The sequence below is a fragment of the Dyella koreensis genome (assembly GCF_044904565.1).
GTDB lineage: Bacteria > Pseudomonadota > Gammaproteobacteria > Xanthomonadales > Rhodanobacteraceae > Dyella_D > Dyella_D koreensis.
In genome coordinates, this window is the sequence record NZ_JADIKD010000008.1 from 228866 (window position 1) to 344208 (window position 115343).

A 115343-nucleotide genomic window follows, 5' to 3' on the forward strand; every position below is an offset into this window, starting at 1 on the left:
AGTACCAGGGCGATGCTGGACGATGTGCGGCGGCGCAGATTGGCGGCGGCCCGGTTATAGACGTAACCTTGGCGGCGCAGCTCCTCTTCCACCCGGGCACGGGTGTGTTTGTTCACCAGAGGGCTGCCGCGCAACACCAAAGACACGGTGGCGCGCGAAACGCCGCAACCGGCGGCGATATCGTTCAGGGTGATCTTGCGGCGGATCGAGGCGGTGCTGTCCATGGCCGGCTTTAGGGTGGTTAGAACGATCCAAAAGTAGTCGATCCGTGGCCGATAGTGATCTCGCACTGCAACATGCGGCCGGCCCGGCCCCAATGGTAGCTTCCCTTCTTTGGAACGATCCAAACCCGTTCGGGGACATTGGGGAGAAAACGATGGCGAAGTTCCTTTCCAGGGCCTGCTTGCCGGCCTTGTTGCTGGCGGCGGTGTCGATCACCGGCCATGCCGCCACCCCGGCCGGCCATGCGGCTGAGGTCGATCCGCGGATCGGCACCGGCGGCGATGGGCACACCTTTCCGGGCGCTACGCTGCCCTTTGGCATGATCCAGCTGTCCCCCGACACGGCCATGCCGGACTTCAAACACGCCTACAAATGGGCGGCCGGCTACCAGTACGGCGATAGCAGCCTGCTGGGTTTCTCGCACACGCATTTCTCCGGCTCCGGCCATTCGGACCTGGGCGACGTGCTGGTCATGCCAATCGCCGGAGAGGTACGGCTGGAGCAGGGCGACGCGGCCAAGCCGGGCAGCGGTTATCGCTCACGCTTCAGCCACGACAGTGAAAAAGTGGAAGCCGGCTACTACGCCGTCACCCTGAGCGACTACGGCGTGCGCGCCGAACTCACCGCTGGCCGCCGCGTCGGCTGGCATCGCTACACCTTCCCGGCCGGCAAGCCGGCGCATCTGCTGCTCGACCTGCGCCCAAGCATCTACGACTACCCAGGCAAGGTGCTGTGGTCGAACCTGCGCGTGCAGGAAGACGGCACCGTCACCGGCTGCCGCCAGACGCGCGGCTGGGCGCCAGGCCGTGAGCTGTGCTTCGCCATGCGTTTCTCGCAGCCGTTGCAGTCGCGGCATCTGCTCAACCGCGAAACCGACGTGCCGTACAAGGGCTTCAAAGGTCCCGGCTATCAAGCCGATGACAAGGATGCGCAGCAAGGCCGCGCGTTGGTTGGCGTATTCGATTTTGGCGCGCTGAAGCAGCCGCTGGGCGTGAAGGTGTCGATCTCATCGGTGAGCGAAGCCAACGCCATCGCCAATCTCGACAGCGACGGCAAAGGCTGGGATTTCGATGCGCGCCGTGCCGAAGCGCGCAGCGCCTGGGACAAAGTGCTGGCGGTGATCGATATCGACGCGCCGAAGGATCAGCGCACGAGTTTCTACACCTCGCTGTATCACGCCATGCTGTCGCCCACGCTGAGCATGGATGTCAACGGTGACTATCGCGGGCCGGACAACGCCGTGCATCGCGCCGAAGGCTTCGAGTTCCATTCCACCTGGTCGCTGTGGGATGTGTATCGCGCGCAGCAGCCATTGATGGTGCTGTTGCAGCCGCAGCGCAGCGTGGACTTCGTGCGCTCGCTGATCGCCGCGCGCGAAGCGAGTCCGTTCGGCATCCTGCCGGTGTGGGCGTATCAGGGGCTGGAGACGTGGTGCATGATCGGCTATCACGCCGTGCCGGTGATCGCCGACGCCTACGTCAAAGGCATCCGCGGTTTCGACGCCGACGCCGCGATGAAGGCCATGGTCGCCAGCGCCACCTACGCGCCATATGGCGGCCTGGGCGAATACATGAAGCTTGGTTACGTGCCGATCGACAAAGAACCCGAAGGCGCCTCCAAGACCCTCGAATACGCCTACGACGACTGGTCCATCGCCCGCATGGCGAAAGCGATGGGGCGTGACGACATCGCCGCCACCTTCGACAAGCGCGCCGGCAACTGGCGCAATGCTTACGACCCGAAAACCGGCTTTATGCGTGCACGCAAAACCGACGGCGCCTTCCGCGAACCGTTCAACCCCGACACCGCCGGTTACGGCAGCGACTACACCGAAGGCAATGCCTGGCAATACTCGTGGTATGTCCCGCAGGACGTCGCCGGTCTGATCACGGCGATGGGTGGCGACGATGTCTTCGTAAAGAAACTCGACAGCGTGTTCGAGGCCAAGGTCGATCCCTCTCACTTCGCCAATGTGGAAGACATCACTGGCCTGATCGGCTGGTACGCCCACGGCAACGAACCCAGCCACCACCTGGCCTACCTCTACGACTACGCCGGCGCGCCATGGCAGACGCAAAAGCGCCTGAAGCAGATCATGGACAGCCAATACGCGCCGCGTCCCGATGGCCTCGCGGGCAACGACGACCTCGGCCAGATGTCCGCCTGGTACATCTTCACCGCCCTCGGCTTCTATCCAGTGGCGCCGGGAAGCGACGAATACGCCATTGGTCGCCCCTTCCTCGCACGCGCCGCGCTGCATCTTGCGGATGGCAAAACCTTCACCATCACCGCCGCGCCACTCGACGACGCCCACCCCTACATCGGCAACGTCACCCTCAACGGCAAGCCGCTGGATCGCGTCTACCTCCGCCACCGCGACATCCTCGCCGGCGGCGAACTCCACTTCACCATGCAAGCCGAACCCAATCGCACTTGGGGAAAGAGCGCTGATGCGAGGCCTGCGGCGATGAGTGCGTACAAGCCTTGATCGCTACCTGACAGCGCTGTCTCAAGTACTCACCCCACCCCAACCCTCCCCTGCGAGCAGGGGAGAGGGCAGAAGCAAAAAGCTCTCGAGCTTCGGGTCCCCGCTGGAACAGTGAAGGCGCCTCGGAGAAAACCATCCCGAGGTCTGACACTGGAAAAGGCGGGGCTACAAAGCACACCGCCCGCTCTGAGGCCATTTCTCTTTGGTTACTTTCTCTTGACTCCGGGCATCCATGCCCTCCGCCCTTCGGGCCAGCTGCGCTGTTCGCACCCGCTCCTGCGGGTGCGTGGGCCAGCAAAGAGAAAGTGACTCGGGCGCCGGCAGGCGTCCGAAATGCCCGCTGCATAAGCGGCCAGGGCACGCAGACGCTAAAACCGGGCGACAACGCCACTGGATGACCAGCTTCGCTGTTGTGAAGCGCTTCCGGCCTTCGCCGGAATGACGAAGTAGGAGGGAATGCGCAAGAGCCGAACTCCACCCCGGTTTCCCCCAGAGCATGCCTTTGGTGTGCCAGAGGGCGCTGAAGTACCAAAGGCTAACTGGCAGTCGCAAGACGATTCTGCAACCATCCCCCGCATGCCGCACCCCTCCTGGAAGCACATGCCGGTCCCCCGCCCCCGCATGAGGGACCAGGTCGCCCTGCGCTGGCGCCTGGGTGGTCTGCTTGCGGCGGTGCTGGTGATCGTGGCGCTGCCCTACATCGTGACGCGCAGCGGCGCGCGCGATGCGCTCGACGCGAACGCGCGGGTTACCCATTCCTCCGAAGTAAAGTCGCTCACCTACCGCATCGCCTATGTCACGCGCGATGGCGAGGCGGCAATGTATCGCCTGCTCGATGGCGACCGGAACCCGCAGGTGAAACTGCGCGCCGAGCGCGCGGGCAAGGAGATTCCCAGCCTGCTGGCGCAGCTGCGCGACATGACGCGCGATGACGAGGATCAGCAGTCGCGCATCGGCGCGCTGGGCAGCACGGTGAGCGGTCGTCTCGCGTTGATGGACCAGGCCATGCTGCGTTTCCAGCGTGGCGACCTGCGCGGCGCCAACGACGCGCTGCACGACTCCGGCACCCTGTTCAACATGGATGACCTGATCGACGGCATCGTGCGCAACGAGGACGCTACCCTGCTGGCACGCCGCCGGGAGGCGCAGCAGGCAACTTTCAACAGCGGCCTCGCGCTGACGATCACCGCGGCAGCGCAGATCCTGCTGCTGGCTATCGTAGTGATCGTGTCGGAGCGACAGATCAGCCGTCGCCTGCGCGCGGAAGAGCGCGAAGGGCAGGCGGTGCAGCGGTCGCAACTGATCGTGCAGGCGGTGCGCGAACCGATCGCGCTGCTCGATGCCAGGCTCAGCACCTTGCTGGTGAATGCGGCCTTTGGCGAACTCTACGGGCTGCCATCGAACCATCCGCAGTCACTGTCGCTGACCGAGATTGGCGAGGGTGCCTGGCGCGACAGCGCGTTGCTGCAACGACTCAACGACGTGCTCTTGCTCGACCGCGAGCTGTGGGATTACGAACTGATCCAGCGCACCATCGATGGCGTCGACCGCCATGTGGTGATCAATGCGCGGCGCCTGCAACAGGGCGAAGGTGGCGAGCCGGTGCTGCTGCTGACCGTGAGCGATGTCACCGCGCGCGCACTGGTCGAGCAGCAGGTGAAGGAACTCAACCGCCAGCTGGAAGGCAAAGTGGCGCAGGTTTCCGACGTGAACCGCGAGCTGGAGGCTTTCAGCTATTCGGTGTCGCACGACTTGCGCGCGCCGCTGCGGCATATCGCTGGTTTCACTGGCAAGCTCAGCCAGCATCTGGGCGAGCAGGCGGACGAGAAGACCCACCACTACATCGAGGTGATCAGCGACGCGGCGCGCCGCATGGCACTGCTGATCGAGGATCTGCTGGTGTTTTCGCGTCTGGGGCGTGGCGCGCTACGCCTGCAGCCGGTGGATATGCAGTCGCTGGCCGAAGAGGCGCGTGTGCTGGCCGAGTCCGATGCGCCCGGACGGCGCATCCATTGGTCCATCACGCCGCTGCCCATCGTGATCGGCGACGAGAACATGTTGCGTACGGTATGGCAGAACCTGCTGGGCAACGCGGTGAAGTACACCGGCAAGTGCGACGTCGCGCGCATCAATGTGGACATGCACCGCAACGGCAACGGCGACTATGAGTTCGTGGTTGGCGACAACGGCGCCGGCTTCGACATGCAATACGCAGGCAAACTGTTTGGCGTATTCCAGCGGTTGCATCGCGCCTCGGAGTTTCCCGGCAACGGCATCGGCCTGGCCAATGTGCGGCGCATCGTCTCGCGCCATGGCGGCAAAGTGTGGGCGGATGCGCAGCCGGAGAAAGGGGCGCGTTTCCACTTTACCTTGCCCGCTTCCGATCTGGCGGACGCTTTCGCGCAGGAGCGGCAATGAACCAGCGCCACATACGTCCCATCCTTCTGGTGGAAGACAGTCAGGCCGACGCCGAGATGTCGATGGAGGCCCTGCGCGACGCCAACCTCGTCAACGAAGTAGTGCACGTCGAAGACGGTGTGGACTGCCTGGACTACCTTTATTGCCGCGGCGCCTGGGCCAGCCGCGAGCCGGTGGATCCAGCGGTGGTGCTGCTCGACATCAAGATGCCGCGCATGGATGGGCTCGAAGTGCTTACACACATGCGCGCGGACGAGCGCTTCCGGCGCGTGCCGGTGGTGATCCTGTCATCGTCCCGCGAAGAGCGCGATCTGGCGCATAGCTGGGATCTGGGCGTGAATGCGTATGTGATCAAGCCGGTCGACGTGGATCAGTTCTTCGAGGCGGTGCGCACGCTGGGCCGCTTCTGGGCGGTGTTGAATCAAGGGCCTGACGCCGATTGAACGGCCGATTGAGCGGGTGGGGATAAGTTTTCGTATGCCGGACAAGCCGAACCAGAACCTGCCCAAGATACGGGTGCTGCAGATCGAAGACAGCCTGCCCGATGCCGAGCTGGTGCTGTCCGAGCTGGAGGCCGACGCCATCGACTTCGAGGTGCGCCTGGTCGACGACGAGGTTAGCTATCTGCAGGCGTTGGAGCAGTTCAGGCCGCACATCGTCCTGTCCGACCTCAGCATGCCGGTGTTCTCCGGCGAGCGCGCGTTGGAGCTGCTGCGCGATCGCGACCGCGATTTACCGTTTATCTATGTCTCGGCCACGTTGGGCGAGGAAGCCGCCATCGCCGCGCTGCGCAACGGCGCCACCGACTACATCCTCAAACAGAATCCCGCGCGTCTCGCCAGCGCCGTGCGGCGTGCCCTGCGCGAAGCCGAGGCACAGCGTGCGCAACGGCATGCGGAAGCGGAGCTGGTCCGCGCGCAGCGGTTTGAAAGCCTGGCGATGCTGGCGGGTGGGCTCAGCCATGACTTGCGCAATTTGCTGCAGCCGTTGCTGCTCGCAGGCGAGAGCCTGCAGGACTACCAGGACGACCCGCGTCTCGCACGCCTGGGCAAGCTGGTGCGCGACTGCGGCAAGCGCGGCCTGGACATGGTGCAGTCCATGTTGTCCTTCGCACGTGGTGCGCGGCGTGCCGAGCAGGTACGCCTCGGCGGTTTGCTCGACGCACTCAAGTTGCTGTTGCAGGGCAGTGTGCCGAGGACCATCAGTCTGGACGTGGTGGTGGACGATCCGGAACTGAGCTTTTCCGGCAACCACACCGAGCTGCAGCAATGCCTGCTCAATCTCTGCCTCAACGCGATCCAGGCGATGCCTGGGGGCGGCCGGCTGACTGTCGAGTCAGCCCAGACTTCGTTGCCGGCTGAGTTCTTCCGCGACGACGAGAATCGTGAAGAGTGCCCCTACCTGCGCCTGAGCGTGATCGATACCGGCGACGGCATGGACAGCGAAGTGCTCGCCCGGTTGTACGAACCGTTCTTCACCACCAAGGAAAGCGGCACCGGCCTGGGCCTGGTCTCCTGCCAACGCATCATCGCCAGCCACGGCGGCGTGATGCGCGTGGAGAGCTCGCCAGGATCGGGCACGAGCTTCCATCTTTACATTCCGCTGACCGAGCTCGAAGAAACCACGGAGCAAGGCGACGATAGCAGCCTGCAAGGCGAGGCTGAGCGCGTGCTGGTAGTCGTTGAGGAAGCAGCGCAACTATCGCTGCTGGTCGACACGCTGGACGCCTGGGGCTATCAGGCGCATGCCAGCCAGAGCGGTACCGCAGCGTTGCAGTGGATCGAGGCGCATGGCGTGCCGGATCTGGTGGTGATGGATGCGGACATGAACCTGTTCACGGGTGTGCGCACGCTGGCAGCGCTGATCGACCACGGCTACCGGCGCGCGGTGTTGCTGCTGGCGCGGCCGGATGCGCCGCCGGATCTGGATGAGATGCCGGTGGTGGAGCATTTGTATTTGGTGGATAAGCCGGTGGCTACGGGGCGGTTGTTGAGGGTGGTGCGGGAGGCGTTGGAGGGGAGTGAGGGGGATTCACGGATCGGCTAGCTCTTTGTTCTTCTCCCTCTTTATTCGGGAGAGGGCCGCGGTGAGGGCTCGGCCCTTGAGCAGTTCCTTCCTACTTCGTCATTCCGGCGTAGGCCGGAATCCAGTGGCGTTGTCGCCTTGATGTTCGCGTTGTCGCGACCGGACTCGCCTGCGGCGGGCTTTCGAACCGCTGCCGCGGTCCGAGTTACTTTTCTCTGCTTGCCCAGAGAAAAGTAACCAAAAGAGAGGGCACCCCTCTTACGCGCCCTCCGGCTTCGCCTGCGGGTCCGTGAGGGTTGGCCGGGCTTTTCGACAGGACATCCATGTCCTGTCGAAAAGGCATCGGCATCCATGCCGATGCCCCCTTCGGGGCCTGATCGTCCAACCCTCACCGCTCCACAGGGGACCCGGTTACGGGCTCGCTTGCGCATCGCCTTTCAGAGCAACTGCTCCCTCTCCTCTCCGGGGAGAGGGTTGGGGTGAGGGGTGGGTGCTCGAGATGGCGTTTCTATTGTGGATGCATGCTTTGCATGCATAAAAAAACGCACGCTTTCGCGTGCGCTTTTTTTATCTGCCTGATCTGAATACTCAGTCGATACCAAGCTTCTTCAGCTTGTACCGCAGTGCCCGGAAGGTGATACCCAGCTTCTTCGCCGCCGCGGTCTTGTTATATCTCGATTCTTCCAGCGCCTTGATGATCGCGGTGCGCTCGATGTTGCTGATGTAGTCGTCGAGGCCGCCGTCGGCGGTTGGGGCGGGTGCGTGCGCGGGTGGTGGTGCGGTGTGTGTGGGCGCTGCTGCGTGGGTTGCGGGTTGTTCGGCGCGGGGTGTGCGCTGGGGCAGCATCAGGTCGATGGTGTCGATCTGGTCGCCGTCGCACATGGCCATGGCGCGTTCGAGAACGTTTTCGAGTTCACGGACGTTGCCGGGGAAGTCGTAGGACTCGAGTGCCTGCTGGGCGTTGGGCAGCAGGCGGCCGGGGGCGCCGCCGCTTTTGAGGGCGAGTTGGCGCAGGATGAAGTTGGAGAGCAGGGGGACGTCGCCGCGGCGTTCGCGCAGGGGCGGGACGCGTAGTTCGATGACGTTGATGCGGTAGAACAGGTCCTGGCGGAACTGGCCTTGTTCGACGAGTGCCGCGAGGTTTTTGTGGGTGGCGGAAAGGATGCGTACGTCGACCGGGATTTCTTCGCGCGCGCCGATGGGGCGTACGGCTTTTTCCTGGATGGCGCGCAGCAGTTTCACCTGCATGTGCAGCGGCAGTTCGGCGACTTCGTCGAGGAACAAGGTGCCGCCGTTGGCGGCCTGGAACAGGCCTTCCTTGTCGCTGACGGCGCCGGTGAAGCTGCCTTTGCGGTGGCCGAAGAATTCGCTTTCCATCAGCTCGGAAGGGATCGCGCCGCAGTTCACCGGCACGAAGGGACCGCTGGCGCGCGGGCCTTGTTCGTGGATGAGGCGGGCGACGAGTTCCTTGCCGACACCGGATTCGCCGGCGATGTACACCGGCGCCTGGTTGCGCGCGAGCTTGGTGATGGTGCTGCGCACTTGTTGCATGGCGGGCGAGTCGCCGATCAGGCGGTCGCTGGAGCCGCCGGTCTTGGCGGTGGCGGCGCCGCTGCGCTTCTCTTCAGCCAGCTTCAGTGCGGTGCGCACCAGCTGGCGCAGCATCTGGATGTCGACGGGCTTGGAGACGAAATCGAATGCGCCGGCCTTGAGTGCGCTCACGGCGGCGTCGACGTTGCCATAGGCGGTGATCATCGCCACCGGCATGTCGGGATGTTTGGTGGCGATCAGTTCGATCACCTCGTGGCCGTTGCCGTCGGGCAGGCGCATGTCGGTGAAGCAGAGATCGTAGCTGCGCTCCTCCAGTGCACGGCGCGCGTCGGCCACGGTGCCTACGGCATCCACCTGCAGGTCCATGCGGCCCAGGGTGATGGTAAGCAGTTCGCGAATATCGCGTTCGTCGTCAATGACCAGAACGGTCTGTTGGCTCATGTCTTCAAGCTGGGCTGGGGTTTGGGCTAGGAGGATACCCGCCGCCTTCCCCAGGGGCAAAGGCTGATTCCCTGCGGAATCAGCCTCATTCGCCTTAGTGACGACCCAGGTGGCGGTCGAAGAACTTCACCATGACCGCGTAGGCGTCCTTCGATTCCGGCAATTCGGGGTCGGAGAAGAAGGAATGCCACATGCCGTCCCACAGGCGCAGTTCCGTCTCCACGCCGGCCTGATTCAACAGGGTCTGGCTGCGGATCACTGAGCTCATGGCGAAATCGCGGGTGCCGCTGATCAGCAGTGTGGGTGGAAACTTTGTCAGCAGCGCGGGCGACACACCGGGCATCACCAGCGGATCGTCGGCGCTGGCGCCCTTGAAGTAAGGCAGGGATTCCAGCTTCAGTGGCGCGGTCGGCACCGGCCCGCCGTTGAGCAGTGGCCCCACATACGCCGAGTCGCCATCCATGTTGACCACCGCGCCGCAGAACATGCCGATGGCGCCGGGTACGGGAAGTTTGCGGCTGATCAGGCGCGCCACGACTTCGCCGGTGAGCACGCCACCGGCAGAACAACCGTAGATGCCGATATCGGCCGGTTTGTATTGCTTGAGCAGTTCCCGATACACGGCCTCCACGTCTTCGCTGGCAGCGGGAAAGACGTGTTCCGGACCTTGTCGGTAATCCACGCTGATCACCTTGATGCGGCCCAGGCTGGCGACCGGAATCGCTTCCACCAGGCCGCCGCTGTGGGCGCCCCACAGGAAGCCGCCGCCGTGAAGGTTGATCAGCACGCGCGTGCGGTTGTTGGCGGCGATGCCTTGTTCTGGTTCCACCACATCGGTGCCGACGCCGGCGATGCGTTCGGCATGGATGCGCACGGGGTAGATCTTGCGCATGCGCTCGGCACGGTCGCTGTTGATCTTGTCGTAGAAGGCGCGGTTCTGTTCGATGGGGCCGGTGATGGGTGGGGCTTTGCTGCCGCTGGCGAGCATCTTGGGGAAGAAAGCGCGCGCTTCGGGAGAGGCGAAAGCGGAATAGGGAATGGAGGCTTGTGTGACGACGGTCACACTTGCGTCGGGTTTTGCGGTGGTGGTCGCTTCTTGGGCGAGGGCTACGGGGGGTAGAAGGGTGGCTAGTAGCAGGGTTGCTGAGGTGACGATAGAAAAGCAGCGCATGGTGGTTCCTCACAAGTGTTGAGGGCTTGCGATGAGCCCTCCTACTTCGTCATCCCTGCGTAGGCAGGGATCCAGTGGTGAAGCGTTCCGATGTTCGCGTTGTCGCGACCGGGCTCGCCTGCCGCGGGCTTTCGAACCGCTGCCGCGGTCCGAGTTACTTTTCTCTGCTTGCCCAGAGAAAAGTAACCAAAAGAGAGGGCACCCCTCTTACGCGCCCTCCGGCTTCGCCTGCGGGTCCGTGAGGGTTGGCCGGGCTTTTCGACACGACGTCCCTGTCGTGTCGAAAAGGCATCGACGTCCTGTCGATGCCCCCTTCGGGGCCTGATCGTCCAACCCTCACCGCTCCACAGGGGACCCGTTACGGGCTCGCTTCGCATCGCCTAGCGAAAAAGAAAAAGAGCAGCTCCCTCTCCCCTCCGGGGAGAGGGTTGGGGTGAAGGGCTGGCGCTCGGGATGGCGTTGCTACTTTGGTGTGTTCGGCTGGCGTGATGGCTCATTTCGCGTGCTCCGTCGTCGGCTGCTTCGCGCTTTGCAGGATCTCCTGCAGCTTCAGATACACGCCATTACTCCATCCAAAACCCACGACGTTCTCGGTGTAGCCGGAGGTCACGCGTACATCGGCGTTGCCCTTGGCCATGTTGTATTTCTCGCGGATGGTGCCGTCGGCGGCGTAGCTGCGGTCGAGTGTGGCGCTGAACTTGGCGGCGAGGCGGCGGGCGTCGTCGTGAAAGCCATAGGCGTCGAGGCCGGAGATGCTGAGCCAGTTGGTGGGCGCCCAGCCGAACGGATCGTTCCATTGCGCGCCGCTGGGCTGGTTGTCCATGGCGAGTCCGCCCATGCGTTCGAAGAGGGAAAGTTTGTCGCGCACGGCGGCGGCTTGTTCTTTGGAGGCGGCGCCGGCCCACAGCGGGTAGTAAGTGGTGAGGTACGGCGTGGCGGAGGGTTTGCCGGCGACGAAGTCGTAATCGCGATACATGCCTGATTCCGGGCGCCACAGGTATTTGTTCATGGCCTGCTTGCGCGCGTCGGCCACCTTGGCCCAACGCTCGGCGTCGTCCACCTTGCCCAGTTGCAAAGCGAAGTCGTGCAGGTCGCGTTCGTAGCGGTAGAGCAGGCTGTTCAAGTCCACCGCGGCGTAATGGTGGGTGGAGCCGCCGAAGGGGCCGAAGTGGAAGTTGGTGTCGAAGCCGGATTCGCGCATGGCGCGGTCGCCGTGGAAGTAGTCGATGCTCAGGCGGCGGCCGTCCATCCACGCGCCGGCGCAGACCTTGGAGGCGCGTACGTCGCAACTTTCTTTCTTCAGGCGCGCCGCTTCGGTGTCATCGGGGTGTTCGGCACCTTTGACCAGATAGCCAGGATCGTCGGACGGGTGTGCGAGCAGCCACTTGATGACGCTGAGATAGAACTCGCTGTCCTGCGCTTCGAGCACCGGGCCGTTGCCCAAGTCGTAGTAGCGGGCGAGGCCGGTGTCGCCGGCACGGTGTTCCGGACGAGTCCAGATGTCGTGGTTGCGTACCGCCAATGGGTACGCTTTGGCGAGCCACGCGCGCTTTTCGTCGTCGCTGTGGAAGCTCTTCGGATCGGAAAGCACCACCGCCATCATGGCGGAGAGGAAGGGGGGCTGCGAACGGCTCAGATAGTAGGTGCGATTGGCGTTGAGCACGCCGCCGTAGTGTTCGACCTCGAACAGCGCGTTGTCGGTCATGTCGCGCGCCAGTTCGGTACGGTGATCGGCATTGAGGCCGAGCACGATGAAATAGCTGTCCCAGCCGTACATCTCATTGAAGAAGCCGCCGGGTACCACGTACGGATGCGGCAGATAGAGCAGGCCTTGCGCAGGCAACTGGGTAGCGTCGATCTCGCCCAGCTGCCGAATCGGTCGCGGCAGCGGGCGCATATCGACTTTGCAACGCTTGGCGACTTCCACCATCGCGGCAGGAGCCGGCCACTGGGCCGGCAGATACAACACCGGCTGCGCCTTGATCTTGGGATCGACCAGCGAGGCGCAGTCATTCATCGAGCGCGTCAGCGTGGTCCAGGTCCGGTCGATATAGCTGCGCGTCTTCGCTGGGTCTCCTGCGTCCTTCGCCATGGCTGCGGTGGCGAGAGAGCAGGTCAGGAGCAGTGCGGCGAACCGCATGCTGTTGTGCGGAAATGAAGCGCGTCGCTGGTTCATGGCTATAACTCCTTGCGGACTAGCTTGGCTTTGCCGTCGGCAGCATGGTCGATGCGGATGTCATAACGCCTACCGCGGAAATGGATGTTCTTGAGCGTGAGCGACTTCCATTCCGGCGGCAGCGCGGGTGCATAGGCTTCGGTAAGACCCTTGTCGTCGATGCGCAGGCCGCTGAGGCCGTACACGAAGCTCTGCACAAAGCCGGCCGAGGTGGCGAGGATGTAGCCGGCGTTGTTGGCGACGGTTTCGGTGCGCACGTTGAACGGCGGCTTGAGGAAGCCAACCAGGTTGCGATGGATCCATTCGCCGGCGGTCTTGGCGTCGCCCAACTGGGCAGCGCCGACGGCGAGCATCACCATCATCATCTCGTTCGGATCGTCGCCGTGCACTTTCAGCTCGTGCAGCTGGAAGTCGAAGTTGTTGCGGCGCACCTGCGGCGACATCGGCAGATCCAGGTTGGGATACATCAGCCACACCAGCGAGGAACCCATCCAGGTGATCTTGTCGTGCGGCACCGAGGCGTCGAAATCCAGGTGGCGCTGTTCCTTTTCGTCGAACGGGATGTACATCTTGGCGACGATGTCTGACCACTGCGGTTCCGGCGTCGCGCCCACCTTCTTCGCCGCTTCGATGGCGATGGTCAGTGCCTTGCGCGCGGCGGCATTGGTGAAGGAGTCGTTCGGTACATCGTCGTACGCCTCATCGGGCGAGGTGACGTGGTGGATCTCGTAGCGGTCGTGCGCTTTGTCGTAGGTGACGCGGCTGGTCCAGAACTCGGCGATCTCGCGGATCACCGGCCAGCCATATTGCTTCAGCCATGCGTCGTCGCCGGTGGCGAGGTAGTACTGCCACTGCGCAATGGCGATATCGGCGTTGACGTGGATCTCGCGGAATACGCCATAGGCGAAGTGCGGCGTGTAGTCCACGCCGGTCTCGGGATCCGCCTCCCATGGATACATGGTGCCCTTCACGCCGTATTGCTTCGCGCGATCGCGCGCGGGCTGCATGGTGCGGGCGCGGAACATCACGATCGGCTTGGCACGCTCGGGATGCAGCAGAAGCAGGGCGGGGAACACCCATGAGTCGCTGTCCCAGAACGCATGGCCGGCATAGCCCGGTGTCAGCGCGCAGGCGCCCATGGGCCATGCGGTGCCGCTGGTGGAATTGGAGAGCAAATAGTACAGATCGGAATGCACGGCCTGCTGCACCTTGGCATCGCCCTCGATGACGATGTCCGACTTCCACAGTTCATGCCATGCCGTTTGATGCGCGGCGAGCAGTTTGTCGAAGCCGATTTGGCGCGCGGCCTTGGCCATGCTCAGTGCATCTTTGGCATCGCCGCCCCAGTTCTGCCGGGTGAGCGCGACGTACTTGGTGAAGTCGTAGGTGTGGCCCTTCTGCACCTTGGCGGTGATGTTGAGCGAAAGACGGTTCGACCCCTTTTCCAGCTTGGCGCTTTCGATGACCAGATCCTTCGGCAGGCTGATCGCCGCTGCTTCCGCCATGCTCAGGCCCTGCTCGGCGCGGCCATCAAGCCACAAAGTGAGGTCCTTGGCGTCGCCGTCGCTGGACAGGACACGCGTCATGCCGCGATACCACACGGCAGAGCGGTCTGGCGTGGGCACGGGTTTGTTGTCCAGATTCTGGCCGCTGGCGATGACCGCAGCGATCATCTCGTCGCCGGTCATCTTGGCGATGGGGAAGCGCGGCTGATACTCCGACCACAGGCGGATCGGAAAGGTGATCTGCACGCTGCCGTCGAACTGCGGTGTGATCGAGAGTCGCGTGGCAGCCAGATGCTGCGCATCCTGGCTGACGAAGGTGCTGACTTTCACATCGGTGGATTTATTGGCATACACGAAGCGGTAGCGCGTGCTGAGCGTGCCTTCGTGCATGTCCAGGGTCTGTGCGTAGTCGGTGAAGATCTCCTTCGCGAGGCGCGTGGAGTTGAGCCAGCCGCCGCCCTGGTTGTAGTCGATCTCGCTCCAGCCGGGGATGGCGGCAGGGCGCGCGATATCGTCCTTGGCGTAGTCCATGAACGCGACCATGTAGCCCATGTTGGGCTCGGTGCCGCGCGGCGAGGTCATGGTGGAGAAGTAGCCGTTGGCGAGATAGCTGGGGAAGTAGCTGTCGAAATTCGCCGCAGTTCCGGTGAGCACAAAGCTCGGATCGGTCTGGCTGGATGCCGGTGCGGCAAAGGCGGCCGTGAGCAGGCCTAGCCCGATGAAAAATGAGCCGGCAAGGCCCAGGCTACGACGTTTCATCACATCTCCCATCAGCATTTCCTTGTCTGCCTGCACTTATTGGAACGTAGCGGTAGGACGGCGCGCGGATCACTCCGCGGCAAAGTCGATCGAGGCGGGCGCCGATGCGTTGGCGCGGTCCGCTTCGCGCTTGAAGAAGAACAGCGCGACCAGCACCAGGGTCATCGGTACCAGCGAGAAATAGAACGCGTGGATGCCGCCGAAGCTGGAGAACACCACGGCGGTAATGCGCGAGCCCAGGGTGCCGCCGAGCGCGGAGAAGATCACGATCAGTCCGGTCATGGCCGCATGCATCGGCTTGGGCAGCGAGCTGAGCGCCACGGAGTTGATCACCGGATAGATTGGCGCCATCAGCAGGCCGATCAGCGGCAACAGATAGGCGGCCAACGGCGCATTGAGCCAGCCCACGTCGGGGCGGGCCACGGTGTGCTGGGCAAGCGGTAGCGCGATCAGCACCAGCAGGCCCATGCCGATCACGCAGATATTCAGCAGCGTATGCCAGGGCATGCGGCGCAGCACTTGGCCAGCGGCGATGCGGCCGATGGCGGTGGTGCCGGCCAGGATGCTGGCGACCTGGATGCTCATCGCGTTCGGCAGCTTGAGGATCTCGTTGTTGAAGGTCGGCAGCCAGGTACCGAAGCTCTGCTCGATCAAGACATAGAGAAAAGCCGAGATCAGGAACACGTAGACCAATGGACGCATCAGCAGCCGCATCATCGCCGCCACCGAACCGCCCAGCGAATCCGTGCGCGCGCTATGCGCGGCGGATTCGTCGAGCCGAGTGGTGGCGAGCAGCAGGAACACCAGCACGCATAGTGCGGCGAGTACCCAGTACACGTTGAACCAGACCGGATTGGCCGGCGCGGCATGGTCGATGAAAGCGCTGAACAGCCAGCCGCTGATCAGCACGCCGAACATGAAAAGGCCCTCGATCGTATTGGTCAGCCGGCCGTGTTCGACCTTGTCGCTGGTCAACAGGCCGATCGAGGAATACACCGAGACCTTGGTCAATGCGAAGGCGATGCCGACACAAGTGAACAACAGCTCGGTGGTATGGAAATTGGGATAGAGCGGCATCAGCGCGCAGGCACAGCCGACGATGGCGAGCGCGATCATCATCGCGCGCCGATAACCGATCATCGGCAGGAACGAGGCGACCAGGAACGAGGTGATCGCGATCGGCAGATCCTTGAAGAACTCCAGCAGGCTCGCCTGCGGCTTGTCGATGCCGAAGGTGTGGATCGACTGCAGGATCACCGTGCCCACGCTGTTGAGCAGGATCGCGAACACGATGTAGATCAAGGACAGCGCGGCGATCATGCGGAAACGGGTCATGGGCGTCTCTTCGGTCGGTCGAGCATGGTGATCAAAACATGGCCCGGATCGTGAGGGGAGTACCGCGATCCGGGCCATCCGCCGCAAGCGGCGAAGCTGAAAATCCCTTGTGGCTGGCTCTTAACTCCTCCCCCTGCAAGCAGGGGGAGGTTGGGAGGGGTGGGCCCTTGTGATGTCGCTGCAAACTTGAGGGGCTTCACCCCACCCCAGCCCTCCCCTGCTGCACGCAGGGGAGGGGGTATGGTCAGAACTTGTACTTCACCTGGAAATTGACTTCACGTCCCTCCAGCGGGCGGGCCAGGATCACGCCGCCCGCGCCCGCCGCAGAACCGAAGATGCGCGAATTGCTCTCGGTCAGGCCCAGCTCGTTGGTGATATTGGTGCCCTGCAGGCGCAGTTCCCAGTTCTGTTCCACATTCGCCACGATGCCGAAATCCCAGGTGTTATACGAGCCCAGCTGCTGCAGCGCCGACTGGTCCTGGGTATGCGGACCGACGTGGGTATAGGTGACGAAAGCCGTGACATCACCCCATGGGAACAGGAAGCGGTAGCTCGGCATCAGCATGTAGCGGAACTTCGGCTGACGCTGCAGTTGCTTGCCGTTGATGAAGGCGCATCCGTTGCCCACCACCTGGTTGTTGTAGGGGATGCAGGCCGAGTAATGCGAGTAGTGGCCGTCGAGATAGTTGGCAACCACCTGCACCTTCAGGTTGTCGATCGGCATCACCGCGCCGCTCAGGTTGATGCCCTTGGAGTCGGAGCCGTACAGCAGGGGGCTTCCGACCGGGGCGCCGGCGGCATTGGTGGGCTGGTACGGCAGGCCGCTGAATTGGCGGTGGTAGACCGTGATATCGGCGTAGACCAACTGCGACTGATATTTGAAGCCTGCCTCGAAGTTCTGCACCTTCTGCAGCGGCGGCGTATTACCGGTGGTGTTGCCACGCAGCGCGTTGTCGAAGTCGCCGAAGTGCGCACCCTTGTTCACGCGACCATACACGCTCATGTTGTCGGCCAGCTCGTAGTTCGCGCCGACCGTCCACGAGGTATGGGTCTTGTCGTACTTGGTGGTGGCGAAAGTGCCATCGCATACCGGTGTGCTGTTGTCGTACAGCGTGTTGGCATTGCCATCCAGGTTGACGTTGTGCAGGTTGCACACGTGCAATGTCGAATCCTGGTTCTCGACGCGTGCGGAAGCGTCAAACAGCCAAGGCCCGATGCGCCAGGAATCGGACAGATAGAACGCCTTGTTGGTTGACTTGCCGTTCTGCGCGATGTTGTAGGCGCCGTAGTCGAGGAAGCCCTGGTAGTCGGTGACGGACTTCCCGTTGCCGACGACCTGGATCGGTCGCGCATTGGGTGTGTTGGTCATCAGCATCTGATTGCCCAACGCCCATTTGTCGTTCATGGTGTAGTGCGCGAGGTAGATGCCGGCGGTAAGCGTATTGCCCTCGAACAACTCCTTGCTCAGGCGGAAGTCGTTATTCATGTTCTTCAGATGCTTGTGGATGTACCACCAGCCCTGATGGATCACGCTCTGGTTTGGATCAACGACGCCGCCACCATTGACGTAGGTCGCGGTGGCCGACCCGATGGGTATGCCCTGCGCTGGCAGGCCCAGGCCGCCCAGGTCGGTCGAGGTGTAATAGAGCATGTTGTTGAGCGTGTCCGGATTCGAGCCCGAGAACAGCGCATTGGTATCGACGTCGCCCTGGTTGAGCAGGAACTTGTCGGAGATGGTCCAGCCGCCGCTGAGGTCATAGTCGAAGTTGCCGCCGAAGAAATTCATCTTGGCGCCGCGTCCGTTGGCCAGGTTGGCGCTGGTGCCGCCGCCGGGATAGCCGGGCAGGTTCACATGCTGGATGTACTTGCTGTAGTACGTGTCGGTGAGCGGATCGAACCCCGGGTAGGACGAGAAGCTGTCGCTGCCGTGCTGGATCAGCGGGATCGGCGTGATGAACTGGTTACGGTCGTTGAGCACACGCGCATACAGCATCAGCGAACCGTTATCCATGGTGTGCGATAGCGTGGCGGTGAACTGGCCGCCCTTGTCCGCGCTGAACTGCGGGCTGCGCACGCCGTCCGACTTGCGCCAGAAACCGCCGACGCTGCCGAACCAGTTATCGGCCACCTTGAAGCCGAGGAAGCCGTCGCCGCGCCACAGGCCTTCATTGCCGTAGGTAAGGCCGATACTGCCGGATGGCTTGGCCGTGCCCTGCTTGAGCATGAAGTTGGCGGTGGCGCCGATCTGGCCGTCGCCGAACACCACCGACGGACCGCCCTGCAGGATTTCCACGCGATCCACCGTGTCGTCGAGACGGAAGATCGACGTGGTTTCGAAGAACGACAGCGTGGGCATGCCATACAGCGGCGAACCCATCATCTGCGTGGTGAAGTAGGGCGCGTCGCCGCCGCCGGGAAAGCCGGCGATTTCGATGTTGGCGCCGGTCTGGCCGCCGGTGGATTCGGGCCACAGGCCGGGCGAGATCTTCAGCAGGTCCGCGGTGCTTTTCGGGTTCGCTTCCTTGATCTGCTCCGCGGTGGCGGCGGTGATCGAGTAGCTGGCATCGATCTTCTTGATGCCGCCGACGTTGGCCGCACCGGTGACCACGACCTGTTCCAGTGTCTTCGGTGGTGCCTTGGGTGCCTGCTGATCCGGTTGCGCGTTGTTTTGTGCGTTGGCCGGCGGCGGTGTCTGCGCATTGTCCTGCGCATAGACCGAGCCGAGCGTGAGCGCGGTGACGATCGCCGCGGCCAACAACTGTCGACTGAAGCTTTGACTACTCATGGTCGTACCTCCCCACCCTTGGAATCGGGCTTTTTATGTGACGTTATGGCTGGCCACGTCCCCTGCGACGGCCAGCCACGGCTCTTCACTACTGATGAAATCGTCGATGCGGAAAGCGTCCAGGCCGGACAACACGGTTTCGGCCTGCGCCAGTGCTGCCGGCTGGCCGATGCCGACGGCGGCCATGCCGGCGGCGTGGATACTGGCAATGCCCGCAGCGGCGTCTTCCACGCCGAGGCAGGCGGCTGGCGGCACACCGAGTCCGGCGGCGGCGGCCAGGAAGATCTCCGGATCGGGTTTGGAGCGCTGGATGTTCGCGGCGTCCACGATGTAGTCGAACAGGCCGGCGATGCCCATGCGCTCCAGCAACAGCGGCGCGTTGCGGCTCGCCGAGGCCAGGCCCACCTTGAGGCCGGCGGCGCGCACCGAGGCGATGGCTTCATGGGCGCCGGGCAGCAATTGCTCCGGCCCGAAGCGTTCGATCTGTTCGCGGTAGTAGTCGTTCTTGCGGTCGCTCAGCGCGAGCTTTTCCTGCTGCGAATAGGAGCGACCGGCGCCTTCCAGAAGAATCTCCAGCGAGCCGAGGCGGTCCACGCCTTTCAGGCGTTCGCCGAGCTGGCGGTCGAATGGCAGGCCGATCTCCGTGGCGAGCTTGCGCCACGCAGCGTCGTGTACCACCGCGGTGTCGGCGATGACGCCATCGAGATCGAAGATCACCGCCTGCAGCGGCGGCAGTGGTGAGCGGCGATTCGGGATCGCATCGGCGCGCGGCAAGCGCAGCGTTTCGCCGGCACGCAGGTGTTGTTCGCGGCCGTCGTGGCGGAAGCGCAATTCATCGCCGCGCAGCAGGGTGTAGCGCACGCCGTCGGCACGTACCTCCACGCGAAGCTGCGCATCGCGCCAGCGCAGGCCGAAGCGGTAGCTTTTCCACGCGGCCGGCAGTCGCGGCGCCAGCGACGGCTGGCCGTCGATCACGCGCAGACCGCCGAAACCCCAGCTCAGTCCGAGCCAGCTGCCTGCCATCGCGGCCATATGAATGCCGTGCGCAGCGTTGCCGTGCGAGTCATCCAGATCCACCCGCAGGCTGTCCTGGAAATAGCGATACGCCTTGCCGGCCAGGCCCACTTCGGCAGCGATTACGCCGAAGGTGGATGCCGACAGGGTGGAGTCGTGCACGGTGACGCTTTCGTAGTAATCGAAATTGCGTCGCTTGGCGGCACGATCCACGCCGTCGCCGGCCAGCATCAGGGCGAGCAGGGTGTCGGCCTGCTTACACACCTGGTGGCGGTAAATGCTCAGCGGATGCAGGCGCAGCAGCAGCGGACGCTTGTGCTCGTCGCTGTCTTGCGTGGTGAGATGGTCGGGCAAGCGTGGCTTGTCGAGAAAACCATCGTCCTGCGGAAAGATGCCAAGTTGCGGGTCGACCGGCAGATACATCGCCTCGGCCGCGCGCCGCCATGCGGCGATCTCGTGTTCGCCCAGGCCGATACGCGCGCACAGCGCGGCGTATGCCACGGGCGCCGCACCGGCCATCCACACTGCCGTCGCGGCCGCATCGCGCAGATGCCGTTGCGCCATGCGGTTGGTGTAGTGGTTGTTGTCGACCAGGGCGGAGTACTCGTCCGGCCCGGTCACTTCATGGATGCAGAACGCGTCGCCACGCCGTGCATTGAAGTGGCCGATGTCGAGCCAGATGCGCGCGGTCTCGAACAGCATTTCGGCGCCGTGCTCGCGCATGAAATCGTGATCGCCGCTGGCATCCACATACAGGCGGATCGCCCAGGCCACCGCCGCGTTGATGTGGTACTGCGCCGAGCCGCCGGGGTAATAGGCCGAGCACTCGTCGCCGCTGATGGTGCGCCACGCGAACAGCGCGCCGCTGGCGTGATTGAGCTCGCGCGCATGCAGGCGCGAGCGGTCGAGCGTGCGGTAGCGATACAGCAGCATGCCGCGCGCGAGCTCTGGCGCGAGCGTCGCCAGCACCGGCAGCATGAAAGCCTCGGCATCCCAGAAGTAGTGGCCTTCATAGCCTTCGCCAGTAAGGCCTTTGGCGGCGGTGCTGCTGTGGCCGTCGCGGCTGCTGGACTGGAAGAGATGGAACAGATTGAAACGCAGCGCCTGCTCGGTGCGCGGGTCGCCGTCGATCGCAAGATCGGCGTCTTGCCATAGCGTAGCCAGTGCCTGCGTCTGGCGTTCGAGCAGCGCGGCATAACCCATACGCGCAGCGCGCTGCAGGCAGGCATGGGCGCGCGCAAACAGTTCGCCGTCTTGATCGTTGCCGTTCGGTTGCGTCCAGGCGTAGGCGACGTACTTCTCGATGGTCACCGCCGCGCCTGGCGCGAGCGTGCCGGTATAGGTCTGCACCACGCCATGCTGGGCGAGGTTGGCGAAATGGAAATCGAGACTGCCGTCCTGCACGCGATGGCTCTGTGCGCAGACCAGGCGGATGCCACTGTGCGTGGTCTGCTGGCGGAGCCAGGCGACGGCTTCGTCCGCGCCGGCATCGGCGGTATGCAGCCCGCCATTGAGGCGGGTGCCGATGCGCGGATCGGCACCCTGTTCGGCCGCGTCGCGCGCGGTGCTGATCGAAGACTCCAGAGTGATCGGCCCGTGGTAATCCACCGAGCGCACCTGGTAACGCAGCGCCAGTAGGCCCGGTTCTTCCTGGCTCACGATGCGTTCTGCTTCAATCTCAAGCGTTGCACCCGTCGGCGAACGCCAGCGCAGCCGGCGGCGATAGCAGCCCGCGCGCAGATCCAGCACACGTTCGAACGCCAGCCATTCCCCTTCGCTTAGCCGCACCGGCGTGTCACCCAGCCGCAGCTGGATGCGCGTGGCATCGGCCACCGGGATGCGTGTATCGGTATGTGCGGCGAAGCCGGGGAAGCGCTCGTGATACTCGATCGGCGTGCGTTCCCACGCCGCCGACAGAAAGCTCGCCTGACTGGGGCTTTCGCCTTCCTCGAGACCACCACGGACCCCCAGTGCCCCATTCGCCAGCGCGAACAGGCTCTCGTCCTGGGCGAAGCCGGCGGGATCGGTGCCATGACGGGTCAGCACCCAGGGATCGGTCGGCGCGCCGTCATAAGGCACAGGTGCGGCGGCGGCCAACCCCGTCTCGTGGTGATCCAACATGCGCTCCCCAATGTTTCTAGTGTTTGTACGGTGGCTCGCGGCGTTACCGCAGGAGCGCACGGTGGCTGGTCGGGGCGGAGCTTCGCAGCAAATGATATCGATATCAAGATATCGATATCATTTGCTGCATTGCAGTAATTTCATGGAGTTAGGGTGCTAGTGGGGTGCTGAAAGGCCGCGGGTATTTGCTCGGCGAACGAGCCGCAAGCCGCTGCCCGACAGCCTTGCGCCGGGCAGCCATCCTTCATTGCGATGAGGAAAGATCGAGTTCCTTGCTGAAACTCGAAACGGGCGAGGGCGTCTGTCTCAACTTGCCCGTGAGGGCTTCGGCGGCGCGCCGACATAAGCAGCGAGATGCTTGCCGGTCAGGGTGGAGCGCGCGGCGACGAGGTCGGCGGGCGTGCCTTCGAAAACGATCCGGCCGCCATCGTGACCGGCGCCCGGCCCAAGATCGATGATCCAGTCCGCGTGGGCCATCACCGCCTGGTGATGCTCGATGACGATGACCGACTTCCCGGCCTCGACGAGCCGGTCGAGCAGGCCAAGCAGTTGCTCGACGTCGGCGAGATGGAGGCCGGTCGTCGGCTCGTCGAGGACGTAGACGCCACCCTTTTCCCCCATATGCGTGGCGAGCTTGAGCCGCTGCCGCTCGCCGCCTGACAAGGTGGTGAGCGGCTGGCCGAGGCTGAGGTAGCCGAGCCCGACATCGACGAGCCGCTCGAGGATTTTGTGCGCGGCTGGCGTTGCCGCCTTGCCGGTGGCGAAGAATGCGGCCGCCTCGGTGACTGGCATCGCGAGCACTTGGCTGATGTCCTTCCCGCCGAGCTTGTATTTCAGCACCTCGGCCTGGAACCGCTTCCCTTCGCATTCCTCGCAGAGGGTGGCGACGCTGGCCATCATCGCCAGGTCGGTATAGATGACGCCGGCACCATTGCAGGTCGGGCAGGCACCTTCGGAGTTGGCGCTGAACAGCGCCGGCTTCACGCCGTTGGCTTTCGCGAACGCCGTGCGGATCGGATCGAGCAGGCCGGTGTAGGTTGCCGGGTTGCTCCGCCGCGAGCCGCGGATGGCGCTCTGGTCGATCGACACCACGCCCGCGTCGGCGGCTGCTTTCTGTTGAGGTAGCGAACCGTGCACGAGCGAACTCTTGCCGGAGCCGGCGACGCCGGTGATCACGCAAAGCACCCCGAGCGGGATGTCGACGTTGACACTCTGCAGGTTGTGCGTCGTCGCGCTGCGGATCGCCAGCTTGCCGGCCGGCTTCCGCACCGTCTTCTTGAGCGCGGCGCGGTCGTCGAAATGACGGCCAGTGACGGTGCCGCTGGCGCGCAATTCATTGACCGTGCCCTCGAAGCAGACGGTGCCGCCCGCTGTACCGGCGCCGGGGCCAAGGTCGACGATGTGGTCGGCGATGGCGATCGCCTCGGGCTTGTGTTCCACCACAAGCACGGTGTTGCCCTTGTCGCGCAGCCGCAGCAGCAGCTCGTTCATCCGCTGGATGTCGTGCGGATGTAGCCCGATGGTCGGCTCGTCGAAGACGTAGGTGACATCGGTGAGCGAGGAGCCGAGGTGGCGGATCATCTTGACGCGCTGCGCCTCGCCGCCCGACAGCGTGCCGGATGGCCGGTCGAGCGAGAGGTAGCCCAGCCCGATCTCCACGAATGAATCGAGGGTGTGTACCAGCTTGGCGAGCAACGGCGCCACCGACGGTTCGTCGAGGCCGCGGACCCATGTGGCGAGGTCGCTGATCTGCATCGCGCATGCTTCGGCGATGTTGATCTTTTTGATCTTCGACGACCGTGCTGCCTCGCTGAGCCGGGTGCCGTGGCACTCGGGGCAAGTGGTAAAAGTCACCGCACGCTCGACGAATGCGCGCACATGCGACTGCAGTGAGTCGACATCTTTCGACAGCATCGATTTCTGGATCTTCGGGATCAGGCCTTCATAGGTCAGGTTGATGCCGTCGACCTTGATCTTGGTCGGCTCCTTGTAGAGCAGGTCGTGCAGCTCCTTCTTGCTGAACTTGCGGATCGGCTTGTCCGGGTCGAAGAAACCGCAGCCGGTGAAGATGCGCCCGAACCAGCCGTCCATGCTGTAGCCGGGGATGGTGAGTGCGCCCTCATTGAGCGATTTGCTGTCGTCGTAGAGCTGCGACAGATCAATGTCGCTCACGTTGCCCATGCCCTCGCAGCGTGGACACATGCCGCCGGTGCGGGTGAAGGTTTCTCTCACCGTCTTCGTCTTGGCCCCGCGCTCGACGGTGATCGCGCCGGCCGCTTTGACGGAGGGCACGTTGAAGGCGAACGCGCCCGGCGGGCCGATGTGCGGCTTGCCAAGGCGGCTGAAAAGAATGCGCAGCATCGCGTTGGCGTCGGTGGCGGTGCCGACCGTGGAGCGTGGGTCGGCACCCATCCGTTGTTGGTCGACGATGATCGCGGTGGTGAGGCCGTCGAGCACATCTACCTCGGGCCGCGCCAAAGTCGGCATGAATCCCTGCACGAAAGCGCTATAGGTCTCATTGATCAGCCGCTGCGATTCCGCGGCGATGGTGCCGAACACCAGCGAACTCTTGCCCGAGCCGGAGACGCCAGTGAACACCGTCAACCGGCGCTTCGGCAGCTCGACACTGATGTCCTTGAGGTTGTTCACGCGCGCGCCCTGCACGCGGATCAGATCGTGGCGGTCGGCGGTGTGCGGCGCAGGCGACTGCGTTTTCGTCTTCATGACCTTGCTCATCGTGTCTCCGACCGTCGTGTGGTTCAGCGCAGCTGCTGGATGCGGATCATGTTGCCCGCGGGATCGCGGACGGCGCAGTCGCGCACGCCGTACGGCTGATCAGTGGGCTCCTGCACGATATCGGCGTCGCTGGCCTGCAGCCGCTCAAAGGTACCCTCGAGTTCCCTGGTGGCCAGCAAAAGAATGCCGAAGGTGCCCTTGGCCATCATCTCGGCGATGGTGCGGCGTTCGTCGTCGGTGACGCCAGGGCTGGCATCCGGCGGATACAGCACGATGGAAGTGCCGGGCTGGCCCGCCGGTCCGACCGTGATCCAGCGCTTTCCGCCGTATCCAACATCATTGCGGACCTCGAAGCCGAGAGTGTCGCGATAGAAGGCCAGGGCGGCGTCCGGGTCGTTCTGCGGGAGAAAACTTGAGTGAATAGTGAGGTCCATGGCGTCTCTCTCAGTGGGGGTGAAATCCATGGCGCTCAGTCTAGTTCTGGCTCCGTCGCCGGCGCTTCTCGATTCCTGACCGGTTTAGTGACCTGCTTCGCCACGCACGAGGGAATCCCCACCGTCGCGTCCGCCTCCTGGCGCCGATAGGCGCTGGGCGACATGCCGACCAGCTCGGTGAAGCGCGTACTGAAGGTACCCAGCGACGCGCAGCCAACTTCAAAGCAGACCTCGGTAACGCTCAAGTCGCCACGACGCAACAACGCCATTGCGCGCTCGATGCGCCGCGTCATCAGATAGGAGTACGGCGACTCGCCATAGGCAAGTCGGAACTCGCGACTGAGATGCCCGGCCGACATGTGCACGCCGCGTGCGAGTGCCTCGACATCGAGCGGCTGCGCGTAATCGCGATCGATCCGATCACGGACGCGACGAAGCCGCGCGAGGTCGCGCAGGTGCTGTGCTGCAGAGGGTCTGCTGGTCATCTGCAAGATCGTGTCACGTGGCGGTAGGGGGCTCAAGAGAACTCCAACAACAAATAGCCACGCGATCCCGAGCACCCACCCCTCACCCCAACCCTCTCCCCAGAGGGGAGAGAGAGCTGTTGCTCTAGAAGGCGATGCGTAAGCGAGCCCGTAACGGGTCCCCTGTGGAGCGGTGAGGGTTGGACGAAAAGGCCCGCAGGGGAACCGGCATGGATGCCGGTTCCTTTTCGACAGGACATGGATGTCCTGTCGAAAAGCCCGGCCAAGCCTCACGGACCCGCCGGCGAAGCCGGAGGGCACGCAAGAGGGGTGCCCTCTCTTTTGGTTACTTTTCTCTGGGCAAGCAGAGAAAAGTAACTCGGCCTCCGGCAGGAGGACGAAACCCCGCCGCAGGCGAGCCCGGTCGCGACAACGCGACAATCGAAGCACACCACTCTGGATTCCGGCCTACGCCGGAATGACGAGTAGGAAGGGCGCCGCAAGAGCCAACCCTCATCCGCCTGCCGGCACCGTCTCAAAGAGAGAAGGGCTCAAATAGAAAACGCATCGCAAAACCATGCGCAGCGACAAGCTACCAAACCCAAAGTTGGACGCGCCCCCCACAAACCGACAAACTGCACCCCACTGCAGCCAACCCGGCCCCCAACCCAGGCCCCCAGCCGCAGAACCACTCATGGAGACAGCCGAGGCTTAGGTTTTGAGTCGAAGCAAAGGTAAGCCCCCGCGCAAAGCGGCATCGACAAGCCTGACCATGGCCGACCTGGCGAAACTCGCCGGGGTATCCAAGATCACCGTATCGCGGGCGCTCAGCAACAGTCCGCTGGTCACTCGCGATACGCGCGAGAGCATCCAGGCATTGGCGCGCGAGCAGGGCTACAAGCTCAATGTCAGCGCGCGCAATCTGCGCCTGCGCCGCAGTCATACCGTGGCGGTGATTGTGGAAATGAAGCCGAGTACGGATCGCACCATGTTCGATCCGTATCCGCTGGTGTTGCTCGGCGGTATTTCGCAGGAGCTGACCGCGGCCGGCTACAGCGTGCTGCTGACGACCCGCCAAGGTGCCAGCGCGGCGGCGGTGCAGGCTGCGGACGGCATGATCCTGCTCGGGCAGGGTGTGCGTCAGGATGCGGTGCGCCGTTTCGACAAGCTCGGCTTGCCGATGGTCGTGTGGGGCGCGCAGGCGGATCACGACGATCACATCGTGGTGGGCAGCGATAACCGCCAGGGCGGCAAGGCGGTGGCCGAGCATTTCATTGCGCAGGGGCGGCGCAATCCGGTGTTCGTGGGTAATCCCGGGCACCCGGAAATCTTCGAGCGATTGAGCGGTTTCGTCGATGCGCTGGCCGAGCATGGCGTGAAGCCGCTGCTGATCCGTCGCGACGAATTCACCCTGGCCTCCGGCGACGATGCCGTGCAATCGCTGGCCGCACGCGGCGTAGCCTTCGATGCGCTGTTCGCCTGCAGTGATCTGCTGGCGATGGGCGCGGTGCGCGCACTGGAAGCGCTGGGCCGCAAAGTGCCGCGCGATGTTTCCGTGGTGGGTTACGACGACATGCCGTTGGCGGCGAGCTTCCAGCCGCCGCTGAGTTCGGTGCGGCAGGATTGGCAGGAGGGCGGCAGCCTGCTGGCGAGGAAGATGCTGGCGTTGATCCACGACGAGCCGGTGGGCTCCGAAGTGCTGCCGGTCGATCTGATCGTTCGCGCGACTTAAGAGCGCGAACTTGCGCGCTCTTCCGCTGTGTTCTGACTCAATTCGCCAGGGCCGCGCGCAGGTGGCGTGAGTACCAGACGGAAACAGCTGCCGCCGCCCGCCACGCGCACATATTCCAGTGCGGCCTGATTCGCTTCACTCATCTGGCGCGCGAGGTACAGGCCAAGCCCGGTGCCGTATTCGTGCGTGGTGTAGAACGGCTCGAAGATCTGTGCCGCCACTTTGGGTGCGATACCCGGGCCGCGATCGATCACTTCCAGAATCGGTACGCCATGTTCGCCGTGCCGCGCCACCACCATCACTCGCGCCGGCTCGCCCGGCATGCGGCCATAGCGCAGGGCGTTCTGCACCAGGTTCCACACGACTTGTTGCAGCTGCTGCGGATCGGCGACGGCGGCGACGGGCTCACTGCCATTGCTGATGACGCGCAGGGTGTCGCCGCCCAGGTCGTTGCCCTGGCGGTACTCCTCCACGAAGTCCTGTGCCCAGCGGCCGAGGTCGAGCGTTTCCGGACGCGAGCGTTCGCGTCGCGACAACTGCAGGATGTTCTCGATGATCTCGTTGAGGCGCACGCAGTGGTTGTTGATGATCTCCACCATGCGCTGGTCGGTGGCGCCCAGATCGTGCGATTCCGCCAGCAGCTGTGCCGAGTAGCGGATGGCGGCCAGCGGGTTGCGGATTTCATGCGCGATCGAGGCGGAAAGGCGGCCCAGCGAGCTGAGCGTGAGTTCTTCCGCGCGCCGCGACAGCAGTGAGGTGTCGTCAAGGAAGATCAGCACGTGCGAGTCGTCGTTCGGCGCCAGACGGCTGAAGCGCGGCACCACTTCCGGCACGCCATCGGCGAGCTGGGTCGCGGTTTCGTCGAGCTTGCCCGAGGTGATCCAGTGATAGAGGCGGCGCGACAGCTCCGGCGCGACGCGGCCGAGGTCGCGCTGATCGGCGGTCGGGTTGCCCAGCAGCATCCACGCCGATTCGTTGATCTGGTGAATGCGGTTGGCGTCGTCGACCAGCAGCACGCCGGTTTTCATGCGACGGATGATCAATTCGTTGACTTGCGCCAGGTTGGCCAGATCGATGCTGCGCTGTTCGGCCAGCGCCTCGGTGGCGCGGAGCTGCCGGCTGAGCACATAGCACAGCATGGTGATGGCGAAGTAGGCGAGGCCGAACAGGCCCGATTCGAGCAGTTGGCGGTCGGTGATGATGTTGTCGGTCTGTGTATCCACCAGTGAATGGCCGAGCATTCCCAGCGTGGCCAGTGCGGCGAAGAACAGTGCCAGGCGCAGCGGCAGCATTAGGGCGCCTGCGGCCAGGTTCACCGCCAGCATCATGGCGATGCCGATGCGTGCATCCTGCATGGCGCCGATGGCCAGCACTGCGGCAACGATGTCCACCACCAGCGAGGCTGAAGTGATGAGCTTGGTCCACGGCATCGCGCGCCGGGTCATTACCGCGTTGATGATCGCGAAAGCCAGATAAGCCAGCGCCACGATGCGGGCGAAATCGGCGTCGCCCAGCCGCGGCCAGCCCAGTGCGGGCGGACTGAAGGCCAGGCCGGCATAAACCAGGGCCTGGGCCAGCCGGAAATAGTTGAGGAAGAACAGCTCGTGCCGGGCCGATTCGGTGGTCGTCCGGGGGTTCAGAAAGGCGGGTGGCGCGGTATGGGGCACGTGAGCTGCACTCTGCCGCAAAGAGGTGGGCGTTGGTTGGCGGGAGTATAGACGGGGCCTTGGCGGTGCAAAGAGGGCGAAAACGCTCCACCCCGGCCTACTTGGCGATTTCGTCTTTCGCCAGAATGACGAGGTAGGCGGCGTAAGCGCCGGTCCAGCCTCACTTTCCCGCCCGTTCGGACGGGCTCCCGGGGAATCGCCCCTTTCCATCGGAGCCTGCTTCCGCGAAAATACCCGGCCGTATTGCGCAGTTTTCGTCATGTCGAGGCATGGCGGCGGCGCACTGCATGCCGGTAGCGCATACAGACTCCGTGTCCGTTCGCCGTCCGCTCCCCCATGCCCGCCCAGGTTTCTGGACGCGGCCGCCATGTTTTTCCCCGTTCGCTCGAGGTATCGAATGAATTTCCACGAGTACCAGGCTAAAGAATTGTTCGCGAAGTACGGCATTGCCGTACCCCCGGGCAAGGTTGCCAACTCTCCCGACGCCGCCGTCGACGCCGCCAAGCATCTCGGTGGCAACCAGTGGATGGTCAAGGCGCAGATCCATGCAGGTGGCCGCGGCAAGGCCGGCGGCGTGAAGTTCTGCAAGAGCCTCGATGACGTCCGTGCTGCCGCCAAGGGCATGCTCGGCACCAACATGGAAACCTACCAGTCCGCCGGCCGTGCGCTGCCGGTGAACCTGGTGCTGGTCACCGACGCCACCAACATCGCCAAAGAGCTGTACCTGTCGATCCTGGTGGACCGCGATACCAAGGCCGTCTCGTTCATCGCCTCCAAGCACGGCGGCGTGGACATCGAGCAAGTCGCCAAGGAAACCCCGGAAGACATCCACACCATCGTGGTGGATTTCGTCGAGGGTCTGCAGCCCTATCAGTGCCGCCAGCTCGGCTTCGCGATGGATCTGAATCCGAAGCAGGTCACTCAGCTGACCAAAATCATGCTGGGCCTGTACAAGCTGTTCAACGAGAAGGACCTGGCCCTGGTCGAGCTGAACCCGCTCGCCATCCTCGAGGACGGCAACCTCGCCGCGCTCGACGGCAAGGTCAACTCGGACGACAACGCCGAGTTCCGTCACCCCGATCTGGCCGCCATGCGCGACCTGACCCAGGAAGACGCCGCCGAGGCCGCTGCCGTGCAGCACAACCTCAACTACGTGACCATGGACGGCACCATCGGCTGCATGGTCAACGGCGCCGGTCTGGCCATGGCCACCATGGACGTGATCAAGCTGGCGGGCGGCGAGCCGGCCAACTTCCTCGACGTGGGCGGCGGTGCGACCAAGGAGCGCGTCACTGAGGCGTTTAAGTTGATCCTTTCCTCCGACAAGGTGAAGGCCATCCTGGTCAACATCTTCGGCGGCATCGTGCGCTGCGACCTGATCGCCGAGGGCATCATCGCCGCGGTGAAGGAAGTGGGCCTGAAGATCCCCGTGGTGGTGCGCCTGCAGGGCACCAACGTCGAGCTGGGCCGCGAACTGCTGGCCAACTCCGGCCTGGCGATCACGCCGGCTGATGATCTCAACGACGCGGCGCAGAAAGCCGTGGCTGCGGCCAAGGCCTGAGGAGCAATCGAATGAGCGTTTTGGTCAACAAGAACACCAAGGTGATCGTGCAGGGCTTCACCGGCCAGCAGGGCACCTTCCACGCGCAGCAGGCGCTGGATTACGGCACCAAGGTTGTCGGTGGTGTCACCCCGGGCAAGGGCGGCAGCCAGCACATCGGCCTGCCGGTCTTCAACAGCGTCGCTGACGCCGTGGACGAAACCGGCGCCGACGCGTCCGTCATCTTCGTGCCGCCGCCGTTCGCGGCCGACTCGATCCTGGAAGCCATCGACGCGGGCATCCGCGTGATCGTGGCGATCACCGAGGGCATCCCGGTGCTCGACATGCTGCGCGTGAAGAACGTGCTGCAGCAGCATCCGGAAACCGTGCTGATCGGTCCGAACTGCCCCGGCATCATCACCCCGGGCGAGTGCAAGATCGGCATCATGCCGGGTCACATCCACAAGCCGGGCAAGGTCGGCATCGTGTCGCGCTCCGGCACGCTGACCTATGAAGCCGTGTTCCAGACCACCAACGAAGGCCTGGGCCAGTCGACCTGCATCGGCATCGGCGGCGATCCGATCAACGGCCTCAGCTTCATCGACTGCCTGAAGCTGTTCCAGGACGATCCGCAGACCGAAGGCATCATCATGGTCGGCGAGATCGGCGGCAGCGCCGAGGAAGACGCCGCCGAGTTCATCGGCGAGTACGTCAAGAAGCCGGTGGTGTCGTTCATCGCGGGTGCGTCGGCTCCGGCCGGCAAGCGTATGGGCCATGCTGGCGCGATCATCTCGGGCGGCAAGGGCACCGCGGCGGCGAAGTTCGCTGCGCTGGAGAAGGCTGGCGTCACCACGGTGAAGTCGCCTGCCGATCTGGGCAAGACGCTTGCGAAGCTGATGAAGTAATCGATCAACATGATCGAACGAAGAAGGGCCGCAGCGATGCGGCCCTTTTTTCTTGGCTGTTTGAAGAGCGCCGGCTGTCGCGATGCATCGACGCCTTTGGTGTGATGCGATTTAGGCCGAATTCGTCATCGATTGCGCTGATTAGCTGCAAGGCAAGGCGCACGCATCCCTGATAGCTTGCCGCGTCGCCCGCAGCCTTGGCTTGCTCTGGGCGAGGCGCGCCGTGGGGATGCGCCCAATCTATCGGTGTTCCTTCCGGTCAGCAGGCGATGGCCGACTGGGTCTGGCTGCATGCCGGTCACGCCAACCACGATTCGTCCAGGGAGTAAGAGTCGATGTACGCAAAGAGACGTGGCACTTATTTGCGCGGGATGTCCTTCGCCTTGCTTGGATGGATAAGTTTGCTGCTGTTGCCACATTCCGCGGTCGCGCAAACGCCGCCTGGGGATGAGCCTGGCAGTCAGAAGATCTATCGCACGGAGTTCGGGCCGAACAAATCGATCTTCCGGCCCTCGCGTGATCCCTCGCGCACAGCCAACGGCCTCGCGCTGACGCCACCCATGGGGTGGAACAGCTGGAACAAGTTCGGTTGCAAGATCGACGAGCAAGCCGTGCGCAACGTGACTGACGCCATGGTCAGCAGCGGTATGCGTGATGCCGGCTACGAATACGTGATCATCGATGATTGCTGGCAGAGCGGGCGCGATGCGGACGGCAACATCGTGGCCGATCCGGTGAAGTTCCCTTCTGGCATCAAAGCGCTCGCCGATTACATCCACGCCAGAGGATTGAAGTTCGGCATCTATTCGGATGCCGGTACCAAGACCTGCGGACGTCGCCCCGGCAGCCTGGGGCATGAATACCAGGACGCGCTCACCTATGCGCGCTGGGGTGCCGACTATCTCAAGTACGACTGGTGCTTTACCGGCACGCGCGACAGTGAAGAGGCGTATACGACGATGGCGGATGCGTTGCGTGCCACCGGGCGCGACATCGTGTTCTCTATCTGCAACTGGGGCGTCAACCGGCCCACCATGACCGACAAGTCGATGCCTTGGGAGTGGGGTGAGAAGGTCGGCAATCTATGGCGCGCCACGGAAGACATCTACGACACCTGGGCCGGCCGCAAGGGCACGAGTCTGGGTGTGGTGAATATCCTGGACTTGACCGAACCGTTGTATGCCTATGCCGGCCCGGGTCACTGGAACGATCCCGACATGCTCGAGATCGGCAACGGCGGTATGACCGACGACGAATACCGCTCGCAGTTCAGTCTCTGGGCGACCATCGCCGCGCCGCTGCTGGCCGGTAACGATGTCGCCGCGATGGATGCGAAGACCAAGGAGATTTTGCTCAATCGCGAGATCATCGCTGTTGATCAGGACAGGCTTGGCGTTGCGGGTCATCGTGTGCGCGACAACGGCGATCTGGAGGTGTGGGCACGACCGTTGGCGAATGGCGATCGTGCAGTCGTGCTGTTCAATCGTAGCGACAAGCCTGCGGACATCACTGCGGATTGGATCGATCTTGGTTATCCGGCCGCGCTCTCCCTCAGCGTCCGCGATCTTTGGGCGCACAAGTCGCTTGGCCGTGCCACAGGGCATTTTTCAGCGAAGGTTCCCTCTCATGGCGTGGTCATGGTGAGGCTGGCGCTGTAAGGCTGCCCCAGTGTCGGGGCAGCGAATGTTGTGCGCCCGGTACGAAATTGCGGTTGCACGAGCCAGCGATGACTGCAGTAAAGACAGTCCAGAGACGACCACCAAACGTTGACATTTGACTCCCACCGGCAAGGGGTCTACACATACGCCACACATGGATTCCGGAACGGCGTATGGATCGCTGCATTTCGGAAGCAGAAGCATCGCTCTTCGCCACGACCCCAGGGGGTTTTCATGAAGTGCTGGCAGCTCTGTTCCGCATGTTTCGTGGCCGTCCTGGCCGGTTCCGCCGCTCCGCTCGCCGATGCCGCTGTCTACTCCAACGGCACCAGTACTGCGACATTCACCGTCACCCTGACCTTGCAGGCGAATTGCGCGATTACCGCCAATCCGCTGAATTTCGGCACCACGGGCGTGCTGTCCACCGCTATCAATCAACAGACCACCGTGTCGGTGACCTGCACCAACACCACGCCATACAACGTCGGTCTGGATGCCGGCACAGTCACGGGATCCACCGTGGCCAGTCGCCTGATGGCGGGTACGGCAACGGGCAACACAGGCACGACGGTGGCGTTCCAGCTTTATCAGGACTCCGCGCGCAGTACGCCCTGGGGCAACACGCAGGGAACCAACACAGTGGCTGGCACGGGCACCGGCTCGGCGCAGCCCATCAATATCTACGGCGAGGTGCCGAGTCAGGCGACGCCCAAGCCCGACACCTACCAGACCACGGTGACTGCGACGGTTTATTTCTGACGCGCCGCCGGTAATGCGACGCATCGTTGCAGGCATTCTCCTGTCGCTGGCCGCGGGGCCGGTTGTGTATGCGTCTTCGCTGCAGATCTCGCCAGTGATGGTGGATCTTCAGGCGGGGCAGAGCGCCACCGGCATCAGCTTGCGCAATCCGGGTGACCAGCCCTTGTATGGGCAGGTCCGTGTGTTTCGCTGGGATCAGCGCAGCGACGACGATGTGCTCGAGCCTACCGACGAAGTGGTCGCCAGCCCGCCGATGATCCGTATCCCGTCGCGGGGCGAGCAGTTGGTGCGGCTGATTCGGCGCGATGCGCACGACGCCACGGGCGAGCACAGCTATCGTGTACTGGTGGATGAAATTCCCGGCCCCGAAACCGCGGCGACCAACGGCGTCACCATCCGTCTGCGTTATTCGGTGCCCGTATTCATCGAGCCGCCCGGGCAACCCGGAGCGCCACAACTCACTTGGCAGTTGCAGCGCGACGCACAGGGCTGGCTACTGCGGGTGAGTAATCGCGGCAGTCGGCGTGGGCAACTGAGCGCGGTACAGCTTGTCACTGCCGACGGCAAAGTCCATCTGATCAATCAGGGCTTGCTGGGTTATGCGTTGGCTGGGAAAACACGTCAATGGAGAATCACCTTGCGGGAGGAAATGGATTTGCAAGCGCCGCTGAAGATTCGCGCGAATATCAACGCTCAGCCCGCCGAGGCGGAGCTGAGTGTCGACCCTCAGCGATGATGTCGGCCCATGCTGCGCGGACCAGGCCATGGGCATGCGCGACAAACCAGGGATAAGCGAGGTCCGGGCGTCCGCGCACTGTGCCGTTGTGCGCTCATGCTGTGGATGCCGGTGATGGCCGTTGGCCGGGTCTGGGCGAACGATGTGCCCGACGCGCGCGTGCTCGACATGAGCCAGCCGCAAGAGGTCTATCTGGAAGTCACCCTCAATGGCCAGCCCACCGGTCAGATCCTGCGTTTTCGCGCGGTCGGTGACGCGTTGTCGTGCGCGGCGCGCGATCTTTCCACGATCGGCATCGATATCGGCAAGCTCGGCGTGGAACCGTCGAGCGAGGTCGCGTTGAACGGTATCGATGGATTGCGCTATCGCTACGATGCGGCAGAGCAGCGCGTTGAGCTGAGCGTGCCGGACCGTTGGCGCCGCGCTTTTGCCGTGGATGCCCGTCAGTTGCCCGGCTCGTCGCCGGCCAGTTCCGGCCGGGGCTTGCTGCTCAACTACGACGCCTATCTGCAAAGCGATAGCGGCACACAACTGGCCCTGTGGTCGGAGCTGCGTTACTTCGCTCCGTCGGGTGTGCTGGACAACACCGGCACGTTCTACGCGAATGACAACCGGCGCCGCTATGTGCGCTATGAAACCTCATGGAGCCGCTCCGATCCGGCGACGCTGAGTACGCTGCAACTGGGCGATGCGATCACTTCTTCGCTGGCCTGGTCGCGCTCGGTGCGCTTCGCGGGTTTCCAGTGGCGCAGCGACTTCGCCCTGCGGCCTGACCTGATCACCTTTCCCCTGCCATCGTTTAGCGGGTCGGCGGCAGTGCCTTCGGCGGTGGATCTGTACGTCAACAACGTGCGCCGTGCCAGTGTGGAGGTGCCCAGTGGTCCCTTCGTCTTCAACAACACCGCCGGCATCAATGGCGCAGGCCAGGCCACGCTGGTGACGCGCGATGCGCTGGGGCGCACGGTGACCACATCGCTGCCGCTCTACATCGACACCCGGATGATGGCGGAGGGGTTATCCAGTTACGCCGTGGAAGCCGGTTTTCTGCGGCGGCGCTACGGTGAGGTGTCGTTCGACTACGCACCGGATCTGGCCGGCAGCGCTTCGTGGCGGCGCGGCATCAGCGATGCGCTGACGCTGGAGGCGCATGCGGAGGCCACCAGCGGCTTGTTCAACGGCGGTATCGGTGCGCTGGTGCGGTTTGGTCAGGCTGGTGTGCTCAGTGGTTCGGTGGCCGGTAGCGGCGGAGGCCGGTTTCAGGGCAGCCAGGCGAGCATCGGCTATCAATGGATCCAGCCGCGTCTGTCGATCGACGCGGAACTGACCCGCAGTTTTGGCGACTACGGCGACCTGGCGACGCGCGATGGCGCGCCGCCGCCGCGCTCGCTGGAGCGGGTCACCTTTTCGCTGCCGCTAGCCGGCGGACAGAATCTCGCCCTCAGCTATATCGGGCTGCAGCAGCGCGGCGTGCCGACGTCGCGCATCGGCTCGCTGTCTTATCTGTGGTCGGCGGCGCGGCGCCTGACACTCAACTTCAGCGCATATCGCGACTTCGCGCATACCAAGTCCCGCGGTGTCTTCCTCAGCGCCAACCTGTCACTAGATCATCAGCAGACGGTCAGCGCGCTGGTTGGCAGTCAGAGCGGGCAGTCGTACTACAACCTGCAGGCGCTGCGTCCCGTGGACTACGCAGGCGGCTGGGGCTGGGGTGTGCAGGATGGGCGCAGCGGCGGCATCGGCTTCCGTCAGGCGCAGTTGCAATACCTGGGCTCGGCGGGGCAGTTGACCGGACTGGTGCAGTCGGCCGGTGGGCATACGGTGACATCCGTCGATGCGCTGGGCTCAGTAGTGTGGATGGATGGCAGTCTGCACCCGGCGCGGCACATCTACGACGGCTTCGCCCTGGTTTCCACTGATGGTGTAGCTAACGTGCCGGTGTTCCACGAGAACCGCATCATCGGGCGTACCGATGAGGGCGGGCATCTGCTGGTTCCCGATCTCAACGCGTACCAGAACAACGCGCTGGCGATCGACAGCATGAAGCTGGCGCCGGATATGCGCGTGGATACCACGGCGCTGAATGCGGTGCCGCAAGCGCAATCGGGTGTGCTGGCGCATTTCCCGATTGCGCGTTATGCCGCCGCGTCAATCGCCCTGCGTGATGCCGAAGGCAAGCCGCTGCCGCCGGGCACGCGCGTCCATCATGAAGAGAGCGGCACCGACACGGTGGTGGGTTATGACGGACTCACCTTCATCGGCGAATTGCGTGCGGAGAATCATCTGCGGCTCGACGGCGCCGATTGGCATTGCGCGGTGAGCTTCCGCTACCAGGCGCCCACCGATCACGGGTTGCCGCTGATCGGCCCGCTGGTTTGCCGGCGGCAACCGGGGAGCACGCCATGAAAGCGGTGTTATGTCTTCTGTTGATGAGCCTGTCGCTGTGGTGTGGTGGCGAAGCAAAGGCACAGGTTTGCACGGCGGTCCCGAGCAACATCGTTTTTGGCAATGTCAGTCCGATCAGTGGCGCCGCCGTTCAGGGCACCGGCACCATTACCGTCACTTGCGACTGGGCGCTGATCTCGCTGCAGCCCAATGCAGAGGTGTGCCTGAACCTGAGTGCGCCCAGTCCGCGTCAACTCAGCAATGGCGGCAGCACCATGCAATACGACTTGTACCTGGACAGCGCCCGTTCCCAACCCTGGGGCTCGACCGCGAATGGCACGACACCGATCTCCCTCAGCATCGCCAAACCGCTGCTGGGCACCGCGGCCAGTCAATCGGTGACGTACTACGGGCTGATTGCCGCCAACCAGCCGACGGTACCTTCGGTAGGAAACAGCAACACGGTTTATAGCCAGAGTTTCAGCGCCGCCCAGACCGTGCTGGCCTATCAGGCCTACCTGTTGATAGCGCCGGCGTGTGGTTCGATCGCCGCCTCGGGCGCCAGCTTTCCCTTCACCGCTACCGCCACGGTGGTGAACAACTGCAACATCAGCGCCGGCAATCTCAATTTCGGCACGGCCGGGGTATTGAACGCCGGGCTTTCCGCGAACAGCAACCTATCGGTCCAGTGCACCAATAACGATGCGTACCGTGTCTCGCTCAACGGTGGCAGCAGTAGCAATGTCGCGGCGCGGGTGATGCAACGACAGGGCGGCGGTGGTTCGGTGAACTACCAGCTCTATACCGACCTTGCGCATACCCAGGTCTGGGGCGATGGCAGTGGCAGCACCACGCGTGTCACCGCCACCGGCACCGGCACTACGCAGGCCATCACGGTGTACGGCAGCGTACCGGCGCAGACCACGCCGATGCCGGGCAACTACAGCGACACCATCACAGCCACCATCGAATTCTGAGAAGCCTCAGAACGTCACCTGCCACAGGCTGGGTGCCAGGGTTAGAGACGATGGTTCGGCAGGCGTGGCTGTTGGGGAGTCCGAGACACCGGTGCCGGGCTGCACCAGATACGGCGAGTCCAGATCACACGAAACGTTCGGGGGCCGATGAGACTCGACCTTCCGGGATTCCTGTCGTACCAGACATCTTTCTTTGATGACGAGGCTGACCTCGACCGTGGCGACTTCAGCGGCAAAGGCCTGGCAGGTAGCAAACACTAGTGAAAGGGCGACAACACTACGACGATACGGAAGCATGCGAATGAAAGCCGGTGGAGCCAGTCAATAGATCGGGCGGAGTCTTTGAGAAGATCGGCCGCCGTGGGGAAATCTTTAAGGAGCGGCTGTCAGCTGCTGCGAGGGCGCAGATCGCGGCGCGCAGCCAGCATCAGAGCATCCGTCAGCCGGTCCAGCATCGCCGAGCGGATCGACCAATGCTGCCAGTACAGAGGCACGTCCAGCCAGCGATGCGGTGCAATGGCTTGAACTTCGCCTTCGCTGAGTGCCTTCTGCAGCATGGACTCGGGTGCCATGGCCCAGCCAAGGCCGAGCGCGGCGGCTTCCACGAAGCCGGTCGACGATGGCAAGTAGTGCATCGGGGGGGCGAGCCGCGCACGGGTGACGCTACGCATGAAGCGCCATTGCAGCGCGTCCTTGCGATTGAATACGAGCATGGGCGCTTGCCCCAGCGAGGTTGCGTCGAGACCTTTGGCGAAGTGCCTGGCGACGAAAGCGGGCGAAGCCACTGGCAGATAGCGCATGACACCCAGCTTGCGCACGGTACAACCTTGCACTGGGTGTGCTTCGGAAGTGATGGCGCCCAACACCGAACCATCGCGCAGCAGATCAGTGGAGTGGTCCTGGTCTTCGACGCGTACGTCGAACAGCAACTGGTATTGCTGGTGCAGTTCCGCCAGCGCACCGAGAAACCACGTCGCCAGCGAATCCGCATTCACGCCGATCGCGATCGTGGTGGGCGCAGTGTGCGAGGTCCGTTCGATCGCGAAATCTTCCAGTGTCTCGGCCTCCAGCAGCTGCATCTGCTGCACGCTGCGCAGTAGGCGTTGCCCGGCCTCGGTGGCGCGGCAGGGCGACTGGCGCAGGATCAGGACCTGCCCGAGCCGATCCTCCAGCACCTTGATGCGCTGGGAGATGGCGGAGGGCGTGATCGACAGGCGGCGTGCCGCACTTTCGAAGCTGCCTTCGCTGAGTACGGCGGCGAAGGCGGACAGCTGGGGATTGAGCAGGCTCATCGGCGCGATCCGGCTGAATTAGGAAATCTAATGATGACTAAGGATATTTAGTTTTACTGAATCGGTGGAATCCCCGACATTGGTAGCCTTCCTGTCGAGGTTCCCCATGCAGACGTCCGCCTACTTCGCCGGCCTTGTCGCCGGCGCCGGTCTCATCATCGCCATCGGTGCGCAGAACGCGTTTGTTCTACGCCAGGGCTTGCAGCGCCGCCATGTCGGTTCGGTGGTGCTGGTCTGCGTGCTGGCGGATGTGGCGCTGATCCTGCTGGGCGTAGCCGGCATGGGTCTGGCGGTAAAGAGTCAGCCGGGGCTGCTGCAGGTGCTGCGTTTCGCCGGTGCCGCGTTTCTGGCCAGCTATGCCTTTCTGGCTGCGCGGCGCGCCTGGTGCGGCGAAAGCGGTTTGCAGCCGGCGGGTGATGGCGCGCCCAGTCGTCGCCGCGTGATCCTTGCCTGCCTGGGTTTTACCCTGCTCAATCCGCACGTCTATCTGGATACCGTGGTGCTGCTCGGTAGCCTGTCCACGCATTACGAGGGGCAGGGGCGCTGGGCTTTCGCGTGGGGTGCCTCGACGGCGAGTGTCATCTGGTTTGTCGCGCTGGGCTACGGCGCGCGCGCGTTGTTGCCGGTGTTCCGCAGCCCGGTGGCCTGGCGCGTATTCGATGTGCTGGTGGCTGCTTTCATGCTGACGCTGGCGATGCTGCTACTGGTCCAGCCGATGGGCTAAGAGCCTGCTCGGGTATCATACGGGGCCCCTCCCCGCAGTGGATCCGAACGCATGTCCTCCCTTCGTCTGGCGCTGGCGCAGTTCGATTTTCCGGTAGGCGCGGTCGCGGCCAATGCCGCGCGAGTCGGAGACCTGCTGGCGCAGGCGCGAGAGGGCGGTGCGGACCTGATCGTGTTTCCGGAGCTGACCCTGAGCGGTTATCCGCCGGAGGATCTGCTGCTGCGGCCGAGCTTCCTTGCCGCCTGCGACAGCGAGCTGCACGCCTTGGCGGCAGCCACCAATGGTGTAGCTGCCTTAGTTGGTCATCCGCATAGCGAGGGCGAGGTGTACAACGCGGCCAGCTTGCTGCGCGAAGGCCGCGTCGAAGTGACCGCGCACAAGCAGGCGCTACCCAACTACGGCGTGTTCGACGACAAGCGTTATTTCCGCCCGGGCCATGAAACCGCCATGGCGACAATCGAAGGCGTGCGCATCGGCCTGCTGATCTGCGAGGACATCTGGCAGCCCGAGCCGGCGGCGCGGGCCGCCGCGGCCGGTGCCGAGCTGATCGTGGTGATCAACGCCTCGCCTTGGGACAACGCCAAGCAGGCCGGGCGCGAAACCGTGCTGCGCGCCCGCGCGCAGGAAACCGGCTGCGCCGTGGTGTACCTCAATCTGATCGGCGGCCAGGATGAAGTGGTCTACGACGGCGGCTCGATCCTGGTGAATGGCGACGGCGAGATCGCCGCGCGTGCGCCGAGTTTCGTGGACGCGCTGTTGTGGGTCGATTTCGATGCCGACAGCCGCACGCTCGTGCCGGAAAACTGGCCGGCGGTGACTGCCGATGCACCGGAGGCCGCGCTATATGCCGCCCTGGTGCGCGGTATTCGCGACTACATCGACAAGAACGGTTTTGGCGGCGTGCTGCTGGGGCTTTCCGGTGGCATCGACTCCGCGCTGACGCTGGCGCTGGCGGTCGACGCGCTGGGGCCGCAGCGCGTCACGGCGGTGATGATGCCCTCGCGCTACACCTCGCAGCTGTCGCTGGACGGCGCACGTGCGCAGGCCGAGCAGCTCGGCGTGGAGTACCACATCATTCCGATCGAGCAGACCTTCCAGAGTTTCGTCGACGCGCTCACGCCGGCCTTTGCCGGCAAGCCTGCCGACATCACCGAGGAAAACCTGCAGTCGCGTACCCGCGGCGCGATGCTCATGGCGCTGAGCAACAAGCATGGCCGGCTGTTGCTCGCCACGGGCAACAAGAGCGAGATGGCAGTGGGCTACGCCACTTTGTACGGCGACATGTGCGGTGCCTACGCGCCACTCAAGGACGTCTACAAGACCGTGGTGTACCAGTTGTCGCGCTGGCGCAATGGGCACGCCGCGCGCCTGGGCGAGAGCGATGCGATTCCTGCCGCGGTGATCGAGCGCCCGCCTTCGGCCGAGCTGCGCGACAACCAGACCGATCAGGATTCGCTGCCGCCTTACGACGAGCTGGATGCGATCCTCGAGCGCTTTATCGAAGGCGAGCAGTCGCAGGCCGAGATCGCCGCACAGGGGTTCCATGCCGACACCGTGCGCCGCGTGGTGCGGCTGGTATTGCTCAACGAGTTCAAGCGGCGCCAGTCGGCGCCGGGTCCGCGCGTTACTACGCGAGCGTTTGGGCGTGAGCGGCGCTACCCGATCACATCGGGCTGGCGTTGAAGCGTAGACTGTAGAAATCGAGAGCGAGAGAGGAGAGGCACATCGTGCGTGATCTCTCCTTTCTCGCCCCACCGTGCCGTCGCGCACTTGACGCCATCGCCAGTCTTTGAAACGATCCGCGGCCGATTCAAGAGGAGTGCGCCAATGATTGTCATCGCCTCGCACAACCCCGCCACCGCTGCTGTCGGGCAGATCGCCGCCTGCTAAGGCCGCTCTCGTTTTCCGAGCGGGCTCTTATCTCGCCGGCCTCCAAGCACGCCTGACGGCCGCTTTGCAGCGGTCCCGTTCCCGAGCCTCAACTCGGATGTTCTTGTGCGCCCACGTGGCGCCAGCAGAGTGCATAACATGACATTTCAAAGCCGCACGACCCTGGGTCGTGTCTCCGCCTACTTGCGTGCCCGCATGGCACTGCAAGGAAGCGGCCTGCGCGTGGCCCCTTTCACCCTGACCTTTGATACGGCCAGCGCCGATCCGTCGCGCAATTACGCCACGCCGGACGACGGCGCGGCACCGGATGCCGCGGCATTGTCGGCCTTGGTTACCGCGTTCAAGCGCCGGCAACGCACGCCGCGGCTGGAGTACATCGGCGAGCTAGCGCCCGCGGTGCTGCCGTTCCTGCTCACCGAGGGCTTCGCGGCCGAGCAGCCGCTGTCGCTGATGACCTGCACGCGCGACACCCTGGCAGGGGATGGCGATCTGGACGGTGTTGAGTGGAAGCTCGCCGAATGCGAGGCCGATCTGCATGCCGCCGCGCACGTACAGAACCTGGCTTTCGGCATTACTGAAACCACTCCTGCGGACGTGGAGCGTCTGGTACGCGTGGTTGGCCAGGGTGGCGCGGTGGCGCTGGCGCGTGCCAGCGGTAGTCGCGAAACCCTGGGGGCGGGCCTGTACTCGCCGCCGCTTGGGGGCGTTGCCGAGATTGCCGCCATCGGCGTGCATGCGGATGCGCGCGGCCGGGGTGTCGGTAGCGCTATGGCCGCTCTGCTGGCCGAGCACGCGCTGGTGCAGGGTATCGAGTTGCCGTTCCTGATGACGGCCAGAGAGAACGAAGACCGCGTCTACGCCCGGGCCGGCTTCAGCCGCTTCGGCGAGCTGGTAGCGGTGATGCGTTGAAGTTGAAAACGAAAACGCCGCGATCCTTGCGGGTCGCGGCGTTCTTCGTGGATGTCGCTGCAGCCGATGTTGGAGAGGATTTAGTGGTGGCCGGAGAAGGGCACCATCTTGCGCAGGATCGACGGCGAATGCGGCCACTTGGCGTCGGTCAGGTAGGGGTGGTCCGGATAGTTCAGGGCCAGTACCTGGCGGGTCTGGTCGGCCAGCTTGGGCTGTTCCAGGCCGATATAGCTGCGGGTGAGGATGGCCAGGGCGTCGCCGGTCTGCGGCGCCTGCTGGTAGTGCTCGATCACGTACTGGGCGCGGTCGGCCGAGGCGACATAGGCCTTGTTGCGCAGATAGAACTCGGCCACGTTGACCTCGAACTGGGCCAGCACGTTGCGCAGGTAGATCATGCGCTGGCGGGCGTCGGCCGAGTAGGCGCTGTCCGGGAAGCGGCGGGTAAGCTCCGAGAAGTCGTCGAAAGCCTGCAGGTTATAGCCCTGGTCGCGGCGCGACTGCGACTGGGTGCGCTGGAAAACGCGCTCGACGAAGCCGCCGGTGCGGTCGAAATTGATCAGGCCGCGCAGGTAATAGGCATAATCCACATGTTTGTGGGTCGGATACGTCTTGATGAAGCGGTTGATCGTGGAATAAGCGTCGTCCGGCTGATTGTCCTTGTACTGCGAATAGGCCAGATCGAGCTGGGCCTGTTCGTTGTAGTCGCCGGACGGGAAGCGGGCGATCAGGCGCTGATAGGCCTTGGTGGACGCCGCGTAGTCGGCGTGTTCCAGCGAGTCATGCGCCGTGGTGTAGAGCTTCTCCACCGGCATGGTGTCGATGGTGTCCTTCTTGTGGCCAAACATCGAGCACGCGCTCATCGAGGCGGCGATGGCGAGCACAATAAGTACTTTGGACATCACTTTGAAATTCAGCGGCAGCATGGTTACGCGCATGAGAAAGGGTTCAGATGTTTGATCGAAAAGGGATGATAGCCGAAACCGCCGGGAACCCGGGCAGGCAGCCATGACGACTATCCGTCATGAGGCCACCGTGCCGCTGTCCGCCGCAGGTTGGCGTTTCGACCGGGCCTTGGCCGAGATGTTCCCGGAATATTCGCGTTCCCGCCTGACCAGCTGGGTCAAGGCTGGCGCGGTGACCCTGGATGGTGCCGTGGCGCCGCCTCGCCAGCTCCTGCGCGGGGGCGAGCAAGTGAGGCTGGAGGCCGAGCTGGAGGCCGAAGTGGAGCTGGCCCCCGAGGCCATCGACCTGGATATCGTCCATGAGGACGAGTACGTCCTGGTGCTGAACAAGCCGGCTGGCCTGGTGGTGCACCCCGGTGCGGGCAACCCCGCCGGCACCTTGCTGAACGCCTTGCTGCACCACGACCCGAAGCTGGCCGAACTGCCGCGCGGCGGCATCGTGCACCGGCTGGATAAGGACACCTCGGGCCTGATGGTGGTCGCCAAGACCCTGGCGGCCCATACGGCCCTGGTGGACATGCTGTCGCGGCACGACGTGGAGCGCCAATACGAAGCCATCGTGCTGGGCACCCTGGTGGCCGGTGGCACGGTGGACGCGCCGATCGGCCGCCATATGGGCGACCGCCTGCGCCAGGCCGTGCGTGACGGGGAAGACGGCAAGCACGCCGTCACGCATTACCGCCTGCGCGAGCGTTTCCGTGCGCACACCCTGCTTCAGTGCAACCTGGAAACCGGGCGCACGCACCAGATCCGCGTGCACATGGCGCATATCAACCATCCGCTGGTGGGCGATCAGCTCTACGGCGGCGGCCTGCGTCTGCCCAAGGGCGCCACGCCGGAGCTGGTCGCCGCCCTGCGCGGTTTCCGCCGGCAGGCGCTGCATGCGGAGCGACTGGCCTTCGAGCATCCGGTGACCCACGAGCCGCTGTCCTTCAGCGCGGCACGTCCGGCCGACCAGCAGGAACTGATCGATGCCCTGCGCGCGGATACGCAGCAGGCCGATCCGGACGACTGGAGCTGAGTCGGTGGCGGGCAACGATTGGGTGATGCCCGACTGGCCGGCGCCGCCGGGCGTGCGTGCGGCGGTCAGCACGCGACAGGGGCCGGGTATCTCGGCCCCGCCTTACGAACGCTTCAACCTCGGTGCGAGCAGCGGCGATGCAGCGGAAGCGGTCGCCGCGAACCGCGCCGAGGTGCAGCGTGCTTTGGGCCTACCGCGGGCGCCGCACTGGCTGCAGCAAGTGCATGGCATCGACGTGGTCGAGGTTCACGGGCCTGCTTCCGCCGATATCAGGCCGCGCGCCGACGCGGCGGTGACGCGTGTCGCAGGTGAGCCGCTGGCGATCCTTACCGCCGACTGCCTGCCGGTGCTGTTCTGCGCCGCGGAAGGCGGCGAGATCGGCGCGGCCCATGCGGGCTGGCGCGGACTGCTGGCCGGTGTGCTGGAGGCGACCATTGCGCGCATGCAGGCGCCGTCGTCGTCGCTGCTGGCGTGGCTGGGGCCGTGCATCGGTGCCGCGTCGTATGAAGTGGGCGAGGAGGTGCGCAGCGCTTTCGTCGATACCGACGCTGGTGCGGTGGAGTGCTTCGTATCCACGCGCCCCGGCCATTGGTTATGCGATCTCACCGGACTCGCGCGGCGGCGGTTGGCACAGGTAGGAGTGGAGCGGGTTTATGGCGGTGGCTTCGACACGCTGACCGATCAGCGCTTCTATTCCTACCGCCGCGATGGCACGCACAGCGGACGCTTCGCCAGCCTGATCTGGTTGAGCTGACTACATGTGTCGATGCCTTTTGTAGGAGCCCACCCTGTGGGCGACATGGCCCGATAGGGCCACGCTCTGTCCCAACAGCGGCCCTGCTGTGGCGCAGGGCTTTCGCCCACAGGGTGGGCTCCTACAAGATCGGTCAGTCTGTTAGCGCACCAAGAAATGACTGGCGCCACGCGGTGATGTCCTGCTTCTCCAGCACATCCATCATGCTGCGCCAGCGGCGGCGGCGCTCCGCCAGCGGCATGCTCAATGCCTGTTCCAGCGCATCGGCCACCTCCTCGGTGTCGGCCGGATTCACCAGCAAGGCCTGGGACAGTTCCTGCGCCGCGCCGGCGAAGCGCGACAGCACCAGTACGCCCGGGTCGTCCGGATCCTGGCTGGCCACGTATTCCTTGGCCACCAGGTTCATGCCGTCGCGCATCGGCGTCACCAGGCCGACCTTGGCGTGGCGGTAGTAGCCGCTGAGCAGGCTGTGCGGGAAGGAGTTGTTGACGTAGCGGATCGGCGCCCAATCCGGTGCTGCGTAGGTGCCGTTGATGTGGCCGGCACTGCGTTCCAGCTCGCGGCGAATCTGGCGGTACTCCGGCACGGTGCCGCGCGACGGCGGCGCGATTTGCAGAAAGCTCACCTTGCGATGCATTTCCGGCGCGCGTTCGAGCAGCCGCGCATAGGCTTCGAAGCGCTGCGGCAGGCCCTTGGAGTAGTCGAGCCGGTCGACACCGATGATCAGCACGCGCCCGTCCAGGCTCGCACGCAGTTGCGCGATCTCTTCCAGCGAATCGGCCTGCTTGGCGTCCTGCGCGACTTGTTGCGTGTCGATGCCGATAGGAAACACGCCGGCGCGGAAACGGCGGTCGCCATAACGCAGGCGATGGCCGCGCCGCAGGCTGGCGCCGAGCTCATGCACGAAATAGTCCTCCAGCGACCGCTGGTCGCGCGCGGTGTGCAGGCCGATCAGGTCGTAGCTGGCCAGGGTTCCCAGCAGTTCGCGATGGCGCGGCAAGGTGATCAGCAGGCCATCCGCAGGTAGCGGCGTATGCAGGAAGAAGCCGATGCGATTGCGGATATGCCGCTGCCGCAGCATCGCCGCCAGCGGAATCAGGTGGTAGTCGTTGATCCAGATGACATCGTCCGGCTCGATCAGCTCCGCCAGCCGTTCGGCGAACAGACGATTGACGCGCAGATAGCCGTCCAGATGGCCGCGGTTGTAGTCGACCAGGTCAGGCCGGTAGTGCAGCAACGGCCATAAGGTGCGATTGGCGTAGCCATCGTAGAAATGGTCGTGATCGCTTCGCGACAGATCCATCGTGGCGTAGCGCACCGGTCCATCCTGCTGGTAGCGCAGGGTACCCGCGGTCTGGTTGGCGATCTTGCCGCTCCAGCCAAACCACAGACCACCGCGCTCCTGCAGCGCCGAGCGCATGGCGGAAGCGAGGCCGCCGGTGGCGGTCTGCCGCGGTAGTGCCACACGGTTCGATACCACGATCAGGCGCCCGCCGCGCGCGGGCGACACCGCGTTCACAAGGCATCCTCCCAGCGGCGCGACAGGCGCATCGCGGCCTGGATCAACCCCACGAGCGAATAGGTTTGCGGAAAATTGCCCCAGTGCTCGCCGGTAGCTGGCGCAATGTCTTCCGACAGCAGGCCGAGCGGGTTGCGCATGGACAGCATGCGCTCGAACATCGCTCGCGCCTGCCGTTTGCGGCCGCTCGCGGCAAGCGCCTCGATGTACCAGAAGGTGCAGATGTTGAAGCTGGTTTCCGGCGTGCCGAAGTCATCGGGAGCGATGTAGCGGAATAGATAATTGCCGCGCCCCAGCGCGCGGCCGATCGCATCGACGGTGGCGACGAAGCGCGGATCCTTGCCCTTCACGAAACCGATGTCGGCAAGCAGCAAGAGGCTCGCATCCAGGTGTTCGCCGTCATACGCGTCGACGAAATGGCCAAGCTTTTCGTTCCACGCTCGCGCGGAGATGCGCGCATGCAGTTGCACGGCTTCGTCGTGCCAGTAGCGTGCGCGATCGCGCAGCCCAAGCTGGGTGGCGATGTGCGCCAGGCGATCGCAGGCCGCCCAGCACATGGCGGCGGAATAAGTGTGTATCGCGGCTCGTCCGCGGAATTCCCACAGGCCGGCATCCGGTTCCTCGGCCATGCGCAGCGCCATGCGGCCCATGCGTTCCAGGCGCGCATAGGCACGCTCGTCGCCGCGATGTTCCAGGCGATGATCGAAAAACAACTGTGCCGAAGCCAGCACGACCGAGCCGTACACGTCGTTCTGGCGCTGCCGCCAGGCATCGTTGCCCACGCGCACCGGGCCCATGCCGCGATAGCCGGCGAGGCCGTCGGCATGGCGCTCCAGCAGTTCGCGCTCGAAGCTGATGCCGAACACGGGGCCTACTTCGTGATCGTCTTCGCCGGAAATGATGTTGAACACGTAGCGGATGTATTCCTCCATGCTGCGCGTCGCGCCGAGCCGGTTCAGCGCGCGCACGGTGAGTGCGGCATCGCGCAGCCAGCAGTAGCGGTAATCCCAGTTGCGCTCGGTATTCGCAGCCTCCGGGATCGAGGTGGTGAGCGCGGCGACGATGGCGCCGGTGGCTTCGTACTGGCACAGCTTCAATGTGATCGCGGCGCGGATCACCGCTTCCTGCCATTCATAGGGCACCGACAGATAGCGCACCCAGTCGCGCCAATAGGCGAGTGTGTATTCCAGCGTGTGGTGGATGAAATCAGCCGGGCTATGCGCCAATGTCTCGTCCGGACCGAACACGAAATGTGCAGGCCGATCGAGGTGGAAGAACAGGCCGCGCTCGATCAGCGGCGCGGCCACGTCGCTGGTCAGACGCTGGGTGACCTCGCTCAACAGATAGCGGATGTGGTTGCTGCCGGAGCTGGTTTCCGGCGCGCGCTGGCCGTAATCGCACAGGGGACGCAGCAGCACGCGGATGCGTGGACTGCCGCTGATCGGGCGCACACGGCGGGCAAGAAGTACAGGGTGATAGAAGCGGCCGTGCGAGCGGTAGCGCGGCGCGAAATCGAGGATCTCGATGGCGTTTTCGTGACGGTCGTAGAGGCGCGTAACCAACACCGCCGTATTGGGTATGTAGTGCTGTTCGGCGCGCACGGCGTCTTCCAGCTCGATGCTCCAGTCGCCGCCTTCGCGCTTGGGCGAGAGCAGGGCGCAGAAGCTGGCATCGCTGTCGAAGCGTGGCAGACAGGACCACACGATGCGGCCGTATCCATCGATCAGTGCGGCAACGCTACCGTTGCCGACGACACCCAGGGCCAGGCTGGATTGGGGACTTTCAGGCCCTGAGTTATTAAGCATTTCCTCCGAAGGGGTAGGCATGGGGGACGGCTCCTTGCTTAAGTACATTCAACACGCGGAACAGCCAGGCCTGTGCGGACGAAGTGCCTGGCAAGCTGTATTGGGCGAGGGTGGGCTCGCGCGCGCCGACACGCACGCTGATGCCGTTTTCGAGATTGGTGGCGGCGAAGCCATGCTCGTCAGTGAGGTCGTCGCCGAGATACACCGGCAGCCGGCCGGCGAACGGCGCGCGTTCGAGCAGTTCGGCCACCGCCTTGCCCTTGTCCATGCCGACTGGTTTCAGCTCCAGCACCTGGCTGCCGGCCTGTAGTTCATAGCCGTGGAGTTCGGGCAAAAGCCGCTTTATCTCGGTATGCAACGTGTCGTAATGCTCCGGCACGCTGCGGCAATGCAGTGCCACCGCCATGTCCTTGTTCTCCAGCAGCACACCGGGGTGGGCACGCGCCAGGACTTCCGCCGTATGCAGCACCAGGGTGCGCCGGCTGGCGCTGACCTTGGTTTCGCGCATCTCGCCATCGGCATGGCGCAATTGCAAGCCGTGCAGGCCGGCCATGGCCCAGGGCGGCGAACCGAACAACGCGTCCAGGCCGCCCAGACTGCGGCCGCTGACCAGGGCCAGCGCGCCGTCGAGCCGCGCGTAAAGTTCAGCGAGCAGGGCATACAGCGTGGGTTCGACCCGCACGTCGTCGGGCCGCTCGGCAAATTCGAGCAAGGTGCCGTCCACATCGAGAAACAGCGCCCAGCGGTCCTCGGTACCCGGTAAGGGTGGGGCCGGCAGGGGCGAAACGGGCATGTCGGAAGCGGGGAAAGACACAGACATCAAGGGGAGCCTAGCAGGGCGAATGTGAAGATCAGCTTGGAATCGAAGCATGTTTTTGCTGTCGTCCCGCTGAAAATACGCGCTGCTTACACGCCGATAACGCTTGAATCATGATTCGGTGCCCGCACCTGTGAGGACAGTGGCGGCGGGGCCGCCAAACTTTTACGCGGGGATTACATCAATGCGGATGGACAAGCTCACGTCGCGCTTCCAGCAAGCGCTGGCCGATGCGCAATCGCTTGCGGTCGGTCGCGACAACAACATGCTTGAACCGGTCCATGTCATGGCGGCACTGCTTGATCAGCAGGGCGGCTCGACCGGACCGTTGCTTACCCAGGCCCAAGTCAATGTGCCGGCTTTGCGCCAGCGCATCGGCGAGACTCTTGACCGCCTGCCGCGCGTAAGCGGACAGGAAGGCAATGTGCACGCCGGCAACGATCTGACGCGCCTGCTCAACCTCACCGACAAGCTCGCGCAGCAGCGTGGCGACCAGTTCATTGCCAGCGAGCTGTTCGTGCTCGCCGCGCTGGACGACAAGGGCGAGCTGGGCGCGGCGCTCAAGGCTGCGGGCGCCACCAAGGCGAATCTCGAAGCGGCTATCGACAAGTTGCGCGGCGGCGAGAAAGTACAAAGCGAGAACGCTGAAGAACAACGCCAGGCGCTGGAGAAGTACTGCGTCGATCTCACCTCGCGCGCCGAGAGCGGCAAGCTCGATCCAGTGATCGGCCGCGATGAGGAAATCCGCCGCACCATCCAGGTGCTGCAGCGTCGCACCAAGAACAACCCGGTGTTGATCGGCGAGCCAGGCGTGGGCAAGACCGCCATCGTCGAAGGCCTTGCCCAGCGCATCGTCAAGGGCGAGGTGCCGGAAGGCCTGCGCGACCGTCGCGTGCTGGCGCTCGACATGGGCGCGCTGATCGCCGGCGCCAAGTTCCGTGGCGAATTCGAAGAGCGCCTCAAGGCCGTGCTCAACGATCTCGCCAAGCAGGAAGGCCGCGTGATCCTGTTCATCGACGAGCTGCACACCATGGTCGGCGCCGGCAAGGCCGACGGCGCGATGGATGCAGGCAATATGCTCAAGCCCGCGCTGGCGCGTGGCGAGCTACATTGCATCGGCGCCACCACGCTCGACGAGTATCGCAAGTACATCGAAAAGGACGCCGCGCTGGAGCGCCGCTTCCAGAAAGTGTTCGTGGGCGAGCCGAGTGTGGAAGACACCATCGCCATTCTGCGCGGCCTGAAGGAGCGCTACGCCGTACATCACGGCGTGGAGATCACCGACCCGGCCATCGTCGCCGCGGCCACGCTGTCCAATCGCTACATCACTGACCGTCAGCTGCCGGACAAGGCCATCGATCTGATGGATGAGGCGGCGTCGCGCATCCGCATGGAGATCGATTCCAAGCCGGAGGAGCTGGATCGTCTCGAGCGCCGCCTGATCCAGCTGAAGATCCAGCGCGAGATGCTGAAGAAGGAAACCGACGAGGCCTCCAAGAAGCGCCTCGCCGATCTGGAGTCGGACATCGAAAAGCTGGAGCGCGAGTTCTCCGACCTCAACGAGATCTGGAAATCCGAGAAGGCTGCACTGCAAGGTGCCACCAAGGTGAAGGAGCAGATCGAGCAGGCACGCCTCGACCTGGAGTCGGCGCAGCGTCATCAGGACTACGCCAAGATGAGCGAGATCCAGTACGGCCGCCTGCCGGAACTGGAAAAGCAGCTCGCCGCCGCGCAGGCCGCTGAGAAGCAGGAATTCAAGCTGGTGCAGGATCGCGTCACCGACGAAGAAATCGCCGAAGTCGTGTCGCGCTGGACCGGCATCCCGGTCAGCAAGATGCTCGAGGGCGAGCGCGACAAGCTGCTGCAGATGGAATCGTCGCTGCACAAGCGCGTGGTGGGTCAGGATGAAGCAGTGCGTGCGGTGTCCGACGCGATCCGTCGTGCACGTGCGGGTCTGTCCGATCCCAATCGTCCGTATGGCTCGTTCCTGTTCCTCGGTCCCACCGGCGTGGGCAAGACCGAGCTGTGCAAGGCGCTGGCCGAGTTCATGTTCGACACGCAGGACGCGATGGTGCGTATCGATATGAGTGAGTTCATGGAGAAGCACTCCGTGAGCCGACTGATCGGCGCGCCTCCGGGCTATGTCGGCTACGAGGAAGGCGGTTATCTCACCGAGGCGGTACGCCGCCGGCCGTATAGCGTGATCCTGCTGGACGAGGTGGAGAAGGCGCATCCGGACGTATTCAACATCCTGTTGCAGGTGCTGGATGACGGCCGCCTCACCGATGGCCAGGGACGCACGGTGGACTTCCGCAATACCGTGATCGTGATGACCTCAAACCTTGGTTCGCAGTTGATCCAGGAGCTGGATTCGGACAACAGCGAGGAGAGCTACACCAAGATGAAGGCGGCAGTGCTCGGTGTCGTGCAGGCGCACTTCCGCCCCGAGTTCATCAACCGCCTCGACGAACTGGTGGTGTTCAAGCCGCTGGAGAAGAAGCAGATCCGCAAGATCGCGCTGATCCAGCTCACCTATCTGGAGAAGCGCCTGGCCGAACGCCAGCTGCGCCTGGAGATCAGCGACAAGGCGCTAGACCTGCTGGGCAACGTGGGCTTCGATCCGGTGTATGGCGCGCGGCCGTTGAAGCGGGCGATCCAGCAGCAGCTGGAGAATCCGCTGGCGCGGGAAATTCTGGAAGGACGTTTCGCGCCGGGCGACACCATCGTGGTGGATGCCGAAAGCGGGCATCTGGTGTTCCACAAACAGTCCTGACGGTGTAGGAGCGCACCCTGTGCGCGAAAGCCCTGCGCAGCGGGGCTGCTCTTTTCTCCGCATGTTGCAAAGACAGCCCTGCTGCGCAGGGCTTTCGCGCACAGGGTGCGCTCCTACAACGCTATTCAGCGGGGCTCGCTGTAACTCGCTGCGCCGTTTTCCATATGGCCGGCGATGCGGCGCAACCATCCGCTGGCTTCCGCGACGGTTGCCTTCAGGTCGTACCAGTTGGCAGAGCTGCCGAGATCCCAGTGATCGGTGGCACTGCCGTGCGCCGCCACCGAATAGATGCGCACGTCCGCGCCGACATAGCCGTTGCTGACCGTAAAGGTGCAGGTGCTGCTGCCGGCGTTGGTCATGGTCAGCTGCACGCGGTTATTCGCTGGGTCGTAGCTGAGCGAGATCTCCGGCATCGCCGCGGCGTTCGCCACGCTGCCCTGGAACACGCGCAGAAAGCCGTTGGGACCGTGCGCTTCGAGCTGATAGATGCCCTTGGTGTAGGTCTTGGCGCTCCAGTAATCGGAGAGCGTCTTGCCGGCCTCCACCGTATAGCGCCACGGGCCGTCGCTGCGATTGGCGGCGTATACCTGGAATGCCGCGCCGGCTGTGCCGGTGTTGATGAATTGCAGTACGTAGCGACCCGTGGAGGTGTTTACGCTGCCCTGGATATCCAGCGCATACGGCAGTGCACGCGCCGGGCGGGTGGCATTCGATTCCGCGCCCGGCATGCTCTGCGTATTCGGCACGGTGGGAGCGGGCAGGGTGGAGCACTGCTGGTCAGCCTGCGCAGGGTAGCCGCTGGTGCCAGGCAGATTCGGCCACGCTGTATTGCTGCCGCTGAAGTCGAACACCGAGGTCAGGTCGCCGCACACGGCGCGGCGCCACGCGCTGATATTGGGTTCGGCGACGCCAAAGCGTTTTTCCAGGAAGCGCAGTACCGACGTGTGGTCGAACACTTCCGAGCAGACCCAGCCGCCGGTCGACCATGGCGAGATCACCGTCATCGGCACGCGGAAACCCAGGCCGATCGGCTTGCCGTTGCTGATCTCGCCCGTGGTGCTGACGGTGGAAAGGCCATTGGCGGATGACGAAGGCGGTGTCGGCGGCGGTACGTGATCGAAGAAACCACCGTTCTCGTCGTAGTTGAGGATGAACACCGTCTTGGCATACACGGCTGGGTTGGCGACCAGTGCGGCCAGCAGCTGCGCACTGAGGTTTTCGCCATAAGCCGGTTTGTAGTTGGCGTGCTCGGAGAGGTAGTCCGGCGCCACGATCCACGACACCTGCGGCAGCGTGTCATTCGCCACGTCGTTGGCGAACGCCGTCACTAGGTTTTGCACGGTCGCCATGCCGCGGTCGTACAGCGGCTGGCCCGCCGATGATTTCTTGAAGTTGCTGAACCAGGCCAGCGCGTTGTCGTCGAAATTGTTGCTCTGCTGATAGACCTTCCAGCTGATCCCCGCCGCCTGCAGGCGCTCCGCGTAGGTAGTCCAGCTGAAGCCTGCGCTCGGCTCGGTGTTGTCCAGCACCGCCGATTGCCCCACCGAAAGCCCGTTGCTGCCGGTGAAGAAATGCAGGCGGTTCGGGTTGGTCTGGGTCAGCGTGGAGCAGAAGTACTGGTCGCAGATGGTGAAGTTGTCGGCCAGCGCGTAATAGAACGGCAAGTCGTTGCGCGTGAAGTAACCCATGCCGAGGCCGGGCGAGCGCGCGGTATTCCATGAATCGAACTTGCCGTTGTTCCAGATCGCCGTGTCCACCGGATAGCTCATCGCCGGCGCATTGATGCAGATGCCGCTGGTGGTGGTCGTATCCATGTGGAACGGCAGCATGTAGCCCGCCGAGTTGCCGGTGTACGGCTGGTGCCACACGTTCTGCGCGCCGCCGGGCAGCAGCGCAGGCACGCGATCGGCGAATCCGCGCACGCCGGACAGGCTGCCGTAGTAGTGATCGAACGCGCGGTTCTCCTGCATGAAGATCACCACGTGCTGCACGTCGGTGATGGTGCCGCTGACGGACGCGGCGGGCGTCGCCAGCGCCTGCCGGATCGCCGGTGGCAGGGCGGACATCGCGGCCAGTCCGCCGGCGGAGGCGGCGGCCATCTTGAGGAAACTGCGTCGCTTGATGTCGTCGATCTCGCTCATGCCGCACTCCAGGTGGGCGCCGGCATGGGTGGCCGGCGGCAGGTGGAATTCCCCGCCGCCTAGGACAACTGATGGGTGTTGCAGGGCTGTGCCACTTGTGGGGCAGTTTTTTTTCGGGGGGTGGATGGGTGGGGTGCGGTGTCTATGCGCTGGATGCGCTGGGATCGGTGATGGATGCTCGCGATCCCGTTTCCTACTTCGTCATTCCGGCGTAGGCCGGAATCCAGGGAGTTGTCGCTCGGTTGCCGCGTTATCGCTCACTGGTCCGCCTGCGACGGGGTTTCGTCTCGCTGCTGCGAGACGAGTTACTTTTCTCTGCTTGCCCAGAGAAAAGTAACCAAAAGAGAGGGCACCCCGGTTGCGCGCCCTCCGGCTTCGCCTGCGGGTCCGTGAGGCTTGGCCGGGCTTTTCGACACGACGTCCCTGTCGTGTCGAAAAGGCATCGACGTCCTGTCGATGCCCCCTTCGGGGCCTGATCGTCCAACCCTCACCGCTCCACAGGGGACCCGGTGACGGGCTCGCTTCGCATCGCCCAGCAAAGATTAAAGAAAGAGCGGCTCCCTCTCCCCTCTGGGGAGAGGGTTGGGGTGAGGGGTGGGTGCTCGGGATCGCGCGGCTACTTGTTGCGGTTCTCTATAGGCAGCCTGCAAATCCCGACATATCGCCCGCGCTGCGCTAAGATCGCCGGACCTGAGGTGACTGCCGGCTTGGCTGGTGGTTGAAACGGGAATCCGGTGCGCCGTCTTTATGGCTATTCCGGAGCTGCCCCCGCAACGGTAGGCGAGATAACGATCAGCGAGAGCCACTGTGCTTAGGCATGGGAAGGTGCTGGTCGGGAAGGCATCACTGCTTTCGCTCGCGAGCCCGGAGACCGGCCTTGAGGTGAACCGGACATGCGGTGGGCGATGTCGTGGGTGGTGTGCGTCAGCACGCCGGCCAAGTCTCCCTCCGTCTGTCCTGACCCCATGCGTTCCGCGCGGGCAGGCGCGGTGTAGGAGCTCTCAGTGTCATTGCATGTTTCTTTTTTTCGCCGGTCTGCGTTGGCGGCCGCGGTGTCTTTCGTATGTTTGCCGGTGTTCGCCGCGGATGCGGCAGATGATTCGGCGAGTGATCTCAATGGCGTGGTGGTAACGGCCACGCGTACGGAGCAGACGCAGGCCAGTACGCTGGCGGCGGTGACGGTGATCGATCGGGCGGATATCGAGCGGCTGCAGCCGCAGTCGGTGCAGGATTTGCTGCAGGGTACGCCGGGTTTGTCGATCGCCAACAACGGTGGGCCGGGCAAGGCGACTTCCTTGTTTCTGCGCGGTACCGAGGCGGATCACGTATTGGTGCTGGTGGACGGCGTGAAGATCGGTTCGGCCACGCTGGGCCAGGCGTCGATCCAGAACATCCCGGTGGAGCAGATCGAGCGTATCGAGATCGTGCGCGGGCCGTTTTCGAGCCTGTACGGTTCGGAAGCGCTGGGTGGTGTGATCCAGATTTTCACGCGCCGTCCGCAGGGCGCGTTCGAGCCGAATTTCAATCTTGGCTATGGCAGCAACCAGAGCGTCCGCGCGGGTGCTGGGCTGGGCGGCAAGGTGGGTGACGGCTGGTATGCGGTCGAGGCGACGCATGAGAACACCGACGGTATCAATGCCTGCCGTGGCAAGCCTTCGCCGGGCGGCGCGGGTTGTTTTGTCTACGAACCGGATCGCGACGGGTTCCGCGACAGCTCGGTATCGCTCAAGGGCGGCTACCGCTTCAGCGAGGCCTGGGACGCGGATGCGCAGTGGCTGCGCAGCTGGGGCTATAACGAATACGACGGCTCGCTGACCAACCAGTCCGACGTGGTGCAGCAAGTGGGCGGCGCGCGTGTGCATTACCGCCCGAGCAAGTTGCTGACGCTGACCTTGAACGTGGGGCAGAGCGCGGATCTCAGCGACAACTACAAGAACGGCGTGTTCTCCAGCACCTTCAATACCCATCGCGATCTCGGTTCGCTGCAGGGCGATCTTGCGCTGGGTGGTGGGCTGTGGAGCCTGGGCTACGACTGGCAGCGCGATCGCGTGGACAGCACGACCACCTACGCGCGCGACCGTCGCCTCAACCGTGGCGTGTTTGGCCAGTGGCAGCAGGTTTTCGGCGCGCATTCGCTGCAGGCCAGCGTGCGCCGCGACGACAATCAGCAGTTCGGCGGCAAGACCACCGGCAGCGTGCTGTGGGGCTGGGACTTCACTCGCACCTTGCGGCTTACGGCGAGTGCGGGCACGGCATTCAAGGCACCGACCTTCAACGAGTTGTATTACCCCGGCTACGGCAGTCCGTCGCTGCGGCCGGAGAGTTCACGCAGCTACGAGCTGGGCCTGCGAGGCACGCATGGCTGGGGCGGCTGGTCGCTCAACGCTTTCGAAACGCGTATTCGCGACCTGATCGCCTATGACGCCTCGGTGGGGCTGCCGGGCAATGTGGAGCGCGCGCGCATTCATGGCGTGGAAGCGGTGGCGAATACCACGCTGGCCGGCTGGGATCTGCGCGGTACGGCAACCTGGCTCGATCCGCGCAACGAGAGCGATGGCCCCAATCACGACCGCCTGTTGCCGCGCCGTGCTGGGCGCAGCGCGCGCATCGATGCGGACCGCAGCTTTGGTGATTTCAGCATCGGTGCCAGCGTGTATGCCGCTGACCATCGCTATGACGACATCGCCAACCGCACGCGTCTTGGCGGCTACGCCCTGACTGATCTTCGCCTGGCTTACGCGCTGGATCGCAGCTGGAAGCTGCAGCTCAGCGCACGCAACGTGTTCGACAAGCGCTATGAGACCGCCGCGTTCTACAACCAGCTAGGGCGCACGGCGATGCTGAGCGTGAGCTATCAGCCGGCACGCTAAATCCTTCGACCTCTCTACGGAATGCTGACCATGAAACCACCGTCCTCGCGTTTCTCCATCCTGCTGCTGGTGTCGCTGGCCGCGGTGATGATCGCTACACGCTTTCATCATTTCGGCACGGCATTGAACTTGCCGGATGCCTCGATGGCGGTGTTCTTTCTTGGCGGGCTGAGTCTGCGCAAGCACCTCTACTTCGGCCTGTTCATGGTGTTGGCAGTCGTACTCGACTGGATCTCGGTGTCGTACGCCGGTGTCAGCGACTTCTGCGTGACGCCGGCGTATTCCTTCCTACTGCTGGCCTACGCGGTGCTGTGGTACGGCGGCCGCTGGTATGCCGATCGTCTGCAGGCGAGCGCCGGTTCGCTGGCCGGCGCGTTGGCCGTGGCGCTGCTTGCGGCGGCGTGCTCCTTCGCCATCTCCAATGGTGCGTTCTACTGGCTGGGCGGACGCTATGCGCAGCCGCACATGAGCGAATACCTCGCGCGGCTATGGCAGTGGGGTCCGCTGTTCGTACGTACCACGATGACCTACGTCGCGGTCGCGCTGGCGGGCTTTGCCATCTATCAGCGTGTGGTCGCGGCGCGTAGCGTCGCGGCGGAGCGCCGGGCATGACGAATCGCGAAGCGATGACCCCGGAAGAACGCCACCGCGAGCGCATGCAGCGCAAGAAGGAACTGGTGGATCGCAAGATCGCCCGCGCCACCATCGAGCGCGGTGTGCTGGTGGTGAACACCGGTAACGGCAAGGGTAAAAGTTCGTCCGGCTTCGGCATGCTGGCCCGCTCGCTGGGGCACGGTTTCCGCTGCGGCGTGGTGCAGTTCATCAAGGGCAGCTTCTCGACTGGCGAGGAAGCGTTCTTCCGCCGCTTCGCCGACGAGCTGGACTATCACGTGATGGGCGAGGGCTTCACCTGGGAGACCCAGGACAAGTCGCGCGATATTGCCGCCGCGCAGGCTGCGTGGGAGATCGCGGCGCGCATGCTGAGCGACGCGAGCTACGACTTTGTCTTGCTGGATGAGTTGAACATCGCCCTGGTCAAGCAGTACATACAGCTCGAACAGGTGCTGGCGGCCGTCGCCGCGCGTCCGCCGAATCAGCACGTGGTGATCACCGGTCGCGGCGCGCCGAGCGGGTTGGTCGAGGTGGCCGACACGGTGACGGAGATGCGCGTCGTCAAGCACGCCTTTGAAGCAGGCATCAAGGCGCAGAAGGGCATCGAGCTGTGAGCGCGCCGCGCCATTGTCCCGCGCTGCTGGTGTCTGCGCCCGCATCGGGACAGGGCAAGACTTCTTTCACCGCGGCACTGGCGCGTGCGCATGCGCGGCAGGGGCGGCGCGTGCAGGTGTTCAAGACCGGGCCGGACTTTCTCGATCCGATGGTGCTGGAGCGCGCCAGTGGCCGGCCGGTGTATCAACTCGATGGCTGGATGGGTGGCGCGGCCGATGTGCGTGCGCGTCTTTACCATGCGGCCGGCGAGGCCGATCTGATCCTGGTGGAAGGCGTGATGGGTCTGTTCGACGGCGGCGTTTCCAGCGCCGATCTGGCCCAGCAGTTCGGCCTGCCGGTGTTGGCGGTGATCGACGGTTCGGCGATGGCGCAGACGTTCGGTGCGATCGCGACGGGCCTGGCGCGCTATCGCGACGGGTTGAAAGTGCATGGCGTCGCGGCCAACCGCATCGGCAGCGCGTACCACGCCAAGCTGTTGGCGGAGAGCCTTCCGCCGGATCTGCATTGGCTCGGCGCATTGCCGCGAGATCCCGCGCTGGCCTTGCCGGAGCGGCATCTTGGTCTGGTGTCCGCAGGAGAACTGAGCGATCTCGATGCGCGTATCGATGCGCTGGCCGACGCGCTGGAAACGTATGTTTCGTTGGCGTTGCCGCCACCGGTGGCATTCGCTGCCGAAGACGTTGCGTCCATCGCACCACGTCTGGAGGGACAGCGCATCGCCATCGCGCGTGACGACGCATTCTGTTTCATCTATCCCGCCAACCTGGATGTATTGCGCGAGGCGGGCGCGGAGCTTCGCTTCTTCTCGCCGCTGGCCGGTGATTCATTGCCGGCTTGCGACGCGGTGTGGCTGCCTGGTGGCTATCCCGAACTTCATCTGCCGGCGCTGTCGCGGTTGAGCGACTTGCGTGCGGAACTGCACGCGCATGTCGATGCCGGCAAGCCTTTGCTGGCCGAATGTGGCGGCATGCTGTTTGCGCTCGATACGCTGGCGGCCAGTGAGGGGTCGGCGCATCGCATGGTGGGTCTGCTGGCCGGCCGCGCGACGATGCAGCAGCGGTTGTCGGGTCTGGGTATGCAGTCTGTGGCGTTGCCCGAAGGCGAGTTGCGTGGGCATACCTTTCACTACGCGCGGGCCGAGATCGATCAGCCGCCGCTGATGCAGGCTGCCAATCCCGACGGTGGCCCGGGACGCGAAGCGGTGTATCGCCGGCAGCGCATGACGGCGAGTTTTGTGCACTTCTATTTTCCATCGCATCCGGATGCGGCCATGCAACTGTTTTTGCCATGACCACCGCGCTCGCCATGACACTGGCGCTGTTGCTGGACGCCTGGCTGGGTGAGCTGCGCCGCGTGCATCCGCTGGTGGGCTTCGGGCGTGTGGCGGCATGGGTGGAAGCGACGTGCTATCGCGACCGTCGTGGTGCTGGTGTGTTGGCGTGGAGTCTGGCGGTGTTGCCGTGGGTGATTGCGGCGATCGGGTTCACGGTTGCGCAGTCGCCATGGCTGTCCTGTGTGGTTGGCGCCGTGCTGCTGTATCTGGCGATGGGCCATCGCAGTCTGGGCGAGCACGCGCAGCCAGTGGCCGATGCCTTGCAGCGCGGTGACCTGCCAGCGGCGCGCTTGGCAGTGGGGCGCATGGTCAGCCGCGATACTGCACTGCTGGATGAGCGTCAGGTCGCCGCCGCGGCGACCGAATCGGTGCTGGAGAACGGCAACGACGCCGTGTTCGGCGCGCTGTTCTGGTTTGCGCTGTTCGGCGCACCGGGGGTGGTGTTGTATCGGCTTGCCAATACGCTCGATGCGATGTGGGGGTATCGCACAGCGCGCTATGACCGTTTCGGTTGGGCGGCGGCGCGCATCGATGATCTTCTCAACCTCGTGCCAGCACGCCTGACTGCATTGACCTATGCACTGCTCGGCGACGCCACATGCGCATGGCGCTGTTGGCGCAGGCAGGCGCCGTTGTGGGACAGCCCCAATGCCGGCCCGGTGATGGCGGCCGGTGCGGGCGCTATCGGCGTGACGCTTGGCGGACCGGCGCCTTATGACGGTGTATGGGAGTCGCGCCCGGAGCTGGGTGAAGGCGTTGAGCCCAGTTCGGCATCGATCGTGCGCGCCCTGCGACTCGTGCGTCACGGCGTCCTGCTATGGCTGTCGGTCGCCTGGGTGTTGGCGTTGGCGAGGCATGGAGGCTGGCATGCTTGAGCATGGAGGGCGTCTGCTGCGCGCCGCGCGCGAATACGGCCGGCCGGCGGAAGAGTGGCTGGATCTATCGACCGGCATCAGCCCGTATGCGTGGCCGGTACCACCGATTCCCGCGGAAGCCTGGCACCGATTGCCCGAGCATGACGATGGCCTGATCGAAGCGGCGCGGGCGTATTACGGCACGCCGTCGCTGCTGGCGGTGGCGGGTTCGCAGGCGGCGATCCAGGCCTTGCCTGCGTTGCGTGAACGCTCCCGCGTAGGTGTGCTGTCGCCTGGGTATGCGGAACACGCGCACGCGTGGCGACAGGCCGGGCATCGGGTCGAGCAGGCTTCCGCGACGACGCTGCTTTCGCGCGCTTCGAATTTCGACGTGATCGTGTTGATGCATCCAAACAACCCGGGTGGCGAACGCTTCGCGCCGGACGAGTTGCTTGGCTTGCACGCCGGCCTCGTCCGTCGCGGTGGCTGGCTGGTGGTGGATGAGGCGTTTATCGATGCGACGCCGGATGCCAGTCTGTGTGCGTTGCCGGCGCGACCGGGTCTGGTGCTGCTGCGTTCGGTTGGCAAGTTTTTTGGTCTGGCCGGCGCGCGCGCCGGTTTTGTCTGCGCAACCACTGATTTTCTGATGGCGCTGCGAGACCGATTGGGTCCGTGGACGCTGAGTGGGCCGACGCGGCACGTGCTGAAACTGGCGTTGGCGGATAGCGCTTGGCAAGCGCAGGTACGTGAGCGCCTGCATGTGGCCAGCGCACGCTTGTCTGCCTTGCTCGGCGCGCATGGTCTGACGCCTGCGGCGGGCACCGCGTTCTTCCAATGGTGTTGCGATGAGCGCGCGCCGGTGCTGGAGCGCGCGCTGGCACGGCAGGGCGTGCTAATGCGGCGCTTCGAGACGCCGGCCAGCCTGCGCTTTGGTCTGCCCGGCGACGATCAGGCTTTTGCGCGACTGGATGTGGCGCTTGAACAGGCGATTTCGGTCGCGGCAGTGAAGGAGTCGATGCGATGACAGCGCATGTATTGATGGTGCAGGGCTGCACGTCCGACGCCGGCAAAAGCACGGTGGTGACGGCGCTATGCCGTTGGCTGCGCCGACGCGGCGTGGCGGTGGCGCCGTTCAAGCCGCAGAACATGGCCTTGAATGCGGCGGTGACGATCGACGGCGGCGAGATCGGGCGCGCGCAGGCCGTGCAGGCGCAGGCTGCCGGCGTGCCGCCGCATACGGATTTCAATCCGGTGCTGCTCAAGCCGAACTCGGACATCGGCGCGCAGGTGATCGTGCATGGCCATGCCATCGGCAGCATGGATGCGCGCGACTATCACGCTTACAAGCGCGTAGCGATGGAGGCGGTGCTGGCCTCGCATGCGCGGCTTTCGATGCAGTATCAGGCCATCGTGGTGGAAGGCGCCGGCAGTCCGGCCGAGATCAATCTGCGCGATCGCGACATCGCCAATATGGGGTATGCCGAGGCGGTGGATTGTCCGGTGCTGTTGGTTGCCGATATCGATCGTGGCGGTGTGTTTGCGCACCTCGTAGGCACGCTGGCTTTGCTGTCGGAAAGCGAGCGTGCCCGTGTGGTGGGTTTTGTGATCAATCGTTTCCGGGGCGATATCGCGCTGCTCCAGCCCGGTCTCGACTGGCTGGAGCGCGAAACCGGAAAGCCGGTGCTCGGCGTCCTGCCTTATCTGCATGGGCTGCATCTGGAGGCGGAGGACGCGCTGCCGCGCGAACGTGAAGTGCGCGAAGCGGCGAAGCTGCGCGTGGCGATTCCGGTATTGCCGCGCATCAGCAATCACACCGACTTCGATGCCTTGCGTGCGCATCCGCAACTCGATGTCCATCTGGTTGGGCCAGGCGAAACCCCGCCGGCTTGCGATCTCATGGTGCTGCCCGGCTCCAAGTCGACGCGCGCCGATCTGGCGTGGCTGCGTTATGCGGGATGGGATGCCGCCATCGCGAAACATCTCCGCTATGGCGGCAAGCTGATCGGCATCTGCGGCGGCTTCCAGATGCTGGGGCAGGCCATCCACGATCCGCTGGGCATCGAGGGTGAGGCAGGTTCCAGTGAGGGCCTGGGCTGGCTGGCGATGGAGACGACGCTGGAGAGCGGCAAGCAGTTGCGCCAGGCCAGCGGGCGGCTGGTGTTCGATGGCGCGACGGTTCGCGGTTATGAAATCCATTGCGGCATCAGTCGCGGCGAGGCCTTGCGAGCGCCGGTCTGTGTTCTTGACGACGGTCGCCGCGACGGGGCGCTTTCCGCTGACGGACAGATACTCGGCACCTATCTGCATGGCCTGTTCGATGAGCCGGCGGCGCTGCTGGCGCTGTTGCACTGGGCTGGGTTGCGCGACGCCGTCGCCGTCGACGTGCGCGCTTTGCGCGAGGCGAGCATCGAGCGTCTGGCCGATGCCGTCGAAGCGCATCTGGATACGGATATCTTGTCGAAACTGTTGGGAGTGAACGCATGCGCAGTCTGATTCTTGGTGGCGCGCGCTCGGGCAAGAGCGCGCTGGCCGAAGGGATGGCGACGGCGTCGGGCGCCGATGTGGTCTATATCGCCACTGCGCAGGCGCACGACGAGGAAATGGCTGCGCGCATCGCTCACCATCGCGCGCGGCGACCCAAGTACTGGCATAGCGTGGAAGAACCGCTGGCGCTCGCCGCCACCTTGCGGGATCACGCGCGCCCGGGGCGCTGCCTGCTGGTGGATTGCCTCACGCTGTGGCTCAGCAATCTGCTGGGCGATGCCGATGCACAACGTTTTGAACGCGAGCGCGAAGCACTGCTGAATGTGCTGCCGTCCTTGCCCGGCGAGGTATTGCTGGTCAGCAACGAAGTTGGTCTTGGCGTGGTGCCGATGGGCGTGCTGAGTCGGCGCTTCGTCGATGAAGCCGGGCGCCTGCATCAGTCGCTCGCCGTGCACTGCGAGCGTGTGTTGTTTGTGGCGGCCGGTTTGCCGCTGGCTCTCAAGGGAAATCTGTCGTGACTATCGAGTTCTTGAATCAGCCTTGCGCCGTCGTTGATTGCACTATTGAAGCGGCTGCACGTGCCCATCAGCAGCAGTTGACCAAGCCGCCGGGTTCGCTGGGCGCTCTGGAGTCAGTGGCGATACGGCTGGCCGGCCTGCAGGGCCATGCGCGGCCGCAAGTGGAACGGGTGTGGATCAGCGTGTTTGCTGGCGATCATGGTGTGGCGGAGGAAGGTGTTTCCGCGTTTCCGCAGGCGGTGACCGGCGAGATGGTGCGCAACTTCGCCCATGGCGGTGCGGCGATCAGCGTGCTGGCGAGTGAGCTGGGCGCATCGCTGGAAGTCGTGAATCTCGGCACGGTGAACGATCCGGGTGAGCTTCCCGGTGTGCGCCGCGCTTTCATCGCCAGTTCCACGGCGAACTTCGCGGCCGGTGAAGCGATGACACCATTGCAGTTGCAGGCGGCCCTGCAGGCGGGCGCGGATAGTGTGCATGCCGCGAAGCAGGCAGGTGCGCAGTTGTTTATCGGCGGCGAGATGGGTATTGCCAATACCACGGCAGCCACCGCGCTGGCTTGCGCGCTTCTGCGCGAGTCGGCGGCATCGCTGGCCGGCGCGGGCACCGGACTCGATGATGCGGGTATTGCGCGCAAGGCGGCGGTGATCGAGCGCGGCCTTGCGCGGCATCGCGATGCGTCTTCGCCGCTGGAGCAGTTGCGGTGTTTCGGCGGGTTTGAAATAGCGGCGCTGACCGGTGCTTATATCGCTGCAGCGCAGAGCGGCTTGCCGGTGCTCGTCGATGGATTCATTACCACCGCGGCCGCGCTTGCCTCAGTGCGCATCCAGCCAGCGTGCCGGCCATGGATGCTGTTCTCGCATCGTTCGCATGAGCGCGGGCATGCGCGTCTGCTGGCCGCGCTGGAGGCCGATCCGCTGCTCGATCTCAATCTGCGGCTGGGCGAGGCGAGCGGTGCCGCGGTCGCCGTGCCGCTGCTGCGGCTGGCTTGCGCACTACACAATCGCATGGCGACGTTCGAGCAGGCTGGGGTGTCGAACGCATGAACACTACCGTCGACCTGCTGCGCCATGGCGATACCGGGCAGCGCAGCTATCGCGGGCAACTCGACGATCAGCTAACGGTGACGGGCTGGGCGCAATTGCGCGCGGCGGTGGCAGGGCAAAGCTGGGATGCGGTGGTGTCGTCATCACTGCGGCGCTGTGCCGATTTCGCGCGTGAGCTGGCGGCGGCACGTGAGTTGCCGCTGCGGCTGGATGCGCGGCTGGCGGAATATCACTTCGGCGACTGGCAGGGCGTGCCGATCGAGACGCTGGCACAAGAGCAGGGCGATACGCTGGGCCGGTTCTGGGCCGATCCGGTGGCGCATCCGCCACCGGGTGGGGAATCCTTCGGCCAGTTTCGTGTGCGCCTGAGTGCCGCGTTGAATGATGTGGTGCGTGAGGCGAAAGGCCGGCGCGTGCTGGTGATCACGCACGGTGGTGCGATCCGCCTGCTGCGCTGCCTGGTGGAAGGGCGCAGCTATGGCGATATGGCCGGTATCGATGTGCCGCATGCATCATTGCATCCGTTGGCGTGGCCGGTGGGCGGAGCGCAGGCCTGATGCGCGGTCTGCTGATGGCAATCGGTTTTCTCACGCGCATCCCTGTACCGGCGAGCGTTTTTGATGAGGCGCAGGGAAAGGGGCGATCGCTGGCGTGGTATCCGGCGGTCGGTTTATTGATCGGCTTGCTGCTCTATCTGTTGCAGTGGGGCATGCAGGGCTGGTCCCCGCTGCTTGTTGCGGCGTTGTTGTTGTCGGCATGGGTGTTGATTACCGGCGCGCTGCATCTGGACGGCCTCGCCGATAGCGCCGACGCATGGATTGGCGGGATAGGCGACCGCGAGCGCACGCTGGCGATCATGAAGGACCCGAGGTGCGGTCCGGCCGGTGTGGTCGCGTTGGTGCTGGTGTTGCTGGTGAAGTTCGCCGCGCTCGCCGGTTCGCCGATGGGAGTGTGGCTGCTGCTGGCACCGCTGCTCGGTAGAGCGGTGCTGACGGTGGCGTTTCTCACCACGCCTTATGTGCGTAGCGGGGGGCTGGGCAGCGGCTTGATGGATGCACCGGCACTGGCTTGCCTGTCGATGCTGGCGATGGCCGTGCTGTTCTGTTTGTCGGCTGGCTGGCGTGGTGCGTGGGTGCTGGTCGCCGTTGCCGTGCTGTTTCTGTTGTGGCGACGTGCCTGCATGCACCGCCTGGGCGGCATGACGGGCGATACCTGTGGTGCGCTCGCTGAACTTACCGAGGCGGTCGTGCTGGTCGTGCTGGCGGCGCCGCACTGAGCGCCGCCAGCGTCGCTATCACCAGCGATAGGCCACCTTGCCGTAGACATAGGCGCCGTTGAAGCCGAACGGCGAGAACACCGAATAGGGCAGGGTGCCGTTGTTGTCGTTGGCGGGGATCACGCGGTCCGGATAGGTGTTGAACACGTTGTCCGCGCCGAGGCTGAAGGTCCAGCGATCCAGGTTGTAGTTCACTGCCAGATCCAGCAGCCACTTGCTGCCGAAGGTCTGGTCGAACTGCGCGCTGGTCGAGTTGTACGAGGTGAACTTGCCGTAGCGGGTCAGGGTGCCGCTCACGCTCCAGCGATCAATGCTGTACAGGCCGTTGAGGATCAGCTTGCTGCGCGGCGTGGTATCGGCGAGCAGGCCGTACTGATCGCGGCGGTCGATGCGCTTGAGGTTGAGGCCCAGCGTGCTGAGGATCGCCGGGTTCGCCTTGACGTCGGTGACCTTGTTCTTGTTGTAGTTGTAGCTGAGCGTGGTCTGCAACGTGCCGGCGTTGCCGAGGTCGAAGCGGTAGCTGCCGACCAGGTCCACGCCGCGCGTGCGTGTGTTCACCGCATTGGTGAAGTAAGCGATGCCGCTGTAGTTGAGATCGGTGACGCCGTTGGCGACCAGGTAGTTATGCACCTTGGCCGAGTTGGTGGCCAGGTTGCTGGACAGCACGATGCGGTTGTCGATAGTGATCTGGTACAGGTCGACGCTGATGTTCAGCGGATCGATCGGGTTCCACACCGCGCCTACCGTGTAGTTATGCGACTTCTCCGGCTTCAGCGCCTGGCCGCCGAGCAGCGTGGCCACCTGGCTGGTGGAAGGCACGATGCCGGTGTTGTAGATGCCGGGCGGCAGCCCCAGCGAGTTGCCGGCGCCGAAGAACAGCGACGAGATATACGAGTAGTTTTGCTGGGCCAGCGACGGCGCGCGGAAACCGGTCGACGCGCTGGCGCGCAGGGCGAAGCGGTCGGTGAAGTCGTAGCGGCCGGCCAGTGCGCCTGACGTGGTGCTGCCGAAGTCCGAGTAGTCCTCGTGCCGCACCGAGAGCGAGGTGCCCAGCTTATCGGTGAGGTTGGTTTCCAGGCTGATGTATTCGGCCACGTCATGACGCGCATGCGCGCCGGCGTTGGCCGGCTGGAAGCCGCCGAAGCCCTGCGCACCGCCGGACACGCCGGAGGTGCCGGTGTAGTACGAAGGCAGATCGCCCGCGACGATCTTGTAGGTCTGGCGCAGGTATTCCGCACCGAACGCGAGCGTCACCGGATTCGGCAGCCAGCTGGTAGCGAACTCCTTGGCGATGTCCACGTCGAACGCTTGCTGCGAGGCGGACAGGATGCCGTCGTGGAAACGCGTGGGGCTGTAACCAAAGTCGCGCAGGAAAGCGCGGTTCACGCTCTGCTGCGTGGCATAGGAAACACGGTTGCCGCCGTAGTTGGCGCTGACGTCCCAGCGCCAGCCGCCGCTGGTCTTGCCGCGCACGCCGAGTACTAGCGAGCGGTCGAGCGAATCCGAGTTCTCCAGCGGCAGGTAGCCGTGGGGATAGATCGATGGCACCGAGTTGCTGTTGGCCAGGTTGCGGAAGAACGCCGGCGAGGTGCTGTCGCGTTTGCTGACATGGCCGAAGGCGTACAGCTCCACCGCCGGTGTGATGTTGTACTGGCCGTTGAGGAACAGATTGTGGTCGCCGACCACGGGGTCGCCGAAGCGCTGCGTGGTGCCTTCCCAGGCGCGCGTGCGGTTGGGGCCGGCGCGGTTGGTGTAGTCCTGATGGCCGTTCTGCACGGTGAAGCGCAGCCAGCCCCGGTCGTTGTTGAGCGGCAGGGCGAAGTTGGCCGAGCCCTGCCACTGCCGGCCGTCGCCGGCTGAATACTGGCCGCCGCCGAGTTCGACCGAGCCGCCCTTGGCACCGCCCTTGAGCACGATGTTGATCACGCCCGCGATGGCATCGGAGCCGTATTGCGCCGATGCGCCGTCGCGCAGCACTTCGATGTGGTCGATGGCCGCCATCGGAATGGTGTTGAGGTCGACTGCCTGCGAGCCACGGCCGAGTACGCCGTTGGTAAGCAGGATCGCGCCAGGGTGCCAGCGCTTGCCGTTCACCAGCACCAGCACCTGGTCGGGCGACAGGCCGCGCAGCTGCGCGGGGCGCTGCGAGTCGGCGGTGTCGGCGGCCGCGGGGCGCGGGAAGGTGAGCGACGGAATGATGCGTGCGAGCGCGGTGGAGAGCTCGGTGGTGCCGGTTTCCTGCAGTACCTTGGCCGAGACCACATCGATCGGTGTCAGCGAACTGCTTTCGGTGCGATTGTCGGCGCGCGTGCCGGTGACGATGACAGGGCCGAGGTTCTTGGCCTTGTCGGCGGCGGGTGCGGGCGTGGCGTCCTGTGCGTGCGCGCCGGCCGAAAGGGCCAGCAGCAATGCGAGCGAAAGCGACGTCGGTACGATGCGGCGATGTGGTTGGTACATCCGAACTCCCCAGTGATGCTGTGATGCAGCAAAGGCAGGCTAGACCCCGCGGAGTTGTCGCGTCAATAGCCGTCTAGACGTCCAAGTGCCATGAAGTATCCTTCGGGAGGCGGTATACGGGAGTGGGTGAGGCAGTGTTTTCGGGGGTCCCCGGGGCGTTGAAATCCCGCCATCTGACTCGATAATGGCGGATTGCCGGTGTGCGCGCCGGCCTGCAAGTACTGGAGTTTCCATGCCGATCTATGAATTCGAATGCAGCGGCTGCGGCCACCGCTTCGACCGCCTGCAAAAGATGTCCGATCCCGATCCGACCGACTGTCCGGTGTGCGCGGTGCCCAAGGTGCAGCGCATGCTCAGCGCCCCGTCGTTCCGTCTGGCCGGCAGCGGCTGGTACGAGACCGACTTCAAGAAGGACGGCGACAAGAAGCGCAACCTGGCCGGTGACGCAGGAGCGGCCTCGAGCGCCGCGACACCCACTCCAGGGCCTGCTGCGGCACCCGCTCCGGCACCTGCCAGCAGCTCCGGCAGCAGCGACTGAATGATGTCCTACCGGTCGCAAGTTCGTGGCGGCCGGATCGCAAAATATTCAATTCCGGTTGCCTGAGTTCAAGTAGCGTGGTGTCACCTTCAACATGTGGTGGACGACGATGAGCGCGATGAGCAGGGGGCTGTGGGCAGTGGTGGCGGTGGCTGGCGCCAGCCTGGGTTGGATGACGCCTTCTTCCGCGCAGGCCCAATGGGGTGGTCGCGAGCCGCAGGCGGTTTACTGCGCCGGCAACGATGGCCGGCCGGCCCAGTGCCCGGTGCCGTGGCGAGGACCTTCGGACATGGTGCAGCAACTGTCGAGGACGGACTGCATCCGGGGCCGCACCTGGGGTACTGACGATGGTTCGGTCTGGGTGAACGGCGGTTGCCGCGCCAACTTCCTGCCGGCGCGCGGCGGCTGGGGCGGCGGCTGGCGGCCGGGTTGGGACAATGGCCGTCCCGATCGGGATGACGATGATCGCCCCGATGGCGGCTGGCGTCCGGGTCCGGACTGGGACCGCGAGATCCAGCTGCGCTGCGATAGCAATGGCAGCCGCTATCAGTTGTGCCAAGTCGACGTGGGTCGCAATGGACGTGTGCGTCTTATCCGCCAGATCTCTGATACCCGTTGCCGCGAGGGTGACAACTGGGGCTGGAACCGCGCTGGCGTGTGGGTGGACAACGGTTGCCGCGGCATCTTCTCGGTTGACCGGCGCTGGTAATACTTGAGGCGTGGGGAACGGGGACTAGGGAACGGGGAGCAAAAGCTCGCAGCGTGTGACGCCGTTCCCCGTTCCCCGTTCCCCGTCCTTGGCCTGCCTGTGATTGCCGGGGCTGCTACTATTCCGGGTCTTTTCCATGTCTTATGCCGCCGCGGCGGCCCGGAGTTCCAAGCGCATGCGCACGCATTACTGCGGCCTCATCGACGAGGCGCTGGTCGGCCAGACCGTCACCCTGTGCGGCTGGGTCAATACCCTTCGCCTGCAGAGCCACGTTGCCTTTGTCGACCTGCGCGACCATGAAGGGATCGCCCAGGTGGTGGTGGAGCGCGAGAACGCCGAGGCGTTCGCGGTGGCCAGCGGGATCGGCTACGAGTACTGCCTTCGCGTCACCGGCACCATCCGCAAGCGTCTGTCGGTGAACGACAAGCTCAGGACCGGCGCGGTCGAGCTGGTGGCCGACCAGGTGGAAGTGCTCAACGCCGCGAAGGACTTGCCGTTCGCGCTGCACGAGAATCCCAACGAGGACATGCGGATGACCTACCGCTACCTCGACCTGCGCCGCCCCGAGATGCAGCGCATGATGCGCACCCGCATCAAGCTGGTGCAGGCGCTGCGCCGTTACCTTGATGCGCGCGGCTTTCAGGACATCGAGACCCCGATTCTCACCAAAGCCACGCCGGAAGGCGCGCGCGACTATCTGGTGCCGAGCCGCGTGCATCCGGGCCAGTTCTATGCGCTGCCGCAGTCGCCGCAGCTGTTCAAGCAGATCCTGATGATGGCCGGTTTCGATCGCTACTATCAGATCGCCCGCTGTTTCCGCGACGAAGACTTGCGCGCCGATCGCCAGCCGGAATTCACCCAGCTCGATCTTGAGTTTGCCTTTGTCGAAGAGAAGGACGTGCAGGATTTCGTGGAGGAGCTGATCCGCCACGTGTTCAAGGAAGTGCAGGGCGTCGAACTGGCCGAGACCTTCCCGCGCATGACCTGGGCGGAAGCCATGCGCCGCTTCGGTTCCGACAAGCCGGACCTGCGCATTGCGCTGGAACTGGTTGATGTGGCTGATGCGCTGAAGCAGGTGGAGTTCAAGGTGTTCGCCGAGCCGGCCAACGATCAGGCCGGCCGCGTCGCCGCGTTGCGCCTGCCGGGTGGCGGCACGCTGACCCGCAAGGAAATCGACCAGCTCACCGAATACGTCGCCAAGTACGGTGCCAAGGGTCTGGCCTGGCTGCGCATCGATGATCTGTCCAAGGGGCGCGAAGGCATCAATTCGCCGGTGGCGAAGTTCCTCGACGACACAGCGTTGGATGCCATGCTCAAGGCGACCGGTGCGCAGACGGGCGACATGGTGTTTATCGGCGCCGGTAAGTGGAAGACGGTCACCGACTTCATGGGCGCGTTGCGCCTGAAGGTCGGCAAGGATCGTGGCCTGGTGGAAAACAGCTGGAAGCCGCTGTGGGTCACCGATTTCCCGATGTTCGAGTACGACGACGAAGAAAAGCGCTTTGTCGCCCTGCATCACCCGTTCACCGCTCCCAAGGTCGATGACATCGGCGAGTTGCGTGCGAACGCGGCGAATGCGGTGAGCCGCGGCTACGACATGGTGCTCAACGGTGCCGAGATTGGCGGTGGTTCGATCCGTATCCATCGCCCGGATATGCAGAGTGCGGTATTCGAGTTGCTGGGCATCGGTGCGGAAGAGGCCGAGATGAAGTTCGGCTTCCTGCTCAAGGCGCTGAAGTTCGGCGCGCCGCCACATGGCGGTCTGGCCTTCGGTATCGATCGTATCGCGGCGCTGATGGCCGGTACTGAGTCGATCCGCGATGTGATCGCTTTCCCCAAGACCACCAGCGCGCAGGATCTGATGACCGACGCGCCGTCGATGGTCTCGGAGCCGCAGCTGAAAGAACTGCACGTGCGGGTTGCCGCCGCGGACAAGCTTCACGGCTAAGGCGCTACGGCACCGAAGAACGGCTGGTTTTGTGACGGGCAGGCTTGCTCCTTTGGAGTGAGCCTGCCTATCGTGCTGTTCCCTTGTTTCTCTTCTTCCTCTCCGGCCTTTCGATGACCGATCACGTGATCTTGTTGCATGGCCTTTGGATGCGCGGTTTCGCGCTGGTCATGCTGCATCGCCGGCTGATGGAGGCTGGGTTCCGCGTGCATCGCTTCGACTATATGAGTGTGGCGGCGACGCAGGAGCGCATTCTCGGCCGTCTGCATGCGCGCATGCAGGAGCTGGTGCCGGATGAGGGCTCGGTGCATCTGGTGGGGCATAGCCTGGGTGGTTTGCTCGCACTGCGTGCCTGCGCGGAAGAGGCGCCGTTACCGCCAGGGCGCATCGTCTGCCTTGGTTCGCCACTGAAAGGCAGTGCCGCCGCGCGGGCGTTCGCGGATCTGGGTGGACGCGGCGGCATGGCGTTGCTGGGACACAATCGCAGCCTGCTTGAGCATGGCTTCGATCAATGGACGGGCGCGCGCGAAGTCGGTGTGATCGCGGGCCGCCTGCCGATCGGGTTGGGTGCCATGCTGGGGCCGCTCGCGGGCGAACATGACGGAACCGTGGCAGTCGCAGAGACGGAATTGCCGGGTATTGCCGATCACTGTGTGGTTGAGGCCAACCATACGGGTTTGCTGTTTTCGGCCGAAGTGGCGCGGCAGATCGCCCGGTTTTTGCAGCAGGGGCGCTTCGATCGCGTCGCTACCCCTGCGGCGAATCGCCCCGGGTGATCAATCCGCTGGAATCTGGCCGGCTTGCCAGCCCTCCGGGCGAACGGGATAAAATCCGCCCCTTGTCCGTACGCAAAGGTTCAGGAACACGCCATGGGTAGAGGCCCGTCCATCGAAGGTCGCAAGAACGCCGAAGACGCCAAGCGCGCCAAGGTGTTCACCAAGTTGATCCGCGAGATCACGGTGGCCACCCGTGCCGGCGTGGCCGACCCGGCCGCCAATCCGCGCCTGCGCGCGGCGGTGGACAAGGCGCTGTCCGCGAATATGACCAAGGACACCATCGAGCGCGCGATCAAGCGCGGCTCCGGTGCGGATGGTGGCGCGGCGGAAGAACTCCGCTACGAAGGCTACGGCCCGGGTGGCATCGCGCTGATCATCGATTGCTTCACCGACAACCAGACTCGCACCGTCGCCGACGTGCGCGCCGTGCTCAACAAGAACGGCGGCAATCTGGGCACCACCAATTCGGTGGCATTCCAGTTCACCCGCTGCGGCGAGCTGGTGTTCGCCACCGGTGGCGATGAGTCCCAGGAAGAAAAAGTGCTCGAAGCGGCGCTGGAGGCCGGCGCCGACGACGTCATCAACGAGCACGGCGAGAGCACGGTGATCTGCGCGCCGGAAAATTTCGAGTCGGTGCAGCAGGCGTTGATCCAAGCCGGCCTGCATGCCGAGCATGCGGGTGTGACGATGCGCCCGAACAATCGCGTGGCCGTGTCGCCCGAGAACGTCGAAGCCTTGCAGACCCTGCTCGATAAGCTCGATGCGCTGGACGATGTGAGCGAGGTCTCGCACAACGCGCTGCTTCCGGCCGAGGCTGCCGGCTAAGTCCTCACGGGCCGTTGCGGCCCGTGGCGAGCGCGCGCTCATGACCCGCATCATCGGCATCGACCCTGGCAGCCAGCGCACCGGCGTAGGCATCATCGAGGTCGATGCGGCCGGCAAGTTGTCCCATGTTTTTCATGGTGCGCTGGCGGTGGCCGGCGAGGCCAGTTTTCCGCTGCGCCTGAAACGCATCTTTGACGAGCTGTGTGCCATCATCGCCGCGCATCGGCCGGATGAGTGCGGCATCGAGCGTGTATTCATGGCGCGCAATGCTGATTCGGCCTTGAAACTGGGGCAGGCGAGAGGCGCCGCGATCTGTGCGGTGGTGAGCCAGGGGATCGTGGTGCACGAATACGCAGCGACGGAAGTAAAGCAGTCAGTGGTCGGCAGCGGCCGTGGCGACAAAACCCAGGTACAGCACATGGTCGGCGTGCTGCTCGGCCTCAAGGGACCGCTGCAGGCGGATGCCGCGGACGCGCTGGCCATCGCAGTAACCCATGCGCATACCCGTGCCAGCCTGGCGCGCGTGGGTATTCCGCGTACCGCGTGGAGACGCCGCCGATGATCGGTCGCCTGCGCGGCATTCTGATTTCCAAGCAGCCGCCGTGGCTGCTGGTGGAAGTGGGCGGTGTCGGCTACGAGCTGGAGGCGCCCATGTCCACCATGTACGACCTGCCGGCCACCGGTAAGGAAGTGACCCTGCTCACCCACTACGCGGTGAAGGAAGACACTGTTGCGCTGTATGGCTTTCTGCACGAAAGCGAGCGCGCGCTGTTCCGCAATCTGCAGAAGGTGAGCGGCATCGGCGCGAAGATTGCGTTGTCGGTGCTGTCCGGCGTCTCCACCAGCGATTTTGCGCGGCTGGTACAAACCGGCGACGTGGTGGCACTGACCAAGATTCCCGGCATCGGCAAGAAGACCGCCGAGCGCATGGTGGTGGAGCTGCGCGATCGCGTGGACGGCCTGGCAGTGAGTTTGCCGGGTGTTTCTTCCAAGACGAACGGCGCGCCGCTCGATCCAGCGGGCGAGGCCACCGTGGCCTTGCAACAGCTCGGCTACAAGCCGGTCGAGGTGACCCGTCTGGTGCAGAAAGTCGCCGTCGAAGGCGATAGCGCCGAATCGATCATCCGCAAGGCGCTGCGCGCCGCATTAGGGAACTGACGTGAATCCAGCCTCCATGCATGGCAGCGCCGACGCCGAGACCAAGCGACGCCTGGCCGCCCTGGCGCTGGGCGCCATTGGTGTCGTCTACGGCGACATCGGCACCAGTCCGCTGTACACCCTGCAGACCACGCTTAGTCACGATGGGATGAAGCCGACCCCGGAGAGCATCTTCGGTGTGCTGTCGCTGATTTTCTGGGCGCAGATCATCGTGGTCTCGCTCAAGTACGTGGTGTTCATCATGCGCGCCGACAACAAGGGCGAGGGCGGCATCATGGCGCTGCTCGCGCTGGCGCTGCGCAGCGCCAGGGGGGATGCGCGGATGCGCTGGATCCTGGCGATCCTTGGCATTTTCGGCGCGGCTTTGTTCTATGGCGATGGCGTGATCACGCCGGCCATCTCGGTGTTGTCCGCGGTAGAAGGTATGAAGGTGGCCGTCCCCGACTTGCCGCACTGGGTGGTGCCGGTGACATCGGTGGTGATCCTGTTCTTTTTGTTTGCCTTGCAGCGGCATGGCACCGAGCGCGTGGGCAAGCTGTTCGGCCCGGTGATGGTGATCTGGTTCGTGGTCATCGCGTTGCTTGGCGTGCGCATGATCCTGGACAACCCGCACGTGCTGCTTGCGCTGAATCCCATGTACGGCGTCAAGTTCTTCATCAGCCACGGCATGCAGGCATTCATCGCTCTCGGTGGCGTGGTGCTGGCGCTGACCGGTGCGGAGGCGCTGTACGCGGACATGGGGCATTTCGGCAAGAAGCCGATCCGCCTGGCCTGGTTCAGTTTCGTGCTGCCGGCACTGGTGCTCAACTATTTCGGCCAGGGCGCGCTGTTGCTCGACCATCCTGAAGCCATCGACAACCCGTTCTTCAAGCTGGTGCCCACGGCGCTGCTGTATCCGATGATCGGCCTGGCGACGGTGGCGACGGTGATCGCCTCGCAGGCAGTGATCTCGGGCGCGTTCTCCATGACGCGCGAGGCGATGTCGCTGGGTTACTCGATGCGCATGCCGATTGTGCATACCTCGCGCGAGATGTCTGGCCAGATCTTCGTGCCCTGGGTCAACTCCTTCCTGTTGGTGATGGTGTTGCTGGCGGTGCTGGGCTTCCGCAGCTCGGAGAATCTGAGCGCGGCCTATGGCATTGCGGTGACCGGCACGATGACGGTGACGACCATTCTCGCCCTGGTGGTAGCGCGCTATCAGTGGAAGTGGAGCCGCATCGCGGTGGCGGTGGCGGGCATTCTGCTGCTCACCATCGATCTGTCTTTCCTTGGCGCCAACCTGATCAAGATCGAGTACGGCGGCTGGTTCCCGCTGGTGCTCGGCGTGGGTGTGTTCATCGTGATGACCACCTGGCGTCGCGGACGCGAGCTGGTGGTGCGCGAGATCAAGCAGTCCGGTCTGGCGCTGGCGCCGTTTATCGAGAACGTCAGCGACCATCCGCCGTTGCGCGTGCCGGGTTCGGCGGTGTTCCTCACTGCCAACCAGCATGCTGTGCCGCACGCGCTGCTGCACAACCTCAAACACAACAAAGTGCTGCATCAGCGCAATGTGTTGCTGACGGTCGAGATGCTGGAAACGCCGGTGGCGGATGCGGACGAGCGCATTCACATCACCTCGCTCGGTCACGATTTCTACGGCCTGGAATTGCGTTTCGGTTTCGCCGAAGACCCGAATATTCCCGAGGCCCTGTCCAAATGTTCGCGCAATGGCCTGCCGTTCGACATGATGGACACCACGTTCTTCCTGTCGCGCGAAACCATCATTGCGGACGATCGCCGGCCGGGTATGGCACTGTGGCGTGACAAGCTGTTCGCCTTCATGGCCCGCAATGCGCTGCCGGCTACCGCGTTCTTCCAGATCCCCGGCAACCGGCTGATCGAGCTGGGCGCACAGGTCGAGATCTAAGCTCCTACGGGCGTCCGGCCCTGCCATAATGCGCGGCATGACCGAACACCGCATCATCACCGCCGCCGCACAGATGGACGACGAAGCCCTGGAGGCATCGATCCGTCCCAAGCGGCTCGCCGAATATCTCGGCCAGCAGGCGGTGCGCGAGCAGCTGTCGATCTATATCGAGGCGGCGAAGAAGCGGGGCGGGGCGCTGGACCATGTGCTGATCTTCGGGCCACCGGGTCTGGGCAAGACCACGCTGTCCCATGTGATCGCCAACGAGCTGGGTGTGAATGTGCGCTCGACGTCGGGCCCCGTGCTTGAGCGCGCAGGCGATCTGGCAGCGCTATTGACCAACCTTGAAGCGCACGACGTATTGTTCGTGGACGAGATCCATCGTCTGTCGCCGGTGGTGGAGGAAGTGCTCTATCCGGCGATGGAGGACTTCCAGATCGACATCATGATCGGCGAGGGGCCGGCCGCACGCTCGATCAAGCTGGACCTGCCGCCGTTCACCCTGATCGGCGCCACCACGCGTGCCGGCCTGCTCACTGCACCGTTGCGTGATCGCTTCGGCATCGTGCAGCGTCTGGAGTTCTATACGCCTGAAGAGCTGGCCGCGATCGTGCGCCGCTCGGCGCGCATCCTGGGCATCGCCTGTGATGTGGATGGCGCGCAGGAAATCGCCCGCCGTTCGCGCGGCACGCCGCGCATCGCCAACCGCCTGCTGCGCCGCGTGCGCGACTATGCGGAAGTGCGCGCGGGTGGCCATATCAACCGCGAGGCAGCGCAGGCGGCGATGGATATGTTGAAGGTCGACGCCGAAGGCTTCGATGAGTTGGACCGGCGCCTGCTGACTATCATCATCGAGAATTTCGACGGTGGCCCGGTGGGTGTGGAGTCGCTGGCGGCGGCACTGAGCGAAGACCGCGGCACCCTCGAGGACGTGGTCGAGCCTTATCTGATCCAGCAAGGTTTCCTGGTGCGCAGCGCGCGTGGCCGTATGGCCAGCGCCAAGGGATGGCGCCACCTGGGGCTGACCCCTCCGCCGCGCCAGCCGCAACCGGCCGATCTGTTCACCACGGGCGAGTCCGATGTCTGAAGCCACCCCGTTGTCCCCCCCGGACAGCTTCCGCTGGCCGGTCCGCGTGTATTGGGAAGACACCGATGCCGGCGGCGTGGTCTACCACGCCAGCTATCTGCGTTTCATGGAGCGGGCCCGCACGGAATGGCTGCGCGCGCAGGGTATCGACCAATCGGCCGTCAAGGAGGCCACCGGCCTGGCCTTCCTGGTGCGCGAGATGAAGATCGATTTCTTGCGGGCGGCCCTGCTGGACGATGAACTGAGCGTGACGGTCGAGGTCCAAGAGCGGCGCGCTGCCAGTATCCTGTTCGCCCAGACGATCAGCCGGGCCGACGGTACGGAGCTGATCCGCGCGCAGGTGCGCGTGGCATGCGTAGACATCCGTCGCATGCGCCCGGCGCAGATTCCGGCCGGGATGATTCCCGGCCTACCCCCACACAAATAACCCGCGGCGGAGAACGCTCAAGCAATGAACGGTGGACTGAACATTTTCAAGCTCGTCGCGGAAGCGAGCATCCTGGTGCAGCTCGTGATGCTCGTACTGCTGGTGTTCTCCTTCCTGTCGTGGGTGATCATCATCCGCAAGCACCAGCAGTTGCGCACCGCGATGGACGAGGCCGAGGGCTTCGAGGAGCGCTTCTGGTCCGGTGCCGATCTCGCCCAGCTCTTTCGCGAGGTGAGCAACCGAGGCGCCACCGGCGGCGGCATGGAGACGGTGTTCGAATCCGGCTTCCGCGAGTTCGCCCGCCAGCGCCAGCGCAAGACGCATGACATGCGTGTGGTGATCGAAGGTTCCGAGCGTGCCATGCGCGTGGCCGGCACCCGCGAGATCGGTCGCCTCGAGCGCAACCTCGAGTTCCTCGCCAACGTGGGTTCGATCAGTCCTTATGTGGGTCTGTTCGGCACCGTGATCGGCATCATGGGCGCCTTCCAGGGTCTGGGCGAAATGAAGGACGTGACCATCGCCGTGGTCGCGCCGCACATCTCCGAAGCGCTGATCGCTACCGCCATGGGCCTGTTCGCCGCGATCCCGGCAGTGTGGGCGTACAACCGCTTCGCCAACAAGGTCGACCGCGTGGCCTCGCGCTACGAGGTGTTCCAGGAGGAGTTCTCCTCGGTGCTGCAGCGTCAGATCCAGACCGACGACGCGACGGCCTGAGGGCATGGCGATGCGTAGCTCCATGCGCCACAAGCGCTTCAAGCTCAAGTCCGAGATCAACGTCGTTCCCTATATCGACGTGATGCTGGTGCTGCTGATCATTTTCATGGTCACCGCGCCCATGATGAATCTCGGCGTCGATATCCAATTGCCGCAGACCCAGGCCAAGTCGCTGAAGGACAAGAAGGACCCGATCGTGGTCTCCGTCGATGAAGCCGGCCAGATCTACCTCAGCGCGGAAGGGTCCAAGCGTGAGCCGGTCAGCGCCGACGACTTCAAGGCGCGCATCACCGCCTATCAGAAGGCGAACCCGGAGCTGCAGGTGTTGGTGGCCGGCGACGAGCGAGCCAACTACGGCAAGGTATATCTGATCCTGCCGATCCTGCAGGAGGCCGGGGTGTCCAAGATCGGCCTGATGAGCCAGCCCGAGTCGAGCGGGAAGCATGGACGACCGTAAGGGCACGCCTAAGGCGGTCATTCTTTCCGCCGTTCTCCATCTAGGCATCGTCGCCTTCCTGGCTTTGGCGATTGTGCCGTGCTCGTTCTACGAGAGTCTGTTTGAGACCCTGCATCTGCCGGCGGGCTGGAATCCGATTGCCTGCGCCAAACCATTGGAGCTGCCGGGCCAGATCATCGAGGCCACTCTGATCGGCCCCACAGGTGCACCGCCGCCGAAGGCCCAGAAGGCCAAGCCGGTGCCGGATTCCACTCCACCTCCGCCTACCGTGCCGCCGCCGACACCGCAGGAACAAGCGCCGGTAGTGAAGACCTTGCCGCCTCCACCCGAGCATCCGGACACCAAGGATCAGGAGAAGGTGGTGGCCGACGCCTTGCAGAAGGCCGAGGACGCCAAGCGCGAGCAGGAAGAAAAGCAACGCCAGCGCCAGTCCGAGCTGGACGCCCAGGCGGCCAAGCAGAAGCAAGAGAAGCAAAAGCTTGATGAGCTGTTCGCCAAAATGGACGCGGCCGCCTCGCAGCGCTCGAAACTGGAGAACAAGGCCAAGCAGGCCAAGCAGCAGATGGAAGAGCTCAAGAACGCCCAGGACAACGGCGAAGCCAACCTGCCGAATGCTGACCAGCGCCAGACCGGCACCAATGGTCCGGACAGCCTGCTGGCGCAATACCAGGCCGCAATTCAGAACGCTGTCACCCAGAATTGGCTTCGCCCGGATAACATGCCGAGCACACCGTGCGTGGTGCATATCGTCCAGTTGCCGGGCGGCGACGTCATGAGCGCCAAGGTCGATTCAGCCTGCCCCTACGATGATGCCGGCAAGCGCTCTATCGAGAACGCCGTGCTGCGCGCTCAGCCCCTGCCTTACAAGGGCTTCGAGAGCGTGTTCAAACGCAATATTGATTTCACCTTCAGGCCGCAGTGATCAGCCCATGCGCAAATTGAGCTCTGTCTTCGCATCCGTCCTGCTGTCCGTATCGGCCCTGTTTGCCGGTACGGCCGCAGCCCAATCGCTCAACGTCGACATCGTCGGTGGCCTCAAAACCGCCACCCCGATCGCCGTGGTGCCGTTCGCCCAGGCGGGCGGGGCGCCGCTGCCGACCGACGTGGCCGACGTCATCCGCAACGATTTCAATCGCTCGGGCAAATTCCGCTCGCTGGCGAAGAGCGAGATTGTCGAGACCCCGTCCAAGGGCTCGGACATCAAGTTCCCCACCTGGCGTCTGCTCAAGCAGGACTTCCTCACCATCGGCCGCATCAGCGATGCCGGCGGCGGCATGCTGCGCGTCGAGTACGAGCTGTGGGACGTCAACAAGCAGCAGAGCATGCTGGCCCAGGCGTTCACCGCTCCGGCCGGTGACCTGCGCGGCGTAGCTCATCAGATCGCCGACCAGATCTACGAAAAGATCACCGGCGTGCGCGGTGCGTTCTGGACGCGCATCGCCTATATCACCGCAGTCGGCCTGGGTAACAACACGACCTACGCGCTGATCGTGGCCGATTCGGACGGCTATAACCCGCAGGTGGTGGCCCGTTCCCGCGAGTCGCTGCTGTCGCCGCACTGGTCGCCGGATGGCAAGAAGATCGCCTACGTCTCCTTTGAGAGCGGCAACTCGGCCATCTATGTGCAGGACATCACCACCGGCTCGCGCCAGCTGGTGTCTGCCCGTCCCCGCGGCATCAACAGCGCTCCGGCCTGGTCGCCGGACGGCAGTAAGCTGGCCATCTCGCTGTCCTACTCGGGCAACCCCGAGATCTATGTGATGGATGTGGCCAGCCGCCAGGAAACCCGCCTGACCAAGACCCTCTCCATCAACACCGAGCCGGTCTGGTCGCCGGATGGCCAGAGCATCTACTTCACCTCGGATCGCTCGGGCCGCCCGCAGATCTACCAGACGCCCGCCTCGGGCGGCGGTGCCACCCGCATCAGCTTCCAGGGTCAGAACAACTTGAGCGCCGACGTCAGCTACGACGGCAAGCAGATCGCCATGGTGCAGGGCAACGGGAACGTGTATCGTATTGCGGTCATGGACCGCAGTCTGGGTGGGCAGGTGCGCTTCCTCTCGCCGGGCCCGATTGACGAGTCCCCGAGCTTCGCACCCAATGCAAGCATGCTGTTGTACGCCGCAACCGAAGGACGTCGCGGTGTTTTGTATGCCGTCTCGGCCGACGGTCAGGTTCGCCAGCGCCTCGTACTTTCCGATGGTGACGTGCGCGAACCGTCCTGGGGTCCGTACCGGCAGCGATGATTTTTGTGGCTGCGGCGCGTGAGCGTCGCGGCCGGACGATTAGGGTCGACAGATGGGCCTTGGCCTGGCTGTCGGTCCGGTCACCGACCGGGCTTCGCGGCCCTGGCTGGTGAGGCCGGCAGGGCAGAGCAGCGCGCTGCCGGCGCCAAGGTGTCAAAATAACAGCCGGTCCACCGGCGATCACTGTCCTGTAACCGCAATCGTTATTGACTGTCGGAACTCAAACCCGTTTGAAGGAACGTCCACCATGAATAAGACCGTTCGCGTCGCTCTGGTCGCCCTGCTCTGTGTTGGCGCGGCCGCTTGCTCCAAGAAGCAGGAAGTCAAGCCGCAGCCGCAGGCTGAGCAGACCCCTGTGACCGAAGCCCCGGCCACTGGCGCCGGCAAGTACACCCCGGAAGATCTGGACCGTGACGCATGCCTGCGTCAGCGCGTCGTCTACTTCGACTTCGACAAGACCGAGATCAAGCCGGAGTTCCAGCAGATCATGGCTTGCCACGCCAAGTACCTGCAGGACCGCCCGACCGCCCAGATCCGTCTGGAAGGCAACACGGACGAGCGCGGCACCCGTGAGTACAACCTGGGCCTCGGCGAGCGCCGCGGCAACGCTGTCTCCAGCGCCCTGACCGCCGCCGGCGGTTCGGCCAGCCAGCTCAACGTGATCAGCTACGGCAAAGAGAAGCCGGTGTGCCGCGAGCACAACGAGGACTGCTGGAGCAAGAACCGTCGCGTCGAGATCGTCTACACGGCGAAGTAAGCATGACGAAGCGACTGGCTAACAGCTTTACAGCCAGGCTAGGCATGGCGGGCGCAATTGCGTCCGCCATGCTTTTTGCCGTTCCGGCACTGGCCCAGGATTCACGCCTCAGTCTGGCCGACCGCGTTTCGCGGCTCGAGCAGCAGGCGCAAAACCAGGATCAGGGCGGTATCGGCATGGTCAATCAGATGCAGCAACTGCAGGCGCAGGTGCAGCAGCTGCAGGGCCAGATCGAGGAACTGCAGCATCAGCTGCAGGAGGTCCAGGACAAGAACAAGGCGCAGTACGTGGATCTCGATTCACGCATCGGGCGTCTTGAAAACGGCGGTGCCGCAGGCGCCGCTGGCGGCGGCAATAACGCAGCCGCGAACCCCGGCAACCCGGCCGGCTCAGCCAATGCCAATCCGGCGCCTGCGGCACCCGCCGCGGCTGCGACAGATGCCAAGGGCAAGGGCGGCAAGCCCCCGTCCACGCCGGCTAATGCAGCACCGGCGGCCGATGCCGCAGGTGCGCAGGCCGTCTATGACGCGGCGTTCAAGTCGTTGCGCGGCGGCGACTATGTGCAGGCGTCACGCGGCTTCCGCACTTTCATCCAGCAGTACCCGGACAGCCCGTTGACGCCGAACGCGTATTACTGGCTGGGCGAGTCCTACTATGTGACCATGAACTACCCGGTTGCGCTCGAGGCTTTCCAGCGCCTGCTCAGCCAGTTCCCGCAGAGCGACAAGGCGCCCGACGCCATGCTCAAGCTCGGCTACAGCCAGCTCGAACTGAAGCAGGGCGATGCGGGCAAGGCGACGCTGAAGTCGGTAACCACCAAGTATCCGGGTTCCAAGGCTGCCAGCCTGGCCCAGGAGCGCCTGCGCCGCCTGCAGCTGCAGCCGGCCAACTGAGGTGTGAGAGTCTGCTCCATGCTTCCCCATAGCCCGCGTTGCTCGCGTGCGCCCGGCAGGGAATGGTGTGTGGCGCAATGCCTGACTGGCTGTCAGGTCAAGCCGCGCGGCGCTTCCTGCCGGGCGCACGTGAGCAACCCTGCGGGCCGGGTCTGTTTGCCCGCATGCCGGCGTCATCACTCGGTTGTGTACGGACGTACACGCCCTCGTTCTTCCTTGCCCTGCGCGCAAACAGCTCCCGGCGCGGGCTATGGGGAAGCATGGAGCAGACTCTTGTGAGTGGCAGTAACGCGAGCGTGGCGCCAACCACGTCGACACCGGCCGTGGCCGAGCGCCTGCGCATCACCGAAATCTTCCATTCGATCCAGGGCGAGGCCGATGCGATCGGCTGGCGCACCGTGTTCGTGCGCCTCACCGGCTGCCCCTTGCGCTGCGTGTGGTGCGATACCGAGTACTCGTTCTACGGCGGCGACTGGCGCGCGATGGACGACATCCTTGCCGAGGTCGCCTCGCATGGTGCGAAGCACGTCTGCGTCACCGGCGGCGAGCCGCTGGCGCAGAAGCGTTGCCTGATCCTGCTGCAGCGCCTGTGCGATGCCGGCTATGACGTGTCGCTGGAAACCTCCGGCGCGCTGGATGTCTCCGCTGTCGATCCGCGCGTACGCAAAGTGATGGATCTGAAGGCGCCGGATTCCGGCGAGAGCAAGCGCAACCTCTGGTCGAACCTCGATCACCTGCTGCCGCACGACCAGGTAAAAGTCGTGATCGCCAGCCGCGCCGACTACGAATGGGCGCGCGATGTCGTGGCGGAACACGCCATCGACCGCCGCTGCATGGTCCTGTTCTCGCCGGTGCATGGCGCTGTACAGCCGCGCGAACTGGCCGAGTGGATCATCGAGGACAAATTGCCGGTGCGCTTCCAGTTGCAGTTGCACAAGCTGCTATGGAACGACGCGCCGGGTCATTGATGGATCATGCCTCCCGTATGCGGGAGGTATTGCTGCGCGGCGAGCCGTCGTAGCCTGTTTCACGCGCGCCGGCCTGTGTTGCCGGTGGCGCTTTCCGGCCGGTGACCGGCCTGACTCCAGTGTGGATATCACCCATGTCCGAAGCTTCTCCCCGCAAGGCCGTCATCCTCGTTTCCGGAGGCATGGATTCGGCTGTCACTATCGCCATCGCTCGCGAACAGGGTTATCAGGTGCATGCCTTGAGCGTGGCCTATGGCCAGCGCCACAGTTCCGAGCTGGAGGCCTCTGCGCGTGTTTCGCATCTGCTCGGCGCGGTGGAGCACAAGACCGTGCACGTCGATCTGCGCTCCATTGGCGGCTCCGCGCTTACCGCGGATATCGACGTGCCCGAGGAGGGCGGTGAAGGCATTCCGGTGACCTATGTGCCGGCGCGCAACACCATCATGCTGTCGATCGCGCTCGGTTGGGCCGAAGTACTCGGTTCCAGCGACATCTGGTGCGGCGTCAACGCGGTGGACTACTCCGGCTACCCGGACTGCCGCCCCGCTTTTATCGAGGCTTTCGAGCAGCTCGCCAATGTGGCGACCAAGGCCGGTGTCGAAGGGGCGGGCATCCGCATCCATGCGCCGCTGATGCGCATGAGCAAAGCCGACATCGCGCGTGAAGGACTGCGCCTGGGAGTCGATTTCGCCGAAACCGTGAGCTGCTATCAGGCCGACGCGCAAGGCCGCGCCTGTGGCCATTGCGATGCCTGCCGCCTGCGCGCGCAGGGCTTCCGCGAGGCGGGGCTGGCTGATCCCACCCGTTATGTCTGAATCACTTTGGGTTGTGTCGCAGGCCCGCAGACCTTAAAATTGCGGGCTTGGCTTGATGCCGGGTCGTTAGCTCAGTCGGTAGAGCAGTAGACTTTTAATCTATTGGTCCCGAGTTCGAATCTCGGACGACCCACCAATGCAAAGCCCGCCTGGTTTGATCCAGGCGGGCTTTTTTTTGCGCGAGCAGCAGCGCAATGTGTTGGCTTAGTGCGATCCCGCGACCAGCAGGGTGAAGCCAGTCACCGGCGCACCCTTGGCCGCTGGATTGGCCGCGACCAGATAGACGCGATGCTGCTGCGCATCGAGCGCCATGGTGCGTGCGCCCTTCTGCGTGGGTGCGTTGGCGGCGACGGTGTAGTGATCCGCGTCGTCCTGGTGCACGACAGTCAGCGTGCCTTCGCCATTGGAGCTGAAGACCTGCTTCGTCTGCGGGTCGAATGCCGCGGCATCGGGGCCCTTGCCGATCGCCAGCTTGGCGACCTGGTGACCGTCGCGCGCATCCGTCACCACCATCAGCTGGTTGTCGCATACCGAGAACAGGCGCTGGTTGGCGTCGTCGAAGGCCAGGCCACTGGGCGAGTCGCAAGGTGCCAGCGGCCAGGTATGCGCGACCTTGCCGGCTTTCAGGTCGACGTGCACCAGCTGGCTGGTGTCTTCCAGATTCACATACAGATTGCCTTTGCCATCGGTCACCGCGAATTCCGGCTTGCCGGACAGGGCGATGGTGGTCAGCTCCTTGCCCGCGGCAGGATCGATCACACTGATGTTGTTGCTGTGGCCATTCATGGTCAGCACGTGGCCGCCGGCGTCATCGAACACGATGGCATCCGGGTTCTTGCCGCTCACCGGAATCTGGCCGACGACTTTCAGCGCATCGAGATCGATCACGCTGACGTTGTCGCCTTTGCCATTACTGACATAACCGCGACGCCGCGCTGTCGCCAGCGCCACGCCGTGCGCGTGCTGCATGCCGGCGATCTCGCCAGTCAGTTTGCCGGTATTCGCATCCACCACCATCACGCGGTCGTTGCGGGCAATGAAGATGCGGTGCGTCGTGGGATCGAGGCTGAGGTAATCCCAGCCACCTTCACCGCCAAGCGCATAGCGCTGCTGGACGGTATAGCTGGGCGCTGGTTTGGCGGGTGTGGAGGCTGCCGAGCCGATAGCGGGCAGCAGAGCGGAAAGGACGGCGAGCATGACGGGAGAGGCTTTCATCGCGGGCTCCGGTGCCGGGAGGGCAGGCAAATAGGTGGCGCGGAGCATGGAGCCGGATGATTAGCGCTCGCTGTGGCTCATAGGGGCCCTAGCTTGCGTGTCGCCAGATTGGGGTGGGTTTGCGGCCACGCGGAGCACGGCTGCGTTCGGCGGCTGGCGCTTCCGGCAGATCGAACCAGAAGGTGCTGCCGCGGCCAGGTTCGGAGCGAAGGCCGATGCGGGTGCCGAGCAGGCGCGCCAGCCGGTCGCCGATGGCCAGGCCCAATCCGTAGCCATCGCGGCGCAGTGCTTCGGCAGCCGGGAGTTGCACGAATTCCTCGAAGATCTGTTGTTGCTGATCGGAGGCGATGCCGGGGCCGTTGTCGCGGACCTCGATGCGTATCGATTGGCCGCGACGCCGTGCCGCAATCAACACGCGTCCCAGAGGCGCATTGGCGATGGCGTTGCTGGCGAGTTGCAGCAGCAGGTTGGCCGCGAGTTCCGCATCGCCGTGCAGATGATGGCGGCTGTCATGCCAGACCACCGTTGCGCCGTGGCGCGAGGCTTCCTCGTTGAGCCACTGACGGTCGTGCAGGAACAGTTCGGTGACACTGAACTCCACCGGCTTCACCGTTACCACACCGGCATCCAGTCGCGACATTTCCAGCAGCGCATCAAGCAGCCGGGTCATCGAGGCGATGCTGGTGCGCATGTGTGCCAGCAACGCTTGCTGGTCGGTATCGGTACTGGGATGCAGGTTCGCAGTGAACAGCTGCAGGGCTTGCAGCGGCTGGCGGAAATGATGGTTCACCAACGCGATGAAACGCGCCTTGCTGCGCGTCGCTGCCTGGTTCTGGTGCGTGGCATTGCCCATCTCCTCAGAAGAGTCGAGCGCGAGTGCCGTCTGCTCGCGTCGCCCGGCCAGTATCGGCAACGCCTGCTCGATGCGCGCGAATGCTTCCGGCAGTCCGGCGCTGCTGGCTGGCAGGGGGAGCCCATCCAGGCAGGCATCGAGCATGCCTTGCACTTTCAGCAAAGGCTGAGTGACCTGACGGCGCAGCGTCCAGCGCGCTATCCATGCCAGCAGCAGGATGCCCGCGGCGCACAGCGCACCCAACAGCCAGGTAATGGCCTGCGCGCGGCGCAAGGGCTGCAAGTCGGCTTGCATGGTCAGGGTGGGACGGCCGCCGTCGATCGCGGAAAGGACGCGCCGGTAATTACCGGCGCGCTGATCCGCCACCGGCTGGCCACTGCTCCAGTGGCGTCCGTTCGGATGCTGCAATTCGACGTGGCGCAGGCCACCTTCGCGCAGGGCTGCGTCAAGCAGGGGTTGTGGTGCGTCGATGCTGGCCGCGATCGTTCCGGCCAACTGCTCGATGCGCGAGGCGAGCTGGGCATCCAGGCGTTCGCCCTGCACGTTGGCGACCTGTGCGGTCAGGGCCAGCACCAGGGCCAGCGCGGCGAGCGTCACCGGCAATACCGCATCGAGAAACAGGCGGTTGAGGAGCTTGATCCGCGGATCCATGCGTTCAGCCTCCCGGCAGGTGTCGCGAGGCGGCCGTCCCGGTGGGCGTTGCGGGCAAGTCGGGTCGATGCAAGATGACGGCACAAGTTTTCGGCATGACGCTGCCTGGCTGTCGTTGCGAGTAGGGCGCGCAAGCGCTGTCTGCCGTCCCTGGCACTTTGCATGCACTTATCTATGCATGCACTCTAGGAGAGTCCGCGCGGAGGTTCGATACGCTCTTTGAACTAGCTATCTCGGATATAGAACGAATGGACTACATAGGGCTGTTCAAGGCATCCGCGGGATGCCGCGGGCCCGCATGACGCCGTCACGTTTTGTCGCTACCTTGAGCGGCCTGCGGCCCGGCATGGGCCGCCCGCATCGTCACCAGGGAGATCGCCATGTCCGTTCGTTTCCGCCCGCTGCTTGTCCTGTCCATATTCTGTCTCGCCGGTACCGCACTGGCGGTCGAACTTCCGTCCAACCTGCCCAAGCGCAAGCCCGGCCTGTGGGAAATGCAGATGAGTGGCATGGGCGGCCAGCCGCAGATTATGAAGCTGTGCGTTGACGAGGCGACCGATCAGACCATGTACCAGATGGGCGCCCAGATGAGCGGCTCGATGTGCAGCAAGTACGAGCTCAGTGTAAAGGGCAACACGGTGCTCGCGGACGGTGTGTGTTCGATGCCGGGCCCACAGGGAAACATCACCATGACCAGCCACAGCGAGACCCGCTTCGACGGCAACACCTCGTACAAGACCGACGGTCACATCAAGTACGACCCCGCCGTGATGGGGCGCTCCGAAGCCACAGTGACCAGCACCGGTCGCTGGGTCGGCGCCTGCGCCGCCGGACAGAAACCCGGCGACATGGTCATGCCGAACGGCACGGTGATGAACATCAAGGACATGGGCGGCAAGTAAGCCGCGCCGGCCAGCATGGGTGACGATGCGGACCATCGTCACCCGCGCGCGACATCACGGCCGCGCTTCGTAAATCAGGTTGAATGGCGTCTCGGTGGCGCGCCGGAAATGTCGGAAGCCGCCCTCGGTCACCACGTTGCGCATGCGCGCCTCGCCTGCCTGGGCGCCCAGGCACAGGCCTACTTCCTGCGCGCGCGAGGCCGGCGTGCAGATCATGGTGGAGGCGGAATAGAACACGCGTCCCACCGGATTGAGATTGTCCTGCAGTGCGTCGTTGGCGAACGGCTCGACGATCATCCAGGTGCCGTCCGGCTTCAGCGAATCGAGCACATGGCGCGACGCGCCGACCGGGTCGCCCATGTCGTGCAGGCAATCGAATACCGCCACGAAGTCATAGTCCTTGCCCGGATAGGTCTTGGCCGCCGCCACTTCAAAGCGCACGCGGTCGGCGACACCCGCCCGCTCGGCGGCCCTGTTGGCCCATTCGATCGACGGCCCGTGATAGTCATAGCCGACGAAGCGCGAGGCCGGATACGCCTGTGCCATCAGCAGGGTCGAGGCGCCGTGGCCGCAGCCGACATCGGCGACTGTCGCGCCAGCCTTTAGCCTGGCCTCGACGCCGTCCAGAGCCGGTATCCATTCCGATACCAGGTGCGCGGCATAGCCCGGGCGGAAGAATTTCTCGGTGCCATGGAACAGCCAGGCGTCGTGCTGATGCCAGCCGTAGCCGGCGCCGGTGCGGAAGGCATCGATCAGCTGCGGCACTGATTTCAGTGCACCCAATGAAGCGAGAAACGCACCGGGAAGGTACGCCGGGCTGTTTTCGTCGGCGAGCGCGAACGCCTGTTCTTCGCTGAGGCTGAACTGCTGCGTTGCGGGGTCATACATGGCGTAGCCGCTGGCGGCCTGCGCGCTGAGCCACTCGCGCACATAGCGTTCGTCGGTCTGTGTTTTGCTGGCCAGTTCGGCCGGTGTCATGGGGTGTTCGGCGAGTGCCTTGTATAGCCCGAGCGACTCGCCGATAACCACCGTGCCGGCGTGTAGCGAAGCGCCGAAGTCCTGTACGAACTTGCCGACAAAGTCGTTGAGCTTGTTCATGTCCAAAGCCATGGCAGTCTCCTGCGTCGTGAGGGGCGCTGAGCATCCTTTCCCGGCAGGGTGCATGCGTGGCTAGGGGCGGCGATCACGGGTCACGCGGAATGAGGATGATTGATCCGATCAAGCCGCGGTGCCATACCACCGAAGCGCTATGCATCAGACCGGCAAGTGTTGCTCACGGCTGTGGTGACGCGATCAGCTGGTGCACCATCGTCTCGTGATCGCTGTCGAGTTTCTTCAGGCGTGCATTGAGTGCCGCCTCGTTGACCCATTGCGCACTGAGCGCACGGCGACGTTCCAGCGTGTAGGCCATGTCGGCGAAGGGCACCAGGGTTTCGTTGCCGGCGGGTGCAAAGCCGCTGATGTCGTGGATCAGTTTGAGCTTGGCCCGTTCCGCTGCGGCGTTCTTGCCTTTGGCATAAGTGGTGATGAAGCTGGTGACGTGCTGGCGCAGTTCCGGCGCAAGGTCGGTGCGTATGATCACCACTGCATGAGGAATCAGGCTGGACGTCCACAGGATCCGCAGCCGCGCGTACTGCTCGGGGAAATGGATGGCGAAGCGTTCCAGGTCGGCGGTGTTGTTGGTGGCGATGTCGGCTTCCTTGTTCGCCACCGCTAGCGCGTTGTTCTGATGGTTGTCCACCGTGACGCTGGCAAAGAAGGTGTCCGAATCCAGCTTGCGGTTGGCGAACAGTTGAGTTTCCGGCACCACGTAACCGGATACGGACAACGCCTCGCCGCGCGCATAGCGCCAGTGCCCGGCACGCCGGAAGACGTCGTCCAGGCTGTGGATGGGCGAGTTCTTTTCCACCAGCAAGACGGAGTAGTAGCCGCGCGAGCTGTCGCCGCGGGTCAGTTGGGCGATGACCTGCATCTGATCGCGGGCCACGGCGTCGAGCGCGAGCTTGCCGGAGACAAACGCCAGGTCAATGCGATTCTCAGTCAGTGCCTGAGCCAGGCCCTCATAGGTGCTGACTGAAACGCTGCGCACCGGGCGGTGCAGGGCACGCCCCATGTCGTCCAGCAAAGGGCGCCATGCTTCCAGCGATTCGGAAGGCCCGCCGATAGGCAGGATGCCGAAGGTCAGCGGACGCTCGCTGCCGGGCGTCGCGGCCCGCACGGTCCAGCCGGGCAGGACCAGCAGCACGGCCAGCAGTACGCGCAAGACCAGCCCCAGCGCACCTGTCGATGCGCGACGGCACCTGACGTCGGCGGCCCATCCCCTGCACACAGCTTCGTCTCCCCGGATGGCTGGCGAAGCATACGCCATGTGCACCATGGAGAAGGTGCCGCGGGATGAGTTTTGCGCGTTGCGAACGATGGCCATCCTGGCCTGGGCCAGCATTCCTAGATGCCGCTGATGCGGCGGGAGGCGACCACCGCCTCGACCCGGTTGCGCACGTTGAGCGCGCGGAAAATTGCGGCCAGATGGATTTTCACTGTGCCTTCACTGATGCCCAGATCGCGGGCGATCAGCTTGTTGGGTTTGCCCTGCGAAAGCAGCCGCAACACATCGATCTGGCGTTCGGTGAGCAGCTTGCGCAGGCGCTCTTCCAGCGAGCGCGAGGCTTCCGCGAGCGTGCCGCCAAAGCTGGACGGCGCCTGCGTGGCCACGTGGTTTTCTTCCAGCATCATCGGTGGCACATAGGTGCCGCCGGAAAGCACCAGGCGCACGGCGGAAAGCATCACTTCGGGCGAATAGGCTTTGGGAATGAAGCCATGGGCGCCCATCCCCAGCAGTTCTTTCATCAGCGTCGGCTCCTCCGAGCCGGACAGCACGATCACCCGCAGCCGCGGCAGGGTCTCGATGATCTCGGCCAGATGCGCCGTGCCGTGTCCACCCGGCATAGCCAGGTCGACCAGGGCCAGGTCAAAGCTATCGGCTTCGTCGCCGTGAATGAGGCGGCGCAGCTCGTCCACATCCATCGCTTCCGCGAACTCGGTGTCCGGCCCAAGCTCGGCGAGCTTGAGCTTGACCCCTTCAACGATCAGCCGATGGTCGTCCGCGATCAGTATCCGCATGTCGCTCCCCAGTGCGTCCGCACAGATCCTCTGTTGCGGTATGCGCCACGGCAACATAGTCCGGGCAAGAGCCCACGGCAACAGGGCGGGGGCTTTCCATACGGCCTAGGCTCTAGGTGATAGGGAGGCCGTGATGCTCAGACCTCGTGTTTGGCGGCGTTCCACACCGTCACCATCGCTTCGCGCAGCTGTTCCGGCGATACCGGCTTGTAGAGCACCGGGATCTTGGCCGCCATGATTTCGCGTAGCCGGTCGCTGCGTGTTTCGCCGGTGATCAACAGGCGGGGGAAGGGCTCGGCGCCGTCGCGCAGGAAATGCCGGTCCAGGGCGGCCAGTACTTCCAGGCCGCTTTCGTTGTCGCGCAAGCGCAGGTCCGAGATCACGATGTCCGGCGGTTGCGACCACGATTCCACCGCTTCCAGCGCCTGAGTGCGGTCCTCCGCCACAGCCACGTCGCAGCCCCAGCCGCGCAGCAGATAGCGGATGCCGGAAAGAATGGCCGGCTCGTCGTCGATCACCAGCACACGCATGCCGGTGACATCCAGTGTTGCCGGGTCCACTTCGGTTTGCTGCGGATGCTGTGGCGGCACTTCCGGTAGGTGGAAGCTGAAAACACTGCCACGTCCCGGCGTGGACTTCAGTTGCACGCGCGTGTCCAGCAATTCCGCCAGACGCTGCACCGTGGCGAGACCCAGCCCGAGGCCGCGGCGCGGGCCGGAATCGTGCTCGCCGGTGCCATGGCAATCGACGCGATAGAACTCATCGAACACGCGCGCCTGATGCTCGGGCTCGATCCCGCTGCCGGTGTCCCACACGTCCACCCGCACCGTTCCGTCCAGCCGATGCCGCGCGACAACCAGCACGCCGCCCTGGCGGGTATAGCGCAAAGCGTTGCTGACCAGGTTGTTGAGGATGCGCGCCAGCATGGTGCGGTCACTGCGCACCCACAGATGGGTAGCGCGCATCACCAGGCGCAGCCCGTGTTGCTCGGCGATCATGCGGAAATTGCGGCTGACTTCTTCGAACACATGGTCGAGCGAAAACTCGCTGATCTCGATCTGCATCGCGCCGGTTTCCAGTCGCGACAGATCCAGTAGTTCGCTGAAGAGATGATCCAGCGCTTCCACACATTCCTGGATATGCGCGATGCGATCGAGCCGCACCGGATCGCGTTCGTCCACCGCCAGCGACGAGGAAAACAGCGTGAGCGCGTACAGCGGCTGGCGCAGGTCGTGCGAGGCGGCAGCCAGGAAACGTGCCTTCGCCACGCTGGCCGCTTCCAGTGCGGCGTTCTTGCGCGCCAGTTCTACGGTGGCGTGCTCGATTTCCTGTTCCATGCCGCGCTGCACGTCGTACAGCGCCGAGGCGGCGGCATTGAAGCCGCGCTGCAGTTCGCCGATTTCGCTCTGGTCGGTGACCTCCACTTCCACCTTGCGGTCGCCACGTCCGAGCTGATGCACGGCGCCGGCGAGGCGGCGTAGCGGTGCGCTGATCCAGTGCGCGGCCTGCCAACCGATCACGCCAGCGATGAACAGGCTGAGCGCGAGCGCGATCAACGCATTGCGCAGACTGGCGCGCTGCGCGGCGATAGCCTCGCTCATGCTCACATCGACCAGCACTGAGCCGATCGTCGGCTGCAATGGCTGGTCGCTGTCCTTCACGTCGTGCACCACCGTCAATACGTCGCTGGGGCGCCTGCTGATGCTGCCGCGACTGTCGGCCAGGATCTCGCCGTCGCTGGCGCGGATCTGCACGTGGGCGACGTGCGGCAACTCGCTGATCGATTCCGCGATGCGCTTTATGTCGCGCCGCTGCATGTCGCGGATCGGATCGACCGAGATGGAGGCGGCCTGCGTGGCGATGGCGTCGGCAGTGCTCTGCGCCATGCTGCGCAGGCTGTTCAACTGATAGCGGGTGAGCATGATCACCAGCAGCGCAGCGGTGACCAGCGTAGGCACAAGGGCGATGAAGGCAAGGCGCTGCATCAGCGATGTGCGCCGCCACAAACGTATCGCCCACGAGTTCACCCCTGCACCCATCGGCCCTCATCCCCTTGCGGCGCATCTTGCTCCGGCGATGGGGAGCCTAGCGCGAAAAGGGGTGGGGGGGAGCTAGGCCATACGGGTTGTGGCGGGGCTTGCGCCCTCTGTCTTTGGGGCGAGGGTTCGGCCCTTGCGTTATGTCTCCTACTCGTCATCCCTGTGTAGGCAGGAGGCGCTTTACAACAGCGAAGCTGGTCATCCAGTGGCGCAGTGGCGTTGTCGCTCGGTTGTTGCGTCTGCGTGCCCTGGCTCGCCTGCGGCGGGCTTCCGAACCGCTGCCGCGGTCCGGGTCACTTTCTCTTTGCTGGCCCAAAGAGAAAGTAACCAAAGAGAAATGGCCTGAGAGCAGGCGGCGTGCTTTGTAGCTACGCATCTTCCAGTGTCAGACCTCGGAATGATTTTCTTCGGGGCCTGATAGTCCACTCCTCGGCGCCGCGCAACTGCTCCCTCTCCCCTCCGGGGAGAGGGCTGGGGTGAGGGGTGGGTGCTCGGGATGGCGCGGCTACTTGGTGTCGTTGTCCCGCAACCCACTCATCCTGCGCTTGCGCGTTATCCGCTCGATCAGCAGGGGGAGCAGGGCAAGCAGGCCGATGGCGCCGAGGGGGAGCAGGATTTGCCGTTGCATCAGCAGGGAGGCTTCGAAGTGGCCGCTGGTGCGGGCGAGGGCTTCGCCGAGGCCGGCGCCGATGGAGGTTTCGAAGATCAGGGCGACGGTGCCGCCGAGCCAGCTGGCGCCAAGGAAGAGCCACAACGGGCAACGCAGCCAGGCGAGGCAGACGGTGATGAGGCCGAAGGGGGCGACGGGAACGAAGCGGAGGAACAGGGTGTAGGCGACGGGGTGACGTTCGAAGCCGTGGTGCAGGCGGTCGACGAAGGCGGGTGGGTGTTTGCTGCCAGCGCCGAAGGCGTAGCGGCTCGCCAGGAACAGGATCAGGGTGCCCAAGGTCAGGCCGATGGAGGCGTAGATGGTGCCTTCCACGGCGCCGAAGGCGAAGCCGCCGGCGAGGATGATCACCACCGTGCCGGGGATGCCAGTGGACATGGCCAGGGTGAGCAGGCCGATGAAGGCGATGCGGCTGAGCCAGGGGCTATCGGCGATCTGGGCCTGAAGTTGCGCCTGGTGCCGCACCAGTTGTTCCGGGTGCAGCTGATCGAGCGCGCCGGATGCGAACAGCACGATGCCGGCGAGTGCCAGCAGGAGCAGTGGCAGCGCGGCGCGCAGTCGGCTCAATAGCTTTGGCCGCGGGCGCCGTAGGTGGCCAGCACGCTGCGCGCCTGCTCACGCAAGATATCGCGGCGCACCGTGATGCCACGGCGTTCCAGTTCGCCGATCCAGTCGGCCGGCAGCGGGCCCTCGTCGAACTCGGTGAGTTCTTCCACGTCCTCGGCGCGCGCGCCGATCAGTAGTTCGTCCACGCCGGCCCACACAGTGGCGCCATAGCACTGGCAGCAGGGCTGTGCGCTGGTGGCCAGGCTGTAGCGGCCGCCGTCGGCGTTGATGCGGAAGCTGGCAAGGCGCTGCTGCGCACTCATGTACGCCATCATCTCCGCGTGCGCCACCGAGCAGGTCTGCGGCACCACGCGATTCACGCCGACCGATACGAGGCGCCCTTCCGCATTGAACACGGCCGCGCCGAATGGACCGCCATGGCTGTGTTCGATGTTATGGCTCGACAGCATGATCGCCAGGCCGACGCGTTCTTCATCGGTGACGTAGCGTTTGCTGGTGTCGACGATATCGCCAAGCCATGGTGGCAGGGTGAGATGGATCTGCAACGGCAGCAGCATGCGTAGAGCCTCTTTATGGTCTCCCCGTGGCCCGCGCCGGGATCTGTTTGCGCGCAGGCCAAGGAAGAACGAAGGAGTGTACGTCCGTACACGACTGAGTGATGACGCCGGCCTGTGGGCAAACAGACCCGGCCCGGAGGGTTGCTGTTGAGTGGCCGCCATGCGGCAGCGCGCGGCTTGACCTGGCAGCCAGCCAGGCGCTGCGCCACGCGCTACCACCTGACAGCCACTCAACAGCAACGCGGGCCACGGGGAGACCATAAAGAGGCTCTTACCCTCCTTGCTTGGCCCAGGTATCGCGCAACGTCACGGTGCGGTTGAACACGGGTTTGTCCGCGCGATGCTCGATGCGGTCCGCCACAAAGTAACCCAGGCGCTCGAACTGGAAGCGCTGCTCAGGCGCCGCGACGGCCGCGGCCGGTTCCAGCCACGCCTGCACCACGCGCTTGGCCTCGGGGTTGATGTGTTCGATCCAGCTCTTGCCGTCGCTCTCGTCGTCCGGCGCTGCCACATTGAACAGGCGGTCGTAGATGCGCACTTCGGTGGCGACACCATGGCGCGCGCTGACCCAATGAATGGTGCCCTTCACCTTGCGGTCGGCGCCCGGCATGCCCTGGCGCGATTCGAGGTCCAGCGTGCAGCGCAGTTCGATCACGTTGCCGGCGGCGTCCTTGATCAGTTCCTCGCATTTCACGATGCCCACACCACGCAGGCGCACTTCGCCTTCCGGCTTGAGGCGATGGAAGCCCTTCGGCGGCACCTCGGCGAAGTCCTCGCGCTCTATCCACAGCTCGCGCGAGAACGGCACGTTGCGCGTGCCGAAGCTCTCATCCTTCGGATGGTTGGAGAACACCAGCGATTCTTCGTGATCTTCCGGCAGGTTGGTGATCACCAGCTTGAGCGGATCGAGCACCGCCATGCGGCGCGGCGCGCTGGTGTCGAGATCCTCGCGTACGCAGTTCTCGAAGATGGCGTAGTCGATCACGCTGTTCTGCTTGCTGACGCCCAGGCGCTCGATCAGCAGGCGAATGCCGCCCGGCGTGAAACCGCGGCGGCGCAGGCCGCGCAGCGTGTTCATGCGCGGATCGTCCCAGCCGTCCACCAGCCCTTCGTTCACCAGCTGCGCGAGCTTGCGCTTGCTGGTGATGCAGTAGCTGAGGTTGAGGCGCGAGAACTCGATCTGCCGCGGCTTGGCCGGCTCGGTCTTGAAGCCGCCTTCACGCAGGTGCTGCCACAGCTCCGGATGGTTGACGAGGTCGACCTTGTCGACGAACCAGTCGTACAGCGGGCGATGGTCTTCGAATTCCAGCGTGCACAGCGAATGGGTGATGCCTTCCAGCGCGTCCGAGAGGCAGTGCGCGTAGTCGTACATCGGGTAGATCGGCCACGCGTCGCCGGTGTTCTGGTGGGCGATCTTGCGGATGCGGTAGATGGCCGGGTCGCGCATGTTGATGTTGCCCGACGTCATGTCGATCTTCGCGCGCAGCGTCTTGGCGCCGTCGGCGAACTCACCCTCGCGCATGCGGCGGAACAGGTCGAGGTTTGCCTCCACGCTACGCTCGCGGTGCGGAGAGTTGCGGCCCGGCGAGGTCAGGGTGCCGCGGTACTCGCGCATCTCGTCGGCGTTGAGGTCGTCCACGTAGGCGTGGCCGTCGCGGATGAGTTTGACCGCGGCGTCATAGAACACCTCGAAGTAGTCGGAGGCGTGGCGCAGGTCGTGCCAGTCGTAGCCGAGCCAGCGCACGTCGTCCTTGATGCCTTCGACGAACTCGGGGTCTTCCTTGCCCGGATTGGTGTCGTCCAGGCGCAGGTTGCACCAGCCGGTGAATTCGGCGGCGATACCGAAGTTCAGGCAGATCGCCTTGGCGTGGCCGATGTGCAGGTAGCCGTTGGGCTCGGGCGGGAAGCGCGTGCGGATCGCGTGATGCTTGCCGCTGGCCAGGTCGTCACGAATGATCTGGCGCACGAAGTCACGTTGACCCTCGGCCGGTACGGCGGTGGCGGGCGTGGTTTCGGCGGCGGGATTTTCGATCGACATCGGAACGGGACTCGCAAACGGTGGCTGAAACAGCCAAGTTTACCCTGTCCCTGTGCCCTGTCGCTTAAAGGCGCTCAGACTGTCGTGGGCTGCGTCGTGGTGCCGCCGCCGCGCCCCGACGAGGCCACGCTGACCCGGTTGCGGCCCTGCGATTTGGCCCGGTACAGGGCCACGTCGGCCTGGCGCATCCAGGCGCCGACGTCCTGGATATCCTCGCCGACCGCCGCCACGCCGAGGCTTATCGTCCACGGAATGTGCTGGCCATGCCGGTTGGGGCGGCTGTTCTCGGCCAGCAGGCGAATACGCTCGGCCACCGCGCTGGCGCGTTCCAGGTTGGTTTCCGGCAACACGATGCCGAATTCGTCGCCGCCGAGGCGGCCGGGAGTGTCCACGTCGCGCAGGCCGCGTTGCAGCAAACGGGCGAGATCGCTCAGCAGTTGGTCGCCGGCGGCGTGGCCGTAGCGGTCGTTGATCTGCTTGAAGCCATCGATATCGAGCAGGATCAGTGCGGCAGGGCGCTGGTTGCGCTGATAACGCAGCCATTCGCCGCCGGCGGCTTCCAGCCAGTGATTGCGGTTGCACAGGCCGGTGAGGGCGTCGGTGCGGCTGAGCTGGTCAAGCTGGCGGTTCTGCTGGCGCACGCGCTGGGCCAGCGAGTAGTTCACCAGGCTCATCCACACCGGATAGACCAGCAGCATCGGCAGGCAGGCGACCACGTTGAGCATGGTGCTGGCGGGTTGCAGGCGAAAGCCGTTGATCCACCAGGTCGCCAGGCACACCGCGATCTGCAGCGCGAGCGACTTGCTCATCAGCCGCCAGCCGCCGGCGCTCATGCGGTCCATGGCCATCATGGCGACGAGCAGCGCGCTGGGCAGCAGGTTGAACTGCATCAGCGCCACCCAGGCGCCGCCCATGGCGGCATCGATCACCAGGTTCACGTATTCGGTGCGGATGGGTTCGGCCGCGCGCCTGGATAGCGCGTACGCCAGATGTGGCCAGACCGCGCCGCTGAGGATCAGCGTCGCCCACAACCATAGCGAGGCATGCAACTGGTACAGCACGCTGGCCACAGCCAAGGCACCAAGGGCCAGTCCCAGCATGCGCAGGCGATAGACCCGCGCCACGAATCTCAGGTGTCCATCCTGTGCCACCGTCATCATCCCCGCTCCCTCCCCTGGGAGAGCCGTTCTCATACGCGACCTTAGTGCAGCCACCATGGGCTTGCCACTATTCCGAAAGACCAAGCTTTGTTGTCGGCAGGCGTCGCGAAATCTTCACGTATACGCAGGTCTTGCGGCGTCCGGGGGCAGGGGTTAGCGTGCGGTCATGCGCATCGTCTACCGTGCCGAATCCCTGATCGACGCCCATCTGGTAAAGGATGCGCTCGAACGCGCCGATATCCCGGCGTTTGTCTCCGGGGAATACCTGACCGGCGCAGTGGGCAATCTGCCCGCGCTGGACTACGTCGCCGTGCAGGTCCCCGAAGCCAGCTTCGCTATCGCCGAGGGCGTGGTGCGCGGTGTCGAGCGGCAGCTGGCCGATGCGCGCCAGGCCATGGACGAGCTGGGCGACGATCCCGATGCGCCGGCATTCGTTTACGGCTAGTGCCGTATTTTTGCCTGCCATCCAGGCAGGCAAAGAAAAACCGGCCATTCATGGCCGGACTCTTCATTCTTGACGGAATTCCCCATGAAACAGATCGAGGCGCTGATTCGCGCCGTGCCGGACTTTCCCCAGCCCGGCGTCGTTTTTCGCGATATCACTCCCTTGCTGGCCGACGCCGGCGGTTTCGCACGCTGCGTCGACGCCCTGGCCGAGCCATGGCAGGGCAGCGAGGTGCAGGCGGTCTGCGGCATCGAATCGCGCGGCTTTATTTTTGGGGCGGCACTGGCGCAGAAACTGCACGCCGGCTTCGTGCCTTTGCGCAAACCCAATAAGCTGCCGCCGCCGGTGGTTTCGGTGGACTACGCGCTGGAGTACGGCAAGGACCGGCTTGAAGCACGTAACGATGCGCTGCGTCCCGGCGAAAGGGTATTGATCGTCGATGACGTGCTCGCCACCGGCGGCACCCTGGACGCCGCCTGCCGGCTGGTCGACATGCTGGGCGCCGTACGTGTGGGTGTCAGCGTGGTGATTGAGCTGGAGGCCTTGCAGGGCCGTCAGCGTCTGCCAGGTGATACGCCGCTGCACGCCTTGTTGCGCTACTGAGGCGGCGGGCGTTCCGGCGTTGAGAATGCACCGGATCGACGCCATTTCAGAAACTCGCAGACAGCAGGAGATCAGCCATGCTCGGTATCGGTGCCTGGAAACAACGCTTGCCCCATCGTGACGATACCCTGCCCGGGCGCGAGCAATCGATCGCTCCGGCGCAGGCGCATCATGTACATGGTCGCTCCCTGCTGGCGGAAGCATTTCCCGGCAGTGAAGTGCTGGTCATCGGCATGGGCTGCTTCTGGGGCGCGGAACGCAAGTTCTGGAACCTTCCCGGCGTGCTGACCACCGCGGTCGGCTACGCCGGCGGCTACACGCCCAACCCCACCTATCGCGAAGTGTGTTCCGGCCAGACCGGGCACACTGAAGTGGTGCGCGTGGTCTACGACCCGAAGCAGGTCGACGTGGATACCTTGCTGCAGACGTTCTGGGAAAGCCACGATCCCACCCAGGGCATGCGTCAGGGCAACGACACCGGCACGCAATACCGTTCGGCCATCTATACCTCCAGCGTTGCGCAGCTCGCCGCGGCCGAGGCTTCGGCGCAGCGCTATCAGGCCGAACTGGATCGCGCCGGTTACGGCAAGATCACTACTGAGATCGGCGCGGCGGGACCGTTCTATTTCGCCGAGGACGAACACCAGCAATATCTCTCCAAACATCCGGACGGCTATTGCGGGCTCGGCGGCACCGGCGTGAGCTGCCCGATCGGGCTTGGCGCTACTTGATGCCTTTCAGCATCCGCTGCTTCAGATAGAAGAGCAGGGTGGGGTGATACCACTGGCGCGAGGGACCTTCGCCCTCGCGCGGCGATAGGCGTTGCGCTGTCACATCATGCAACGCCGCCCGCATCAGCGGAATCGCCTTCGCGATCTGGTGGATTGGATAGGTAGCGAAGTTGTCGTCGGCGTCGACATCGATGGTGGCCTGATAAAGAATGCCGCCGGTGTCGACGCCCTCATCGACTACATGCACGGTGACGCCGCAATGCGCGCGGTCATTCATGGCCAGCGCCCAGTAGCCGCCATGCACGCCCCGATAGGCCGGTGTGATGCCCATATGCGTGTTGAGGAAGGGAGCCTCGATCGAGGTCAGCAGCTTTTTCGACAGGATGCGGGTGCCGTTGACCACCACGGCATCCGGTGCGAGCTCCCGCAGCAGTCGAATCACCTCGCGCTGGTTGGCGCTCGTCACATGAGTGATGGCCTGTGAAGGGATGGGCGCGTCGTCCAGGCCGTAGCGTTGCAACAGTTGCCGCACCCGCCGACGGGAAATTTTGCCCAGCCAGCGGCTGAAAGCGATGAAGGCGATCTGCCCGAGGGTTTCGCTCCAGCCCAGTTTCTTCGCGCGATGCCGGATCATCTTCGCGGAAGAAGGCTTCTGCTCCAGCACCACGGCCGCAATATCGAACCCGTCGGACAGGCCGTGATACATCAGTTGGGTGGACAGGCCAGCGTCGGCCAGAATCACGATGCGCGGCTTAGCCGGCATGGAGATCTTCCAGCAACGTCGACACCTCACCCATGTTCAACGACTGCATGCCGTAGCGCTGCCTGAGTTCGGCGTAATAGGCGAGTACTCTCGCCAGAAAGCGTTGGTTCTGTTCCACGTGCGCGCCGAAGTTGTGCGGGTGCCACCACAGATGGAACAGCTGCTGGTTGACCGCCGCGTGATGCATCGCGCGCTTGATGCGGCGCAGGCGCAGGCCGTCGAGCCAGGCGAACACGGGCGTATATGGCCGCAAGAAGCGGCTGGACGGAATGTTGAACGGGCGACTGCTTGCGCAATCTTCAAGCGTGTGGGTGTTGTATCCAGTCACATTGAAGTACGCGTCGAGCAGGCGCGAGCCACGCACCAGTGCCGTTTGTTGCCCATGATTCTTGGGTTTGTAGAACGGCGCGCTTTCATTGCCGCGATAGCACTGGATACCGAATTCCTGCAGTACCGACAGATATGCCGGGTTGCTCTGGTTGCGCGGAAACACCAGGCTGCTGACATCGATGCCGCGTGCCTTGGCGGTGTCGACCGCGGCGCGCAGATCCGCTCTGAACGCATCGATGGTTTGCCCATCCTCCAGGCAGTAATAGTGCGAGAACGTGTGCGTACCGATTTCCTGGCCAGGGTAGCCACGGATCAGGTCGATCATCTCGGGCGCGAAATGGTATTCGTCGTCACCGCCCCAGACGTGTTCGTCGATGTAGCGATACGACGACAGGTCCGGCTTGGTGTAAGCCGGCGTGTCGTGCGGCAACTGCGGACGCAATTCGGCAACGTCAGTGAAGAAAACGAAGCCCAGGGTGGCCCAGGTGGCATGCACGCCGTGCACGTCGAACAGCGCGAGCATTTCACGGATGGCCTGGCGTTCTCCACGCAGGTTTTCCTCGTAGCTCTGGATGCTGCGTACGTCGCGTACGCCCCAATACAGTTCAAGATCCAGTGAGACGGTAAAAATACCCGGCATGTGCTCGCACCCACCTCATTGATCCGATGTCAGTCCCCCTTTCTCTGGCGGCTTAAGACGCCGCGTTCAGCCTTCACAAGATCCACATGTTTCGGGCGAATAGGGCGGATTGTTCGGGGATAAATCTGAAGGGCGGATGAGGCGGTTGTTATCGCGATTCATGTGCACATGCACATGCCAGCCAGTGCGCAGAATTCAGCGCAGGTTGCAATGTCGTGGGAGACGGAATCAGCCCGCGGTGCGGGCCCGGCCAGCCGGCTTGGCTTCGCCGATGGAGGGACGCAGCAGGTCCGCCGGCATGCTGCGGATCACTTCCGCGAAGCGCTTGAGGAAGTTGCCCATCGAGGAACTCTTGCGCCACACCAGCGCAATACGGCGGCTGGGCGCATGGCCGGAAAATTCGATCAGGTGCACGTTGTCGGTGCGCGCTACCGGCGGCTTGATCGCCAGCGTGGGCAGCAGGGTGATGCCCACGTTGGCGGCCACCATCTGCCGCAACGTTTCGAGACTGGTCGCGCGGAAGCCGGAGCGCTCGCCCGCACCAGCCAGATGGCACACCTCCAGCGCCTGATCGCGCATGCAGTGGCCGTCTTCCAGCAACAGCAAGCTTTCGTCCTGGAGATCGCCGAGTTTCAGGCGCTGCTTCTTGTGCGCCAGCGGATGCGCTTCCGGCACCGCCAGCACGAAGGGTTCCTCGAACAGGAATTCCGTATGCAGGCTGTCCTCGTGCAAGGGCAGGGCGAGCACGCCGACATCGAGCGAGCCCTCTCGCAGCATCCTGATCACCTGCTCGGTCTTCTCTTCCACCAGCAGCCATTCCAGCCGTGGGAAACGGTCGCGCACCAGCGGTACCAGATGCGGCAGCAGATACGGGCCGAGCGTGGGGAAGATGCCCAGGCGCAGCGTGCCCGACTCCGGATCGCGCGTGCGCTGCGCGATTGCCTTGATCTCGTCGATCTCTGCCAGCACGCCGCGCGCGCGGCGCGCGATCTCGCGGCCAGTCTCGGTGAGCAGCACTTTGCGCGGCGTGCGTTCCACCAGCGGCACGCCCAGCTCGTCTTCCAGCTTCTTGATCTGGGTGGAGAGCGTGGGCTGGCTGACGAAACTGGCCTCGGCGGCACGCCCGAAATGGCGATGCTCGGCCAGGGCCACCAGGTAATGCAGGTCGCGCAGATTCATGGCGAGGGTCCGTACGTGATCGATAGCTACTATCTATGATTTCGATGCTAACAATCAATTGGAGCAATGCCGACGGGCGGCGTAAATTGCCTTGCATGGCCGCCCCCCGGCCATTACCGCGCGCGACTCTTGCCCCTCCCCCCGCATGCGCGCGGCTCTCCCCACGGTGGTGAAGCCCGCTTCGCCACCGTTTTTTTTGCCGCGCACAAAAGAACACCCCGGCACGGCGGCCGGGGTGTTCCTTGCAGCACAGTCTGGTGCGATTACTGCGTATAAGTCGCCAGCACCGACACCTTGTCGAAGGCCTGCACGCCGAGCACGCGGATGTAGTACGTGGTGGTCTGCGGCTGGGCGACTACCACGGCTTCGCTGTTGCCCGGTTTCACCGAGCGGAAGTCGGCATTGCCGCCATCGCTGGACGGTGCGGAGCCGGCCTTCACGAACAGCGACACGTCGCCGGTGCCGCCCAGCGTGCGGATGTTGAGCGAGCGTGCGCCAGCGGGTACATCGATCGAATACAGGATGCTGGCACCCATCCCGCCGCTCTGGCCGCCGAGCAGCACACCCTTGGTCAGCGCCACGACCGGCTCGTTGCCCGTGTCGTTGCCGAGTGCCTTGTTGACTGCGGCGAAGGCATCGACGATGCCGGCGCCGATCGGCTTGTCGATGGTTGCCGGGAAACGGCGCGCCGTACTGGTAAGCAGGTTCTTGATCTGCGCCGGCGTCGGTGTCGGCAGGCCGGCCTGCTGGGTGGCGCCGAGGATCATCGCTATGGTGCCGCTGACATGCGGCGTGGCCTGCGAGGTGCCCGCCATGCCGCCGTAGGTCGCGTTGGCCGGCACCGTGGTGCCACCGTTGATCGCCGACCACACGAAACCTTCCGGGTTGGCCTGAGTGCCGGTATTGGGATCGTCGTTGGTATAGACGCCGCCGCCCGGCGCCGAGATCAGCACGCCGCTACCGTAGTTGGAATAGAACGCGCGCTTGCCGGTGATGCCGTTGGACGCCACCGCGATCACGCCCGGGCAGCTCGCCGGCGAGTAGTTGGCGACATCGGCGTTGTTGTTGCCCGCGGCTACCACCACCGAAGCACCGCGGGTGATCGCACCGGCAATCGCCTGGCCGGTCACGCTGTCGGCGGTGCAATTGCCGCCGCCACCGAGACTCATGCTGATGACTTGCGCCGGATGCGTGTTGTCCGGCACACCATCGACGTGTCCGCCCGACGCCCACACGATGGCGTCGGCGATATCCGAGGTATAGCCGCCGCAATGGCCGAGCACGCGCACCGGCAACACCTTCGCCTTGTAGGCGATGCCGGCCATGCCGGTGCCGTTGTTGGTGAGCTCGGCGATGGTGCCGGACACGTGCGTGCCGTGCCAGCTGCTGTTTTCGCCGGGGTCGCCCGCGTCGCGGCATTGGGCATAGGTATCGCCGGTGGTCCAGTCGCCGCTGTCCCAGCCGCCGGGCACGCGGCCATCGGTGCTGCGGCCGGAGACAAAGGCGTCGATGATGAAGTCATAGCCGGCGTCGGCCAGGCTCAGGTCGATATCCGGATGCTGGGTGATACCGGTGTCGAGCACCGCCACCGTCACACCGTTGCCATCGGCGATATCCCAGGCATTGTTGATGTTGGCGCCGCCGGTGGCGTTGGAGAAATGCCACTGATACTTCGCGTAATAGGTGTCGTTGGGCGTGAAGGTTTGCGGCGTGACATTGGCCGGTGCGGCGATGTCGCGCACAGCGCGCATCATCACGTCCTGCTCCACGTGCGCCACAGCCGGATCGGCGGCGATCTGCTGCATCAGCGCGCTGGCTTCGGCGGCGTTGAGCTTGCGCGAGGTGCGCACCAGATCCGAGCCGATCGCCAGCTTGCGCTGATAGCTCGCCGACACCGGCACGCTGAAGGCCGAGCGGTTCGCGCGGCTGACCGCGGCTTTTACGTTCTGCAATGCGGCGCTGCGATCGAGGTGTTCGGTGGTGCCGTTGCGATAGGTGACGATGAAGCGGTCGAATCCCTTGGCGGTGGACAGGCTGCTGACGGACATCTTTGAAATGGACGGCTGCGCGGCGTCGGCGGCGTGCATGGCTGGCACGGCCAGGACCATCGCGGCGGCGATGGCGCTGAGGCGGAAAGAGCGGAACGACTTCATTCGGTAGGACTCCCCAAAAGAAAGTAAGTCATGAGACGGAACCGGGTGGCCCCGCGAGGATCCCGGACGATGCGGCGCCCGGGCTCCACCATGCCGTTGCGGGTGCATGGCGGAGTAAGACAGGCCGATGGCGCGTTCCTGTGTCTGGGCAGGTCGGCGCCGCCGCATCACCAGCCGAAGCTGACGCCGACCGTTCCGCTGGATTCACCGCCCCCCGCGATGGTTCCACCGACAAGCACGCTGCCATTGCCCGGAATGCGGTGGGCATAACCCACGGCCAGCGCACCCTGGCCGCGATAACCGCCGACGGCCGCACTGACTTTGTTGTCTGTGCCGGGGGCGGCGGCAATCGCACCGGCCATGCCGGCCATCGCGGTACCCATCGCACCCACGCGATCCAGGCGCGTGTTGAGCGTCTGGAACTGGTCGTTGACCTGGCTGCGGAACGCATTGAAGTCCGTGCTGCTGACGGCATTGCCGAGTTTCGAATCGGTGTACGCCTTGGCGTCGCTCAAGGCCTTGGCGTTGCCGGCGTCGCTATAGGTCTTGGCGGTTTGCAGTGCTTCGTCGACCTGGCCGACCGTGGCCGCATCCGTCGCGGCAGTGCCAGCCGCCACGTTGGTGATCTGCCGCTGTGTTGCGGCGGTGCCCACCGAAACACTGTTGGCACGATCCGCTACCGAGCTCGCACCCAAGGCCACGCTGTTGTTGGCGGTTGCCTGCGCGCCTTGTCCCACCGCGGCACCGGAGGCTGCCGTCACCGAGCTGTCCGCGCCCACCGTGACGGCGTTGGTCGCCACCGCGGCGACGCTGGTGTTGTCGCCCAGCGCGGTGCTGCCGTCGGCATGGATGATGGCGTTGTGGCCGACCGCCGTATCGCGGCTATCGGTGGCTAGGCTGCCCTGACCGATCGCCGTGCCGCGACCATCTCCTGCGGATACCTTGCTGATGCTGGCGTTGGCGTTGGCGTTGCCTTTGCCATTTCCCTTGCCGTTGCCATTTCCAGCGTTGCCGTTACCCGGTTTTTGTTCGATGGCATCGACACGACTGGTGAGCGCGCCGATGGAGCCGTCCAGCGCGCCCAGTGCATCGCCGACGCTGTAATAGCGGCTGCCCTGAATGTTGTAGACCGGCCCGAACAGGCCATGGGCCCCCATGCTTGCACCGCCGCCCAGCATCTGCGCGATGCCATCGCCCAGGTTATAGAGCTGGCTGCCGTTGATCGCATCGGTGCTGCTGGCCGACAGTGCGCCGGCACGCAACTGCGTAAGCATGGTGCCGCCGTTGCCTTGCAAAGTGATCGTCGACTTGTCGGCGCCGTCGTACTTCACACTGCTGGCGATGCCGCTGCCCACCGTACTCACCGCATCGTTGAGCTGCTGCACGTTCACTGCATCGGTCGATTCGGTGCCAGCAGCGACGTTGGCGATCTGGCGGTCGATCGCCGGGTGCGTGGTGACGCCGTCGAGATCGGTCCATGGTTTCGCCGAACCGACCGACACCGTATTCGCGCGGTCCGCATACGAACCCTGGCCAAGCGCGACGCTGTTATCCGCCATTGCACGTGCATTGCCGCCCACGGCGGTGCTGTTGTCGTTCGCGCCATAGCTGTTGTAGCCGATGGCGGTGGCGACATTGCCGGTGGCCCAGCTTTCCAGGCCCACCGCGACCGACTGGTTCTTCGCCCAGGTATTGATGCCGAGTGCTGTGCCGTTGTCGCCGGAACGGCTGTTGGTACCCAGGGCGGTGGCAACAGCGCCGGCGACACTGCCGTTGCCGACGGCGGTACCCAATTCACCGGCCTGCGATGATGCGCCTACCGCCGTACTGAACAAGCCATTGCCCCAGGCGCCCGCACCCACTGCGGTGCTGCCCATGCCACTGGCATAGGACAGGCCGCCGAGCGCCGTGCTCTGCCAGCCATTCGCCGACGCAAGCATGCCGATGGCTGAGCCGAACGGACCGTTGGCCGCCGCGCCTGAACCCATCGCCACGCCACCCGCACCGTTGGCGCTGCTGGAGGCGCCGATCGCGACCGCACTGGTGCCCTTGGTCGACGCGCGCGATCCGATGGCGATGCTGTTGGCAGAGTTGCTCTGGCTCCCCGTGCCCATGGCGATGCTGTTGTTGCCGATCGCTTGTGCACTCGCACCGATCGCGGTGGCCTGCTTGCCCGATGCCACCGTAGGTGCATAGACCGGATTACCGTTCGCATCGACACCCGTCTGCGTCTGTCCACCCAACGCCACGCTCGATTCGCCCGACGCCTGCGCCGCCGAACCAAACGCCGCGCTGTTGTTGCCTGAAGCGACGCTGCCGTAACCGCTTGCCGTGCTCTGCGTGCCGAGCGCATTCGCACCGCTGCCGAACGCGGACGCGCCCTGGCCTGCGGCATAGCTGCCCGCGCCCGCGGCGGTGGCGTACTCGCCATCGGCGATCGCGTCATCGCTGCCGTCGCTGTTGCCGTTGGCCTTGAAGTAATGGCTGGAACTCGCCGTGGCGGCGTTGAGCTGCGACACGTTCACTGCGTCGGTGGCTTCGGTACCTGCGGCGACATTGGTGATCTGCCGATCGATCGCCGGATGCGTAGTGACACCATCGAGATCGGTCCACGGTTTCGCCGAACCGACCGACACCGTGTTCGCGCGATCCGCATACGAACCCTGGCCGAGCGCGACGCTGTTGTCGGCCATCGCACGCGCGTTGCCACCCACCGCCGTGCTGTTGTCGTTCGCGCCATAGCTGTTGTAGCCGATGGCGGTGGCGACATTGCCGGTGGCCCAGCTTTCCAGGCCCACGGCGACCGACTGGTTCTTCGCCCAGGTATTGATGCCGAGTGCAGTGCCGTTGTCGCCGGACAGACTGTTGGTGCCCAACGCGGTTGCGCCGACACCAGCGATGCTGCCATTGCCGACCGCCGTGCTCACGTCGCCGGCTTGTGAGGATGCACCGACCGCCGTAGCGAAGATGCCATTGGCGAATGCGCCGGAGCCGAGCGCCGAGCTGCCCATGCCATTGGCGTAGGCCATGCCGCCGATCGCCGTGCTCTGCCAGCCCTTGGCCAGCGAGAACATACCGATCGCCGTGCCGAACGGGCCTTCCACATCGGCCACGTTGCCGATGGCGACACCGCCAAAACCATTGACCGTGCTGTTGACGCCGATGGCGACGCCACCGCTTCCATTGCTCACCGAACCTGCGCCCATCGCGATGGATGCACCGCCATTGGCCTGGCTGGCAGTACCCATCGCAATGCTGTTGTCGCCCACGGCCTGCGCGCCCTGGCCGATCGCGCTCGACTGTTTGCCGGAGGCGACCGTCGGTGTGTAGATCGGATTGCCGTTGGCGTCGGTCGCTGGATTGCCTGCCGCATCCAACTGCTGCGCCTGACCGCCGAGCGCGAGGCTCGATTCGCCGGTAGCCTGCGCGGCCGAACCCAGCGCCGTGCTGTTGTCGCCGGAAGCCACGCTGCCATAACCGATCGCCGCGCTTTGCGCGCCGAGCGCATTCGCGCCGCTGCCGAATGCGGCGGCGCCCAGGCCCGCGGCATAGCTGCCCGCACCTGCGGCGACGGCGTACTGCCCGTCGGCGATGGCGTCATCACTGCCGTCGTTGTTGCCGTTGGCCTTGAGGTAGTGAGTGGCCGTGGCGGTCGCGGCATTGAGCTGCGACACGTTCACTGCGTCGTTGGCTTCAGTGCCATTCGCCACATTGGTGATCTGGCGATTCACGCCAGTAAAGTCGTTGCCCACCGAAACGGTGTTGTCGCGATAGGCGACGGAGTTGATGCCGATCGCCGTCGAGTTGACGCCAGCCGCCATCGCGCCTGCGCCGAGTGCCAAAGCACCGTCCGCTTGCGACGACGAGCCTGCGCCCACCGCCACGCTGTTGCGCCCCCACGCGCCGACGTTCTGATCGAAGCCGATGGTGCCGGGCTCCAGCGCATAGGAACCGCCGATGGCCACCGAGCCATCGCCCGCCGCAGTGCTGTAATAGCCGATGGCGACACCGTGCTGACCGGTGGCCGTAGAGATCGAGCCGATCGCGATGGTGTGATCGCCGCCTGCCGCGAACGTATCGGTACCGATGGCGATGCTGCCGGTCGACAGCGACATGGAGTTGGTGCCTAGAGCCAGCGCGTAACCGCCATCGGCCAGTGCACCGGCACCATAGGCCGTCGCGCCATATCCGGCGGTGTGCGCGTAGGCGCCTGTCGTCGTATTGAAGTCGCCTTCGGCGATGCCGCTGGCACCGACCAGCACACTGCCGACGCCGCTGGAAACACTGTCGGCGCCGATCGAGATCGCGTGATCGCCAGTGGCCTGGCTGTTGCCGCCTTGCGCAATGGCGTGATCGCCGCTGGCGACGCTGGCATAGCCCTCGGCCACGCTGTAGTCGCCGATCGCATTGGCGCCGCTGCCGTGCGCGGACGAACCTGTGCCGAGCGCAAGACTGCCGCTGCCGGTCGCCGTCGCGTAATCGCCTTCCGCATCGCTTTGATAACCGTGCGCGCTGCTTTGCGTGCCGTTGGCGATGCTCAGCGCGCCGGTAGCCGTGCTCGCCGCACCGTTGGCCAGGCTGCCGGCACCGGTCGCCGTGCTGTTGTCGCCGCGCGCGATGGCGCCACTGCCGATCGCCTGCGCGCCCGCACCACTGGCGCCGGCAAGATTGCCCAACGCGATCGCGTTCTGTCCTTCGGCAAAAGTGGATTCGCCCAGGCCGGGCATGCCGTCGCCGTTGGTATCGGTCCACTCGCTGCCGCCAATGGCGATCGCGCCGTCGCTGTTCGCAGCGGCGTTGTAGCCCAGTGCGAGCGCATGTTGCCCATACGCCAGACTGTTGCCGCCCACGCCGACCGCGCCGACGCCGATGGCAGTGCTGTATCCGCCCACGGCGACGTTGAAGCCGCCGGCCACCGCGCGCGAGTACGCGCCCATCGCAACACCGGCTTCGCCATTCGCGCCGCTGCCGAAGCCCGCCACCAGGCTACCAGGCCCATACGCCTCGGCACCGCCGCCGACGGCGGTAGAACCCATGCCTGCCGCCACGCTCAGCGCGCCCAGTGCGGTCGCCGCCTGTTCGGCTTCGGCGCTCGCGTGCGCACCCACCGCGGTATTGCCGAACCCGCCCGAGTACGCGCTCTGGCCCACGGCGACGGCAGAGTCGCCGAACGACATCGAGCCTTGGCCGACCGAGGTGCTGCCGATGCCCGCCGAAATACTTTCGCCACCGATGGCGATGGACGCATTGCCGGTGGCCTGCGCGCTGGCGCCCAGCGCCATGGTTTCCCAGCCTTGCGCGTTCGCGCTCTTGCCGGCGGCGAGCGCGCCATCGCCGCTGATGATGGCGTCGTCGCTGCCGTCCTTCGCACCATCAGCCTTGAAGTAGTGCTGCGCATCGCTCGTGCTGTCGCTCAGTGCATCGAGCTGCGCCTTGTTCACCGCATCCGTGGCCTGTGTGCCCGCAGCGACGTTGGTGAGCTGGCGCTCGTTGCCGGCCGAGCCGATGGATACCGTATTGGCGCGCGTCGCCTTGGAATCGGCGCCGAGCGCCACGGCATTGGCCGCCGATACGTTGCTGCGCGTGCCCAGCGCGGTGCCATTGGTCGCCGCATCCATTACGCGAGCGTCATACCCCAGCGCAGTCGCGCCGGTAGCACGCGCCTGCGCATTGGAGCCGACCGCGGTGGCAGTCGCCAGCAGTGCCTGACTGTTGGCGCCGAGTGCAGTGGTATTGGTATCGGCCGCGTTAGCGTTGTTGCCGAAAGCTGAAGCGCTGATCTTCTTCGCCTTACTGTTGGCGCCGACCGCCGTAGTACCAGCCGCACCGGCCTGGCTGGTGTTGCCGATGGCGGTGGCGTCGGCACCCTGGGCCGTGCCGCCGCCGGTGGCGAAGCTGCCATCGGGGTTGGGTTGTCCGTCGCTGGCGGAAGCGGGGGCGACTGTGGTGTTCGCGGCGACGGTTTCGGTCGCATGCACCTCGCCTGCGCCGAGACAGGCAACCAGAGCGATGGCGGCGACCATTGAGCGTGCGCGTTTCGTCGCGCCGCCCTTGCCACTGGCGCGTGCCAGTTCCGAGGCCACCACCAACATGCCGAGCGACTTGCTCCAGACCTTGCTATAGATCGTGTTCACTAGCTGACTCCCCAAGACGAATTGGATCAGGACGGATCGGATAGGCCAGACAGCGCTTGGCGTCCCTGCGGACTGCCTGGTCGAAGTGGCATCGAACCCTTCGCACGGCGGCGCTCCCCCAAGCGCGGCCAGTACGAGTGCCGGGACCGCTCCCGGGCCCCGTCATTCGTCGAGATTTGGTGAAGCGGGGGCGCCAGTCACGCACGCTTTCCAACGACCTAACCGAACCTAACCAAAGCCATCGCTTGCTCTCTCTTCACGCGAGTGCGACAAATACCGAGCTCGGCGACATCACTGCGTACCAAAGGAGTGGTTGTGTTACGTCAGCTCTGGCTTTCAGCAAAACACTGGCTTGAACGCGCGCCGGTCAGCGATCCGGTGGATCGCCGCAATGCCGTGGTGATGCAGCTGGTATTGCTGTTCATCGGCCTGATGCTGCCGATCAACTGGGCCTATCACCTGCTGGTGGTGGGCATGAGCAAGTGGCGCGGACGGGATTTGCTGCTGGCCGCCGACATGGCGACCGCCGTGGCCGCGCTGGTGGCGTTCTTCCTGATTCGCACCGGCCGCTTCCGTCTGGCCATCCAGCTCTTTCTGGCGGTGATGCTGCTGGGGCTGTTGGCGGATTCAACCGCGATCGGCTTTACCACGCTGATGTTCGACCAGACCTTTATCGTGCTCAGCCTGGTAGTGGGTGGCCTGGTGCTGGGGCGGCGCGCGTTGTGGGTGATTCTGGCGATGCTGCTGGCGACCTTCATCTTCGCCATGCTGGTGGATGCGCAGGCGCTGGTGAGCGAAGGCAAGCCGAGTGCCGCGGCGTTCGGCAATCTGCCGTCGACGATGATCAGCTATCTGTTGATCACTATCGTCATCGATCGTTGCGTCAATGCATTGCGCGAAAGCCTGGATGAATCGAACGAGCGCGGACGCCGGCTGCAGCGCGAGATGGTGGAGCGCGAGCGCGCCCAGGCACAGCTGCTGCACGCGCAGAAGCTGGAGGCGGTGGGTCGCGTCGCCAGCGGCGTGGCGCACGATTTCGACAATGTGATCGGAGTGATCCTGGGCTTCTCCACGCAGCGTGAGCGCTTGGCCGACAAGGGGCAGCGCGCGTTGGTCGATGCGCTGGAAGGCGTGGAGCTGGCCGCGCGCCGCGCCGCCGCGGTCAGCCGCAAGCTGCTTACCTTTAGCCGCAACGATGTCGCCGCGCCGCAGACCTTCGATGCAGCGGAAGCATTGCGCGAACTGGTACCGATGCTGCGCCAGTTGTTCGGCGCCACCACCCGGCTGCATCTGCACGCGGATATGGGCGTTGCCTTGCCGGTGCGCATGGATCGCGGCCAGTTCGAGCTGATGCTGCTGAATATCGCCGCGAATGCGCGCGACGCGATGCCGGCGGAATCCGGTGTGTTCGAGATCGAGGCTTACCGCGAAGACATGGCTTCGTGTGTGCTGATTACGCTTCGAGACAACGGCAGCGGCATGAGCGAACAGGTGCGTGCGCGTGTGTTCGAACCGTTCTACACCACCAAGCCGCCAGGCGCTGGCACCGGTCTGGGCTTGGGCGTGGTGTACGACCTGGTGACCGGCGCGGGCGGCAGCATCGTGGTGGATAGCGCGCCGGGGCAGGGCGCGTCGTTTTCGATCAGGTTGCCGCTGGCTGCGGGTTGAGTTCCTGGCCGGCGTCGGCCGCGCTCTTGTCCGCCGTGTTCTCGCTGACGAACACATAGCCTGCGCCACGCGCCGTCATCAACGGCAGTGCGGAGCCGATCTGCTCGCTGCATTTGCGGCGCAGGCGATACACCAGCATTTCCAGGCGATGCGGATCGAACTCGTAGACGTCTTCGGAGAGCGCGCCGATCAGTGCTTCGCGTGATACCGGATGGCCGTGCGCGGCGAACAGCCGTTGCATCACGCAACGTTCCGGCACCGACAGCGCGACCATCGCGCCTTCCGGCGAGATCAGGCACCAGCCGTCGGTTTCCAGGCGCCAGCATTTGCCCGGCTCGTCGGCCGCGCTCAGGCGCTGCAAGCTGCCGCGCAACGGAATCTGCAGGCGGCGGGCCAGGCTGTGCAGATTGGCGGCGAGCAGTTCCACGTCGACCGGTTTGGACAGGAACAGATCGGCGCCGCCGCTGAGCGCGCCGATCTGATCGGCGCGGCGCTTGCTGCCGGTGAGCATGATGATGCCGATCGACGACAGCTTGCGCAGGTGGCGCGCAACGGTGAGACCGTCTTCGTCGGGCAGACCGATGTCGAGCACGATCACGTCGAAATGCTCGGTCAGCATGCGCCGGTACAACTCGGCGGCGGAGCGCGCGCCGGTGACGTTGAAGCCGAAATCCACCAGCCCGGGAAGAAGGATGCGCTCGCGCAGCAGGTCATCGTCCTCAAGCACCATCACGCGCAGGGTGCGCGGGGGCAGCACGTTCATTCGGCTCAGATAGGACATGGATACCTGCCATGGAATCCCGCAACAGCGCATATCGACTATAGCAAGCACCCTAGGAAATATCGCAAGATTTTGTCGGCGATTTCGTGAGTTCCATCGCTGATGTTGCGCCGCCGCATCCCGTGCCGCGGCCAGGCGCTGGCCCCGGTCATGCCTTTTGGCACTGGGTCATTCGTCATGGCTGCTCCTAGTTTGGCGGCTCTTTTTGCATTTCCCTGGGGAGTTTCAACCTATGCGCCGTGCCGTCCGCCCACTCGTCCTTACCGCCCTCGCCATGTGCTGTGGCGCGACCTTCGCCGCCACCGCCGCGGACCAGCCCCAGGGCAAGCTGCCGCGCTGGGCGATGCCGGAGTCCTACCAGCTGGCCTTCAAGGTCGACCCCAAGCAGCAGGATTTTTCGGGCACCACCACCATCAAGCTCAAGCTGACCCAGGCGTCCGATCACATCTGGCTGCACGGTCGCGAGCTGAAGGTGTCGAAGGTGACCGTCACCGACGCCAAGGGCAAGAAGCACGTCGGCAAGTACGAAGACGTGGCGCCGAAGGAAGGCGTGGTGCGCATCGACCTCGGCGGCACTCTGCAGCCGCAGGAGCTGAGCGTGGCGATCGAGTACACCGCGCCGCTCAACCAGCAGCTGCAGGGCCTGTACAAGGTGAGTCACGAAGGCCAGCCGTATGCGATGACGCAGATGGAGCCGATCAGCGCGCGCTTCGCTTTCCCGGGTTTCGATGAGCCGTCGTTCAAGACGCCGTTCGATCTCACGCTGACCATCCCCAACGATGAAGTCGGCATTGCCAACACCAAGCAGGTGAAGGAAGCGAAGGCCGGCGACGGCTGGAAGACGCTGACCTTCGCCACCACGCAGCCGCTGCCGACCTATCTGGTCGCGTTCGGCGTGGGTCCGTGGGATGTGGTGAACGGTCCGACCATTCCCGCGTCGGAGTACCGCAAGCAGGCCACCGATCTGCGCGGCATCGCCGCGAAGGGCGAAGGCCATCGCATGCAGCATGTGCTGAGCGAAACGCCGAGCATCATCAAGGCGCTCGAGGATTACTACGGCTTCGGCTATCCATTCGACAAGCTCGACCTGCTCGCCGCGCCGGACTTCTCCGCGGGCGCGATGGAGAACCCGGGCCTGGTCACTTTCCGCGACTGGCTGTTGCTGCTCGACAAGGATTCCGCTGCGCAATACGTGCGCGGTTCGTTCAACGTCACTGCGCATGAGCTGGCCCACCAGTGGACCGGCGACACCG

General features: G+C 64.6%; 88 protein-coding genes, 1 tRNA gene and 1 riboswitch (2 of these 90 running past the window's edge). Of the genes, 54 read left to right on the forward strand and 35 right to left on the reverse strand.

All coding sequences use genetic code 11. The features are described from left to right. On the reverse strand, positions 1-224 hold the beginning of the coding sequence (locus tag ISS97_RS06745; protein ID WP_379987027.1) for a LacI family DNA-binding transcriptional regulator. It extends 829 nt beyond the left edge of the window; only the first 224 of its 1053 coding nucleotides appear in the window; its start codon is at positions 222-224; its stop codon lies beyond the left edge, outside the window. Positions 225-376: 152 nt separating this feature from the next. On the opposite strand from ISS97_RS06745, the gene ISS97_RS06750 reads away from it, so the two are divergent. From ISS97_RS06750 to ISS97_RS06765, 4 genes are all read left to right on the forward strand, one after another. Then, complete coding sequence (locus ISS97_RS06750; protein WP_379987026.1) at positions 377-2710, forward strand: GH92 family glycosyl hydrolase; 2334 nt, start codon at positions 377-379, stop codon at positions 2708-2710. A gap of 621 nt (positions 2711-3331) precedes the next feature. Further along, positions 3332-5128, forward strand: a complete 1797-nt coding sequence (locus ISS97_RS06755; RefSeq protein ID WP_379987025.1) for a sensor histidine kinase — start codon at positions 3332-3334, stop codon at positions 5126-5128. Next, positions 5125-5571 (forward strand): response regulator, encoded by a 447-nt coding sequence (locus ISS97_RS06760; RefSeq protein ID WP_379987024.1) that lies wholly within the window; start codon positions 5125-5127, stop codon positions 5569-5571. The genes ISS97_RS06755 and ISS97_RS06760 overlap by 4 nt, the downstream gene beginning before the upstream one ends. 34 nt (positions 5572-5605) lie before the next feature. After that, positions 5606-7174: a hybrid sensor histidine kinase/response regulator gene (locus ISS97_RS06765; RefSeq protein ID WP_379987023.1), complete on the forward strand. Its 1569-nt coding sequence runs from the start codon at positions 5606-5608 to the stop codon at positions 7172-7174. Positions 7175-7741: 567 nt separating this feature from the next. Here ISS97_RS06765 and ISS97_RS06770 read toward each other — a convergent pair. The 10 genes from ISS97_RS06770 to ISS97_RS06815 all read right to left on the reverse strand — a co-directional run bounded on the left by ISS97_RS06770 (position 7742) and on the right by ISS97_RS06815 (position 25666). After that, complete coding sequence (locus ISS97_RS06770) at positions 7742-9145, reverse strand: sigma-54-dependent transcriptional regulator (protein WP_379987022.1); 1404 nt, start codon at positions 9143-9145, stop codon at positions 7742-7744. Between the two features lie 94 nt (positions 9146-9239). Continuing rightward, complete coding sequence (locus ISS97_RS06775) at positions 9240-10208, reverse strand: alpha/beta hydrolase (protein WP_379987021.1); 969 nt, start codon at positions 10206-10208, stop codon at positions 9240-9242. A gap of 601 nt (positions 10209-10809) precedes the next feature. Further along, on the reverse strand, positions 10810-12492 hold the full coding sequence (locus tag ISS97_RS06780; RefSeq protein WP_379987020.1) for a trehalase family glycosidase: 1683 nt from the start codon (positions 12490-12492) through the stop codon (positions 10810-10812). Positions 12493-12494: 2 nt separating this feature from the next. After that, complete coding sequence (locus tag ISS97_RS06785) at positions 12495-14756, reverse strand: glycosyl hydrolase family 95 catalytic domain-containing protein (RefSeq protein WP_379987019.1); 2262 nt, start codon at positions 14754-14756, stop codon at positions 12495-12497. 69 nt (positions 14757-14825) lie between these two features. Next, a complete protein-coding gene (locus tag ISS97_RS06790; RefSeq protein WP_379987018.1) occupies positions 14826-16091 on the reverse strand; it encodes an MFS transporter in 1266 nt (421 codons plus the stop codon). 244 nt (positions 16092-16335) lie between these two features. After that, entirely contained in the window at positions 16336-18876 is a 2541-nt protein-coding gene (locus ISS97_RS06795; protein WP_379987017.1) for a TonB-dependent receptor, read from the reverse strand. A 33-nt stretch (positions 18877-18909) separates the two neighbouring features. After that, a complete protein-coding gene (gene pgmB, locus ISS97_RS06800; RefSeq protein ID WP_379987016.1) occupies positions 18910-22011 on the reverse strand; it encodes a beta-phosphoglucomutase in 3102 nt (1033 codons plus the stop codon). A 306-nt stretch (positions 22012-22317) separates the two neighbouring features. Beyond that, the gene (locus ISS97_RS06805) at positions 22318-24747 is read right to left on the reverse strand and encodes an ATP-binding cassette domain-containing protein (RefSeq protein WP_379987015.1); all 2430 of its coding nucleotides are present in this window, start codon (positions 24745-24747) and stop codon (positions 22318-22320) included. 23 nt (positions 24748-24770) lie between these two features. Beyond that, complete coding sequence (locus tag ISS97_RS06810) at positions 24771-25211, reverse strand: VOC family protein (RefSeq protein ID WP_379987014.1); 441 nt, start codon at positions 25209-25211, stop codon at positions 24771-24773. Between the two features lie 5 nt (positions 25212-25216). Continuing rightward, entirely contained in the window at positions 25217-25666 is a 450-nt protein-coding gene (locus ISS97_RS06815) for a helix-turn-helix transcriptional regulator (RefSeq protein WP_379987013.1), read from the reverse strand. A 751-nt stretch (positions 25667-26417) separates the two neighbouring features. On the opposite strand from ISS97_RS06815, the gene ISS97_RS06820 reads away from it, so the two are divergent. Beyond that, positions 26418-27377 (forward strand): LacI family DNA-binding transcriptional regulator, encoded by a 960-nt coding sequence (locus tag ISS97_RS06820; protein WP_379987012.1) that lies wholly within the window; start codon positions 26418-26420, stop codon positions 27375-27377. On the opposite strand, the gene ISS97_RS06825 is transcribed toward ISS97_RS06820, so the two are convergent. Then, positions 27374-29044: a sensor histidine kinase gene (locus ISS97_RS06825; protein ID WP_379987011.1), complete on the reverse strand. Its 1671-nt coding sequence runs from the start codon at positions 29042-29044 to the stop codon at positions 27374-27376. The two genes, ISS97_RS06820 and ISS97_RS06825, sit on opposite strands and share 4 nt — an antisense overlap. Before the next feature lie 397 nt (positions 29045-29441). Here ISS97_RS06825 and sucC point away from each other — a divergent pair, with 397 nt between their 5' ends. The 7 genes from sucC to ISS97_RS06860 all read left to right on the forward strand — a co-directional run bounded on the left by sucC (position 29442) and on the right by ISS97_RS06860 (position 38001). Then, entirely contained in the window at positions 29442-30605 is a 1164-nt protein-coding gene (gene sucC / locus ISS97_RS06830; RefSeq protein WP_379987010.1) for an ADP-forming succinate--CoA ligase subunit beta, read from the forward strand. An 11-nt stretch (positions 30606-30616) separates the two neighbouring features. Then, the gene (gene sucD / locus ISS97_RS06835; protein ID WP_379987009.1) at positions 30617-31489 is read left to right on the forward strand and encodes a succinate--CoA ligase subunit alpha; all 873 of its coding nucleotides are present in this window, start codon (positions 30617-30619) and stop codon (positions 31487-31489) included. Positions 31490-31824: 335 nt separating this feature from the next. Next, positions 31825-33147 carry an alpha-galactosidase gene (locus ISS97_RS06840; RefSeq protein WP_379987008.1) on the forward strand — a complete coding sequence of 441 codons (1323 nt, stop codon included), beginning with the start codon at positions 31825-31827 and terminating at the stop codon, positions 33145-33147. 234 nt (positions 33148-33381) lie between these two features. Beyond that, positions 33382-33906, forward strand: coding sequence for a Csu type fimbrial protein (locus tag ISS97_RS06845; RefSeq protein WP_379987007.1), 525 nt, complete (start codon positions 33382-33384; stop codon positions 33904-33906). Positions 33907-33919: 13 nt separating this feature from the next. Next, the gene (locus tag ISS97_RS06850; protein WP_379987006.1) at positions 33920-34642 is read left to right on the forward strand and encodes a fimbrial biogenesis chaperone; all 723 of its coding nucleotides are present in this window, start codon (positions 33920-33922) and stop codon (positions 34640-34642) included. Between the two features lie 114 nt (positions 34643-34756). Continuing rightward, positions 34757-37045 carry a fimbria/pilus outer membrane usher protein gene (locus ISS97_RS06855; RefSeq protein ID WP_379987005.1) on the forward strand — a complete coding sequence of 763 codons (2289 nt, stop codon included), beginning with the start codon at positions 34757-34759 and terminating at the stop codon, positions 37043-37045. Next, positions 37042-38001, forward strand: a complete 960-nt coding sequence (locus ISS97_RS06860) for a Csu type fimbrial protein (RefSeq protein ID WP_379987004.1) — start codon at positions 37042-37044, stop codon at positions 37999-38001. Before ISS97_RS06855 ends, ISS97_RS06860 begins: the two co-directional genes overlap by 4 nt. Before the next feature lie 386 nt (positions 38002-38387). Here ISS97_RS06860 and ISS97_RS06865 read toward each other — a convergent pair whose 3' ends face one another. Continuing rightward, the gene (locus ISS97_RS06865) at positions 38388-39293 is read right to left on the reverse strand and encodes a LysR family transcriptional regulator ArgP (protein WP_379987003.1); all 906 of its coding nucleotides are present in this window, start codon (positions 39291-39293) and stop codon (positions 38388-38390) included. Between the two features lie 106 nt (positions 39294-39399). Here ISS97_RS06865 and ISS97_RS06870 point away from each other — a divergent pair, with 106 nt between their 5' ends. The 3 genes from ISS97_RS06870 to ISS97_RS06880 all read left to right on the forward strand — a co-directional run bounded on the left by ISS97_RS06870 (position 39400) and on the right by ISS97_RS06880 (position 42816). Then, entirely contained in the window at positions 39400-40017 is a 618-nt protein-coding gene (locus ISS97_RS06870; RefSeq protein WP_379987002.1) for a LysE/ArgO family amino acid transporter, read from the forward strand. 51 nt (positions 40018-40068) lie between these two features. Continuing rightward, positions 40069-41700, forward strand: a complete 1632-nt coding sequence (locus ISS97_RS06875) for an NAD+ synthase (protein ID WP_379987001.1) — start codon at positions 40069-40071, stop codon at positions 41698-41700. 345 nt (positions 41701-42045) lie between these two features. Beyond that, positions 42046-42816: a GNAT family N-acetyltransferase gene (locus ISS97_RS06880; RefSeq protein WP_379987000.1), complete on the forward strand. Its 771-nt coding sequence runs from the start codon at positions 42046-42048 to the stop codon at positions 42814-42816. Positions 42817-42896: 80 nt separating this feature from the next. On the opposite strand, the gene ISS97_RS06885 is transcribed toward ISS97_RS06880, so the two are convergent. Then, a complete protein-coding gene (locus ISS97_RS06885) occupies positions 42897-43751 on the reverse strand; it encodes an outer membrane protein assembly factor BamD (RefSeq protein WP_379986999.1) in 855 nt (284 codons plus the stop codon). Positions 43752-43821: 70 nt separating this feature from the next. Between ISS97_RS06885 and rluD the strand changes: the two genes are divergently transcribed. Beyond that, positions 43822-44799, forward strand: coding sequence for a 23S rRNA pseudouridine(1911/1915/1917) synthase RluD (gene rluD, locus ISS97_RS06890; protein ID WP_379986998.1), 978 nt, complete (start codon positions 43822-43824; stop codon positions 44797-44799). A gap of 25 nt (positions 44800-44824) precedes the next feature. After that, positions 44825-45553, forward strand: coding sequence for a peptidoglycan editing factor PgeF (pgeF, locus tag ISS97_RS06895; RefSeq protein ID WP_379987217.1), 729 nt, complete (start codon positions 44825-44827; stop codon positions 45551-45553). 133 nt (positions 45554-45686) lie between these two features. Here the strand turns inward: pgeF and otsA are convergent, their stop codons facing one another. The 3 genes from otsA to otsB are packed head-to-tail and all read right to left on the reverse strand — an operon-like array spanning position 45687 to position 49670. Then, positions 45687-47072: an alpha,alpha-trehalose-phosphate synthase (UDP-forming) gene (gene otsA, locus ISS97_RS06900; RefSeq protein WP_379986997.1), complete on the reverse strand. Its 1386-nt coding sequence runs from the start codon at positions 47070-47072 to the stop codon at positions 45687-45689. Next, positions 47069-48898, reverse strand: coding sequence for a glycoside hydrolase family 15 protein (locus tag ISS97_RS06905; RefSeq protein ID WP_379986996.1), 1830 nt, complete (start codon positions 48896-48898; stop codon positions 47069-47071). Before ISS97_RS06905 ends, otsA begins: the two co-directional genes overlap by 4 nt. Next, a complete protein-coding gene (gene otsB, locus ISS97_RS06910; RefSeq protein WP_379986995.1) occupies positions 48870-49670 on the reverse strand; it encodes a trehalose-phosphatase in 801 nt (266 codons plus the stop codon). The genes ISS97_RS06905 and otsB overlap by 29 nt, the downstream gene beginning before the upstream one ends. 208 nt (positions 49671-49878) lie before the next feature. Between otsB and clpB the strand changes: the two genes are divergently transcribed. Then, a complete protein-coding gene (gene clpB, locus ISS97_RS06915; RefSeq protein WP_379986994.1) occupies positions 49879-52467 on the forward strand; it encodes an ATP-dependent chaperone ClpB in 2589 nt (862 codons plus the stop codon). A gap of 125 nt (positions 52468-52592) precedes the next feature. Here clpB and ISS97_RS06920 read toward each other — a convergent pair whose 3' ends face one another. Further along, complete coding sequence (locus ISS97_RS06920) at positions 52593-54608, reverse strand: phosphocholine-specific phospholipase C (RefSeq protein WP_379986993.1); 2016 nt, start codon at positions 54606-54608, stop codon at positions 52593-52595. A gap of 676 nt (positions 54609-55284) precedes the next feature. Then, positions 55285-55502, forward strand: a riboswitch (cobalamin riboswitch). A gap of 110 nt (positions 55503-55612) precedes the next feature. Here ISS97_RS06920 and btuB point away from each other — a divergent pair. Genes btuB through ISS97_RS06975 form a run of 11 tightly spaced genes read left to right on the forward strand, consistent with a single transcriptional unit; the run spans position 55613 to position 66213 of the window. After that, positions 55613-57478 carry a TonB-dependent vitamin B12 receptor gene (gene btuB / locus ISS97_RS06925; RefSeq protein ID WP_379986992.1) on the forward strand — a complete coding sequence of 622 codons (1866 nt, stop codon included), beginning with the start codon at positions 55613-55615 and terminating at the stop codon, positions 57476-57478. 21 nt (positions 57479-57499) lie between these two features. Continuing rightward, positions 57500-58090 (forward strand): hypothetical protein, encoded by a 591-nt coding sequence (locus ISS97_RS06930; RefSeq protein WP_379986991.1) that lies wholly within the window; start codon positions 57500-57502, stop codon positions 58088-58090. A gap of 14 nt (positions 58091-58104) precedes the next feature. Beyond that, complete coding sequence (gene cobO, locus ISS97_RS06935) at positions 58105-58704, forward strand: cob(I)yrinic acid a,c-diamide adenosyltransferase (protein ID WP_379987216.1); 600 nt, start codon at positions 58105-58107, stop codon at positions 58702-58704. After that, a complete protein-coding gene (locus tag ISS97_RS06940; protein ID WP_379986990.1) occupies positions 58701-59996 on the forward strand; it encodes a cobyrinate a,c-diamide synthase in 1296 nt (431 codons plus the stop codon). Before cobO ends, ISS97_RS06940 begins: the two co-directional genes overlap by 4 nt. Continuing rightward, complete coding sequence (cbiB, locus tag ISS97_RS06945) at positions 59993-60913, forward strand: adenosylcobinamide-phosphate synthase CbiB (RefSeq protein ID WP_379986989.1); 921 nt, start codon at positions 59993-59995, stop codon at positions 60911-60913. Before ISS97_RS06940 ends, cbiB begins: the two co-directional genes overlap by 4 nt. Further along, positions 60906-61916: a threonine-phosphate decarboxylase CobD gene (gene cobD / locus ISS97_RS06950; RefSeq protein ID WP_379986988.1), complete on the forward strand. Its 1011-nt coding sequence runs from the start codon at positions 60906-60908 to the stop codon at positions 61914-61916. The genes cbiB and cobD overlap by 8 nt, the downstream gene beginning before the upstream one ends. After that, a complete protein-coding gene (locus tag ISS97_RS06955) occupies positions 61913-63385 on the forward strand; it encodes a cobyric acid synthase (protein WP_379986987.1) in 1473 nt (490 codons plus the stop codon). Before cobD ends, ISS97_RS06955 begins: the two co-directional genes overlap by 4 nt. Beyond that, complete coding sequence (gene cobU / locus ISS97_RS06960) at positions 63373-63894, forward strand: bifunctional adenosylcobinamide kinase/adenosylcobinamide-phosphate guanylyltransferase (protein ID WP_379986986.1); 522 nt, start codon at positions 63373-63375, stop codon at positions 63892-63894. The genes ISS97_RS06955 and cobU overlap by 13 nt, the downstream gene beginning before the upstream one ends. Further along, positions 63891-64937 (forward strand): nicotinate-nucleotide--dimethylbenzimidazole phosphoribosyltransferase, encoded by a 1047-nt coding sequence (cobT, locus tag ISS97_RS06965; protein WP_379986985.1) that lies wholly within the window; start codon positions 63891-63893, stop codon positions 64935-64937. Before cobU ends, cobT begins: the two co-directional genes overlap by 4 nt. Next, the gene (locus tag ISS97_RS06970) at positions 64934-65494 is read left to right on the forward strand and encodes a histidine phosphatase family protein (RefSeq protein ID WP_379986984.1); all 561 of its coding nucleotides are present in this window, start codon (positions 64934-64936) and stop codon (positions 65492-65494) included. The genes cobT and ISS97_RS06970 overlap by 4 nt, the downstream gene beginning before the upstream one ends. Beyond that, a complete protein-coding gene (locus ISS97_RS06975; protein ID WP_379987215.1) occupies positions 65491-66213 on the forward strand; it encodes an adenosylcobinamide-GDP ribazoletransferase in 723 nt (240 codons plus the stop codon). The genes ISS97_RS06970 and ISS97_RS06975 overlap by 4 nt, the downstream gene beginning before the upstream one ends. 18 nt (positions 66214-66231) lie before the next feature. On the opposite strand, the gene ISS97_RS06980 is transcribed toward ISS97_RS06975, so the two are convergent. Continuing rightward, positions 66232-68670 carry a TonB-dependent receptor plug domain-containing protein gene (locus ISS97_RS06980; protein WP_379986983.1) on the reverse strand — a complete coding sequence of 813 codons (2439 nt, stop codon included), beginning with the start codon at positions 68668-68670 and terminating at the stop codon, positions 66232-66234. A gap of 232 nt (positions 68671-68902) precedes the next feature. On the opposite strand from ISS97_RS06980, the gene ISS97_RS06985 reads away from it, so the two are divergent. From ISS97_RS06985 to ISS97_RS07075, 19 genes are all read left to right on the forward strand, one after another. Continuing rightward, positions 68903-69208 carry an FmdB family zinc ribbon protein gene (locus ISS97_RS06985; RefSeq protein WP_379986982.1) on the forward strand — a complete coding sequence of 102 codons (306 nt, stop codon included), beginning with the start codon at positions 68903-68905 and terminating at the stop codon, positions 69206-69208. 109 nt (positions 69209-69317) lie between these two features. Next, entirely contained in the window at positions 69318-69917 is a 600-nt protein-coding gene (locus ISS97_RS06990) for a DUF3011 domain-containing protein (RefSeq protein ID WP_379986981.1), read from the forward strand. A 175-nt stretch (positions 69918-70092) separates the two neighbouring features. After that, positions 70093-71865: an aspartate--tRNA ligase gene (gene aspS, locus ISS97_RS06995; protein ID WP_379986980.1), complete on the forward strand. Its 1773-nt coding sequence runs from the start codon at positions 70093-70095 to the stop codon at positions 71863-71865. Between the two features lie 113 nt (positions 71866-71978). After that, a complete protein-coding gene (locus ISS97_RS07000; protein ID WP_379986979.1) occupies positions 71979-72641 on the forward strand; it encodes an esterase/lipase family protein in 663 nt (220 codons plus the stop codon). A gap of 93 nt (positions 72642-72734) precedes the next feature. After that, complete coding sequence (locus ISS97_RS07005; protein ID WP_379986978.1) at positions 72735-73466, forward strand: YebC/PmpR family DNA-binding transcriptional regulator; 732 nt, start codon at positions 72735-72737, stop codon at positions 73464-73466. 40 nt (positions 73467-73506) lie between these two features. Continuing rightward, positions 73507-74028 (forward strand): crossover junction endodeoxyribonuclease RuvC, encoded by a 522-nt coding sequence (ruvC, locus tag ISS97_RS07010; RefSeq protein WP_379986977.1) that lies wholly within the window; start codon positions 73507-73509, stop codon positions 74026-74028. After that, positions 74025-74624: a Holliday junction branch migration protein RuvA gene (ruvA, locus tag ISS97_RS07015; protein WP_379986976.1), complete on the forward strand. Its 600-nt coding sequence runs from the start codon at positions 74025-74027 to the stop codon at positions 74622-74624. Before ruvC ends, ruvA begins: the two co-directional genes overlap by 4 nt. 16 nt (positions 74625-74640) lie before the next feature. Next, positions 74641-76530 (forward strand): potassium transporter Kup, encoded by a 1890-nt coding sequence (locus ISS97_RS07020; protein WP_379987214.1) that lies wholly within the window; start codon positions 74641-74643, stop codon positions 76528-76530. Positions 76531-76567: 37 nt separating this feature from the next. Then, positions 76568-77617, forward strand: a complete 1050-nt coding sequence (gene ruvB / locus ISS97_RS07025) for a Holliday junction branch migration DNA helicase RuvB (protein ID WP_379986975.1) — start codon at positions 76568-76570, stop codon at positions 77615-77617. Beyond that, complete coding sequence (gene ybgC / locus ISS97_RS07030; RefSeq protein WP_379986974.1) at positions 77610-78044, forward strand: tol-pal system-associated acyl-CoA thioesterase; 435 nt, start codon at positions 77610-77612, stop codon at positions 78042-78044. The genes ruvB and ybgC overlap by 8 nt, the downstream gene beginning before the upstream one ends. Before the next feature lie 24 nt (positions 78045-78068). Beyond that, positions 78069-78758, forward strand: coding sequence for a protein TolQ (tolQ, locus tag ISS97_RS07035; RefSeq protein WP_379986973.1), 690 nt, complete (start codon positions 78069-78071; stop codon positions 78756-78758). Positions 78759-78768: 10 nt separating this feature from the next. Beyond that, complete coding sequence (tolR, locus tag ISS97_RS07040) at positions 78769-79215, forward strand: protein TolR (RefSeq protein WP_379987213.1); 447 nt, start codon at positions 78769-78771, stop codon at positions 79213-79215. Further along, the gene (locus ISS97_RS07045; RefSeq protein ID WP_379986972.1) at positions 79202-80137 is read left to right on the forward strand and encodes a cell envelope integrity protein TolA; all 936 of its coding nucleotides are present in this window, start codon (positions 79202-79204) and stop codon (positions 80135-80137) included. Before tolR ends, ISS97_RS07045 begins: the two co-directional genes overlap by 14 nt. A 7-nt stretch (positions 80138-80144) precedes the next feature. Beyond that, a complete protein-coding gene (gene tolB, locus ISS97_RS07050) occupies positions 80145-81461 on the forward strand; it encodes a Tol-Pal system beta propeller repeat protein TolB (RefSeq protein ID WP_379986971.1) in 1317 nt (438 codons plus the stop codon). A gap of 247 nt (positions 81462-81708) precedes the next feature. Continuing rightward, positions 81709-82218, forward strand: a complete 510-nt coding sequence (pal, locus tag ISS97_RS07055) for a peptidoglycan-associated lipoprotein Pal (RefSeq protein ID WP_379986970.1) — start codon at positions 81709-81711, stop codon at positions 82216-82218. 2 nt (positions 82219-82220) lie between these two features. Further along, the gene (gene ybgF / locus ISS97_RS07060; RefSeq protein ID WP_379986969.1) at positions 82221-83111 is read left to right on the forward strand and encodes a tol-pal system protein YbgF; all 891 of its coding nucleotides are present in this window, start codon (positions 82221-82223) and stop codon (positions 83109-83111) included. Positions 83112-83371: 260 nt separating this feature from the next. Continuing rightward, positions 83372-84079, forward strand: a complete 708-nt coding sequence (gene queE, locus ISS97_RS07065) for a 7-carboxy-7-deazaguanine synthase QueE (protein ID WP_379986968.1) — start codon at positions 83372-83374, stop codon at positions 84077-84079. Between the two features lie 134 nt (positions 84080-84213). After that, the gene (gene queC / locus ISS97_RS07070; RefSeq protein WP_379986967.1) at positions 84214-84894 is read left to right on the forward strand and encodes a 7-cyano-7-deazaguanine synthase QueC; all 681 of its coding nucleotides are present in this window, start codon (positions 84214-84216) and stop codon (positions 84892-84894) included. A 60-nt stretch (positions 84895-84954) separates the two neighbouring features. Further along, positions 84955-85030 (forward strand) — tRNA-Lys (locus ISS97_RS07075). Between the two features lie 68 nt (positions 85031-85098). Here the strand turns inward: ISS97_RS07075 and ISS97_RS07080 are convergent. Together ISS97_RS07080 and ISS97_RS07085 are read right to left on the reverse strand one after the other, a co-directional pair. After that, positions 85099-86109, reverse strand: coding sequence for a YncE family protein (locus tag ISS97_RS07080; protein ID WP_379986966.1), 1011 nt, complete (start codon positions 86107-86109; stop codon positions 85099-85101). A gap of 88 nt (positions 86110-86197) precedes the next feature. Next, positions 86198-87613 carry a sensor histidine kinase gene (locus ISS97_RS07085; protein ID WP_379986965.1) on the reverse strand — a complete coding sequence of 472 codons (1416 nt, stop codon included), beginning with the start codon at positions 87611-87613 and terminating at the stop codon, positions 86198-86200. A 380-nt stretch (positions 87614-87993) separates the two neighbouring features. Here ISS97_RS07085 and ISS97_RS07090 point away from each other — a divergent pair, with 380 nt between their 5' ends. Next, positions 87994-88515 (forward strand): DUF3617 domain-containing protein, encoded by a 522-nt coding sequence (locus tag ISS97_RS07090; protein WP_379986964.1) that lies wholly within the window; start codon positions 87994-87996, stop codon positions 88513-88515. A 54-nt stretch (positions 88516-88569) separates the two neighbouring features. Here ISS97_RS07090 and ISS97_RS07095 read toward each other — a convergent pair whose 3' ends face one another. The 8 genes from ISS97_RS07095 to ISS97_RS07130 form a co-directional block, all read right to left on the reverse strand. After that, positions 88570-89625 (reverse strand): class I SAM-dependent methyltransferase, encoded by a 1056-nt coding sequence (locus tag ISS97_RS07095; protein WP_379986963.1) that lies wholly within the window; start codon positions 89623-89625, stop codon positions 88570-88572. Positions 89626-89788: 163 nt separating this feature from the next. Continuing rightward, complete coding sequence (phnD, locus tag ISS97_RS07100; protein WP_379986962.1) at positions 89789-90778, reverse strand: phosphate/phosphite/phosphonate ABC transporter substrate-binding protein; 990 nt, start codon at positions 90776-90778, stop codon at positions 89789-89791. Between the two features lie 182 nt (positions 90779-90960). Beyond that, on the reverse strand, positions 90961-91635 hold the full coding sequence (locus tag ISS97_RS07105; RefSeq protein ID WP_379986961.1) for a LuxR C-terminal-related transcriptional regulator: 675 nt from the start codon (positions 91633-91635) through the stop codon (positions 90961-90963). A 137-nt stretch (positions 91636-91772) separates the two neighbouring features. Continuing rightward, on the reverse strand, positions 91773-93620 hold the full coding sequence (locus tag ISS97_RS07110; protein WP_379986960.1) for an ATP-binding response regulator: 1848 nt from the start codon (positions 93618-93620) through the stop codon (positions 91773-91775). Positions 93621-94179: 559 nt separating this feature from the next. Then, on the reverse strand, positions 94180-94908 hold the full coding sequence (locus tag ISS97_RS07115; RefSeq protein ID WP_379986959.1) for a TVP38/TMEM64 family protein: 729 nt from the start codon (positions 94906-94908) through the stop codon (positions 94180-94182). Then, the gene (locus ISS97_RS07120; protein ID WP_379987212.1) at positions 94905-95462 is read right to left on the reverse strand and encodes a nucleoside deaminase; all 558 of its coding nucleotides are present in this window, start codon (positions 95460-95462) and stop codon (positions 94905-94907) included. The genes ISS97_RS07115 and ISS97_RS07120 overlap by 4 nt, the downstream gene beginning before the upstream one ends. A 274-nt stretch (positions 95463-95736) precedes the next feature. Next, positions 95737-97503, reverse strand: coding sequence for a glutamine--tRNA ligase/YqeY domain fusion protein (locus ISS97_RS07125; protein WP_379986958.1), 1767 nt, complete (start codon positions 97501-97503; stop codon positions 95737-95739). Between the two features lie 74 nt (positions 97504-97577). Then, the gene (locus tag ISS97_RS07130; protein ID WP_379986957.1) at positions 97578-98663 is read right to left on the reverse strand and encodes a diguanylate cyclase; all 1086 of its coding nucleotides are present in this window, start codon (positions 98661-98663) and stop codon (positions 97578-97580) included. A gap of 166 nt (positions 98664-98829) precedes the next feature. On the opposite strand from ISS97_RS07130, the gene ISS97_RS07135 reads away from it, so the two are divergent. From ISS97_RS07135 to msrA, 3 genes are all read left to right on the forward strand, one after another. Continuing rightward, positions 98830-99108 carry a putative signal transducing protein gene (locus tag ISS97_RS07135; protein WP_379986956.1) on the forward strand — a complete coding sequence of 93 codons (279 nt, stop codon included), beginning with the start codon at positions 98830-98832 and terminating at the stop codon, positions 99106-99108. Positions 99109-99192: 84 nt separating this feature from the next. Further along, positions 99193-99711 (forward strand): adenine phosphoribosyltransferase, encoded by a 519-nt coding sequence (locus ISS97_RS07140; RefSeq protein WP_379986955.1) that lies wholly within the window; start codon positions 99193-99195, stop codon positions 99709-99711. 77 nt (positions 99712-99788) lie between these two features. Next, positions 99789-100442: a peptide-methionine (S)-S-oxide reductase MsrA gene (gene msrA, locus ISS97_RS07145; RefSeq protein ID WP_379986954.1), complete on the forward strand. Its 654-nt coding sequence runs from the start codon at positions 99789-99791 to the stop codon at positions 100440-100442. Here msrA and ISS97_RS07150 read toward each other — a convergent pair. The 5 genes from ISS97_RS07150 to ISS97_RS07170 all read right to left on the reverse strand — a co-directional run bounded on the left by ISS97_RS07150 (position 100435) and on the right by ISS97_RS07170 (position 111641). Then, positions 100435-101205 (reverse strand): formyl transferase, encoded by a 771-nt coding sequence (locus ISS97_RS07150; RefSeq protein ID WP_379986953.1) that lies wholly within the window; start codon positions 101203-101205, stop codon positions 100435-100437. The two genes, msrA and ISS97_RS07150, sit on opposite strands and share 8 nt — an antisense overlap. Beyond that, positions 101195-102175 carry a polysaccharide deacetylase family protein gene (locus tag ISS97_RS07155; protein WP_379986952.1) on the reverse strand — a complete coding sequence of 327 codons (981 nt, stop codon included), beginning with the start codon at positions 102173-102175 and terminating at the stop codon, positions 101195-101197. The genes ISS97_RS07150 and ISS97_RS07155 overlap by 11 nt, the downstream gene beginning before the upstream one ends. Positions 102176-102403: 228 nt before the next feature. Next, positions 102404-103354 carry a DNA-binding transcriptional regulator OxyR gene (oxyR, locus tag ISS97_RS07160; RefSeq protein ID WP_379986951.1) on the reverse strand — a complete coding sequence of 317 codons (951 nt, stop codon included), beginning with the start codon at positions 103352-103354 and terminating at the stop codon, positions 102404-102406. 263 nt (positions 103355-103617) lie between these two features. Then, positions 103618-105507, reverse strand: a complete 1890-nt coding sequence (locus ISS97_RS07165; protein ID WP_379986950.1) for a S8 family peptidase — start codon at positions 105505-105507, stop codon at positions 103618-103620. A 167-nt stretch (positions 105508-105674) separates the two neighbouring features. After that, entirely contained in the window at positions 105675-111641 is a 5967-nt protein-coding gene (locus ISS97_RS07170) for an ESPR-type extended signal peptide-containing protein (protein WP_379986949.1), read from the reverse strand. 315 nt (positions 111642-111956) lie between these two features. Between ISS97_RS07170 and ISS97_RS07175 the strand changes: the two genes are divergently transcribed. Beyond that, positions 111957-113309: a sensor histidine kinase gene (locus ISS97_RS07175; protein ID WP_379986948.1), complete on the forward strand. Its 1353-nt coding sequence runs from the start codon at positions 111957-111959 to the stop codon at positions 113307-113309. Here the strand turns inward: ISS97_RS07175 and ISS97_RS07180 are convergent. Beyond that, complete coding sequence (locus ISS97_RS07180) at positions 113284-114090, reverse strand: response regulator transcription factor (protein ID WP_379986947.1); 807 nt, start codon at positions 114088-114090, stop codon at positions 113284-113286. The two genes, ISS97_RS07175 and ISS97_RS07180, sit on opposite strands and share 26 nt — an antisense overlap. 232 nt (positions 114091-114322) lie before the next feature. Here ISS97_RS07180 and ISS97_RS07185 point away from each other — a divergent pair, with 232 nt between their 5' ends. Continuing rightward, a protein-coding gene (locus ISS97_RS07185) for a M1 family metallopeptidase (RefSeq protein WP_379986946.1) crosses the window boundary here: on the forward strand, positions 114323-115343 show its 5' end (the start). 1658 nt of this gene lie beyond the right edge of the window; the window shows 1021 of its 2679 coding nt (coding positions 1-1021); the start codon lies at positions 114323-114325; its stop codon lies off the right edge, out of view.

What these genes read in the sequence shown, in the direction of transcription:
- cobD (WP_379986988.1), top strand. Translation starts at nt 60,906, where the DNA reads ATGCTTGAGCATGGAGGGCGTCTGCTGCGCGCCGCGCGCGAATACGGC.
- ISS97_RS06980 (WP_379986983.1), bottom strand. Translation starts at nt 68,670, where the DNA reads ATGTACCAACCACATCGCCGCATCGTACCGACGTCGCTTTCGCTCGCA.
- ISS97_RS06815 (WP_379987013.1), bottom strand. Translation starts at nt 25,666, where the DNA reads ATGACCAGCAGACCCTCTGCAGCACAGCACCTGCGCGACCTCGCGCGG.
- ISS97_RS07110 (WP_379986960.1), bottom strand. Translation starts at nt 93,620, where the DNA reads ATGCAGCGCCTTGCCTTCATCGCCCTTGTGCCTACGCTGGTCACCGCT.
- ISS97_RS06990 (WP_379986981.1), top strand. Translation starts at nt 69,318, where the DNA reads ATGAGCGCGATGAGCAGGGGGCTGTGGGCAGTGGTGGCGGTGGCTGGC.
- aspS (WP_379986980.1), top strand. Translation starts at nt 70,093, where the DNA reads ATGCGCACGCATTACTGCGGCCTCATCGACGAGGCGCTGGTCGGCCAG.
- msrA (WP_379986954.1), top strand. Translation starts at nt 99,789, where the DNA reads ATGCTCGGTATCGGTGCCTGGAAACAACGCTTGCCCCATCGTGACGAT.
- rluD (WP_379986998.1), top strand. Translation starts at nt 43,822, where the DNA reads ATGACGACTATCCGTCATGAGGCCACCGTGCCGCTGTCCGCCGCAGGT.
- ISS97_RS07140 (WP_379986955.1), top strand. Translation starts at nt 99,193, where the DNA reads ATGAAACAGATCGAGGCGCTGATTCGCGCCGTGCCGGACTTTCCCCAG.
- ISS97_RS06760 (WP_379987024.1), top strand. Translation starts at nt 5,125, where the DNA reads ATGAACCAGCGCCACATACGTCCCATCCTTCTGGTGGAAGACAGTCAG.
- ISS97_RS07020 (WP_379987214.1), top strand. Translation starts at nt 74,641, where the DNA reads ATGCATGGCAGCGCCGACGCCGAGACCAAGCGACGCCTGGCCGCCCTG.
- ruvA (WP_379986976.1), top strand. Translation starts at nt 74,025, where the DNA reads ATGATCGGTCGCCTGCGCGGCATTCTGATTTCCAAGCAGCCGCCGTGG.
- ISS97_RS07180 (WP_379986947.1), bottom strand. Translation starts at nt 114,090, where the DNA reads ATGTCCTATCTGAGCCGAATGAACGTGCTGCCCCCGCGCACCCTGCGC.
- ISS97_RS07130 (WP_379986957.1), bottom strand. Translation starts at nt 98,663, where the DNA reads ATGATGACGGTGGCACAGGATGGACACCTGAGATTCGTGGCGCGGGTC.
- ISS97_RS06875 (WP_379987001.1), top strand. Translation starts at nt 40,069, where the DNA reads ATGTCCTCCCTTCGTCTGGCGCTGGCGCAGTTCGATTTTCCGGTAGGC.
- tolB (WP_379986971.1), top strand. Translation starts at nt 80,145, where the DNA reads ATGCGCAAATTGAGCTCTGTCTTCGCATCCGTCCTGCTGTCCGTATCG.
- ISS97_RS06795 (WP_379987017.1), bottom strand. Translation starts at nt 18,876, where the DNA reads ATGAGTAGTCAAAGCTTCAGTCGACAGTTGTTGGCCGCGGCGATCGTC.
- ISS97_RS06840 (WP_379987008.1), top strand. Translation starts at nt 31,825, where the DNA reads ATGTACGCAAAGAGACGTGGCACTTATTTGCGCGGGATGTCCTTCGCC.
- ISS97_RS07095 (WP_379986963.1), bottom strand. Translation starts at nt 89,625, where the DNA reads ATGGCTTTGGACATGAACAAGCTCAACGACTTTGTCGGCAAGTTCGTA.
- sucD (WP_379987009.1), top strand. Translation starts at nt 30,617, where the DNA reads ATGAGCGTTTTGGTCAACAAGAACACCAAGGTGATCGTGCAGGGCTTC.
- ISS97_RS07005 (WP_379986978.1), top strand. Translation starts at nt 72,735, where the DNA reads ATGGGTAGAGGCCCGTCCATCGAAGGTCGCAAGAACGCCGAAGACGCC.
- ISS97_RS06810 (WP_379987014.1), bottom strand. Translation starts at nt 25,211, where the DNA reads ATGGATTTCACCCCCACTGAGAGAGACGCCATGGACCTCACTATTCAC.
- ISS97_RS06870 (WP_379987002.1), top strand. Translation starts at nt 39,400, where the DNA reads ATGCAGACGTCCGCCTACTTCGCCGGCCTTGTCGCCGGCGCCGGTCTC.
- ruvB (WP_379986975.1), top strand. Translation starts at nt 76,568, where the DNA reads ATGACCGAACACCGCATCATCACCGCCGCCGCACAGATGGACGACGAA.
- ISS97_RS06905 (WP_379986996.1), bottom strand. Translation starts at nt 48,898, where the DNA reads ATGCCTACCCCTTCGGAGGAAATGCTTAATAACTCAGGGCCTGAAAGT.
- ISS97_RS06865 (WP_379987003.1), bottom strand. Translation starts at nt 39,293, where the DNA reads ATGAGCCTGCTCAATCCCCAGCTGTCCGCCTTCGCCGCCGTACTCAGC.
- ISS97_RS06820 (WP_379987012.1), top strand. Translation starts at nt 26,418, where the DNA reads ATGGCCGACCTGGCGAAACTCGCCGGGGTATCCAAGATCACCGTATCG.
- ISS97_RS06885 (WP_379986999.1), bottom strand. Translation starts at nt 43,751, where the DNA reads ATGCGCGTAACCATGCTGCCGCTGAATTTCAAAGTGATGTCCAAAGTA.
- ISS97_RS07150 (WP_379986953.1), bottom strand. Translation starts at nt 101,205, where the DNA reads ATGCCGGCTAAGCCGCGCATCGTGATTCTGGCCGACGCTGGCCTGTCC.
- ISS97_RS06750 (WP_379987026.1), top strand. Translation starts at nt 377, where the DNA reads ATGGCGAAGTTCCTTTCCAGGGCCTGCTTGCCGGCCTTGTTGCTGGCG.
- oxyR (WP_379986951.1), bottom strand. Translation starts at nt 103,354, where the DNA reads ATGAATCTGCGCGACCTGCATTACCTGGTGGCCCTGGCCGAGCATCGC.
- ISS97_RS07090 (WP_379986964.1), top strand. Translation starts at nt 87,994, where the DNA reads ATGTCCGTTCGTTTCCGCCCGCTGCTTGTCCTGTCCATATTCTGTCTC.
- otsB (WP_379986995.1), bottom strand. Translation starts at nt 49,670, where the DNA reads ATGCCCGTTTCGCCCCTGCCGGCCCCACCCTTACCGGGTACCGAGGAC.
- ISS97_RS06970 (WP_379986984.1), top strand. Translation starts at nt 64,934, where the DNA reads ATGAACACTACCGTCGACCTGCTGCGCCATGGCGATACCGGGCAGCGC.
- ISS97_RS07135 (WP_379986956.1), top strand. Translation starts at nt 98,830, where the DNA reads ATGCGCATCGTCTACCGTGCCGAATCCCTGATCGACGCCCATCTGGTA.
- ISS97_RS06780 (WP_379987020.1), bottom strand. Translation starts at nt 12,492, where the DNA reads ATGAACCAGCGACGCGCTTCATTTCCGCACAACAGCATGCGGTTCGCC.
- ISS97_RS07085 (WP_379986965.1), bottom strand. Translation starts at nt 87,613, where the DNA reads ATGGATCCGCGGATCAAGCTCCTCAACCGCCTGTTTCTCGATGCGGTA.
- ISS97_RS07125 (WP_379986958.1), bottom strand. Translation starts at nt 97,503, where the DNA reads ATGTCGATCGAAAATCCCGCCGCCGAAACCACGCCCGCCACCGCCGTA.
- ISS97_RS07155 (WP_379986952.1), bottom strand. Translation starts at nt 102,175, where the DNA reads ATGCCGGGTATTTTTACCGTCTCACTGGATCTTGAACTGTATTGGGGC.
- ruvC (WP_379986977.1), top strand. Translation starts at nt 73,507, where the DNA reads ATGACCCGCATCATCGGCATCGACCCTGGCAGCCAGCGCACCGGCGTA.
- ISS97_RS06770 (WP_379987022.1), bottom strand. Translation starts at nt 9,145, where the DNA reads ATGAGCCAACAGACCGTTCTGGTCATTGACGACGAACGCGATATTCGC.
- ybgC (WP_379986974.1), top strand. Translation starts at nt 77,610, where the DNA reads ATGTCTGAAGCCACCCCGTTGTCCCCCCCGGACAGCTTCCGCTGGCCG.
- pgmB (WP_379987016.1), bottom strand. Translation starts at nt 22,011, where the DNA reads ATGTTGGATCACCACGAGACGGGGTTGGCCGCCGCCGCACCTGTGCCT.
- ISS97_RS07105 (WP_379986961.1), bottom strand. Translation starts at nt 91,635, where the DNA reads ATGCGGATACTGATCGCGGACGACCATCGGCTGATCGTTGAAGGGGTC.
- ISS97_RS07080 (WP_379986966.1), bottom strand. Translation starts at nt 86,109, where the DNA reads ATGAAAGCCTCTCCCGTCATGCTCGCCGTCCTTTCCGCTCTGCTGCCC.
- tolR (WP_379987213.1), top strand. Translation starts at nt 78,769, where the DNA reads ATGCGTAGCTCCATGCGCCACAAGCGCTTCAAGCTCAAGTCCGAGATC.
- ISS97_RS06920 (WP_379986993.1), bottom strand. Translation starts at nt 54,608, where the DNA reads ATGAGCGAGATCGACGACATCAAGCGACGCAGTTTCCTCAAGATGGCC.
- ISS97_RS06860 (WP_379987004.1), top strand. Translation starts at nt 37,042, where the DNA reads ATGAAAGCGGTGTTATGTCTTCTGTTGATGAGCCTGTCGCTGTGGTGT.
- pgeF (WP_379987217.1), top strand. Translation starts at nt 44,825, where the DNA reads ATGCCCGACTGGCCGGCGCCGCCGGGCGTGCGTGCGGCGGTCAGCACG.
- ISS97_RS06790 (WP_379987018.1), bottom strand. Translation starts at nt 16,091, where the DNA reads ATGACCCGTTTCCGCATGATCGCCGCGCTGTCCTTGATCTACATCGTG.
- ISS97_RS07045 (WP_379986972.1), top strand. Translation starts at nt 79,202, where the DNA reads ATGGACGACCGTAAGGGCACGCCTAAGGCGGTCATTCTTTCCGCCGTT.
- clpB (WP_379986994.1), top strand. Translation starts at nt 49,879, where the DNA reads ATGCGGATGGACAAGCTCACGTCGCGCTTCCAGCAAGCGCTGGCCGAT.
- ISS97_RS06845 (WP_379987007.1), top strand. Translation starts at nt 33,382, where the DNA reads ATGAAGTGCTGGCAGCTCTGTTCCGCATGTTTCGTGGCCGTCCTGGCC.
- ISS97_RS06850 (WP_379987006.1), top strand. Translation starts at nt 33,920, where the DNA reads ATGCGACGCATCGTTGCAGGCATTCTCCTGTCGCTGGCCGCGGGGCCG.
- queC (WP_379986967.1), top strand. Translation starts at nt 84,214, where the DNA reads ATGTCCGAAGCTTCTCCCCGCAAGGCCGTCATCCTCGTTTCCGGAGGC.
- cbiB (WP_379986989.1), top strand. Translation starts at nt 59,993, where the DNA reads ATGACCACCGCGCTCGCCATGACACTGGCGCTGTTGCTGGACGCCTGG.
- cobO (WP_379987216.1), top strand. Translation starts at nt 58,105, where the DNA reads ATGACCCCGGAAGAACGCCACCGCGAGCGCATGCAGCGCAAGAAGGAA.
- ISS97_RS06805 (WP_379987015.1), bottom strand. Translation starts at nt 24,747, where the DNA reads ATGAGCAAGGTCATGAAGACGAAAACGCAGTCGCCTGCGCCGCACACC.
- ISS97_RS06880 (WP_379987000.1), top strand. Translation starts at nt 42,046, where the DNA reads ATGACATTTCAAAGCCGCACGACCCTGGGTCGTGTCTCCGCCTACTTG.
- ybgF (WP_379986969.1), top strand. Translation starts at nt 82,221, where the DNA reads ATGACGAAGCGACTGGCTAACAGCTTTACAGCCAGGCTAGGCATGGCG.
- ISS97_RS06985 (WP_379986982.1), top strand. Translation starts at nt 68,903, where the DNA reads ATGCCGATCTATGAATTCGAATGCAGCGGCTGCGGCCACCGCTTCGAC.
- pal (WP_379986970.1), top strand. Translation starts at nt 81,709, where the DNA reads ATGAATAAGACCGTTCGCGTCGCTCTGGTCGCCCTGCTCTGTGTTGGC.
- ISS97_RS06755 (WP_379987025.1), top strand. Translation starts at nt 3,332, where the DNA reads ATGAGGGACCAGGTCGCCCTGCGCTGGCGCCTGGGTGGTCTGCTTGCG.
- ISS97_RS07165 (WP_379986950.1), bottom strand. Translation starts at nt 105,507, where the DNA reads ATGAAGTCGTTCCGCTCTTTCCGCCTCAGCGCCATCGCCGCCGCGATG.
- ISS97_RS06855 (WP_379987005.1), top strand. Translation starts at nt 34,757, where the DNA reads ATGGCCGTTGGCCGGGTCTGGGCGAACGATGTGCCCGACGCGCGCGTG.
- sucC (WP_379987010.1), top strand. Translation starts at nt 29,442, where the DNA reads ATGAATTTCCACGAGTACCAGGCTAAAGAATTGTTCGCGAAGTACGGC.
- queE (WP_379986968.1), top strand. Translation starts at nt 83,372, where the DNA reads ATGGAGCAGACTCTTGTGAGTGGCAGTAACGCGAGCGTGGCGCCAACC.
- ISS97_RS06765 (WP_379987023.1), top strand. Translation starts at nt 5,606, where the DNA reads ATGCCGGACAAGCCGAACCAGAACCTGCCCAAGATACGGGTGCTGCAG.
- ISS97_RS06955 (WP_379986987.1), top strand. Translation starts at nt 61,913, where the DNA reads ATGACAGCGCATGTATTGATGGTGCAGGGCTGCACGTCCGACGCCGGC.
- ISS97_RS07000 (WP_379986979.1), top strand. Translation starts at nt 71,979, where the DNA reads ATGACCGATCACGTGATCTTGTTGCATGGCCTTTGGATGCGCGGTTTC.
- cobU (WP_379986986.1), top strand. Translation starts at nt 63,373, where the DNA reads ATGCGCAGTCTGATTCTTGGTGGCGCGCGCTCGGGCAAGAGCGCGCTG.
- ISS97_RS06785 (WP_379987019.1), bottom strand. Translation starts at nt 14,756, where the DNA reads ATGAAACGTCGTAGCCTGGGCCTTGCCGGCTCATTTTTCATCGGGCTA.
- ISS97_RS06930 (WP_379986991.1), top strand. Translation starts at nt 57,500, where the DNA reads ATGCTGACCATGAAACCACCGTCCTCGCGTTTCTCCATCCTGCTGCTG.
- tolQ (WP_379986973.1), top strand. Translation starts at nt 78,069, where the DNA reads ATGAACGGTGGACTGAACATTTTCAAGCTCGTCGCGGAAGCGAGCATC.